General features: G+C 36.5%; 89 protein-coding genes, 4 tRNA genes and 4 pseudogenes. 51 read left to right on the top strand and 46 right to left on the bottom strand.

Annotated elements, in window-relative coordinates; all coding sequences use genetic code 11:
* The first annotated feature begins 46 nt into the window (after window positions 1-46).
* Both WCP78_RS05490 and pncA read left to right on the top strand, forming a co-directional pair.
* The gene (locus WCP78_RS05490) at window positions 47-577 is read left to right on the top strand and encodes a hypothetical protein (protein WP_336279506.1); all 531 of its coding nucleotides are present in this window, start codon (window positions 47-49) and stop codon (window positions 575-577) included.
* 49 nt (window positions 578-626) lie between these two features.
* Window positions 627-1,235, top strand: a complete 609-nt coding sequence (pncA, locus tag WCP78_RS05485; protein ID WP_336279505.1) for a bifunctional nicotinamidase/pyrazinamidase — start codon at window positions 627-629, stop codon at window positions 1,233-1,235.
* A gap of 38 nt (window positions 1,236-1,273) precedes the next feature.
* Here pncA and WCP78_RS05480 read toward each other — a convergent pair whose 3' ends face one another.
* Complete coding sequence (locus tag WCP78_RS05480; protein ID WP_336279504.1) at window positions 1,274-2,326, bottom strand: DUF475 domain-containing protein; 1,053 nt, start codon at window positions 2,324-2,326, stop codon at window positions 1,274-1,276.
* Between the two features lie 347 nt (window positions 2,327-2,673).
* Between WCP78_RS05480 and WCP78_RS05475 the strand changes: the two genes are divergently transcribed.
* Together WCP78_RS05475 and WCP78_RS05470 are read left to right on the top strand one after the other, a co-directional pair.
* Entirely contained in the window at window positions 2,674-3,213 is a 540-nt protein-coding gene (locus tag WCP78_RS05475; protein WP_336279503.1) for a helix-turn-helix domain-containing protein, read from the top strand.
* A 293-nt stretch (window positions 3,214-3,506) separates the two neighbouring features.
* Window positions 3,507-3,686 carry a YegP family protein gene (locus tag WCP78_RS05470; RefSeq protein WP_336279502.1) on the top strand — a complete coding sequence of 60 codons (180 nt, stop codon included), beginning with the start codon at window positions 3,507-3,509 and terminating at the stop codon, window positions 3,684-3,686.
* Window positions 3,687-4,502: 816 nt separating this feature from the next.
* On the opposite strand, the gene WCP78_RS05465 is transcribed toward WCP78_RS05470, so the two are convergent.
* Window positions 4,503-4,576: transfer RNA gene (locus tag WCP78_RS05465), tRNA-Ile, on the bottom strand.
* A 180-nt stretch (window positions 4,577-4,756) separates the two neighbouring features.
* On the opposite strand from WCP78_RS05465, the gene WCP78_RS05460 reads away from it, so the two are divergent.
* The gene (locus tag WCP78_RS05460) at window positions 4,757-5,494 is read left to right on the top strand and encodes an SIMPL domain-containing protein (protein WP_336279501.1); all 738 of its coding nucleotides are present in this window, start codon (window positions 4,757-4,759) and stop codon (window positions 5,492-5,494) included.
* A gap of 42 nt (window positions 5,495-5,536) precedes the next feature.
* Here WCP78_RS05460 and WCP78_RS05455 read toward each other — a convergent pair whose 3' ends face one another.
* The 3 genes and pseudogenes from WCP78_RS05455 to dnaG form a co-directional block, all read right to left on the bottom strand.
* Window positions 5,537-5,998, bottom strand: a complete 462-nt coding sequence (locus WCP78_RS05455; protein WP_336279500.1) for a YcgN family cysteine cluster protein — start codon at window positions 5,996-5,998, stop codon at window positions 5,537-5,539.
* A 598-nt stretch (window positions 5,999-6,596) separates the two neighbouring features.
* Window positions 6,597-8,603: an RNA polymerase sigma factor RpoD gene (gene rpoD / locus WCP78_RS05450; RefSeq protein ID WP_336279499.1), complete on the bottom strand. Its 2,007-nt coding sequence runs from the start codon at window positions 8,601-8,603 to the stop codon at window positions 6,597-6,599.
* 355 nt (window positions 8,604-8,958) lie between these two features.
* Window positions 8,959-10,895 (bottom strand): annotated as a pseudogene (gene dnaG, locus WCP78_RS05445) (DNA primase).
* A 133-nt stretch (window positions 10,896-11,028) separates the two neighbouring features.
* Here dnaG and WCP78_RS05440 point away from each other — a divergent pair.
* The 8 genes from WCP78_RS05440 to WCP78_RS05405 all read left to right on the top strand — a co-directional run bounded on the left by WCP78_RS05440 (window position 11,029) and on the right by WCP78_RS05405 (window position 25,350).
* Window positions 11,029-12,240: a mechanosensitive ion channel family protein gene (locus WCP78_RS05440; RefSeq protein WP_336279498.1), complete on the top strand. Its 1,212-nt coding sequence runs from the start codon at window positions 11,029-11,031 to the stop codon at window positions 12,238-12,240.
* A gap of 66 nt (window positions 12,241-12,306) precedes the next feature.
* Window positions 12,307-13,998 carry a Na/Pi cotransporter family protein gene (locus WCP78_RS05435; protein WP_336279497.1) on the top strand — a complete coding sequence of 564 codons (1,692 nt, stop codon included), beginning with the start codon at window positions 12,307-12,309 and terminating at the stop codon, window positions 13,996-13,998.
* A gap of 565 nt (window positions 13,999-14,563) precedes the next feature.
* The gene (locus WCP78_RS05430; RefSeq protein ID WP_336279496.1) at window positions 14,564-14,821 is read left to right on the top strand and encodes a GlsB/YeaQ/YmgE family stress response membrane protein; all 258 of its coding nucleotides are present in this window, start codon (window positions 14,564-14,566) and stop codon (window positions 14,819-14,821) included.
* A gap of 663 nt (window positions 14,822-15,484) precedes the next feature.
* Window positions 15,485-16,009, top strand: a complete 525-nt coding sequence (gene ubiC, locus WCP78_RS05425; RefSeq protein ID WP_336279495.1) for a chorismate lyase — start codon at window positions 15,485-15,487, stop codon at window positions 16,007-16,009.
* A gap of 814 nt (window positions 16,010-16,823) precedes the next feature.
* Window positions 16,824-18,026 (top strand): glutamine-hydrolyzing carbamoyl-phosphate synthase small subunit, encoded by a 1,203-nt coding sequence (gene carA / locus WCP78_RS05420; RefSeq protein ID WP_336279494.1) that lies wholly within the window; start codon window positions 16,824-16,826, stop codon window positions 18,024-18,026.
* Window positions 18,027-19,865: 1,839 nt separating this feature from the next.
* Window positions 19,866-23,351, top strand: coding sequence for a carbamoyl-phosphate synthase large subunit (carB, locus tag WCP78_RS05415; RefSeq protein WP_336279493.1), 3,486 nt, complete (start codon window positions 19,866-19,868; stop codon window positions 23,349-23,351).
* Between the two features lie 273 nt (window positions 23,352-23,624).
* Complete coding sequence (locus WCP78_RS05410; protein WP_336279492.1) at window positions 23,625-23,834, top strand: cold-shock protein; 210 nt, start codon at window positions 23,625-23,627, stop codon at window positions 23,832-23,834.
* 313 nt (window positions 23,835-24,147) lie between these two features.
* Window positions 24,148-25,350, top strand: a complete 1,203-nt coding sequence (locus WCP78_RS05405) for a pyridoxal phosphate-dependent aminotransferase (RefSeq protein ID WP_336279491.1) — start codon at window positions 24,148-24,150, stop codon at window positions 25,348-25,350.
* 774 nt (window positions 25,351-26,124) lie between these two features.
* Here WCP78_RS05405 and WCP78_RS05400 read toward each other — a convergent pair.
* Together WCP78_RS05400 and trxB are read right to left on the bottom strand one after the other, a co-directional pair.
* Entirely contained in the window at window positions 26,125-27,030 is a 906-nt protein-coding gene (locus tag WCP78_RS05400) for a LysR family transcriptional regulator (protein WP_336279490.1), read from the bottom strand.
* Window positions 27,031-27,079: 49 nt separating this feature from the next.
* Window positions 27,080-28,033 carry a thioredoxin-disulfide reductase gene (gene trxB, locus WCP78_RS05395; protein ID WP_336279570.1) on the bottom strand — a complete coding sequence of 318 codons (954 nt, stop codon included), beginning with the start codon at window positions 28,031-28,033 and terminating at the stop codon, window positions 27,080-27,082.
* A 322-nt stretch (window positions 28,034-28,355) separates the two neighbouring features.
* Between trxB and WCP78_RS05390 the strand changes: the two genes are divergently transcribed.
* The gene (locus tag WCP78_RS05390; protein WP_336279489.1) at window positions 28,356-29,750 is read left to right on the top strand and encodes a TrkH family potassium uptake protein; all 1,395 of its coding nucleotides are present in this window, start codon (window positions 28,356-28,358) and stop codon (window positions 29,748-29,750) included.
* Window positions 29,751-30,495: 745 nt separating this feature from the next.
* On the opposite strand, the gene WCP78_RS05385 is transcribed toward WCP78_RS05390, so the two are convergent.
* Window positions 30,496-31,554, bottom strand: a complete 1,059-nt coding sequence (locus WCP78_RS05385; protein WP_336279488.1) for a glycosyltransferase family 4 protein — start codon at window positions 31,552-31,554, stop codon at window positions 30,496-30,498.
* 57 nt (window positions 31,555-31,611) lie between these two features.
* The gene (gene greA, locus WCP78_RS05380; protein WP_336279487.1) at window positions 31,612-32,085 is read right to left on the bottom strand and encodes a transcription elongation factor GreA; all 474 of its coding nucleotides are present in this window, start codon (window positions 32,083-32,085) and stop codon (window positions 31,612-31,614) included.
* A 349-nt stretch (window positions 32,086-32,434) separates the two neighbouring features.
* Here greA and WCP78_RS05375 point away from each other — a divergent pair, with 349 nt between their 5' ends.
* From WCP78_RS05375 to WCP78_RS05365, 3 genes are all read left to right on the top strand, one after another.
* Window positions 32,435-32,743 (top strand): SH3 domain-containing protein, encoded by a 309-nt coding sequence (locus WCP78_RS05375; RefSeq protein ID WP_336279486.1) that lies wholly within the window; start codon window positions 32,435-32,437, stop codon window positions 32,741-32,743.
* A gap of 228 nt (window positions 32,744-32,971) precedes the next feature.
* Complete coding sequence (gene uvrB, locus WCP78_RS05370) at window positions 32,972-35,119, top strand: excinuclease ABC subunit UvrB (protein WP_336279485.1); 2,148 nt, start codon at window positions 32,972-32,974, stop codon at window positions 35,117-35,119.
* 483 nt (window positions 35,120-35,602) lie between these two features.
* Entirely contained in the window at window positions 35,603-36,196 is a 594-nt protein-coding gene (locus WCP78_RS05365) for a BA14K family protein (RefSeq protein WP_336279484.1), read from the top strand.
* 84 nt (window positions 36,197-36,280) lie between these two features.
* On the opposite strand, the gene WCP78_RS05360 is transcribed toward WCP78_RS05365, so the two are convergent.
* Entirely contained in the window at window positions 36,281-36,925 is a 645-nt protein-coding gene (locus WCP78_RS05360) for an MBL fold metallo-hydrolase (protein WP_336279483.1), read from the bottom strand.
* A 147-nt stretch (window positions 36,926-37,072) separates the two neighbouring features.
* Between WCP78_RS05360 and WCP78_RS05355 the strand changes: the two genes are divergently transcribed.
* A complete protein-coding gene (locus WCP78_RS05355) occupies window positions 37,073-37,777 on the top strand; it encodes a response regulator (protein ID WP_336279482.1) in 705 nt (234 codons plus the stop codon).
* Between the two features lie 8 nt (window positions 37,778-37,785).
* Window positions 37,786-39,126 (top strand): ATP-binding protein, encoded by a 1,341-nt coding sequence (locus tag WCP78_RS05350; RefSeq protein WP_336279481.1) that lies wholly within the window; start codon window positions 37,786-37,788, stop codon window positions 39,124-39,126.
* A gap of 59 nt (window positions 39,127-39,185) precedes the next feature.
* Here WCP78_RS05350 and WCP78_RS05345 read toward each other — a convergent pair whose 3' ends face one another.
* The 3 genes from WCP78_RS05345 to WCP78_RS05335 form a co-directional block, all read right to left on the bottom strand.
* Window positions 39,186-39,686: a type III secretion system chaperone family protein gene (locus WCP78_RS05345; RefSeq protein ID WP_336279569.1), complete on the bottom strand. Its 501-nt coding sequence runs from the start codon at window positions 39,684-39,686 to the stop codon at window positions 39,186-39,188.
* Between the two features lie 9 nt (window positions 39,687-39,695).
* Window positions 39,696-39,860: a hypothetical protein gene (locus tag WCP78_RS05340; RefSeq protein WP_336279480.1), complete on the bottom strand. Its 165-nt coding sequence runs from the start codon at window positions 39,858-39,860 to the stop codon at window positions 39,696-39,698.
* Window positions 39,861-40,045: 185 nt separating this feature from the next.
* On the bottom strand, window positions 40,046-40,306 hold the full coding sequence (locus WCP78_RS05335; protein ID WP_336279479.1) for an accessory factor UbiK family protein: 261 nt from the start codon (window positions 40,304-40,306) through the stop codon (window positions 40,046-40,048).
* 246 nt (window positions 40,307-40,552) lie between these two features.
* On the opposite strand from WCP78_RS05335, the pseudogene lgt reads away from it, so the two are divergent.
* The 4 genes and pseudogenes from lgt (at window position 40,553) to WCP78_RS05315 (ending at window position 44,732) form a co-directional block, all read left to right on the top strand.
* Window positions 40,553-41,432: pseudogene (gene lgt, locus WCP78_RS05330) on the top strand (prolipoprotein diacylglyceryl transferase).
* The gene (locus WCP78_RS05325) at window positions 41,407-42,486 is read left to right on the top strand and encodes a class I SAM-dependent methyltransferase (RefSeq protein ID WP_336279477.1); all 1,080 of its coding nucleotides are present in this window, start codon (window positions 41,407-41,409) and stop codon (window positions 42,484-42,486) included. The pseudogene lgt and the gene WCP78_RS05325 overlap by 26 nt, the downstream one beginning before the upstream one ends.
* 80 nt (window positions 42,487-42,566) lie before the next feature.
* Complete coding sequence (gene pgeF, locus WCP78_RS05320; RefSeq protein ID WP_336279476.1) at window positions 42,567-43,358, top strand: peptidoglycan editing factor PgeF; 792 nt, start codon at window positions 42,567-42,569, stop codon at window positions 43,356-43,358.
* 441 nt (window positions 43,359-43,799) lie between these two features.
* Entirely contained in the window at window positions 43,800-44,732 is a 933-nt protein-coding gene (locus tag WCP78_RS05315) for a ribose-phosphate pyrophosphokinase (protein WP_336279475.1), read from the top strand.
* Here the strand turns inward: WCP78_RS05315 and WCP78_RS05310 are convergent.
* Complete coding sequence (locus tag WCP78_RS05310) at window positions 44,729-46,228, bottom strand: helicase HerA domain-containing protein (protein WP_336279568.1); 1,500 nt, start codon at window positions 46,226-46,228, stop codon at window positions 44,729-44,731. The two genes, WCP78_RS05315 and WCP78_RS05310, sit on opposite strands and share 4 nt — an antisense overlap.
* 281 nt (window positions 46,229-46,509) lie before the next feature.
* Here WCP78_RS05310 and WCP78_RS05305 point away from each other — a divergent pair, with 281 nt between their 5' ends.
* Window positions 46,510-47,124, top strand: coding sequence for a 50S ribosomal protein L25/general stress protein Ctc (locus WCP78_RS05305; RefSeq protein ID WP_336279474.1), 615 nt, complete (start codon window positions 46,510-46,512; stop codon window positions 47,122-47,124).
* Window positions 47,125-47,217: 93 nt separating this feature from the next.
* Window positions 47,218-47,802, top strand: coding sequence for an aminoacyl-tRNA hydrolase (gene pth, locus WCP78_RS05300; RefSeq protein ID WP_336279473.1), 585 nt, complete (start codon window positions 47,218-47,220; stop codon window positions 47,800-47,802).
* Window positions 47,803-47,936: 134 nt separating this feature from the next.
* On the opposite strand, the gene WCP78_RS05295 is transcribed toward pth, so the two are convergent.
* Window positions 47,937-48,689 (bottom strand): L,D-transpeptidase, encoded by a 753-nt coding sequence (locus WCP78_RS05295; RefSeq protein WP_336279472.1) that lies wholly within the window; start codon window positions 48,687-48,689, stop codon window positions 47,937-47,939.
* Between the two features lie 254 nt (window positions 48,690-48,943).
* On the opposite strand from WCP78_RS05295, the gene ychF reads away from it, so the two are divergent.
* On the top strand, window positions 48,944-50,047 hold the full coding sequence (ychF, locus tag WCP78_RS05290; RefSeq protein WP_336279471.1) for a redox-regulated ATPase YchF: 1,104 nt from the start codon (window positions 48,944-48,946) through the stop codon (window positions 50,045-50,047).
* A gap of 157 nt (window positions 50,048-50,204) precedes the next feature.
* Here the strand turns inward: ychF and WCP78_RS05285 are convergent, their stop codons facing one another.
* Window positions 50,205-50,645 carry a PRC-barrel domain-containing protein gene (locus WCP78_RS05285; protein WP_336279470.1) on the bottom strand — a complete coding sequence of 147 codons (441 nt, stop codon included), beginning with the start codon at window positions 50,643-50,645 and terminating at the stop codon, window positions 50,205-50,207.
* Between the two features lie 554 nt (window positions 50,646-51,199).
* Here WCP78_RS05285 and WCP78_RS05280 point away from each other — a divergent pair.
* Complete coding sequence (locus WCP78_RS05280) at window positions 51,200-51,664, top strand: tRNA (cytidine(34)-2'-O)-methyltransferase (protein WP_336279469.1); 465 nt, start codon at window positions 51,200-51,202, stop codon at window positions 51,662-51,664.
* A gap of 207 nt (window positions 51,665-51,871) precedes the next feature.
* Here the strand turns inward: WCP78_RS05280 and WCP78_RS05275 are convergent, their stop codons facing one another.
* Complete coding sequence (locus WCP78_RS05275) at window positions 51,872-53,125, bottom strand: CCA tRNA nucleotidyltransferase (RefSeq protein WP_336279468.1); 1,254 nt, start codon at window positions 53,123-53,125, stop codon at window positions 51,872-51,874.
* A gap of 245 nt (window positions 53,126-53,370) precedes the next feature.
* Here WCP78_RS05275 and WCP78_RS05270 point away from each other — a divergent pair, with 245 nt between their 5' ends.
* From WCP78_RS05270 to WCP78_RS05250, 5 genes are all read left to right on the top strand, one after another.
* On the top strand, window positions 53,371-54,402 hold the full coding sequence (locus WCP78_RS05270) for an AAA family ATPase (protein WP_336279466.1): 1,032 nt from the start codon (window positions 53,371-53,373) through the stop codon (window positions 54,400-54,402).
* Window positions 54,402-55,313: a DUF58 domain-containing protein gene (locus WCP78_RS05265; protein WP_336279465.1), complete on the top strand. Its 912-nt coding sequence runs from the start codon at window positions 54,402-54,404 to the stop codon at window positions 55,311-55,313. The genes WCP78_RS05270 and WCP78_RS05265 overlap by 1 nt, the downstream gene beginning before the upstream one ends.
* Window positions 55,310-58,114: a DUF4159 domain-containing protein gene (locus tag WCP78_RS05260; RefSeq protein ID WP_336279464.1), complete on the top strand. Its 2,805-nt coding sequence runs from the start codon at window positions 55,310-55,312 to the stop codon at window positions 58,112-58,114. Before WCP78_RS05265 ends, WCP78_RS05260 begins: the two co-directional genes overlap by 4 nt.
* Window positions 58,111-60,207: a glutamine amidotransferase gene (locus tag WCP78_RS05255; RefSeq protein ID WP_336279463.1), complete on the top strand. Its 2,097-nt coding sequence runs from the start codon at window positions 58,111-58,113 to the stop codon at window positions 60,205-60,207. Before WCP78_RS05260 ends, WCP78_RS05255 begins: the two co-directional genes overlap by 4 nt.
* A gap of 249 nt (window positions 60,208-60,456) precedes the next feature.
* Entirely contained in the window at window positions 60,457-61,362 is a 906-nt protein-coding gene (locus WCP78_RS05250) for a metallophosphoesterase family protein (RefSeq protein WP_336279462.1), read from the top strand.
* A 30-nt stretch (window positions 61,363-61,392) separates the two neighbouring features.
* Here the strand turns inward: WCP78_RS05250 and WCP78_RS05245 are convergent, their stop codons facing one another.
* Both WCP78_RS05245 and mnmA read right to left on the bottom strand, forming a co-directional pair.
* Window positions 61,393-62,301, bottom strand: a complete 909-nt coding sequence (locus WCP78_RS05245) for a cation diffusion facilitator family transporter (protein WP_336279461.1) — start codon at window positions 62,299-62,301, stop codon at window positions 61,393-61,395.
* A 1,878-nt stretch (window positions 62,302-64,179) separates the two neighbouring features.
* Entirely contained in the window at window positions 64,180-65,406 is a 1,227-nt protein-coding gene (mnmA, locus tag WCP78_RS05240; protein WP_336279460.1) for a tRNA 2-thiouridine(34) synthase MnmA, read from the bottom strand.
* A 345-nt stretch (window positions 65,407-65,751) separates the two neighbouring features.
* Between mnmA and sciP the strand changes: the two genes are divergently transcribed.
* Complete coding sequence (gene sciP, locus WCP78_RS05235; RefSeq protein WP_336279459.1) at window positions 65,752-66,027, top strand: CtrA inhibitor SciP; 276 nt, start codon at window positions 65,752-65,754, stop codon at window positions 66,025-66,027.
* A 133-nt stretch (window positions 66,028-66,160) separates the two neighbouring features.
* Here the strand turns inward: sciP and WCP78_RS05230 are convergent, their stop codons facing one another.
* The gene (locus WCP78_RS05230) at window positions 66,161-66,547 is read right to left on the bottom strand and encodes a flagellar export protein FliJ (RefSeq protein ID WP_336279458.1); all 387 of its coding nucleotides are present in this window, start codon (window positions 66,545-66,547) and stop codon (window positions 66,161-66,163) included.
* Window positions 66,548-67,163: 616 nt separating this feature from the next.
* Between WCP78_RS05230 and ctrA the strand changes: the two genes are divergently transcribed.
* Window positions 67,164-67,865, top strand: coding sequence for a response regulator transcription factor CtrA (ctrA, locus tag WCP78_RS05225; RefSeq protein ID WP_336279567.1), 702 nt, complete (start codon window positions 67,164-67,166; stop codon window positions 67,863-67,865).
* A gap of 175 nt (window positions 67,866-68,040) precedes the next feature.
* On the opposite strand, the gene chpT is transcribed toward ctrA, so the two are convergent.
* On the bottom strand, window positions 68,041-68,679 hold the full coding sequence (chpT, locus tag WCP78_RS05220) for a histidine phosphotransferase ChpT (RefSeq protein WP_336279457.1): 639 nt from the start codon (window positions 68,677-68,679) through the stop codon (window positions 68,041-68,043).
* 220 nt (window positions 68,680-68,899) lie between these two features.
* Here chpT and WCP78_RS05215 point away from each other — a divergent pair, with 220 nt between their 5' ends.
* A complete protein-coding gene (locus WCP78_RS05215) occupies window positions 68,900-69,496 on the top strand; it encodes a DUF1134 domain-containing protein (protein ID WP_336279456.1) in 597 nt (198 codons plus the stop codon).
* Between the two features lie 26 nt (window positions 69,497-69,522).
* On the top strand, window positions 69,523-70,182 hold the full coding sequence (locus tag WCP78_RS05210; protein WP_336279455.1) for a hypothetical protein: 660 nt from the start codon (window positions 69,523-69,525) through the stop codon (window positions 70,180-70,182).
* A 233-nt stretch (window positions 70,183-70,415) separates the two neighbouring features.
* On the opposite strand, the gene WCP78_RS05205 is transcribed toward WCP78_RS05210, so the two are convergent.
* Both WCP78_RS05205 and WCP78_RS05200 read right to left on the bottom strand, forming a co-directional pair.
* Entirely contained in the window at window positions 70,416-71,537 is a 1,122-nt protein-coding gene (locus WCP78_RS05205; protein ID WP_336279454.1) for a DegT/DnrJ/EryC1/StrS family aminotransferase, read from the bottom strand.
* A 53-nt stretch (window positions 71,538-71,590) separates the two neighbouring features.
* A complete protein-coding gene (locus WCP78_RS05200; protein ID WP_336279453.1) occupies window positions 71,591-72,547 on the bottom strand; it encodes a Gfo/Idh/MocA family protein in 957 nt (318 codons plus the stop codon).
* Between the two features lie 167 nt (window positions 72,548-72,714).
* Here WCP78_RS05200 and WCP78_RS05195 point away from each other — a divergent pair.
* Window positions 72,715-72,788, top strand: a tRNA-Met gene (locus WCP78_RS05195).
* Between the two features lie 126 nt (window positions 72,789-72,914).
* On the opposite strand, the gene WCP78_RS05190 is transcribed toward WCP78_RS05195, so the two are convergent.
* From WCP78_RS05190 to xseA, 9 genes are all read right to left on the bottom strand, one after another.
* The gene (locus tag WCP78_RS05190) at window positions 72,915-73,427 is read right to left on the bottom strand and encodes a DUF721 domain-containing protein (protein ID WP_336279452.1); all 513 of its coding nucleotides are present in this window, start codon (window positions 73,425-73,427) and stop codon (window positions 72,915-72,917) included.
* A gap of 1,491 nt (window positions 73,428-74,918) precedes the next feature.
* Complete coding sequence (locus WCP78_RS05185; protein WP_336279451.1) at window positions 74,919-75,701, bottom strand: ABC transporter ATP-binding protein; 783 nt, start codon at window positions 75,699-75,701, stop codon at window positions 74,919-74,921.
* The gene (locus tag WCP78_RS05180; protein WP_336279450.1) at window positions 75,698-76,573 is read right to left on the bottom strand and encodes an ABC transporter ATP-binding protein; all 876 of its coding nucleotides are present in this window, start codon (window positions 76,571-76,573) and stop codon (window positions 75,698-75,700) included. Before WCP78_RS05180 ends, WCP78_RS05185 begins: the two co-directional genes overlap by 4 nt.
* Complete coding sequence (locus WCP78_RS05175; RefSeq protein ID WP_336279449.1) at window positions 76,566-77,495, bottom strand: ABC transporter permease; 930 nt, start codon at window positions 77,493-77,495, stop codon at window positions 76,566-76,568. Before WCP78_RS05175 ends, WCP78_RS05180 begins: the two co-directional genes overlap by 8 nt.
* 2 nt (window positions 77,496-77,497) lie before the next feature.
* Window positions 77,498-78,571, bottom strand: coding sequence for an ABC transporter permease (locus WCP78_RS05170; RefSeq protein ID WP_336279448.1), 1,074 nt, complete (start codon window positions 78,569-78,571; stop codon window positions 77,498-77,500).
* Window positions 78,572-78,667: 96 nt separating this feature from the next.
* The gene (locus WCP78_RS05165) at window positions 78,668-80,299 is read right to left on the bottom strand and encodes an ABC transporter substrate-binding protein (RefSeq protein WP_336279447.1); all 1,632 of its coding nucleotides are present in this window, start codon (window positions 80,297-80,299) and stop codon (window positions 78,668-78,670) included.
* 316 nt (window positions 80,300-80,615) lie between these two features.
* Complete coding sequence (locus tag WCP78_RS05160) at window positions 80,616-82,241, bottom strand: ABC transporter substrate-binding protein (RefSeq protein WP_336279446.1); 1,626 nt, start codon at window positions 82,239-82,241, stop codon at window positions 80,616-80,618.
* A gap of 782 nt (window positions 82,242-83,023) precedes the next feature.
* Window positions 83,024-83,650 carry a DNA-3-methyladenine glycosylase I gene (locus WCP78_RS05155; RefSeq protein WP_336279445.1) on the bottom strand — a complete coding sequence of 209 codons (627 nt, stop codon included), beginning with the start codon at window positions 83,648-83,650 and terminating at the stop codon, window positions 83,024-83,026.
* Window positions 83,628-85,055, bottom strand: a complete 1,428-nt coding sequence (gene xseA / locus WCP78_RS05150) for an exodeoxyribonuclease VII large subunit (RefSeq protein ID WP_336279566.1) — start codon at window positions 85,053-85,055, stop codon at window positions 83,628-83,630. The genes WCP78_RS05155 and xseA overlap by 23 nt, the downstream gene beginning before the upstream one ends.
* Window positions 85,056-85,599: 544 nt before the next feature.
* Between xseA and WCP78_RS06280 the strand changes: the two genes are divergently transcribed.
* Window positions 85,600-85,773, top strand: a complete 174-nt coding sequence (locus WCP78_RS06280; protein ID WP_442895301.1) for a DUF6460 domain-containing protein — start codon at window positions 85,600-85,602, stop codon at window positions 85,771-85,773.
* A gap of 22 nt (window positions 85,774-85,795) precedes the next feature.
* Here WCP78_RS06280 and WCP78_RS05140 read toward each other — a convergent pair whose 3' ends face one another.
* The 3 genes from WCP78_RS05140 to WCP78_RS05130 all read right to left on the bottom strand — a co-directional run bounded on the left by WCP78_RS05140 (window position 85,796) and on the right by WCP78_RS05130 (window position 88,510).
* Window positions 85,796-86,596, bottom strand: coding sequence for a TIGR02186 family protein (locus WCP78_RS05140; RefSeq protein WP_336279443.1), 801 nt, complete (start codon window positions 86,594-86,596; stop codon window positions 85,796-85,798).
* A gap of 2 nt (window positions 86,597-86,598) precedes the next feature.
* Window positions 86,599-87,519: a sulfite exporter TauE/SafE family protein gene (locus WCP78_RS05135; RefSeq protein WP_336279442.1), complete on the bottom strand. Its 921-nt coding sequence runs from the start codon at window positions 87,517-87,519 to the stop codon at window positions 86,599-86,601.
* A 184-nt stretch (window positions 87,520-87,703) separates the two neighbouring features.
* Entirely contained in the window at window positions 87,704-88,510 is an 807-nt protein-coding gene (locus WCP78_RS05130; protein WP_336279441.1) for a hypothetical protein, read from the bottom strand.
* Window positions 88,511-89,085: 575 nt separating this feature from the next.
* Here WCP78_RS05130 and WCP78_RS05125 point away from each other — a divergent pair.
* Genes WCP78_RS05125 through WCP78_RS05115 form a run of 3 tightly spaced genes read left to right on the top strand, consistent with a single transcriptional unit; the run spans window position 89,086 to window position 92,473 of the window.
* Window positions 89,086-89,832, top strand: coding sequence for an electron transfer flavoprotein subunit beta/FixA family protein (locus WCP78_RS05125; RefSeq protein WP_336279440.1), 747 nt, complete (start codon window positions 89,086-89,088; stop codon window positions 89,830-89,832).
* A gap of 55 nt (window positions 89,833-89,887) precedes the next feature.
* Window positions 89,888-90,808 (top strand): electron transfer flavoprotein subunit alpha/FixB family protein, encoded by a 921-nt coding sequence (locus WCP78_RS05120; protein ID WP_336279439.1) that lies wholly within the window; start codon window positions 89,888-89,890, stop codon window positions 90,806-90,808.
* Window positions 90,809-90,811: 3 nt separating this feature from the next.
* Complete coding sequence (locus tag WCP78_RS05115; RefSeq protein WP_336279438.1) at window positions 90,812-92,473, top strand: electron transfer flavoprotein-ubiquinone oxidoreductase; 1,662 nt, start codon at window positions 90,812-90,814, stop codon at window positions 92,471-92,473.
* Between the two features lie 570 nt (window positions 92,474-93,043).
* On the opposite strand, the gene WCP78_RS05110 is transcribed toward WCP78_RS05115, so the two are convergent.
* The 6 genes from WCP78_RS05110 to WCP78_RS05085 all read right to left on the bottom strand — a co-directional run bounded on the left by WCP78_RS05110 (window position 93,044) and on the right by WCP78_RS05085 (window position 97,394).
* Window positions 93,044-93,829 (bottom strand): pyrroline-5-carboxylate reductase, encoded by a 786-nt coding sequence (locus tag WCP78_RS05110; RefSeq protein ID WP_336279437.1) that lies wholly within the window; start codon window positions 93,827-93,829, stop codon window positions 93,044-93,046.
* 55 nt (window positions 93,830-93,884) lie between these two features.
* Entirely contained in the window at window positions 93,885-94,130 is a 246-nt protein-coding gene (locus WCP78_RS05105) for a hypothetical protein (RefSeq protein ID WP_336279436.1), read from the bottom strand.
* 103 nt (window positions 94,131-94,233) lie between these two features.
* On the bottom strand, window positions 94,234-94,602 hold the full coding sequence (locus WCP78_RS05100; protein WP_336279435.1) for a YraN family protein: 369 nt from the start codon (window positions 94,600-94,602) through the stop codon (window positions 94,234-94,236).
* 4 nt (window positions 94,603-94,606) lie between these two features.
* Window positions 94,607-95,494, bottom strand: coding sequence for a 16S rRNA (cytidine(1402)-2'-O)-methyltransferase (gene rsmI / locus WCP78_RS05095; protein ID WP_336279434.1), 888 nt, complete (start codon window positions 95,492-95,494; stop codon window positions 94,607-94,609).
* A gap of 40 nt (window positions 95,495-95,534) precedes the next feature.
* On the bottom strand, window positions 95,535-96,236 hold the full coding sequence (pyrF, locus tag WCP78_RS05090) for an orotidine-5'-phosphate decarboxylase (protein WP_336279433.1): 702 nt from the start codon (window positions 96,234-96,236) through the stop codon (window positions 95,535-95,537).
* Between the two features lie 63 nt (window positions 96,237-96,299).
* The gene (locus WCP78_RS05085) at window positions 96,300-97,394 is read right to left on the bottom strand and encodes an Mrp/NBP35 family ATP-binding protein (RefSeq protein WP_336279432.1); all 1,095 of its coding nucleotides are present in this window, start codon (window positions 97,392-97,394) and stop codon (window positions 96,300-96,302) included.
* A 518-nt stretch (window positions 97,395-97,912) separates the two neighbouring features.
* On the opposite strand from WCP78_RS05085, the gene rpmH reads away from it, so the two are divergent.
* The 9 genes from rpmH (at window position 97,913) to WCP78_RS05040 (ending at window position 105,918) form a co-directional block, all read left to right on the top strand.
* Window positions 97,913-98,047: a 50S ribosomal protein L34 gene (rpmH, locus tag WCP78_RS05080; RefSeq protein ID WP_336279431.1), complete on the top strand. Its 135-nt coding sequence runs from the start codon at window positions 97,913-97,915 to the stop codon at window positions 98,045-98,047.
* 118 nt (window positions 98,048-98,165) lie between these two features.
* Window positions 98,166-98,534 carry a ribonuclease P protein component gene (gene rnpA, locus WCP78_RS05075; protein ID WP_336279430.1) on the top strand — a complete coding sequence of 123 codons (369 nt, stop codon included), beginning with the start codon at window positions 98,166-98,168 and terminating at the stop codon, window positions 98,532-98,534.
* 20 nt (window positions 98,535-98,554) lie between these two features.
* Complete coding sequence (gene yidC, locus WCP78_RS05070) at window positions 98,555-100,390, top strand: membrane protein insertase YidC (protein ID WP_336279429.1); 1,836 nt, start codon at window positions 98,555-98,557, stop codon at window positions 100,388-100,390.
* Window positions 100,387-101,031, top strand: coding sequence for a ribosome biogenesis GTP-binding protein YihA/YsxC (gene yihA, locus WCP78_RS05065; protein ID WP_336279428.1), 645 nt, complete (start codon window positions 100,387-100,389; stop codon window positions 101,029-101,031). The genes yidC and yihA overlap by 4 nt, the downstream gene beginning before the upstream one ends.
* A gap of 149 nt (window positions 101,032-101,180) precedes the next feature.
* A complete protein-coding gene (locus WCP78_RS05060) occupies window positions 101,181-101,873 on the top strand; it encodes a glutathione S-transferase family protein (RefSeq protein WP_336279427.1) in 693 nt (230 codons plus the stop codon).
* A gap of 947 nt (window positions 101,874-102,820) precedes the next feature.
* Complete coding sequence (dapB, locus tag WCP78_RS05055; protein WP_336279426.1) at window positions 102,821-103,636, top strand: 4-hydroxy-tetrahydrodipicolinate reductase; 816 nt, start codon at window positions 102,821-102,823, stop codon at window positions 103,634-103,636.
* Between the two features lie 30 nt (window positions 103,637-103,666).
* The gene (locus tag WCP78_RS05050) at window positions 103,667-104,287 is read left to right on the top strand and encodes a 2,3-bisphosphoglycerate-dependent phosphoglycerate mutase (protein ID WP_336279425.1); all 621 of its coding nucleotides are present in this window, start codon (window positions 103,667-103,669) and stop codon (window positions 104,285-104,287) included.
* A gap of 111 nt (window positions 104,288-104,398) precedes the next feature.
* Window positions 104,399-104,483: transfer RNA gene (locus WCP78_RS05045), tRNA-Leu, on the top strand.
* A 469-nt stretch (window positions 104,484-104,952) separates the two neighbouring features.
* Window positions 104,953-105,918 (top strand): YopJ/AvrA family T3SS effector serine/threonine acetyltransferase, encoded by a 966-nt coding sequence (locus WCP78_RS05040; protein WP_336279424.1) that lies wholly within the window; start codon window positions 104,953-104,955, stop codon window positions 105,916-105,918.
* 322 nt (window positions 105,919-106,240) lie between these two features.
* Here the strand turns inward: WCP78_RS05040 and WCP78_RS06275 are convergent.
* From WCP78_RS06275 to WCP78_RS05025, 3 genes and pseudogenes are all read right to left on the bottom strand, one after another.
* Window positions 106,241-107,558, bottom strand: a pseudogene (locus tag WCP78_RS06275) (phage late control D family protein).
* Window positions 107,555-107,789 (bottom strand): annotated as a pseudogene (locus tag WCP78_RS06270) (tail protein X). Before WCP78_RS06270 ends, WCP78_RS06275 begins: the two co-directional pseudogenes overlap by 4 nt.
* A gap of 340 nt (window positions 107,790-108,129) precedes the next feature.
* Window positions 108,130-108,220 (bottom strand) — tRNA-Ser (locus tag WCP78_RS05025).
* 304 nt (window positions 108,221-108,524) lie between these two features.
* On the opposite strand from WCP78_RS05025, the gene WCP78_RS05020 reads away from it, so the two are divergent.
* On the top strand, window positions 108,525-109,757 hold the full coding sequence (locus WCP78_RS05020; RefSeq protein WP_336279421.1) for a porin: 1,233 nt from the start codon (window positions 108,525-108,527) through the stop codon (window positions 109,755-109,757).
* 865 nt (window positions 109,758-110,622) lie between these two features.
* Here the strand turns inward: WCP78_RS05020 and WCP78_RS05015 are convergent.
* The gene (locus tag WCP78_RS05015) at window positions 110,623-111,567 is read right to left on the bottom strand and encodes an N-acetylmuramoyl-L-alanine amidase (RefSeq protein WP_336279420.1); all 945 of its coding nucleotides are present in this window, start codon (window positions 111,565-111,567) and stop codon (window positions 110,623-110,625) included.
* A 1,982-nt stretch (window positions 111,568-113,549) separates the two neighbouring features.
* On the bottom strand, window positions 113,550-114,641 hold the full coding sequence (locus WCP78_RS05010; RefSeq protein ID WP_336279419.1) for a TIGR04086 family membrane protein: 1,092 nt from the start codon (window positions 114,639-114,641) through the stop codon (window positions 113,550-113,552).
* Between the last annotated feature and the right edge of the window lie 702 nt (window positions 114,642-115,343).

Genomic DNA, 115,343 nt, shown 5'->3' with positions numbered 1-115,343 from the left:
TATTGATACATTTTTTTTAATCTCACAAGCCCCACCGTAATTTTGAATGCAAAAAAATTCTCATCAAAAAAGCACAACAAAAATCTCCTTAGCCATACCTGAAACATGCTATCAAACATCGTTTCTCTTTTCCATGCCAGATATAACATTATGTTTTTACCGTATTACACCAGCCTATAAATGCAATATAGTTCCTCCCCAAAAAACAATTCTTTATGCTCCTTCTTTTCTTGCTTTTTGGGCTTTACACTACGCCGTGAAAAATCCGCATCTCTTTTCATCGCTTTGGTGTCATGGAAAACAATGGTATTCACCTCCTGCCTTAGCGTGGCTCAAATTGCACTTAAAAAATAATCGCCGTCTTATGGGATCTGATGTACCAAGCCTTCTAATTATGAAGGCCTTACATAAACATGTAGCCGTAAGCGATTACACTGCACTGCCTATTGGCACATGGTTGCAATTAGTAAACAACTATAAAACGAATTATAAACAATTATCCGTTCCACTTCTCTGGCTTGATAATTATAAAAATATTACCAACATCCGCCAAATTATCACACAACCTAAAAACTAATCTTTTAAAACTATGATAACAGTTAATTCCCCTATAGGAAAATATGCTCATGGAAAAAAAAGTCTTAATCGTCATTGATGTTCAAAATGACTTTTTGCCAGGTGGAGCACTTGCTGTGCCACAAGGCGATACCATCTTACCTACTGTTAATAATCTCATCGACAATTTTGATCATGTCATTTTAACTCAAGACTGGCACCCACAGAACCATTGTAGCTTTGCTTCTTCCTACTGCGGAAAAATACCTTATGATACAGTCAATCTTAGCTATGGTTCCCAAATATTATGGCCAGATCATTGTATACAAGGAACACAAGGCGCAGAATTCCATCCATCTCTTAAAATTGATAAAGCACAGCTTATTCTTCGAAAAGGCTATAATAAAAACATAGATAGCTATTCCGCCTTTTTTGAGAATGACCAAAAAACCCCAACGGGTTTACACGCTTATCTCAAAGAACACGGTTTTACAAAGCTCGCTCTATGCGGCCTAGCAACTGATTTTTGCGTTGGGTTTTCTGCACTTCATGCCATAAAGTGCGGCTTTAAAGTTAGTGTCTCATTAAATGCCTGTGCAGGTATTGATCTTAATGACTCTCTTAATACAATACTTAAAACCATGAACGAAACTGGCGTAGAACTCTTGATGACATCTTAAAACATTCCCTTTGTTTATTATTAATAAAAATTGATAATCTATCTAGACACAGCATGTTTATTTAAGGCATGACGCTTAAAGCGAATAGAAGAATAAAATGCTATTCCAATGATACACACCCCTATAAATCCTGTTAATATTTCAGGAACCGGTGTAATAGTTTGCATATACATAATCACCGCAAGTATTAAGATTGCATAAAAAGCACCATGTTCTAGGTAACGATAATGCAACAGCACTCCTGACTCAACCAACATAATAGTCATAGAGCGAACATAAAATGCACCTATACCAAGCCCAATCGCAATGATAAAAAGATTATGTGAAAAGGCAAAAGCACCAACAACACCATCAAAAGAAAAACTCGCATCTAAGACTTCTAAATAAAGAAATGACCCTGCTCCTCCCTTGGCAACAGCAGATAAAGTAGTTTTGGGCGCATCTAGAAGTGAGCCAACGACTCCAACTACTATAAATGTCAAAAGTCCATAAAGTGCAGCTAATAAAAAAGTCATTTTATCTTCTGTTGCAACGTGCCCCCAGAAAAATAGTATCAGAATCAAAACGACTGCAATATCAACCCCAATAAATGACCCAAACCTCCGAGCTGGTTTTTCTATAAAAGCTAGCCAGTGTACTTCTTTGTCAGGATCAAAAAAATATTTTAAACCAACCATCATAAGAAAAGTCCCGCCAAAAGCGGCAATACCCACATGCACATCCGTTAAAATTGCGGCGTATTTATGTGGTGCCCATATCGCTAATTTAACTGCTGCAATTGGATTAATCCAAGCCGCAATAGCAACCACCAACAATGGAAAGACAATCCTCATCCCAAACACTGCTATCAAAATGCCCCATATCAAAAAACGACGGCGCCATAATTGATTCATCCCTTTAAGAATACGTGCGTTGATAATAGAATTATCAAAAGACAAAGAAATTTCCAAAATGCCTAAAACACAACAAATGAAAAAATATTTAAGAAAACCCGTGATGCTTCCTGTTTCAAGCCAACCAACAGTTCCTCCTAAAAAAACTCCAACAATTGTGAAAAAAAAAGCCCACCCGAAATAGCCTAATAGGGCCATAACCATTCCTCAAAATTTATCTCTTTAAATTCGCACACATAGAAGCAGTGCACGTCTACAACAAAAAAACAGGGTGCATAAATAAACTATATGAAATATCCCCAAGAAAAAACAAGGGGGGGAGAATCAAAGAGTGCACCTTGCATATAAAATGAACACTACCATTGCATGATACGCAATATGATAAGTTGAAAATTACCTTCTATCCACTAATTTAATGACTAAAAAGTAATAAAAGTTGTAAATATTGATTACAAATATTGACATTGCATAATGAGTTATTAATACATAGTGTGTGTTTATCAGCCAAGCTTATACCATGACGATTTACTGAGGGAGGATAATTCGTGGCACGTCCTGAAACTGAAGCAAAAACTATATTTGGAAAACGTTTGCGTTATGTTCGTCTCGCTTTGGGGGATCCATCACGTGAAGCATTAGCTAAAAGCTTTAGCATGACAAAAAATTCCATCGCTTTTTATGAACGCGGGGAAAGAGAGCCTAATCTTAGTGTCTTACAAACCTATCGTACATTGTACGGAGTCAATATTAATTGGCTTCTAACGGGACAAGGAAAAATGTTTGACACCGAATATAGTAAAGGTGATTTTGACTGGAACTATTTTATTAAGAAAATTGAAGGGCTTGAGGAAATTCTTGTCAACAGCAATCGTGGTGAAGAAATAGACAAAGAAAAAGTTGAAAGTTCTTATGAAAAACTGCAACAATATTTACTGGCACAGGGTTCATCTAGTGGACTTAGTCCAAAGGCATCAACTTCTCTGATCGATATGAAGGCAAAAATGGCAAATTCTTATACTCTTAGTCTATTTATCGATTTGCTCATTAGAAGCATATCTCAAAAAGAGGTTGTTGCTAATCAGTAAATAGCCGCATTTTTAAAATGATAGGCAAAATCGGAATTGTGCTTGCGTAAAGATGCATATTTATTTTTTGTACTGTAAACGTGTGATGCGTTAGATTATGCTTTTATAGAAACGATAAAGTGAGGGTTATTAAAGGGATATTTGACTACAGAAAGTGATTTTTATAACATTATTTGCAATTAACGAAAATATATTGACTGCTCATTATAGAGACATATTTAATATCCAATATTTATAGGCATGATTTTTATAATCATATCGTAAATTGGAGATTGTTGTATGAGGTAAGAGACATGTATTTTGAAGTGTTTCAAGGAGTTCACAATCAATGGTATTGGCGTTTAGTTTCAGGAGACGAACAAAAAATTGCCTTCTCAAGTAAGGGATATCCAACAAAACAAGATACTCTTATGAATATTGAACAAATTAAAAAAATTACGTATAAAGCTCTTGTCAGAGAAGTGCAATCTTAGTGTTTTTCGCCAGAACTCAAGTCTGCATATTATTTTGCAGTGTGTTTTGGTGATAACAAAAAGGGTTTTTACGATAAATAAGTAAAAATACATATTGGTTACAGCACGCGAAAGGTGGTTGTTAACAAAATTTCTTTCGCGGGTGGTGTACTTTTCAAGCTATCCAAATTATTTGGAGTTGCTCAACCCGAAAAAGAGCTTTTGCTTATGTTACTAAAAAAAGATAATTTACTCTATTTATAGAGGCATGTTAAAGTTTTTCAAGAAGCTCTTAAATATTTATTTTTTCTCAAAACTTAATACCTAAGCATACATTAAATTTTTTCAGAAAATAATAAATCGCTGTAAAAACATTTTTCATATCTACATATTTCAAGGACTAAATTTACCAATCAATTTTGCACAATATAAATTCACGTAAGAAAATACAGCTTTTCAGAATAGCTAAGTTAATTACAATGATCAATAGTAATAACAGAGTATTCCCTTTGCATAGGAATCTCAAATTTATACTAAATGTAATATGCAAATACTAAAGGCACCTCCTCTATTTCAATTTAGTTAGCCTATCCCTAAAAGAAAAATAAACAGATAAGCATTATACCCACACAAGAACTGACCTTATAATAAATAAGTTTAACAGCATTTAAATGCTAGGAATTTCTAAAATCTAATACATTAGACAAATTCACCAAAGGATATAAAAAGAATCCTAATTGGCTATTATACCATAAATCACAATGAAAAATGAGAGATCGAACAACAAAGAAGCTAACCAAAATTCTCTACAATCAATTATAAATTTTTGGGATAACGTGGGCCCGGAGGGACTCGAACCCCCAACCAAGCGGTTATGAGCCGCTGGCTCTAACCAATTGAGCTACAGGCCCCACAAGACAGTTTCTCTCTCTAAACTAAAATGCCCAACGATACAAGAGCTTGCTTCAATTATAATTCATATTTTTTATACTTGGCTCCCTTTGGAACCCTAACTTCTTTACAAGAACTATAGAAAATGTGAAAGTAACCAATAATAAATAAAGTAGAAGGCTAACAAAAAAGGAACAAATATGATAAAAATAATTATCCAATCACTTAACAGCTCTCGACTTAAAACAGCTATGGCAGTAGCGCTAGCACTTTTAGCTACTTCGCTTAATGCACACGCTGAAGAAAATAAAGTAGAGAGCCAAACTATTACTGTTACTGCAATCGGTGAAAGCCATGCAACTCCAGATATAGCAATTATCAATCTTGCCATTGTTACTCAAAATAAAACAGCTCAAAAAGCATTAGCAGCTAATAATAAGTCTATGAATAGCGTTAGAAATAGTTTTAAAAACAGTGGTATTCAAGAAAATGATTTGCAAACATCAGGCTTATCCATTTATCAATCTTATCCAGATCAAGATAACAAAAAAAATCATAATGAGGCTCTTTATCATGTTTCAAACTCTCTAACAGTGCGCATTCGTGATCTTTCTAAAACTGGAAAAATATTTGATCAAGCAATGGCGCTTGGCGTTAATTCAATAAATGGGATTACCTTTATAAACGGTGATACAAAACCGCTTTATCAAGAAGCGCGCAAGAAAGCTGTTTCTGAAGCTATTGAAAAAGCAGAAACTATAGCACAAGCAGCTAATTTAAAATTAGGAAAAATTATTAAAATTAATGAAACAGAAAATAGATATAACCCAACACCACGTCTAATGAGCATAGCAAATAAAAGCTATGCAGATACAAACTTTTCAAGTGGTGAATTGAATTATAACGTCAGTATCACCGTAACATTCGCTGTAGAATAAATTTACTTACAATCATTAGCTCTATTGCTTAAAATAATCATATCATCGGCCTTTACTAAGAATTCCGGTGATATACTGAAGGCAATCTTCTTCAGATGATAATTCATCATCGTAAATTTCTATCTGTCCACGCGCAGAAAATTGCGTTAAATGCACCGTCTGAAAGCTTCCCGACACCAGTGGATGCCACCACTGAAGATCTTTCCCCTCATTAATCAATCGATAAGCACAATTTTCCGGAAGCCAACGAGCTGTTTTAACGGTTGCAACATCCAAGGAGATACAATCTGCAACAATTGATTTACGGTGAACATAATCCCGACACCGGCAAGTTTCCCCATCTAAAAGACGACAAGCAATACTGGTGGAATAGATATCTCCCCTATCATCATCTTCCACTTTGTGCAAACAGCAACGCCCACAGCCATCACAGAGACTCTCCCATTCAGAAGCAGAAAATTCTTCTAGCTTTTTTACTTTCCAAAAAGGAATTTCTTCACTCATAAAAATTGACTGTACCTTTTTTAATAAGATGATCTACCAAAAAGAAAATAATAAAATCTAAGACGCATAATTCCACAATTTTTATCTATTGAAAAAATCATTTAATTCAGAGGACTCCCTCAAAACAATTTTTGTAAAATCTAATTCCAAAGATAACACATATTGCGAGCATATATGCCATATATGAATGAGAAATAACCAACAGAACTTTTTTATAAACAAACACACGCATAAGAAAATATGTATAATCGCAAACATTTAAGTGAGATTATCCATATACTTAGCATAAGCTTCTTTTTTATGAACGCTACCGAAAAAGTGCCTGTACTCATAAAAATTGACTTTAATATATAAATATTTCATATTTCTTTTACAAATCAGCTCTTTCGCACATGCGATAATGTTTTAATACTGCCCTGTTTTCCTAAAAATAATTTTTCTAAATCTATGCATCTCATAACGGATAATATTAATCAAAAACTTTTATACTAAAAACCCTACTCAGATTATTTAATACTCAAGCTTTTCTCTAAACACTATATGACACGCTTTTCACCCTTTAGTCACCAACAAATGATGCATTCTTGAAAATGAGCCTTTAAGAATCAAGAAAACTACGTAACTTACGTGAACGACTTGGATGCTTCAATTTACGAAGCGCCTTTGCTTCAATCTGACGAATTCGCTCCCGTGTGACTGAAAACTGTTGTCCTACTTCTTCTAACGTATGATCGGTATTCATCCCTATACCAAAACGCATGCGCAAAACACGCTCTTCACGCGGTGTTAGTGAAGCAAGAACGCGCGTTGTTGTATCACGCAAATTAGCTTGAATAGCTGCATCAATCGGGAGTAATGCATTCCTATCTTCAATAAAATCACCCAAATGAGAATCATCCTCATCACCAACAGGTGTTTCGAGTGAAATTGGTTCCTTTGCAATTTTAAGTACTTTCCGCACTTTTTCTAATGGCATAGAAAGTTTACTTGACAATTCTTCTGATGTGGGTTCCCGTCCAATTTCATGTAAAATTTGGCGTGATGTCCGAACAATCTTATTAATTGTTTCAATCATATGAACAGGGATACGAATGGTGCGTGCCTGATCAGCAATTGAGCGAGTAATTGCCTGACGAATCCACCACGTTGCATAAGTTGAAAATTTATATCCACGCCGATATTCAAACTTATCCACTGCCTTCATCAAACCAATGTTTCCCTCTTGGATAAGGTCAAGAAACTGCAAACCACGATTAGTATATTTTTTTGCAATCGAAATCACGAGACGCAAATTAGCTTCAACCATTTCTTTTTTAGCAATTGTTGACTCACGTTCACCTTTCTGCACCTGCATTACAATGCGACGAAATTCGCTAATTGAAATGGCAGTTTCTTGTGCAAGATTTTGTATTTCGCTGCGCAAATTCTGAATTTCTTTAACCTCACGCGTCGAAAATTCTTTCCAACCGCGCCCTGATAAAGTTGTAATATAATTAACCCAATCCGCATCCAATTCACGGCCTTGATATTCTTTTAAAAAATCCTCATGACCAACACCATAATTATTAGCAAGCCTCTTCAGTTTACCTTCATGATGAATCAATCTTTTATTGATATCATAAAGCTGCGCAACCAGAGCCTCAATACGATTTTGGTTTAAAGAAAGAGATTTTACTGCCTGAACTAATTCGCCCTTTAATTGAATATATTTTTTCTTCTGAGAAGGTGAAAGAGCTCCCCCTTTATGCTCTGCTAAACTACTCTCGACATGCTGATCTTGTAATTTTCGCAATTTTACGTAAGTTTCAGCAATAAAGTCTAATGTTTCCATAACTTGGGGGTACAGCTCGTTTTCCATTGCAGCAAGCGATAAATTAGCTTCATCGTCTTCATCATCATCATCATCGATGCCTATACCTCCGACAAGACCTTCCATGTCGCGTGTGCTAGAAGATGGCTTTTCTTCTTTTATCTTTTCAATTTCGCTTCGTTCAATAATAGGAGCTTGCTTAGCTTCTGGACCAGCATAAGTCATTTCAAGATCAATAATTTCCCGAAGGAGAATATGCTGCTCTTTTAATTCTTCACGCCAAATAATGAGAGCCTGAAAAGTTAGGGGACTTTCACAAAGTCCAGCAATCATTGTTTCACGTCCTGCCTCAATACGCTTAGCGATAGCAATTTCGCCTTCCCGAGAAAGCAGCTCAACAGCTCCCATTTCCCGCAAATACATGCGCACTGGATCATCAGTAGAATCTGCCACTTCACGCTTAGCTGTTGTCGCCACAGCATAGTTAGTAGCCTCTACTAAATCGCCACCTTCTACAGTTTCCTCTTCATAATGTTCAGACTCTATTTCATCCTCATCGTCCACAACATTAACGCCCATCTCAGAGAACATCGACAAGATATCTTCAATTTGCTCAGACGTAACCTCATTGGAAGGAAGAACTGCATTCAGTTCATCCATTGTTACGTAACCATTTTTTTTGGCGATTTTCACCATTTTTTTGATGGCATCATCAGAAAAATCAAGAAGCGGACGATCCAAACTTACTTGACCCGTTGCTTCTGTGTTGTCTTTCTGTTTAACCTTTGTTGCCATACCGTTAACTCCACTTGATCACTATACAATTACTTAACCCAACTTCCATGTGACCAGCTTTTCTGCATTATCAACTTAGTGTACCAAAAAATTCCCATATGTAACTCCCTCTGCAGAGGAAACCCTTAGTTTTCAATACATCTTGTATACACTCTTTATTCACACAAAAACACGGGGAAAACTCCAAAAGCTTCCCCGACACTTTTCAGCCTTTCTGAAACAATCTCTAAACCATATAATAAGAACCAATTTCCCGCTTTTCCTAAAAGCTCGCTGTTATTTTTATAAAAATACCGTGCTACATAAAATTTTTCATACTAAGCTTTAGGTGACTGATTCGCTCTAAAAAAGCGAATCATTTTATGTTATCTCGCTTATTCCCATTTATTTTTTCATCAAACCAGGTTCAAAATCCTTCATTAAAGCTTCTGTTGCTTGCATCTGTTCTAGTTCGATTTTTGTTTCACGCAGCAGATTAAAAATCTCACTATTAGGATTTTCCATGAGTTGCTCTTCAATATCTTGTAATCTTTTATGTAGGTGGTATTCGTGAAGATGCAAGTAGAGAGCTTGTTTTAATACAGCACGAACACCTTCTATAGATCCTCCCGTAAAAATTATACGCATCCCAACGTTTTGCACAAGACTTTTCATACTCTCCAAAAGAGCCTTTTGCCCTCTTTTTTCTAAGAATGCAATCATTTTTTCTTGATCATGAGGCTGCTGACTTCCAAGAACTTCCAACATTGATTGATGCAGGTTTATTAATTGAGGATTCTGTAACTCCAACTCAACAAGAGCTTCAAAATTTTCAAACCATAACTCAGGATAATAAGCTAAAATTAATAGGATAACGGCTTCACGCAAAGGAATAGAATGCGATGAATTTCGCACGATATCAGAATTTGCTAATGTAGAAAAAGGTGAGCCTTTAAATATTTTATTTTGGAAGTTTTGATCATATCGTCCTACGTCTTTTTTTTTCGAAAAAGATGGACGAAAAAAATCAAAGAGTCTTTTCTTGATATCTTGCAAATAATAGCGACGTATATCTTCATCCTTAATCGTAAAAATTTGCTGTTTCAGTTGTTTTTCCAGCGCTGCTCGTGCTTCTGGAGTTTCAAAATTCTTTTCATAGGTAGCACGCCACCACAAAAGCTCAATTAATGAAATTGATTTTTGCACAAAATCAGTAAAAAGCTGTGTACCACCAGAGCAAATAATTTCATCTGGATCTTTGCCTTTTGGTAACAAAACAAAACGTATAGACACCCCCGCCTTTAAAAAAGGCAGCACACGATCAGCAACACGAAAAGCAGCCTTCAAACCAGCATCATCCCCATCAAAACATAAAACTGGATCAGCCTCCATCTGCCATAAAAGCTTAATTTGCGCTTCCGTCAGTGCTGTACCTAAAGGAGCCACCACCCCTTCAAAACCCGCTTTAGTCAACGTGATCACATCCATATAACCTTCCACAACGAGAATGGAACGGACTTTTTGATCACCAACAGAGCGAATACTTTTACGCGCAGCAGCTGCATTATAAAGTATATTTCCTTTATGAAACAGAACTGTTTCAGGACTATTCAGATATTTTGCCGGAGTATTTTTATCTAATGCACGTCCTCCAAACGCCACCACACGTCCACGTAAATCTTCAATGGGAAACATAATACGATTTTTAAATCGATCATAGGAAGTGGCATTCCCTTCACTCAATTTGAGAAGTCCACAATTTTCCATTTGCTTTATTGAAATACCACGTGCACTCAAAACGTCTTTTAAAGCTGTACGCTTCATTGGAGCAAAACCAATCCGAAAACGCTCGATAAGTTTTGGCGTTACCCCACGCTCATCAAGATAACGACGCGCCTGCTCCCCTCCTTTCTCAAGTAAGCTATTTTGAAAAAAATCCGTCGCTATTTTCATAACATCATAAAGATCAGTCTTTTCCACTTGACGCTTATGACTTTGTGGATCAAAGATAGGTAATTGAATCCCTGCAAAATCAGCCAAACGCTCTACACTTTCTGAAAAGTGCAATCCATCGAGTTCACAAAGAAAAGTGAAAATATCACCGCTTACACCACAGCCAAAACAATAATAACGACCCTTATGATCATCACAATGAAAGCTTGGGGTTTTTTCACCATGAAATGGGCAACAGCACCAAAAATCTCCTCGCGAAGGCTTGCTTTTTTGAGAATCAAATATCACCCTTTTGCCAATAACAGTTGAAATTGGTAGCCTGGTGCGGATTTCATCAAGGAAATCAGACGGAAAACGCATTATCTCTCACAGAGTTGTAAAATTCTCTTTTGCATGTTTAACAACTTTAGAGCATAATTCCAATACTTCATCTTAAATGATGAAAAATTTTTAAAGGTTCAACCACATATAATTCAGAAATGGAGATAGAAAAGTGATAGAATTCCTTGTTCAACATCCGTCGCTAGAAGCTGCTTGTTGGCTTATTATTCTTATTTTTACCGCATTTTTAGGAAATTTGCTAGCAAGAAATCTACTCTTTCACGGAGCGAAACGGATTTCCTCTTTTCTCCCTAAAGCTACATCCGGTGATATTGAACAAACTATTCGATACATGGCAGATGCGTTTACAGCCTTTATCCTGTCAATCGGTGCGAATTTTATTTCCTCATTGCCCAACACCTTTAAAACTATTACCCATAATGTTTCTAATGCTTTCATTATTTTTTTCGTGGTTTTAACAATTTCTTCTCTCCTCAATATTGTTAATACCCTTTATGAACAACAACCAGCAGCACGATTAAAGCCAATCAAAGGCTATATTCAAATCGCTAAAGTTACACTTTTTACTGTCGCTGCAGTTTTAATGATAGCTACATTACTTGATCGCTCACCTCTTATTCTCTTTTCCGGATTTGGTGCGATGGCAGCTGTCTTTATGTTGATTTTCCAAGATACGCTGCTTTCCCTTGTTGCAGGAATTCAAATTTCATCCACCGATATGGTGCGTGTTGGCGATTGGATTGAAATCCCTGACCTTAATGCAGATGGTGATGTAATTGAAATTGCACTTCATACTGTCAAAGTTCAAAATTTTGATAAAACAATCACCACAGTTCCTATCCGCAAACTCGTGACCAACTCTTTTAAGAATTGGCGCGGGATGACAGAGTCTGGAGGGAGACGCATTAAACGATCCCTATTTATTGACCAATTAAGCATCCGTTTTCATACAAAAAAAGAACAAGAACATCTTTCCAAATTTAATTTGTTAGAAAATTATTTCGCGAAAAAAATACCACAGATTAATGAATGGAACGCTCAGTTAGATAAAAACAAAAACATATCAGCTAATACGCGCCGTTTAACCAACATTGGAACCTTCCGTGCTTATGTCTTAGCTTATCTAGAAAAGCACCTATACATTAAACAAAATGCAACCATAATAGTGCGACAATTACCTCCTACATCTAACGGCTTGCCTTTAGAAATCTACTGCTTTACAAACACAACCGTTTGGGCAGATTATGAACAAATTCAATCCGATATTTTTGATCACCTTTATTCCATTCTTCCCAGTTTTGGTCTAAAAGTTTTCCAAAATCCAAGTGGATATGATTTTATTTATGCACTAGAAAAAAAGTAAAACGATAAATCTCAATTTATAAACTTTTAGATAAAACTATGTCCAATAATAACGGAGAAAAGTATCATGAATGGTTCATTGGTACTCCTTCATCTTGCAGGTGCTATTTCTTTACTTCTTTGGGCAACTCGCATGGTGCGCACAGGGGTTGAGCGCGCGTATGGTGATAAGCTTAAGCTTAAAATGCGCTACATTATGTCCAATCCATTTTTTGCTGTGAGTTTTGGACTGTTTACAGCAATGATTTTACAAAGCTCTACAGCAGTAACGCTCCTTGTTGGTTCTTTTGTTGATTCTGGTTTTGTCTCTGGTTTAGCAGGACTTATGGCTGTACGTGGGGGAGAATTAGGCTCAGCATTAGTTATAAAAATCCTCTCCTACGACCTCACCACCGTTGTGCCATTATGCCTTTTAATCGGCACTTTTATTTTCATGACAACTGAAAAAAGTGACTGGCGTCAAATAGGACGTATTGTTATCGGCATTGGGCTTTTAATTTTATCTTTACAAATGACAAGCGCAGCCACAGAACCTTTACGTGATAGCGCAACCTTGCCGAGTATCATTAACTATCTTTCAACTGATCCTATTTCCTCTTTTTTGTTAGCAGCAATTTTAACCTATCTCTTGCATTCATCCATCGCTGGAATTATTTTGCTGGTTAATTTTGCCAACTATAACCTTATCCATGCTCAATTATGTGTTATAATGGTTCTTGGCGTCAACTTTGGCTCTTCTCTCATAGCACCACTTTTAACACGCAATGCTTCTCTTAACGCTCGTATCGTTCCATTAGGCAATTTACTCATGCGTGGAGCAGGCTCAATTCTTGTCCTTGCTTTATTTCTTTTCTTTCAACCATCTATCGCGTGGCTTGGCAATGATACCCCTACTCAAGTGGTTAATGCACATATTGTTTTTAATGTTCTTATCCTCTTTACTGGAATACCACTATCAAAATGGGTTTTAAAACTGACAACTAAAATTATTTATGGCATGGCAAAAAAAGCGCAAACTCATAAAATTATTAATTTATCTGATCAAACTGCTCTCGATGATAGCGTTATTGAACGCCCAACTTTAGCACTTTCTAATGTTATGCGTGAAGTCATCCATATTTGTGATCTCGTGGATATCATGCTAGAAAAAATTATGGGGCTTTATGAAAAACCAGACCCTGATATCATACGCGAGCTTAACCACCTGAACACCACGCTAGATAAAAAGCACACCGCAATCAAACTTTATCTTGCACGACTAGCTGGACAAAAACTATCTGATGAAGAAGCCTTTCAAACACAAGAACTTTTAGGTGCTTGTATAAAATTAGATCAAGCAGGAGACATAATTATTCATAATATGCTTATGCTAGTCAAAAAGAAACAACAAAAAGGTTTACAATTCAGCAGTGATGGATGGAGTGACCTACTTCATTTTCACTCCATTGTTTTAGCCAATGCCCATATCGCATTTAACGTTCTTATCTCGCGTGATACACATACTGCACATTTATTAGTGCAAAAAAAGGATCAGCTTCGGAATTTAGAAAAAGAAATGGGTCTCAAGCATTTTAAACGCCTTCGCGAAGGCGGCATCAAAAATATAGAGTCATCCAGTCTTCATCTAGATACTGTACGCGACCTGAAACAAATAAACTCTCTTTTAACCTCAATGACTTACCCAATTTTAGAAGCACAGGGACTCCTTCAAAGTTCCCGCCTACGAAATCCTCCTGAGAAATTAACTGAAAAACCATAATTTTGAAATGACCAAAGAAGTTAATGATTATTATTTAAAAGTAAGAAATGTGTTATAAAATGCACACTCGTTAGACTGCAGTTAATATATTAATATTTTTCCAATTCACTCTATCCAATATGCTTTGCAAAGAGTTAAACAAAAATTCTAATATCAACTAAATTATGAGTGATCCCTCTTAAATAAGCTTTGTTTTTAATCTTTTTGTGCATCAATTTTATACTTTAGCCATTTCATTTTTGTTTTTGAAAATCTTGTTCACAGAATAACTAAAACTGCATGTAAACGTATTCTTTTCTGCTCTCAAAGTACCTTTACCTTCTTTATAAAACCACTGTCAATTTTAGTGCTTTTTATCATCATAAACGAGATCATATATCCTGTGTTATATATAATTTAGTAAACCTAACACTGAATTCATATCATTTCAAAATAAACAAAATAAAAACTAGAACATCCTAATCACGATATCCTTTCCGCCCTTAGAAACAAAAAACAAAGTCTTGACCTTTAAAAGTCAAACCCTAGCTTTTAGAAATAGTTTAAGAAATAAAGGGGAAATATAATGGAAGATGTACACCTTGGGTGGATTACAGCTATTATTGTCGGCGGCTTAGCAGGTTGGGCAGCGCAATATGTTATGAAAAGCCAAACAAAAATACTTTTAGATGTTGTCTTAGGGGTTATTGGATCCGCATTAGCGAACTTTCTTCTAGGCTTTTTTGGTATTAATTTTTCTGGTTTGGTTGGCTATCTTATTGCAGGTTTTATTGGAGCATGCATCCTCATATGGATAGGACGAAGAATTAATAAATATTTCTAAAAATCCTTTTGGTATTTGCAAAATTTCTTCATTTCTGAGATTTAAAATTTTTACTAAAATTTTAAAAACTCTAAGAACTGAGGCTATTATCAACGAAAAGCAAGGGCTCTGAGAAATACATCCCTTGTTGTTTCAGTAGTCATTCGGTTGAAGATAATACAGTACGTTTACATTGACAGTACTTTGTATGTTGTATCGGTGGTTTATCTTCTATAACTCATGCTTAAACATTACCGTTATTCAGCATATTATAACTGCATACCGTAATAATATCTTCGCCATAGACTGTCATATCTTGCTCATGTAACTGCAAATACCAATACACCCAATAAATATCATTTTATAACCTTATACTGAAATCGAACCCCTAATCACATAAGATTTAATTTAAATGGATAGTCTAAACTTTAGTAAAACTGGCACGAATATCATAAACAACCCCACTTACTGAAATATTTAGCATCCTTTTTTAAAACCGTTGATAAAAACAGGGTTATTCATTGTCTACAGTATTAACATAAATACAGAAGAGGACACTCTACCTCTACCGTTTTGTCGTCTTTCCATTGAAAACATTGCTGCCTTTGAGTTTCTATATTATAACGCGGATATTTATTCATCTCTAACACATATGAAATATGGTTTTAAGTGTAGATCGAAGCAATGTATAATCCTAGAGATTCTATTTTACCACCTCTGAAATGGCTATCCGATCAAGATCCTCCAGTACCAGTTGAAATAAGAGATTGGTTAATGGAGTCGGGATCAATGACACGCAGATTTGAAAAACACTGCATGTATATACGTGTTGAACCACAACGTGAATTTTTTATTACACGTGATAAGCTGAAAGAAGAAGCTGAACACCTCCCCAATAGTTCATGTTACTGGCTACGTGAAGTCGTACTGATGGGAGACAATAAACCTTGGCTTCTCGGGCGCACCGTGATTCCGCAAGAAACTCTATTTGAACACAATCAAGCGCTGATCAACTTGGGAAATATGCCGCTAGGTCACTATTTATTCAGCAATAATGAACTAACCCGAGATTATATTCACATCGGCCGACAAAACACGCTATGGGCACGCCGTTCCCGTTTGCGACTCACAGGAAAACCATTACTGATAACCGAACTATTCTTAGCGGATTCACCGCTATACGCAACAAATCAGCATAAGACAAAATAATAAAGAAACAAATTCTTGAAAAAAGCAGGGACTTTTTTTGATAAACCAGCAAGAAGAATCACTTACTTATCTATTCCACGCATCTTTCTGTGAAAGCTTTTACCGGATGAGTTTTACTTATTACTGTTATGGCAGATTATTTTCAAACTATTGAGAATGACAATACTCCTATCATATATTGCTCCTTAGTTAAATTTATTTTTACTGTATAAGATCATTCCTTTAAACAAGCCGTAATTATATCTTTCAACATTTATTTACATCAAATCTTCTAGAGTATTATTTCCGCTTCATCTAACATGAAAAAATTCATGACTCATTGCTACTTTTCCTCATACTTTCTTCACAGATTCTAACCACTCAGTTTTTCTTGTAAAATATGATAAATGCACAGCAATTCTCACACTGTACTCATTTTAGCTAAACTAGGATCGTATCAAATGATCATCTATTTTAAATCATTCTTCAATACGATGCTTCCTCACCGCAAACATTAATTAATGAAGCACAGCAAAACATATTTTCTCTTGTCCATAATACCAATTTGGCCATTCAACATACTGTAATCCTATTTATGCAAACAAGAAAAAACTTGCTAAAGTCCTTATACACCTTGTTATATTATGATAAAAATAATTAATACCTAAATTTTAGAAAAGCTCAAAACAGGCCTTTACCTCTTCATCAAATATACCTATACTCTTAGCCTTAAGCAGAACATTGCAATAAAAACATACACAGAGTCTGTTACGATGTGCTTTTTGTGTAATGTTAATCATTATATCCCTCAGATAATGAATTGTGGATGCAAACTATGACACAAACTATCCCATCTCACAATCCTTGGAAAATAAGCAAAAAACCTACAGCTCTTCTAATATTAGCAGATGGAACAGTTATTGAGGGAAAAGGGGCAGGCGCTACAGGTATTGTTGAAGCTGAAGTATGTTTCAACACTGCTATGACAGGCTATGAAGAAATTCTCACGGATCCATCATATAAGAAACAAATCATTAATTTTACTTTCCCTCACATCGGCAATGTAGGTACAAATAGTGAAGATATTGAAGATCTTACACCCTACAATTGCCACGGAGCAGTTGGTGCTATTTTTAAAGCAGATATTACCCAACCTTCCAATTATCGAGCAAATAAAGATTTCAATCAATGGCTTAAAACACGTAAAATTATTGCGCTTTGTGGCATTGACACACGTGCGTTAACTGTTCTTATCCGTGAAAAAGGTTTCCTAAATGGAATCATCGCGCATAATCCAAGTGGAAGCTTTGATATCAAGGCTCTGAAAGAACGCGCACAAAAATGGACTGGTCTCATTAATCTTGATCTTGCAAAAGAAGCAGCATCAAGGCAATTGGTGGAATGGAGTGAAAAGCCATGGATATGGAATAAAGGCTATAGCGCAAATGATACGTACAATTTTCACATTGTTGTGATTGACTATGGTATTAAGCGTAATATTCTCCGCCTTATAGCTGCACAAGGTGCACGCATAACTATTGTGCCAGCAAATACAACTGCAAAAGAAATTTTAGCAATAAATCCTGATGGTGTTTTTCTTTCTAATGGACCGGGAGATCCAGCGGCTACAGCAGATTATGCCGTTCCAACCATTAAAACACTCATTGAAAGTAATATACCGCTTTTTGGCATATGCCTCGGACATCAACTTTTGGCTCTTGCTGTTGGAGCTAAAACCATCAAAATGCATCAAGGACATCATGGTGCTAATCATCCTGTTAAAGACTTTACAACCGGAAAAGTCGAAATTGTATCAATGAATCATGGTTTTGCTGTAGATACAACGTCTTTGCCCCAACATGTTGAAGAAACACATGTATCTCTCTTTGACGGCACAAATTGTGGTATCCGAATCATTGGGAAGCCAGTTTTTTCTGTTCAACATCATCCTGAGGCTTCCCCTGGTCCACAAGATAGTCATTATCTCTTTCAACGCTTTTGCAATTTCATTCGGGATCATAAAAAACAGCTGAACTGAATGGCTCTATCTTTTGGATTTTTCCCAAATTATGCTTTTTCTTCATACAAATATATCTAATTTTGTAAGCGTGACTTGTTTCGCTTTTGAAGTTACAGTCCTTATTTTCTAGACTGTTAGCAAAATATTTTTACACACAAACTCTTAAGGCAATACCTGTCTTCATACTGAATAAAGTGAAAGCAACTCTGTATAGACATAGGGTAACATAACCCTTAAAGGCAGTACCTATCTTCATCCCGACAAAGATGCAGAAATTTCTGCAAAACGAACAAAAAAGAAGACACTCTATCTTTATAAGTAAATTACTTGAAAGAAGCAAAAATAGAAAATATTAATCTTAATAAAATAATGTGAGTCATAGCTAGCTTTTACAATTCTTCTTTTTTTCAAACCTTTGTAGTAAAAACAGTCATGACGTATGAATGATTAAACAAGCTATTCAATATCGTGCACAGAAAAACAACCACACAAATTATTCACTCTTACATTACCAATGCGTATCGTACCCCATCAAAGTAAATAGCAAGTTTCAACTCCAACATCAAAATACGTCAACTACTCTATCGCTGTAAAACAAAAGAAAAATGATCAAAATAATCTGATCTATTCCGAAAATATTATCATGAGAGCCAGTATAAATAACGTGCTTCAATCCGTAGTGTTTTCCTAATAAATGCTAAAATACTAAGCTATAGAGACTCTGCCAATCAGCAAAAAACATTCAGAGAGTTTTAAATAATCTCTGAATCAATACAATATCTAAAGAATTTTCATATTTAATATCAAAATAGTTTATTATATATAAGCAGAGTTTCTGAAAGGACAATCATTAAAAAATTTTAAGCCGGAAAATCGCAGAAAATCAGCTTTAAAAGATTTTTAAGCCAACGTCAAAATCAACTTTAACCAATGAAGCAAACGAAAAAGGTTTTCCCTATTAATGATAGTCTCTTTCTATTAGAAATTAAAGAATATAAATCAAAAGCTTCAGTATTTTTTTAATTAAAAGATTTGCACATTCATTTTTGTATTTTAAATGCTTTTGAAGCTGTATCTTGTCCGGTTTATAGACGTGTCTTATGATGTTGATCATTTGAGTATAGGAAAACTCTCTTTTTCTTTCCAATTTTTCTTTTTCTATATAGGAGGAAAGTTTCTATTTCTTTGATTGTTTGCACTGATCTTTTTCAAGCTTCAGTTTGAAATTTTCAATATAGTTTTAGAAGGAGTTAAAGTAAATTCTCCTAACTTTTTCACTATCGTTGATGTTTTGAACAAACTTTTGCAGTTTTACAAAATATCATGTTTACAAAACAAAATGATGCATCATCAAAATAAAGCTTCCCCTTACAAATGGTGTAATAAACTAACAGAACAAATTGTAAACATACGAAACAGAACAAAAATAGAATAAAAAAATTACAGATCCTTAATACTGCATATCAAGTGAGAAAAAATTTGTATTCTACAGTATTTCTACAGTCAATTCACCACATTCATTAGACATTTATAAATTTGCACTTCCAGAACCACTGACAAAATTATAACCTAAAAATTTAAACGACAAATGGAATAATAACAGATCAGCATTATCATGCATATACACCATAGCGAATAAGAAACTGATTACTTCTTTAAAGGATCTTCATTTATCATTAACGGCTGTTTATTCTCTACTTATTACATTAATCTCTTAGTTTATGAAAAAAACATGGAAAAGGTGTTTTTTGTAGCTTACTTTCTCTATTTATTAACCTATAAAACTGTTTTAGCCTCAAATTAAATACTTTGCCTGCCATATTAGCAGCGCTCGAATGCTTGTCATAGGAAAAAAACATGCCAAAACGTACAGATATCAAATCTATTCTTATCATCGGAGCAGGGCCGATTGTTATTGGTCAGGCATGCGAATTTGACTATTCTGGCACACAAGCTTGTAAGGCATTAAAAGAAGAAGGCTACCGAATTATTCTGGTAAATTCTAACCCTGCTACCATTATGACGGATCCAGACCTGGCTGACGCAACATATATTGAACCCATCACACCTGAAATAGTTGCTAAAATTATTGCCCATGAACGTCCCGACGCTCTCTTACCAACCATGGGAGGGCAAACAGCGCTCAATACCGCTTTATCATTGAAACGTATGGGAATCTTAGATCGCTATAATGTTGAAATGATAGGAGCCAATGCCGAAGCCATTGATAAAGCTGAAGATCGTGCCTTATTTCGTACAGCAATGGAAAAGATTGGTTTAGAAACACCACGCTCTATGCTAGCCAATGCCACTGAGCTTAAAGAAGAAAATCGCAAACTGTACGCAAAAAAACACGATGAACTTAAAGCTCAACTTTCTGGTGATGCACTTGACAAAGCACTAGAAGAACTTGAGCAGGATTGGCATCACACAGAAGCCAACCGTAAACAACACTATATAGCACATGCTACTGCAAAAGCCGTTCAAGCTCTTGATCTTATTGGTCTTCCAGCCATTATCCGTCCTTCATTTACTCTTGGTGGCACAGGCGGTGGAATCGCTTACAATCGTTCTGAGTTTTATGAAATTATTGAACGCGGTCTTGAAGCTTCACCCACAACAGAGGTTTTGATTGAAGAAAGTGTTTTGGGGTGGAAAGAATATGAAATGGAAGTTGTCCGCGATAAGAACGACAACTGTATCATCGTTTGTTCTATTGAAAATATTGATCCTATGGGAATCCATACTGGTGATTCTATCACCGTAGCTCCTGCCCTTACTTTAACAGACAAAGAATATCAACGTATGCGGAACGCTTCGATAGCTGTACTGCGTGAAATTGGTGTTGAAACAGGAGGATCCAACGTACAATTTGCTGTTAATCCAGAAAATGGTCGCTTAATTGTTATTGAAATGAACCCACGTGTTTCTCGCTCTTCAGCGCTTGCCTCAAAAGCAACAGGTTTTCCAATTGCTAAGGTAGCAGCTAAACTGGCAATTGGTTATACACTTGATGAACTAAAAAATGATATTACGGGTGGAGCAACACCAGCATCATTTGAACCTGCTATCGATTATATTGTTACCAAAATTCCTCGTTTTGCTTTCGAAAAATTCCCTGGTTCATCCCCCGTTTTAACAACAGCGATGAAATCTGTAGGGGAAGTTATGGCAATCGGTCGAACTTTTCAAGAATCTCTGCAAAAAGCACTACGTGGGCTTGAAACAGGTCTTACAGGTCTTGATGAAATTGTAATTCCCGAACATGCTGAAGGTGATGAGAAAAGTTCTATACGTTCCGCTATTGCGATACCAAGCCCTGATCGTTTACGCTACATAGCACAAGCAATGCGTATGGGTTTATCATTACATGAAATTCATCAAATCAGCAAAATTGATCGATGGTTTTTGGAACAAATAGCTTCCATCATTAAAATGGAACAGTGCATTCGAATCCATGGACTGCCCCAAGACGTAGATAATTTACGCATGTTAAAAGCTATGGGCTTTTCGGATGCACGATTAGCCACTCTCACTGGACAGGAACCCGATGATATTGCTGCTTTACGCAAATCGCTCAATGTTAAACCTGTTTTCAAACGTATTGACACTTGTGCAGCAGAGTTTTTTTCACCTACAGCATATATGTATTCAACTTACGAAGTTCCTTTTGCAGGTATGGAGCACTCAGAAGCACAAGTTTCTGAACGCAAAAAGATTGCTATTTTAGGTGGAGGACCAAACCGTATCGGACAAGGAATTGAATTTGACTATTGTTGCTGCCATGCTGCCTTTGCATTGCATGATGCAGGCTTTGAAGCTATCATGATTAACTGCAACCCTGAAACAGTCTCAACCGATTATGATACATCTGACCGGCTTTATTTTGAATCTTTAACAACAGAAGATGTTTTAGCTATTTTAGATACTGAAAAAGAAAAAGGTGAATTGATTGGCGTCATTGTTCAATTTGGTGGACAAACACCACTCAAATTAGCAAGTGCACTAGAAAAACACAATATCCCCATTTTAGGAACGTCACCTGACGCCATCGATTTAGCAGAAGACAGAGATCGCTTTCAAAAACTGCTCTTCAAACTTAACTTAACACAACCCAAAAATGGTATTGCACATTCAGTTGAACAAGCACATCTCATAGCTCATGAATTAGGTTTTCCATTGGTTGTACGTCCTTCTTATGTGCTAGGAGGACGCGCTATGCAAATTATCCGCGATGAGCGAAACTTGCAAAATTATTTACTCGAAATAGTTCCTGAATTAGTATCAGAAGACATTAAAGCCCGCTATCCCAACGACAAAACGAGCCAGATCAATATACTACTTGGTAAAAATCCCCTTTTATTTGATACCTATCTAACAGAAGCCATTGAAGTTGATGTGGACTGTCTTTGTGATGGAGAAGAAACGCTGATCGTTGGTATTATGGAACATATTGAAGAAGCCGGCATTCATTCTGGTGATTCAGCATGTTCTTTACCAGTACATACACTTGCCCAGTCGTTGGTAATTGAATTAGAGCATCAAACCAAAGCATTAGCACAAGCACTTCATATTCGTGGTTTTATGAATGTACAATATGCCATTAAAGATGAAGTAATTTATGTCTTAGAAATCAATCCCCGCGCTTCGCGTACTGTTCCATTTGTTGCCAAAACAATTGGTCGACCCATTGCTAAAATGGCTGCACGTATTATGGCAGGAGAAACTCTTCATAGTACGCTTCAAGCTTATGGTGGATTACCATCTACACAACACAAACAATGTATAGCTGTGAAAGAAGCTGTCTTTCCTTTTGCTCGTTTTCCAGGTGTTGATACACTTCTTGGTCCAGAAATGCGTTCAACTGGTGAGGTAATGGGGCTTGACTATGAATTTGCACTTGCTTTTGCTAAAGCGCAACTTGGAGCTGGTGTTGAGCTTCCACAAGAAGGAACTGTGTTTGTTTCTGTTAAAGATGACGATAAAAAGCGCATTTTAGCTCCTGTTAAACTTTTAAAGGAGCTCGGCTTCTCTGTTTTAGCAACAGATGGAACACAAAAATTTCTTTCAAAACATAATATCCAGACAACAAAAATCAACAAAGTGCTAGAGGGTCATCCTCATATTGAAGATGCTATTCGTAATCGACAAATTCAATTAATTTTTAATACAACCAATACCGCCAGCGCTATTTCAGACTCTAAATCGTTACGCCACGCAGCACTTATGCAAAAAGTTCCATACTACACAACAGTAGCTGGTGCTGAAGCTGCTAGCAAAGCTATAGAAGCACTGAAAAAAAATAATCTTGAAGTACGATCTCTGCAAAGTTATTTTACCTAAAGATTTTTATTTGCCAAAAACTGCGCCATCTTTTGGATTTTTATTCATATTTTTATTAAAAAATATCTATTAAGACTTGATTTTTATTCAAAAAAAAATTACACGGGGTCAGTCGAACTTTCGGTTATGTGACTTTCTTTCCTGTGTAATTTGCGCTCACTTTTTGTGCAACATGCAGTTCTGACGAGACCTTTCCCACCTAATTTCGATCTAGAGCCGTATTGAATGCGTTTGAATTCAATATAGAACAATTATTTTTTTAAGGAGTTTCCTATGTCTACAGGAACAGTGAAGTGGTTTAATCCCACAAAAGGTTTCGGTTTCATTCAGCCTAATGACGGAAGTGCAGATGTATTCGTGCATATTTCAGCCGTTGAACGTTCTGGTTTAAATGACCTTAAAGAAGGTCAAAAAATTTCTTACGATGTTCTCCAAGATCGTCGTTCAGGAAAATTTGCCGCAAACAATCTCGCAGTTCTCTAATTTTTAAGTTTCTTTATATTTCATCTTAACCCTCACCTTTCTTTACAAGTGAGGGTTCTACTTTTTTAAGCGCAACTTTTTCTTATAAACTGCTGCCTTCTTTACAAAAATCTTCGATATATTCCTATTTTTTCCTTAAATGATTCATAGCCATCATTACAAAACTACTTTTCTCGTATACTTTTTTTATTAAAAGGCCGATATAAAATTTCTTAAAAATTTTTCTGCAATTTTTTATTGCATATAATAGAATATCTTCTAGAATATCTTTGAATTAACAGCATGTGCTAGCATCTCACAAGGAATTTTAATTATGGCTTTTGTCGCCGATAAGCTTTTTTGTATAAAACCTTCTGCAACAATTTCTATTTCTCAAAAGGCGCGTAGTTTAAAAGCATCAGGTCACGATGTCATTGCTTTAAGCGCCGGAGAACCAGACTTTGATACACCAGACAATATTAAGCGTGCTGCTATAGAAGCTATTCAGCGTGGGGAAACAAAGTACACACCTATATCTGGTATCCCAGAACTACGCCAAGCAATTGCTGACAAGTTTAAGAGAGAAAATAATCTTATTTATAAACCAGAGCAAATTATCGTTGGTACGGGTGGTAAACAAATTCTCTTTAATGCCTTCATGGCGACTTTAAATAAAGGAGATGAAGTTATTATTCCATCCCCTTATTGGGTAAGCTATCCAGAAATGGTTGCTCTTAATGGGGGTACACCTTGCTTTATAGAAACTAAGGCCGAATTTTTTTATAAACTTCAACCACAAGATCTAGAAACTGCCATTACCGACAAAACAAAGTGGTTTATTTTTAATTCTCCTTCAAATCCATCAGGTGCCGCTTATACCTATGATGAATTAAAAAAACTCACAGATGTTTTATTAAAATATCCTCACGTGCATATTCTTACCGACGATATATATGAACATCTAACATATGAGGGCTTTACTTTTGTCACACCAGCTCAAGTAGAACCGAAACTTTATGACCGAACACTCACAATGAATGGCGTCTCTAAAGCCTATGCAATGACTGGCTGGCGAATTGGTTATGCAGGAGGATCACAACAGTTAATTAAAGCCATGGATATCATTCAAGGTCAGCAAACATCTGGAACGAGCTCCATTTCACAGTGGGCAGCTGTTGAAGCACTCAATGGCCCACAAGACTTTATAGCTCAAAACAAAAGTATTTTCCAAGCACGCCGTGACCTCGTTGTTTCCATGCTAAACCAAATTCCTGGCATTAACTGCCCAACGCCAGAAGGTGCCTTTTATGTTTATCCTTCCTGTGCAGAATTCATCGGAAAAAAAACCCCCGAAGGTAAAGTTATCACTAATGATGAAGACTTTGTAATCGCGCTGTTAGAAGCAGAATCTGTAGCTGTTGTTCATGGATCTGCTTTTGGACTTGGGTCAGCGTTTCGTATTTCTTATGCAACATCAGAAAAATTGCTTGAAGAAGCCTGTTTACGTATACAGCGTTTTTGCAACACTTTGCTCTAAAATTTTTAAGCATTATCCATTATTGTAGTTTTCTGCGGAGCATTCTTGTAATGTTCCCAACAATTGAGGTTACAGTAAATAACTAAGCTCTGTCTAAAATTTTATGTAACAAATGTAGCAAAATAAGATATTTTTAAGCCATCTGCCTTCCTCAGGCTAATGATGCATAAGTAATTTAAAAACAATACTCATATAGAATAGAATTCTATTTTTCTCTTAGATTAAAACAACACTCCATTTTCTGTTTTAAGTTTGTGATACAGAAATGATTATTCTCAAATTGCTATAATTACATTAAATCATTATCATGAAAAACATTATTATATAACCATTAAAATCTGCAACTTATAAATTAAATTTGCAGCGTTGAAATCTTAATATTTATTTTATGTAGATATACCTCATCAAATTCTTTTACTTTGTAGTGACTATTATAAGTAATAGCACTTTTTAACACTTATCATCAAACCTTGACGATCACAAAGATTGTTGGAATATCATAAATTAAATTTTTGAAATTATTCCCGCATACTCATAATTTTAAAACAACATTTTAAAAACAAAAAAAACCGGACAAAAATGTCCGGCAAATTTTGAAAACTTTCAGAGATAAAATCAATCTGAAGAATTTTCACAAGGGAACACTCAAGAAAATGCAATGGGAGGCAACATAATCAAGAGATGATATCTTATGTCATTTTCCATAAAAAAGCACAATAAAAACTTATGCGTATCTGCTATGCAATAAATACATAGCTAACATATATCCCATCACTAAAAAGGCCACTTACGAGCTTTAAGAAAAATATAATCTCGAAAAGCCTTCAACTTTGCCACATTTTTTAAAGCATCAGGATAACAAAAAAAAGTATCAAAGGAAGGAATATCTGCCATATCAGGAAAAAGACGTATGCATCGCTCATCATTATCCACGATATAATCAGGTAGCACCGCAATCCCAAGGTCATGGACAAGTGCATTCTTAATTGAAATAATATTATTGATTTGCAATACTGGAGTGCGCAAAGATAAATCGTTTCTTCCAGCTTTTGTTAACCAATTTAAGCCAGATAAATAAGCCGGAACAGGTTCACCGAATGAAATGATTCGATGAGAATCCAGATCAGATAATTTTTCAGGTTTACCATAATTTGCAACATAATTCTTTGAAGCATAAACATGCATATGAATTGTAAATAATTTTCTTTGTATAAGATCAGGTTGTTGAGGCTGACATAAGCGAATTGCACAGTCTGCGTGGCGCATGACCAGATTAAGTTCTTCATCGGCAAACAAAAGTTGAATTTGCATATCAGGATAAAGATGAAGGAATTCAGGCATATGCTCCACAAGCCATCCCGCTCCCATACCAAAGGTTGATGTAACACGCAAACAGCCTGCTGGCTTTTCACAGCTTTCACTTAACTGCAAGCGCGCGCTTTCAAGCTTCATCAAAACATCACAAGCCGTGTGATAAAGAACTTCACCCTGCTCTGTTAGGATCAACCCACGCGCATGACGCTGGAATAAAGAAACACCAACCTCCTGCTCTAAAGCCGAAACTTGTCGTGAAACCGCTGATTGAGATAAATGAAGGTTTTGGGCTGCATGCGTAAAAGAACCTGCCGCCGCCGCCGCATGAAAAATCCTTAACTTGTCCCAATCCAACGGTGACATCATAAATCTTCCTCTAATTTTTATCTTTTTTATGGATGTCGAGTTCTGCGATCTATACCTGCAAATCTAAAAACCGTTCTGCCTCCAATGCCGCCATACATCCCCTCCCTGCCGCTGTTACAGCTTGGCGAAATGTATCATCTGCAACATCACCCGCAGCAAAGACCCCTGGAATGCTTGTTACTGTTGAATCTGGAGCTGTCCATAAGTAGCCACCTGGCTTCTGCTTCAATTGTCCTTCAAACAAAGAGACAGCAGGATCATGCCCAATAGCAATAAATATGCCATCTGCATTTATCTGAACCTCTTGATCAGTTTTAACATTTTTAAGACGTGCACCGGTAACGACAGCTCCCATTGAAGTCTGAGCAGACACACCAATGATCTCTTCTACCACATGATTCCACATAACACGTACATTATCACAAGTAAGCAATCTATCTTGCAAAATTTTTTCTGCCCTAAAATGATCACGTCGATGAATGACGCTTACAGTTTTAGCCACATTTGATAAATAAAGAGCTTCTTGAACAGCTGTATTTCCACCCCCAACAACAAGAACGTCTTTATTACGGTAGAAAAAACCATCACATGTAGCACAAGCAGACACACCACCACCCATAAACCGCTGTTCACTTTCCAAGCCAAGCCAGCGAGCCTGTGCCCCAGTTGCAATAATTAGCGCATCACAAATATATTGTGTTCCAGAATCTCCGTATAAGACAAAAGGACGCTTTGATAAATCAGCTTTTACAATAACATCATAGATAATTTTTGTACCCATATGCTCAGCTTGCTTTGCCATCTGTTCCATCAACCATGGTCCTTGAATTGAATCAGAAAAACCTGGATAATTTTCAACATCAGTTGTAATTGTTAATTGCCCTCCCTGCTGTAATCCAGTAACCAAAACTGGTTTGAGCATTGCTCTAGCAGCATAGACCGCAGCTGTATAACCAGCCGGCCCCGAGCCAATAATAAGCAAGCGGATATGCGATTGCACTATAAGATCCCTTTCATGTCTTGTCTTTTAATTATTCTATAAAGTATAATTTAATGGAGCCTTAAAAAAAACATTTTTCAACAGCTTAACTTGAGTCTAAATTATCTTAAATTTATAGTATATATGCGTCTTTCTCATTTTTTGATAAAGGATTGATTATCAGCTTATTAAAAAGTACTGACTAATGTGAAAATTAGGCTTTATCTTGTAAGCATAAAAACATAAATTCGGATTAATACAGAACTGTAACAAAAAGATAGGAATAACCATTTTTCAATTTATTAGCAATGTTTGCGCGCGCTTCGCGTTAATCATGGGGATGGCAATGCTTTTGCCGGTATTGGTGGATTTACACGATGGTAACCATGATTGGAAAATTTTCCTCTACTCTTGCGTTATGACCACTATGTTAGCAACGCTGGTTCTTTTGGCAACCAGAGGTGCTACCTGTCGTTTTTCTGCACGACTTGGCTTCATGCTCACTGCTTGTCTTTGGCTAACGGGGAGCATCATGGGTGCTTTACCCCTCTATCTTTCTTCTCTCCCAATTTCTCTCGCAGGAGCAATTTTCGAATCCGTCTCTGGAATTACAACCACAGGTTCTACAATAATCACGGGTCTTGATAATTTATCACGAAGTATTTTGTTATGGCGTTCTATTATGTGTTGGATTGGAGGCATTGGCTTTGTCGGTTTAGCTTTATTGCTTTTACCTTCGCTGCGTGTTGGAGGCATTCAGCTCTTTCATATGGAATCATCAGACAAATCTGAAAAAATATTACCCCGTATTAACCAAATCGCTAATGGAATTATCATAGCCTATGTTGGATTAACACTTGCTTGTATGCTTTCCTATTTTGCTGCTGGTATGACCTTATTTGATGCAATAAACCATGCAATGAGTACAATAGCAACAGCTGGGTTCTCAACTCATGACACCTCTTTTGGTTACTTTGCCAATAAACCAGCTATTTTGATTGTTGCAACAATTTTTATGTTACTCTCTGCTTTACCCTTCGTACTTTACGTTAAATTAGTTCTTCCTGGCCGCTCCAAACGTTGCATTGATCCTCAAGTCATTGTTTTCCTAAATATTGTTTTCATTTTTAGCTTTTCTTTAGCTGCATGGATGCAATTTCATGAACATCGCAATTTCCACTTGATTTTTCTTGATGTAATTTTTCATCTTTCATCTATCATTAGCACCACTGGCTATAGTGCTAAGGATTATCAGCTATGGGGATCCCTCGCTCTTGGAATTTTTTTCATTATTTCTTTTACGGGCGGATGTGCTGGTTCTACCTCTGGTGGAATGAAAATCAATCGCTTAATTATCCTTTGGCGTATTGCGCAAACAAATATGGCCAAACTTTTGTCTCCTAATATAGTTGTAAAAAACCACTATAATAATTCAAATATCTCTAGTGATGTTGCTAAGTCAGTCTTATTTTTTGTATGCCTTTATATGTTCTGTCTCATTATTGGCACTGCACTTTTGCTCACAACTGGTCTCGATTTTACTTCTGCCTTTACTGGCGTCTTAACTGCTCTTTCTAATATTGGCCCAGGTTTTGGAGACATTATTGGTCCTGTTGGCAATTTCTCTACAATTAATGACAACGCTTTATGGATTTTAAGCTTTATGATGCTGGCTGGGCGTCTTGAAATCATAACCATATTCGTATTTTTCATTCCCGCCTTCTGGCGTGAACAGTTTTAACCTATTATCTTATTTAGTAAAGAATTTAAAAAATAACCCAACAAAGAATAAGAAACGCTTATAGACAAAAAAATAAACAAAATTAACACTCATCCCTGCCGATAGCGATAAATGATTTATATTGTTCTTTGTCACTACCTCATGCAATAAAAATGAGTTGCACATCGTTTAAAGCCGTTTATTCACAAATCAAAACGGAATATTATCATCAAAAGCATTCAGTAATCATTTGCGATTCATATTAACTGTTTGATTATCTCCGTATTATTTATATGGATTAGTGTTATGTATTATGGCTTTGATAAGAATTATTATTCCCTTGATGCGTATTATGAAATAACGCATCCTGTGGATCATTCTCGTTAGAACTCTCAATCAATTTAAAAGTGCCATAATATCTTAAGCTTTATTATTGAAGGCACTCGACTACTTCCAACTCTTATTACAAGACAAATAACTTTAAAAATTTATATTTCATTGCAAGATTACACCTTATACTCTTAAAAATAAGGAACCATTTGAGTAAAATAAATAATCTACACCAGCATGTTCATCGCAGTTCCAAGAACACTCTATAATTTTTTCTTGTTATAAAAGATTTTAAATGAGCTATTCTTTTCTTACCTTAAATACAGCATAAATTTTATAAAAAAGAATATTTGCATTTCTTCTTAGCAACGATTTATAGAAATATTTCTGAAAAAATACCTTATTGGCTCTCTTTTCATAAAAACTCTAAATATATTTAAAGTGTGTGCTCTGTAAATATTGTTTCATAAACTTTACCAATCGCAGAAGCTTCTTTTTCTACAGGAAAGTGGGTACGCACATGAGCTAAAGCTTTTTTGCCTGCAGACAATGTTTTTTCTAAATCAGCAAGATAAGGTTCAATTGCTGAAGTTAAATCCAATCCATTTCCTGCTTTAACAACCGTTCCTGTTCCTTGTACCACTAATTCTTCATAAACCCCTGCATCACTGGTTACCACAGCAGTCTGAGATGCCATTGCCTCCAACGGAGTTAAACCAAAACCCTCTATACGGGAAGGCGCTACATAAAGCGATAAACGACGATACCAAAGAGGTGTATCTAACACCTCACCAATAAAAATAATACGATCACTTAAACCAGATTCAGAAATCTTACGACGCAATGCTTTTTCAAAATGATAATATTGCATCGTAGTGCGACCAGCGATAATTGCTGTCCAATCAGGATAACGCGGCAATAATGTTATCATTGCTTCAACAAATAAATCGGTTCCTTTTGAATGGCGCACACGCCCAAAACAACCCACGGCATATTTTCCAGGAAGCTTAGATGAAGAGAAACAATCATCAATAGTTCTAGGAGGTGTAAAACGTTTAACATCCACTCCATGCATAATAACCTGGTGAGGCACCTCTAGATAAGATCCTGTACGAGCACTGGTGGCAATAACTTTATCCATACGACGAATCAACCATTTAGTAAAAGATTTATGATGACGTTGAGATGCTGATGTAAAAATAAGTCGGAGCTTCATTCGCAAAATATCGCGTAAAAAAATTCCACACAACATCTCAATATTGCGCCGTGCATGCCAAATACGAAATGGTTTTCCTACAGGGCTTTTCCAAAGCCCGAAAAGATCCTTAAAGGAAAGAGACGGTAAATCCTGCGGCAATCCTACTCCCAAAGTAGATATTCGCACATTCTGCTTTCTCTGCAATGGAATAAGCTGAACGATTGTGGATGTTACTCCTGACAAACGCTTTTTAAAATGAGGAGCAATTACCTCAGTTTCTTGCAAAGATACACGCATAATGATTAAGAGCCATAACTTATTTCATTAAACCCCTTCCCCCCACATATTGTCTAATCAAATATACTGTACCTGGATAATTTCATAATTATGTGCACCACCTGGAGCATTGACTTCAATGACATCACCTTCTTGCTTACCGATAAGTGCACGAGCAATAGGTGAAGAGATAGAAATTTTACCAGTTTTCACGTCAGCTTCTTGGTCACCAACGATCTGATAAACCTTTTTTTCTTCAGTATCCTCATCCAAAAGCTTTATAGTAGCTCCGAATTTAATTTTGTCTCCAGAAAGGCGCGAAACATTAATCACTTCCGCCCGCGCAATATAATCTTCGAGCTCATTTATACGTCCTTCATTATGACTTTGCGCCTCTTTAGCAGCTTGATATTCAGCATTTTCCGATAAATCACCGTGCGCACGCGCCTCAGAAATTGCTTCTATAATCCGCGGGCGTTCCTGTTGTTGGCGCCAACGCAATTCTTCTTTAAGGCTTTCAAAACCAGCTGTAGTCATCGGAACTTTTTCCATAATCCGTCCCTTTCTATTACACGGAAGGCTTAATAAAAATACAAAAAACGGCTTCCAAAATTACTTTTGGAATCCGAAAACCACAATCTTCTCTATTATATAGTACAGTATTCTCGTTTTCCATATAAAAATAAAAAATGACAAAGCATTTTCGCATTTCCCAATTGTATTCACATCATTTAAAATGAGCTATAAATCTCTTACTAAATTTCTATAAATAAGAAGCTAAACTTCCTATAAATAAGAAGAAATAATTGTATTTTTTTCTGTTTTATCCTAAGTTAGCGGGAGATGTCCTGCACAAAAATAGGAAGAAGAGAAGTCTTTAGAAGAATCTTCTTGGAAAAAAATGAAAAAATTAGTAGTTTTTGTATTTGGTTCTCTCTTTTTGTTTACGAGAGTGGTGGAATCTGCAGATGCTTTTGTTACAAAAAATCTTAATTTTAGAGCAGGACCAAGCATACAGTCTGCGTTTCGTGGTTTAATTCCTGCAGGAGATTTAGTGTTTGTCCAAATTTGTAGAGGGAATTGGTGCCACGTCAAATATAATACAAAAATTGGCTGGGTATCATCTCGTTACCTCTCATTTAAAGAGGGAAATGATCTTTATCGCGCATATACAATACTCTCATTCAAACACCACAGCCATTATCCGTAGCAGCTGTAGAATTAAATGAATATCAACATCATCATTGTACCGAAAAATTACAAGCAAATTAATATATTGTATCTAAAAAATGCCCCCAAAGGTTAAAAAATATCTTATAAAGTCCTCAAATAAACTAAAACAAAATTGCTAAGCAATACTTTTCTATTATCTTGATTACATTATAGAACTCGGTATTTCCCTCAAAACTAAGAGCATTTTATATCAAAGGATGTCAGAATGAAAAATGGTGTCACGGCAACAGTAGAAGCTCTTTCTGCGCTCATTTCCTCAGGAAATCCCCTTTTTAAGAACGGAGAGTTATGGACACCCCACCGCCCTATTCGTCCTGAAAAATCTGAAGGCGGTATTCCTTTTCAGCTCGAAACATCTTTTGAACCTGCAGGAGACCAGCCTCAAGCAATTAAAACCTTGGTTGAGGGAATTGAAAAAAATGAGCGTACTCAAGTGCTTTTGGGTGTTACCGGCTCAGGAAAAACCTATACAATGGCTAAAATTATTGAAAAAACACAGCGACCAGCTCTCATTTTAGCACCTAATAAAACCTTAGCTGCACAGCTTTATGGAGAATTTAAAAGCTTTTTCCCGCACAATGCAGTTGAATATTTTGTTTCTTATTATGACTATTATCAACCAGAAGCATATGTTGCACGCTCTGATACTTATATTGAAAAAGAATCATCCATTAATGAACAAATCGACCGCATGCGCCATGCTGCAACACGCGCTGTGCTAGAACGTGATGACGTTATTATCGTTGCATCAGTATCCTGTATATATGGTATTGGTTCAGTAGAAACTTATACAACCATGACATTCCAAATACAAAAAGGTGAGAGGCTTGACCAACGGAAATTACTGGCTAATTTAGTCGCTCAACATTATCGTCGGCAAGACATCAATTTTATTCGTGGCTCCTTTCGTGTCCGAGGAGATACCATTGAAATTTTTCCTGCCCACCTTGAAGATCGTGCTTGGCGTATTTCATTATTCGGCGATGAAGTGGAAACAATTACTGAATTTGACCCCCTCACAGGACAAAAAACAGACAGCCTTCAATCCATTAAGATTTACGCCAATTCACACTACGTAACACCACGACCAACATTAAATCAGGCAATGAAGTCAATAAAAATAGAATTAGCTCAACGTCTCGATGAATTAAATGCAGCTGGACGTCTTTTAGAGGCGCAACGTTTAGAACAGCGTACAATTTTTGATTTAGAAATGTTGGAGACTACCGGATCATGTCCTGGGATTGAAAATTATTCACGCTATTTGACAGGACGAAAACCTGGTGAACCGCCACCAACTTTGTTCGAATATATTCCAAACGATGCTCTCGTTTTTATTGATGAAAGCCATGTAACCATTCCCCAAATTGGAGGTATGTACCGAGGCGATTTTCGACGAAAAGCAACCCTAGCTGAATATGGATTTCGCCTACCATCTTGTATGGACAATCGTCCTTTACGCTTTGAAGAATGGGATGCTATGCGCCCACAAACAATTGCTGTCTCTGCAACACCAGGACACTGGGAAATAGAACAATCTCATGGTATTTTTGCTGAACAAATTATCCGCCCAACGGGGCTTGTTGATCCACAAATAGAAGTTCGTCAAGCCTGCACACAGGTTGATGATACTGTGAACGAAATTCATAAAACAATTCAAAAAGGCTATCGCACACTTGTAACCGTACTGACAAAACGTATGGCTGAAGATTTAACTGAATACCTCCATGAACAAGGTATTCGTGTACGTTATATGCATTCTGACATTGATACATTAGAACGTATTGAAATTCTGCGAGATCTACGGCGCGGTACCTTTGATGTCTTAATTGGTATCAACCTACTCAGAGAAGGCTTGGATATCCCAGAATGCGGATTTGTTGCCATTCTAGACGCTGACAAAGAGGGTTTCTTGCGCTCCGAAACCTCTCTCATACAAACAATTGGACGAGCTGCACGTAATGTAGATGGTCGGGTTATTCTTTATGCAGATACAATCACTGGCTCCATAGAACGAGCCTTGCAAGAGACAGAAAGACGTCGAAAAAAACAAATAGCTTACAACGAAAAACACCATATCATACCGACAAGTATCAAAAAAGATATCAGCGATATTCTTAACTCAGGATGCGAAGATGACCACCTTCACACAAATATTCCTACTTATATCACACAAAAGAATATGGCTGGCAACAATTTAGCATCCCATATTCAACATCTTGAAAAATTAATGCGTGAAGCTGCAATTGATCTTAACTTTGAAGAAGCAGCACGACTTCGTGACGAAATTAAACAGCTACAAAAAATAGAGTTAACAATTACCGATACCCCTTTAACGCATCATAGCGAATAACTCATTCACACCTGCCACAGTCAAACTTTTTGACTAAAAAGTAATCACATAAAACGAGCTATGAATGCTAGCATTATAAAAAATTAATCAATAAACATAATGTCTTGTACAATATTATTTATAAATTAAGATAAAGAAAAATTTCCCCTATAGTATGACCTAAAAAAATTTTTGTCATAAAGCCTATCTTCTCTCAAGATTTTCCTAAGATGATCAGCACTATACAAAGTCTATCTTTTAGTATAGAATCTACCACCATAATAATAAAGTAAATGGCTATAAATATAGTTTTATGAATTAGTCTGAGCAGAGTATTCTTTTAAAATTTAGATTTTTTACCCTGACTTTTTCTATGACTTTATAATTTATCTCAACTAAATGGCTCTTCATTCGTTTTGCCTCAATAAAGTCCAAAATCGTTCAGGCTATATTCAGTTTGGTGCGTGTAGGATACAGAACAATTCATTATAAAGGAGCGTCGCTATGAGGAAATTTATTAAGCCAGCAGTCTTATCGGCAGCATCAGCTGCTACCGTTTTAGTGCCACTAAGTACAGCCTTTGCTAATAAAACATCATTTTTAAATGAAAGAATCACACAAACAACAATAACCGATCCTTTTTTCAATAATAGTGGCCAAATACGAACACAAACCTATATTAATCGCCATCAAGTACGCCGTGAAGAACAAACAAGCCATTTCACTCGTATAGAACGTCATAAACATGTACACAATCATTTCGTAGAGCAGAATAATTCAGGTGATACTTTAGCGGCAGGTATTCTTGGCCTTGCAGCAGGTGCACTTCTCGGGAATGCTTTAAAAAAATCAGAGCCACCACAACCACAAATTGTTTATCAAGTTGCACCACAACGTCAAGTTATATATGAAGTTCCACAAACTCAAGTGGTTTATCAAGCACCTCCAATTGTAACATATCAAAACCAACAATTGTCGGCTAGCTGGCTTCAATATTGTCGAACAAAATACCGTTCATTTAATCCAGAAACGGGAACTTTTAGAGGTTATGATGGCAAAGATCATTTCTGTTATGCTCCTGTTGCAGTTAACAATTAACTTCTCCTTTGCTCTATGAGAGAAGTTAAAATCTTGAGTAGAAAGAAAAAACCGCCTAAAGGCGGTTTTTCGTTTGTTAATCTATTAAATTCCTCGCAGAAAAGGATTCCACTGACGTTCGTAACCTATGCGGCTTCCTGAGCCATGACCACAAATAAAATCAACATCATCACCTAAGGGAAGGATCTTGTCCCGAATGGATTTCATCAATTCTTCATGAGAACAAAATGGAAAATCTGTACGCCCAATAGAACCACGAAAGAGTACATCACCTAATAGGGCAAATCGTTCTTTTTCATTAAAGTAAATAACATGGCCAGGGGAATGTCCTGGTGTATGAAAAACATTAAATATATGTCCAGCACAATTAACGCTATCGCCATCCTCCAACCATTGATCAGGAACACAAATGCGCGTTTCAGGCAAGCCATAGTTTTTAGCACTTTCGTTTACAGCATCCATCACAGGCTTATCACCACGGTGTGAACCAATAATTTCAACATTAAGAGCTTCCTTAGCTTGCATTGCTGCTCCTATATGATCAATATGACCATGTGTTATCCAAATAGCTTCAACAATAACGCCTACCTTTTTAATCACTTCTCGAATTTGAGGCCAATCACCACCTGGATCAACCAAAACACCTGTCTTACTTCCCTTGTCAAAAAGCAAAGTGCAATTTTGTTGGAAAGGTGTAACTGGGATAATATGCGTACTAAGGCTTCCCATGATATCCTTCTCAAAGTTAAATATCGCTCATCATATAAACTATACTTTTCAATCCCTTGATAGAAAAAATAGCCTGCTCGACAGTTTCGCGCAACTTATGTAAAATTATATTTTGTGTAAACTGAATTTTTATCAAGGTTTTGAAAAATGACTGATCAAGTTCAAGCTTTGTGTGATGATGCACCTCATCTTCTTGTGATTGATGACGACACTCGTATTCGCAACCTTTTGTTTCAATTTCTCGTTAAAAATGGATTTCGCGTTTCAGTCTCTGCCAGTGCTGATGAAGCAAAACGACAGCTCTCCAGCTTAGATTTTGACCTCCTGATCATTGACGTCATGATGCCTGGTGAAAACGGAATTGATTTTACTCATTCATTGCGTCAAACAAAAGACGTTCCCATTCTCATGCTCACAGCTTTGTCGGAAACAAACAGCCGTATCCACGGACTAGAAGCAGGCGCAGATGACTATTTAACAAAGCCATTTGATCCTCGTGAACTTTTGCTACGCATCAACGCTATTTTAAGACGTGGTTTTTCATCCACCTCCCCAAAAATCGAACAAATTATTTTTGGACCTTATATGTTTTCAATTGCACGGCGCGAACTTAAAAAAGGAGGAGAAGTTATTAAATTAACAGACAAAGAACAAGAAATGATGGTCATTTTTGCTGAAAATGCAGGTGATACAATTCCACGCTATAAATTCGCAACAGATGACAGCAATGTAAGTGAACGTGCTATTGATGTACAGATTAATCGTCTACGCCGAAAGATAGAAAAAAACCCAGCACTTCCAACATGGCTCCAAACCGTACGAGGAATAGGTTATAGGCTCTCAATTGAATAGATATAATAATGATTAAACCTTCAAAAAAAATTGTTCAATGGTTGACGAAAAAGATGCCTAAGCGGCTTTATGCTCGCTCTTTGATCATTATTATTGCTCCTATGGTGCTCTTACAAACGGTAATTGGTTATGTTTTTATGGAGCGCCATTGGCAGATGGTCACTGAGCGTCTTTCAACCACCGTTGTCCATGATATTTCTGCTATTATTGATATAATTGAAACATATCCGCAACAAGCTAATTATGAAGATATCAAACGTATTGCACAACAACGCATGGGATTAAATATTTCTATTCTACCACCTTCGCCCCTTCCTCCACCAGGACCTAAACCATTTTTTGCAATTCTTGATTATTTTTTAAGCGAAGAAATTACCCGCCAAATTAATCGTCCGTTTTGGATTGATACGGTAGGCGATTCTGATCTTGTTGAAATTCGTATTCATCTTGGTCACAATATCTTACGCGTCTTTGCGATGCGCAGCCAAGCCTATGCTTCCAATACTGGTATTTTTTTAAGTTGGATGGTAGGAACGGCACTTGTGCTATTGCTGATAGCAATTTACTTCTTGCGCAACCAAATAAAACCTATACAACAGTTGGCTGAAGCAGCAGAAAGTTTTGGATGTGGTCGTCCTTTACCAGAAGGATTCCAACCACAAGGCGCTGATGAAATCCAACGCGCTGGCATTGCTTTTTTACGCATGCGTGAACGTATTGAACGCCAAATTGAACAACGCACCATGATGCTCTCAGGCGTTAGTCATGATTTAAGAACTATTCTCACACGCCTTAAACTTCAGCTAGCGTTAGTAAATACGGATTTTGATACCAAACTTCTTGAACAAGATGTTAATGACATGCAAAATATGTTAGAAGATTACCTTGCTTTTGCACGCGGTGAAGGCAGTGAAAGCACTAAAACTTTTGATTTAAATGCTCTTATGCAAAAATTTTCCGCAGATGCCCATCTGCGCAAACGTCAATTTTTTTATACCATTGAAGGCTCTACAGAAATACAAGCACGCCCACACGCCTTCACCCGCTTAGTCAGCAATCTTGTCTCAAACGCATTTTGTTATGCCAACACAGTCAAATTGACAGCAATATCTCAACGAGAATCTTTGGTAATGACTATTGATGATGATGGACCTGGCATTCATAAAAATATGCGTACTGAAGTATTTAAACCATTCTTTAGGCTTGATAAAGCACGAAATCAAGATTCTAGTGGAACAGGTCTTGGTCTCTCTATTGCCCAAGATATAGCACGTAGCCATGGAGGCAATATCCAATTAGATGACAGCCCACTGGGGGGATTACGCACTATTATCGATATCCCCTTATGAGAAAGATTGCGTAAATTTGTTATCAGGAAAAATGATTGATAAACAGACTGGCTAAGGATTTAAGCATTTCCTGCAGTCTCAAATAAAGAATATTGTAGAGCCTTGTAGGCGCTTTCACCAGTCCAAGCAACCATCTGAAATGCAGCGTAATAGCTTTCACAAACTTTAAGTGAATATATCAACAATGTTTCAACCTGTGTATGAGACGGATGCACCCCACCAGCCAGAAGAAGACCCTGCCGATAAATTACCGAACTGTCCCCCTGCCAATAATCAAAATGCCCCAGTAATAATTTTTCATTAATTGCCAATAACAAGCGATGCATTTCTGCTGTTCGAGCATTTTCGATAAAAAGGTCAAATGCACAAGCTAAATGAAGAGCTTCCTGCTCTTCCATCCACGAAAAAGCAAGACGATAACTTGTGCATGTCCCTTTCACACGAACATTAATCTCATCTTCTGCATTCCGCTCAAAAGACCAATCGTACTTATGGGCAATCTGTTCGATACAATCGACAGGATGCTCTTCCCTTTCTGTGGCGCAAAATGCAAGCCTCATCATTAACCCTCAATCAATATGCATAACATTATCAATAGAACAACTCAAAATGCCCAAACCATAACAATTACCTGCCATAGCCTTTACATCACACAAATACGCACTAAAAAACTGTACTGGGAAACGAATAATGCTTCCCATATTAACAAGCCTGATAACAATAAAACGAATCATCAATCTTTTTCAGTGTATTGATACAATTTAATAGCACCAGCCCCCTTGGTACGAAAAAAGTGCTTTTTTACAAAAAATAAATAGATAATCTGTGCTAACAGATTCATGATTAAGCATTTTTTAGTTTCACACACCGCACTGAAAAATTGGGGATATTTTTTTGAATCTATAAATTTTTACAAAAACTATTTTATTTCTGCATCTGTGTTTTGTTCCAAATCATCAAGACGTTTTCTCAAGTCAGCATTATCGGCATGGAGTTTGAGCAGCATTTCTTTAAACACTTCAAATTCCTCTCGTGAAACAAGATCAAGCTTATTGGCTATTTTTTCAGCCTGTAAACGAAAAGCTGTTCCAGCTTCACGCCGTATGCCTTGTGCAGCATCTGCTGCATCTGTTGCTAATTTTGATAATTCATCAAGAATACGGTTTGATCCATTATACATTTAATTTTCCTTAAATTTTAATTATTGATGTACACACTATAAAGTATTTTAATAACATTGAGATACCGTATTCGTTCCCTATAATGTACAGATTTCACCTAAACTTCTTACACTTTTATACTCTTTTTACCAGTATAATTTTATCATTATAAACAAAGCAATCTCGCATTCTCTTGGCTTGACCATGATAGATTCATCTGTCATGTCTAGTCATTATGTAATATTATCAATGTAAAGCACTTACTTATGAACGATTTTTTCTGTCCTGCCATTGCTTTTCCTAGCTCTCTTAGTCCTGTAATTATACAGTTAGGTTCTGTGTCTATACATTGGTACGGACTTGGCTACGTTGTAGGTATTCTTTTTGCTTGGTGGTATGCTCAAAAATTATTATCAAGGCAACCTCTATGGTTTGCAAACCAACCTCCTATGGATAAAGAAAAGATAGGAGATTTTGTTGTATGGTCTGTTATCAGTATTATCATTGGTGGTCGCTTAGGACAGATACTTATATGGGATCCCTCTTATTATTTTAACCACCCAAGCGATATTATCGCAGTATGGAATGGAGGTATGTCTTTTCATGGTGGACTTATTGGCATCACTATTGCAATGATTGTGTTTGCCCATAAAAACAAAATTAAAATACAACAGATGTTTGATATAATTGCAGCAGGCGCTCCTATTGGTATTGGCATTGTACGAATATGCAACTTCATTAACCAAGAATTATGGGGGAAAGTCACCACTGTATCCTGGGCTGTTTGCTTTCCTCAAGACCCCCAATATCTACCGCGTCACCCAAGTCAACTTTACGAAGCACTAATGGAAGGATTTCTTCTTTTTATCATCTTATTTATTATTATTTTTGCTTTCAAAGCATTAAAGCGCCCTGGCGCCGTAGCGGGGACATTTATTATGAGCTACGCAATAACGCGGATCATCTCAGAAGTTTATCGTGTTCCTCAAGAAGATCCAGAATGGTTTTCTACTCTTTTCCATTCCACTGGATTAACCTATGGTATGGCTTTATCTCTCCCTATGCTTTTTTTAGGTATCTATCTACTTTTCCAAGCTTTTAAACATTCGTCTATAGAATAATGGCTACCCTCAAAGCAAAAATTAAAGAAATTATTGCTCTCAATGGACCAATCACTGTCAGCCAATATATGACATTGGCACTCACAGATCCACAATTTGGCTATTATCGAACACAAATACCCTTTGGACGTGCTGGTGATTTTATTACTGCCCCTGAGATAAGCCAATTATTTGGAGAAATGATTGGAATTTGGGTTCTTGCAAGTTGGAAAGCCCATGATTGTCCTCACCCTTTCATTTTAGCTGAAATCGGCCCAGGACGTGGAACTCTCATGGATGACATCCTACGTACCATTCAAAAATTATCCACTACAGCATTTAATTCTGCTGAGATTTTTCTGATTGAAGTGAGCCAACGACTTGCAAAAGAACAACAAAACCGTCTTTCATCTTATAATAAACAAATTCATAGCATTGAAAGTTTTAGTCAAATCCCCTCGAAACCTCTCTTCCTAATCGCCAATGAATTTTTCGATGCACTTCCCATCAACCAATATATTAAAATTAATGGAGAATGGAGAGAGCGCCGCATTACAGTTAATAAAAATGGGGATTTCGCATTTATTGCTCACCAGAATAGATTCTCTCCTTCTTATCTATACCCTGACTATTCCGAAATACCAGATGGAACAATTTTCGAACATGCACCTTCACGTCATCAATTGATGCAACAAATCAGCAACCATCTGAGACAAATGACAGGCTCTGCTTTGCTCATTGATTATGGTGCTGCTGAATTTGCATTTGGCGATACGCTACAAGCAGTCTCAAAACATAAATTCCAAGATATATTTGAGGCTCCTGGTGAACATGATTTAACATCACATGTTGGTTTTGCTTTTTTAAAAACAATAGCTCTCAAACAGAGATGCTTTGTTGAAATTCTCGAACAAAGAGATTTTCTTTTAAAAATGGGACTGCTGCAACGAGCAAAACAGCTTGGAGCTAATAAAAGTGCTGCGCTGCAAAACAAAATTCACCAAGATGTAAAACGATTAGCTGGTTCAGATCAAATGGGTAAATTATTTAAAGTTTTACATGTCAGCAATAAAAATATACCACTACCGCCTAAATTTTGACCACTTTACTAAGGTGCATTAAAAAATAGAATCCTCTCATGAACGGTTCTCACTTTTAAATAATCATATAAGGAACTTTTATGAAGCCTTCTCTTGACCCCATCTTATCAAAAAACCTTTCTGATTTACACATGTATGGGATAAAACATAGTTTTTTTACACGCCAATGCGGTGTTTTTAAAAGCTTCGATGAAAACCTTCATATTGAGAACAGCTCAAGTCATACCCCTGAAGAATATACCGCACAAAACCGCAATTTGATTGCCGATTATTTTGGTATTGGAGTGCAAGATTTAATCACGGTCAATCAAATACATTCCTGTGAAGTCGTTGTCGCTCACCAAGCCTTTAGCAATAAGCCTCCTCAAGCTGATGCTCTTGTTACAACGGAAAAAAAATTAGCAATCGGTGTTCTCACAGCAGATTGTGGACCAATTCTGTTTTCTGATCCACAAGCAGGTGTCATTGCCGCTGCACATGCTGGCTGGCGAGGGAGTTTAAATGGTATCGTGGAAAAAACAATTTCCGTTATGGAAGAGCAAGGTGCTAAACGACAATCAATAATAGCAGTTCTTGGTCCTTGTATCTGTTCTTACCATTACGAAGTAACAAATGAATTTTATAATAAATTTATTAACATCCATAACAAATTCCAAATATATTTTTTAAAAACGGATGAAAATCATTTTAACTTTAACCTACGAGCATTTATTATGGATAAACTAAAAGAATCAAGGGTTAATGCTTATTGTCTAAAACTTTGTACCTATCAGGATGAACAGCGTTTTTTTTCCTATCGCCGTGCAGTGCACCGCAATAAGCTTAGTTATGGACGGCAAATTTCTGCTATTATGCTTACAGATAAAAAATAAACGCCTTTTGAATCTAACATAACACTGAAATTCAAAGCACCATTTTTACCTTTATAAAAAAACTCGATTATACTTGGATTTTTATTAAAAATAATCTATTAACTTACACAATGTGATAACTTTATCTGTATTATATTCTAATGTTTGATTGGACAATTGATGATGAGATGCTTTATGAATATGCTCCTCTCTATCAAACATAAGAAAATACTCATGTTGAAACCTTTTTTATAAAGCAACTGCAAAGTCCCTATTAAATATGTTTTTCTTTTTCTCACCACCCAATAGCTTTTCTTTTAAAACAACAAGAAGAAAGATTCTACAGCTCTTTAATAATGACTAATAACATTGTAATGATTTTGTCGTTGTCTTCGTACAATCTGACAATAAAAAGTTTAAAACCACATCACACTTTATCGTAATTACTCAAAGGCTCTTACCATGAAACTTTTCTGCGGCAATTCTAACCCATGCCTTGCTGAAAATGTCACAAAATATTTAAACATTCCCTTGGGAAAAGCAACTGTGAAGCGTTTTGCTGATCAAGAAATTTTTGTAGAATTACATGAAAATGTCCGCGGACAAGATGTGTTTATTCTGCAATCCTCGTCCTATCCGGCAAACGATCATTTGATGGAATTGCTCATCATGATTGACGCTCTTCGCCGTTCTTCAGCGCGTCGCATCACAGCTGTTATACCCTATTTTGGTTATGCTCGCCAAGATCGTAAGCCTGGACCACGCACTCCTATTTCTGCAAAACTTGTTGCTAACCTTATTACTGAAGCAGGAGCCCATCGCATTTTGACATTGGATCTTCATGCAGGCCAAATTCAAGGTTTTTTTGATATTCCAGCAGACAATCTTTATGCTGTTCCAGTTATTTCTCGCGACGTCAAGATGCATTACTCTCTTGACAATGTTATTGTTGTTTCACCCGACGTAGGTGGCGTAGTACGTGCACGCTCCTTAGCCAAACGCTTAAACAGTTTGTTAGCTATCGTTGACAAACGTCGTGAACGTCCTGGTGAATCAGAAGTAATGAATATTATTGGAAATGTAACTGGCAAAGATTGTATTTTGCTCGATGATATTGTTGATTCAGGTGGAACCTTATGCAATGCAGCGAGTGCTCTACTCCAACACGGTGCAAATAGCGTCACAGCCTACATCACCCATGGTGTTCTTTCTGGAAATGCTGTCGAACGCATTACAAACTCAGAAATGAAAGAATTAGTTGTTACCGATTCAATTATGCCAACAGAAGCGGTTAAGAAAGCACATAATATCCGCGTTTTATCAATTTCTGACTTAATTGGGGAAGCTATTGCAAGAACCGCAGCCGAACAATCCGTTTCAAGCTTATTCATTTAAAGTGGAGCTTTTGGATCTCCTGGCGCTGTTTCTAGACCAAGATCAGGAAAAGCTATAACGCGTTGACCACTAAAATGAGTCCGAATAACAACAAGTCCGCGCTCTTCGAAATAGGTTAAAAGCCGACGTGCACGGCTTAAAGAATGCGTTCCGTAAAGACGTGCTAACAGTGCGTCTGACGGACATGGTTTTCCAGTTATAGCTGTTTGTGCCACATTCAAAAAAACACCCTGCACATCATCTTCTAAACTTTCTGATATATGCAAAATGCGTTTCCAGCTTTCACTCACAGCAGTTTCTTCATCAACACAAGCCTGAGCAATGGCCAATTTACGTCGAAATTGCGAAAGATGCAAAGGCACATCTGAAATACCGTGAATACGACAACGAACCAAAAAGTCTTGATAAAGCACCGCTATTGAACGATAAGCAGCCTCAGGATCATCCATAATTTCACGAATAACACATTCTGCTTGTTTATCACGATCAACAGCAGAAAGTTCAGGAAATAAACTTGGCTCTTCTTCAAACAACTCTTGCTTTTTTTGCACAACTTCTTCTAACATTTCATGAACTGACTTTTTTTTAACAGGCTCCTGTGAATGTTTAAATGGAACTAAAACTTCCTCTGGTGAAGCAGTAAAAACAAGTTCTTTGACATCTGCTCTTTCTGTTGGAAGTGGCATTAGTTTTGGACTAGATGAGCGCGCCAATGTTTCAACAGAACCAATCTTGATGGGTAAGGAACGTCGTGATAAAGCAGGTCCTAAAGCGATAAAATGGCCGCGCTCAAGATCTCTAAACATTTCTGCTTGGCGGCGTTCCATTCCTAAAAGATCAGCCGCGCGTACCATATCTATATCTAAGAAAGTCCGCCCTATTAAAAAATTTGAAGCTTCAGCAGCTACATTCTTTGCCAGCTTCGCCAAACGCTGCGTAGCAATAACACCAGCAAGACCACGTTTACGTCCTCTACACATAAGATTACTCATAGCACCAAGTGAAATCTTACGAGCTTCATCAGAAACTTCACCCGCTACAGCCGGAGCAAATAGTTGTGCTTCATCGACAACAACGAGCATAGGGTACCAATAATCACGCTCCACATCAAACAATGCTCCAAGAAAAGCCCCAACAGCACGCATTTGTTGTTCATGATCCAAACCTTCGAGATTAAACACTACAGAAACCCGATGTTGACGAACCCGGTGAGCAATACGCGTCAATTCTTGTTCGCCACGTTCAGCCTCAACAACAACATGACCAAATTTATCTGACAAAGTTACAAAATCACCCTCTGGATCAACCACACAGTGTTGCACCCAGGAAGCACTTTGTTCAAGGAGGCGTCGAAGAAGATGCGATTTTCCTGAACCGGAATTGCCTTGAACAAGAAGACGTGTAGCCAATAATTCTTCAAGATCAATGAGTGCTGGCGTCGATTGACGCAAAGCTCTAGATTCTGACACCTCACCTAAGGTGATCTCAACCTTCATAAAGTCTCCAATATCTAATTTTGAATATATCGAATAAGTATGATTGATTCCCCATTGACCTACTCGTAACATTTCTTCTGCCTTAACGGTAGAAAGCGTGAATTTTTCCCACAACTCTTGCATTGTATAAATATTTAACTTATAGAATGAGCTTCTGCGTAGACACCCTTGGAGGCAATGCAGAATGAAGCGTTTGCTACTTAATAGCGTATACCTTCATATTTAAAAAAAACTGTTATGAGTTTTTGATAAATCTCCAATATATAAAAAGGACTTAAATTATGAGCACAAGCGACACTCTTAAGGCCGAAATACGTAAACGGGTTGGTAAGGGGTCCTCCCGTGAATTACGCCGCAACGGTCTCATTCCAGCTGTCATTTATGGCAACAAACAGCCTCCCTTGGCAATCGCAGTTTCCTATAAAGAAATCTTCTACAAAATTCGTGCTGGTGGTTTCCGTACCACAGTTTCTACAATCGAAGTTGATAAAAAGAAAATTCTGGTTCTAGCGAAAGATTATCAACTCGATCCGGTTCGCGACTTTCCTATACATGTGGATTTTTTACGTGTTTCAGCAAAATCAGTTGTGGATGTAAATATCCCCGTACACTTCATTAATGAAGATACAGCCCCTGGTATCAAACAGGGAGGTGTCTTGAACATTGTTCGCCATGAAATTGAATGTACCGCTCCAGCAAATGCCATTCCTCAAGCAATTGAAATTGACCTTGCTAACTATTCTATTGGTGATTCTATCCATATTTCAGCCGTGCAATTACCAGAAGGCGTCGTGCCAGTAATCCAAGATAGAGACTTTACCATCGCAACTATAGCAGCTCCTGCTAGCGTGGATACCAATGATAATAATGATGAATTAGAACAAGAGGATGACTAGAACAACGCAAAAGCTTAATAAATTTTAGCAGGCAGAAATTTTATTCTGCCTTCATTTAATTTTTTAACTCATAATACTTCACTAGAGGTATACATGTGGCTTATTGCTGGTCTTGGTAATCCTGGTTTACAGTACCAAAATAACCGCCATAATATCGGTTTCATGGCGGTTGATGCTATATACCAGTCTTTCTCTTTTTCTCCGTGGTCAAAGAAGTTTCAAGCTGAAATCTCCAATGGACTTATAAATAATGATAAAGTTTTTCTTATAAAACCTCAAACTTTTATGAATTTATCTGGGCAAGCTATTGGTGAAATTTTACGATTTTATAAATTAGACTTAAAGAATTTAATTGTCATCTATGATGAACTGGACTTACCCCCTGGGAAAGTACGTGTAAAAGTCGGTGGAGGAAGTAACGGACATAATGGCATAAAGTCTGTTATTTCCCATTGCGGAACTGATTATTGCCGTGTGAGATTGGGAATTGGACACCCTGGTTCTAAAGAACTTGTTCATCAACATGTTTTAGGCAATTTCACAGAATCTGACCAAAAATGGTTATTTCCTCTCTTAGATACACTTACAAAAAACATTACTGCTCTCATAAATGGTGATCATAACCTTTTTATGAATGAGGTTTCGCGAACAATGAAAAACAAAGATCTGCAAAAGTAAGTTATTTTTCTCTGTACGAACCGAGTCAGCATCACTTGCCGCAATTGTTATGTATGTATTTTTTAAAAGCCCTCATTTAGTATAAACTATCAAATAATAGTTTTTATAACTCTACATCTATTCCACCCCTAAAACTAAAATGATTTACTTGGATTTACAGTAGACCATAGTGGATCGTCATTAAAGTCTGACTTTTGACTTGGAAAACTAGCTGCATTTTCGCTATTCTGCAACACTACTACACGAGATCCAACAGGAACACGATCATAAAGATCAATCGCATCTTGATTAAGCAAACGGATACAACCACTTGAAATAGCATGACCAATTGACCATGATTCGTGTGAGCCATGAATGCGAAAGAGTGTATCCTGCCCATTTTTATAAAGGTAAAGTGCCCGTGCTCCTAACGGATTATCTGGTCCTGGTGGCAATCCTTTACCCAAATGACCATAACGCTCTGGCTCTCGAGCCATCATTGCTGCAGTAGGAGCCCAATTTGGCCAGCGACGTTTGCGTTGTACAACCCCCTCACCTTCAAACTCCAGTCCCTCTTTACCAACACCAATACCATAGCGTAAAGCTTTCCCATTTTCACCAATAAGGTAAAGAAAACGCTCCTGTGTATCTACAATTAATGTCCCAGGAGGATAAGATGTGTAATAAATTACTTGCTGTCGCCAAAATTTTGGCTCAATTGTAGTAAGATCAATAGCAGGTAATGAATAAGGTTCATTTACTACAGGACCATACAAAGCCTGTATTTCTTCTGGAATGTACCAAGTTTTTTGAGAAGTAGCAAACGACATATCTGACTGACGCGTAGCACATGCAACCAAAGCCAGGGGTGTTGCTATTAAAAAGGCACGACGAGACAAAACTGTCATATTTTCTCCGATTAATTCATCACATAAACTCGTGTATTAAGAAAAACTTAAGACACTCTTAACATTAATTTCTAATTCTATCATGATCAAGATAGGAAGTATCTAAAATATGACGATAAAAAGTTAACCATTCCTTATGCATAGCTTTTTTCTCTTTCATAACAACTGAAGACTATAACTTTTTTTCAAATATGTTATAGAAATGCTCGTAAAGCTTTCTCTTGATCATAAAATAGACAGAAAAGAAGACGCTCATGGGTTTTAAATGCGGTATTGTTGGATTACCTAACGTCGGTAAGTCAACCCTCTTTAATGCATTAACAAAAACAGCTACAGCGCAGGCTGCTAATTATCCTTTTTGTACAATCGAACCCAATACAGGGGAAGTTGCAGTTCCAGATTTACGCCTAGAAAAAATTGCATCTATCGCTCATTCAAAAGAAATCATTCCTACACGCATCAATTTTGTTGATATTGCCGGCCTCGTACGAGGTGCTTCAAAAGGTGAAGGTTTAGGCAATAAATTTTTAGCCAATATTCGTGAAGTTGATGCCATTATTCACGTTTTACGCTGTTTTCAAGATGGAGATATTACGCACGTAGAAGGACGAATTGATCCCGTTTCCGATGCCGCAACAGTCGACACAGAGCTCATGCTTGCAGATCTTGAAAGTCTTGAAAGACGAATCGTTCAAATCCGTAAACGTGCAACTGGTAAAGATAAAGAAGCTCTGGAAATTCTTCCAATGATGGAAGCAGCATTAAATTTGTTACAAAAAGGAAACCCTGTTCGGTTATTACTCAAAGATATCTCCTCTGATGAGCATCGTATTCTCAATAATTTGAATCTTTTAACTTCAAAACCTGTGCTTTATGTTTGCAATGTCAGTGAAAATGATGCCGCTCACGGAAATAGCTTTACCCAAGCAGTTGAAAAAATGGCAATAGAACAAAATGCTCAAAGCATTATCATTTCTGCTGCCATTGAAGCTGAAATCATCCAACTTAGTGATGAGGAAGCCACAGAATATTTAAATGCCTTAGAGCTCTTTGAACCAAGTCTTAATCGTCTCATTCGCGCTGGCTACCATTTGCTTGATCTTATTACTTACTTTACGTGTGGGCCTAAGGAAACAAGAGCATGGACTATTGTGCGGAACACAAAAGCACCCCAAGCAGCTGGCGTCATACACTCAGATATTGAACGCGGATTCATCCGTGCACAAACTATTAGCTACGAGGACTTTATCGCTTCAGGCGGAGAAAATGGAGCAAAAGAAGCGGGTAAAGCCCGCAGTGAGGGTAAAGAGTATATCGTGCAAGATGGCGACATTATGTTGTTTAAACATAATACTTAATTGCACTCCTCTTTAAAGAGGTTTTATATTTTTCAAAAAACTGGAAAAACTTTTGCAATAAATACTGCAAGACCTTTTAAAGACTCTCTTCAAATAAGAGCAACGCCACCTTACCACTATATAGCCGATTTCATTCTTCGAGAAAAAATCGCAAAAATCAACGCGCCCAACGTCCTTCATATTTGAAGTTTGGAGCATGCTTTAAAGAATCCTTTGTTGCATTCGTCATAAGTTTCCACTTACCATAGTCATTTGTCATTTGGATTGTTTCTGGATCAACAACGACATAACTTTCTCCTATTCCGAGAAAACCACCAACAGCAACAACAAACCCCGTAATATTATTTTCACGCAAAATAATATCTTTCACTTCACCAATATTCTCGTCTTCCATATTGTATACATATGCACCAATGAGACTTGAAGCAACAAAATCGGTTGCTAAAGGTGTAACATAACGCGCAGGCATATTTGTTTTCACTTCCACAACACCAACTGAAGAAATTATTTCAGGTTTAGAAGAGATCAAAACAGGCTGAGCATAAGCGCAAGAAGCCATCAAAACTGATATAAAAGTAGTAAGTGCAATTTTTTTCATTTTTAACATCTCCGTTTTTACTTTACAAAACATCAATGCATCATAACTGAATTTGTTCCTTATGTTTTCCCCCAGATCCATGACCCCCGATTACTTCTCCAATCTTTCATCTTATTCTAAATTGATTTTTCTAAAGCACGTAAGATATAATCCCTTTAAATATTAATAAATTTCCTAAAATGAGATAATTTAAAGGCTGGTTTTTGCGAATCTTCCTTATTCAGGTAGCTATTAATATTTAAAAGGAAAGACATGATTTAAAAGGAAAGATACAGCTTAAAACAAACTGGTTTATAAATCTCCCATCATGTTGTTACCTTTCTTTATTATCACCCAATAGACACATTCATATTCCACACTGCTTTTACTTTCCCATATCTCAGAATCTTATCCGGCAGCTCAATAATTTTTATTTTTACGCGTTGGATGATCTTTCTCTAAAACCCCAATAAATACAGCTAAATACAAAAACAATATGCTCTTTCAGTTATATTTCTAAAATAGGTCTTGTAACTTCTTTACAAATCATCAAGTAGAAACATAATATATGGCACATGACACTTCACATTGCTCTTTTTCAACCAGATATCGCTGGTAATACTGGAACGATTTTACGTCTTAGCGCTTGTTTTGGTTTGCATGTACACATTATTGAGCCTGCAGGCTTTAATCTTTCGGATCGCAAGCTTAAACGAGCAGGCATGGATTATCTTGAACATGCCTCCCTAGAAAGACATATCGATTGGCAACATTTTAAAGACAGTATGAAATGCTTAAATCGCCGTCTTTTACTTCTAAGTACAAAGGCAAAAATGCACTACACAGAGATGTGCTATCAAAAAAATGATGTTTTACTTTTTGGTCGTGAATCAGCAGGAGTCCCTGATTATGTCAATAAAGCTGTTGATTATACGTTAAAAATTCCCATGCAATTACATGCGCGCTCTTTAAACCTTGCAATGAGCGTAGCTATAACAACTGGGGAAGCACTTCGCCAAATTGGTTATAATGAAAAATAAAGCTTTATAAAAAATACAAAACGTCCGTCAAAACCTTCAAAACTTTAGAAAAGCATTCATGCATTACCCATGAATCTTAGAAAGAGTAAAGCCACTCTTATAAGATCTTATAGTATTCCTACAATTTACGTCATTCTGCTCCTAATATCTATAAAATGGCGGCGCAAAAAGCTCAATAACAACAGAAGATTATTTTTAAAGCCAACATTATAGATTTATTTTTTTTAATAATTCATCTTGATCTATTAAAAATCCGCTTTCAATCCATATCATTTCTAACTCTTTAAGCTTTTGCCCTATAAGTACTCCTTTAACTAAGCCTTTTTTTATTAACTCCTTACCACTAACAGGAAAAGCTGGGATTTCCCATTTTTGCGCAAGCTGATAAAGCCTGATATAATTTCCCGCTTTTTTCAAAGCTTCATTCTTCTCCGGAACATCAACATATGCTGCAGCTATAGATAAGGACAATTGATCTAAAACCGGCTGTCGCCCATGAAAATAAATCAATTTTTTAATAAAATGATCTGAACAATTTTGGCTAATCACTTCCAGCTCTGCCCACTTCTTCAACCGTGTTGTTTCTTTATTAGATAAACGTAAGCGATGAGCCATTGCATGAAGACGTACGGGATCGGGAGGGAGCATACTTTCTAATCGTAACAACGGATCAGCTTTCCAACCAAGAATCTGTTCTATTTTCACAAGTGAGTGAATTGTATCAATGCCCCATTTTTCTGTTTCAGGAAAAATAATCGTCAAAATTCCACTTTGGCGCATCCATAAAAGAGCACGTACTGGATCCGAGACAGTGAGGAGTTTTTTCATTTCTCCCCAAATACGTTCAGACGAAAGCTTGTGCAAACCGTTCTTTAAACAAGCACATGCCTTTAACCCTTGCGCATCAGGTCTTCCTGCCCCATACCAAGCAAAAAAACGGAAAAATCTCAAAATACGCAAATAATCCTCACGAATACGATTTTCTGCGATACCAATGAACCGTATTGTTCGGCTGGCAATATCGTTCAAACCTCCTACTGCATCATAAAGTTGGCCATCAGCATCACAGTAAAGAGCATTAATAGTAAAATCCCGTCGTTCAGCATCTTTTTGCCAATCACGACCGAAAATTACTTTTGCGTGACGACCATCCGTTTCAATATCAGAGCGGAGCGTTGTAACCTCATAAGAACATGATTCAGTAACCACAGTCACCGTACCAAATGCAACACCTGTAGGAATAGCCTTAAATCCTGCATTTTCCGCACGCGCTATAATTTGTTGTGGCAAACAAGTTGTAGCAATATCGATATCACTGATAGGCTTCTCTAACAGCTGATTGCGCACTGCACCACCGACAACACGTGCCTCCTCACCCTCCAAAGACAAAATATGAAGAATCTTTTGAATACAACTATGCTGCAACCAATCAACATGTTTGAAATTTTGTACTATACTCACCTTTTAACCTTTTAAACAAATTGGTATCCTCCTTCAGGAACAGACTGATACTTTTATAGAGCAATACCTCTTGATACACCATAAAATAACGCTTCCCATCCCAAATAGATTTCTCTCTATGGACACAAATTAAAAAAATAAAGTATTATACTTCTTTTATCGTCATTTTCTGTTACAAATCATAAAATATCATCATCATGCAGAAGAAATTATCAATTTTGAGACAAATACCTTAAGGAAAGAATATGAGTCAAAGCGATACACTATCCAATTCTACTGCAGAGTCCAGTATCAATAATGAAGCTCAAACACTCATCAATGGTATTGATGCAGCACACAAAGAAATGGATACTCTAAAACAAGAAATTGATAAAGTTATTTTTGGTCAAAGCTCTGTAATTGAATACGCTTTAACGACCATTTTAGCTGGTGGACATGCCCTTCTTGTTGGGGTTCCAGGAGTTGCTAAGACGCGCCTTGTTGAAACATTAGGAAAAGTATTGGGGCTTGATGAAAAACGCATCCAATTTACACCAGATTTGATGCCATCAGACATTATCGGTTCTGAAATCATGGATCTAGATAAAAATGGTAAACGTTCTTTTCGTTATATTCAAGGGCCTATCTTTACCCAACTTCTCATGGCTGATGAAATTAATCGCGCCTCTCCACGCACCCAATCAGCTCTTTTACAAGCTATGCAAGAATATCACGTTACCGTTGCTGGAACTCGTTACGATTTGCCACAGCCTTTTCATGTACTTGCAACCCAAAACCCTCTCGAACAAGAAGGAACTTATCCGCTTCCCGAAGCACAGCTAGATCGTTTTTTGATGCAAATTGATATTGATTATCCTGATTTGACAACAGAGAGACGTATTATTTTAGAAACAACGATAGAAAAAAATCGAAGTGCAAAACCAATTTTATCAACTCAAAAACTGCAAAAAATTCAAAAAATCATTCGCAAAATGCCTATTTCGGAAAGCGTTATTGAGGCCATTTTAAAATTAGTTCGTTCAGCTCGTCCTCATAAAGACAATACCCTCGCAAACACTTATATTGCTTGGGGGCCTGGTCCTCGGGCATCGCAAGCACTTTCACTTTGTGTTCGTGCTCGTGCTCTTTATCATGGACGCTTAGCTCCTTCACTTGATGATGTTGAAACATTAGCTCAACCCGTATTACAACACCGCATGGCACTCAATTTTTCTGCGCGTGCGGACAATATAACTGTAAAAGATATTATTAAAAATCTTGTGAAAGACGCCCTCTAATGGCTATCGGCACAAAAACTTCAAAAAAATCTCCACTATCCCTCGCTGCTAAAATGCATGAAGATGCGGGGAAGATGCCGTATTGTATTCTACAAGCACGCCTAATCGCCAACACATTGATAACCGGATGGCATGGCCAACGTAAATGCGGTAACGGAGAAAATTTTTGGCAATTTCGCCCTTATTTTGAAGGGGAATCCATTACGCGTATTGATTGGCGCCGCTCAGCACGTGATGAACATACTTACCTACGTGAGCATGAATGGGAAATAACACAAACAGTTTGGATTTGGCCTGATCAAAGCGCTTCCATGCACTATTGTTCGCGCTTCTCCAAAACCTCCAAGCACGATTATGCTATCATTCTTACTTTTGCATTAGCAACAATTCTTGCCCGGAGCGGCGAACATATTGCAATTCCAAATTTAGTGCCACCTACGATGGCATCCAATGTCATAGAACGTATGGCTTTAGCTTTGATCAATTATCAATCAGAAAATCCATTTCCAGACTTTTCCACTATTACGCGTTTTTCACATGTAATTATAATAAGCGATTTTCTCGATCATCCTGAAAAAATCATCCAACATTTAGATATTTTGTCCGCAAAACAGGTTACTGCTCATTTAATTGAAATTTCTGATCCCGTAGAAGAGCACTTCCCTTATAAAGGTCATACAGAATTTTTTGATCCCGAAACGCAAGAAAAACACGTTTTGAAGAAAGCAGAAGATCTCCGTGAACGCTATTGCAAGCTGTATCAAGAAAGACGACAAAAATTAGCAGATTTTTGCTTACGCCAAGGATGGACTTATAATGTAAGTACAACTGATCGACCTTTAACAGAAATAGTTTTGCAACTTGCAAATAAAATGAGTAGCTCTTCATCTTACGTAAGGAGGTCATTTTGAATTTTGGTGCTCCCCTGATTTTATTAGGGCTTCTAGCTCTACCTGTCATTTGGTGGTTGTTGCGAACAACACCTCCTGCTGCGCGTAAAGAGCTTTTTCCTCCATTACGTCTTTTGCCTACATCAACAAATCAGCAAGAATCTACAAACCATACACCTTGGTGGTTACTATTGTTACGCTTAACTATAGCAGCTCTGATTATTATTGCTCTAGCACGACCTACCTGGAATGAAAATCCAATTATACTCTCTGGAACTCAACCTCTTGCAATTATCATCGATAATGGATGGGCATCTGCAAAAGAGTGGAAAAAACGTATTAGTGTTGCAGAAACTCTTCTTACACAAGCAGAAAAACAAAAAAAAAATATCTATCTTCTTGCGACAGCTGAAAATGATATTGCCGATATTGATCCTTTACCTGCAAAAGAAATAAAACAGCGTTTAATGCATTTGCAACCCCAACCATGGCCTGTAGATCGCGTGCGTGCATTTAAAAAACTCTCTGAAGCAACCAAAGGTAAACTTCTCGATATTGCATACTTAAGCGACGGATTACATACAAGCGAAGATGATCAAGCTTTTTTTCTTATTCAACAATTAAAACCAAAAACATTCTTATGGTATTTAGCCGATATTTCTGATTTAACTGGCATAACAGCAATAGAAAATAAAAACGGAAATACTATCGCACACATTATTCGTGCAACCACACACGGTGAATCTGCAGTTACATTAAACTTTTATGATTTAAATAATCAATCGCTTGGCCGTTTTACAACAAATTTTCATGAAGGAGAAACAACAGCCGTTGTTCCTTTTAACTTACCACTTGAATTACGTAATGATATTGCGTGGATAAAAATCGAAAACAATGCGAATACCGCTTCAACTTTCTTAGTTGGTAGTCATAATCGAATAAACCGTGTTGCTCTCTTATCACCAAGCATCAATGAAATGGCACAGCCTCTGCTTTCTCCATTTTATTATATTATCAAGGCATTACAAGGTCATACACAGCTTATAACAGCAGGAGGTAGAGAGCTTTCAATTGATATTGATCTCTTACTCCAACAAAATCCATCTGTTTTCATTATGGGTGACATTATTAATATGTCAAAAGAGGCAGAAAAAAAGCTATCTAATTTCGTGAATAAAGGAGGAACTCTCATCCGCTTTGCAGGAGAAAATTTAAGCACTATAGAACATCATGATAGTCTACTGCCTGTGCCACTGCGTCCTGGAAAGCGTCTCCTTGGAAGTGTTATGTCTTGGGCTCAACCGCAAAAACTTGCACCTTTTGCAAAAAATAGTGTCTTTTCTGACCTTCCTTTCCCAGAAGATATCACTGTTTCACGCCAAATTCTAGCAGAACCAAGCCCAGATCTTTTTGAAAAAACATGGCTCAGTCTTGCTGATGGAACGCCTCTTATTACAGCTGCGAACCGCGGGAAAGGTACACTCATTCTTATTCATGTCGCGCCCGACCTTACATGGTCAAATCTTCCCCTTTCTGTTTTTTTTACGCAAATGCTGCAAAAATTAATCACATTGAGTAGCTATGAAAATAAAGATCCAACGCATATCAAAACAACAATAGCACAGCGCCCTTGGCGAACATTGACCGCTGATGGTTTCCTACAAACTCCACCACCTTATGTTGTTCCACTCGTTATTGATGCACAAAATCCGCCGCTTCCTTCTTATCGTACCCCACCTGGACTTTATGGCTTTAAGAATAATTTTTATGCACTTAATCTCTTAAATCATTCATCAAAGCTAATAAAGCAATCTTTATTACCTGCTTCTTTAAGTGAGAATCCTTTGTCCTATAATACAAAAGAGAAACATCTCATTGGACCACTTTTAGGATTAGCCGTCTTATTATTTGCATTTGATAATTTTCTAGTTTTATGGATGGGAAGACCTTTTTTTCTCAATAGACGAAGCAATATGCTCCTCTTTTTTTCTTTTATAATGGGTTTTATTACACTATTTTTATATGTCCCAACCATTTATGCACAAAATAAAAAAAATTATGATGAAACCATAGTACAAGCAGCTGGTGCTACTCATCTCGCCTATGTTATAACAAACAATCATGAAATAGATACAGCGAGTAAGAGCGGATTAGAGGCATTGAGCCAATTTATTGCAGAACGTACAATGCTCTCTCCTGGTTCTGTGGTAGCACTTAATCTTGATAAAGATGAACTCGCTTTCTATCCTCTCATTTATTGGCCGATTGACGCTAACAGTCCTTTACCGACACAAAAAAGTATTGAAAAAATAAATCATTTCATGAAACATGGAGGGACAGTTTTATTTGACACACGCGACCAAATAAACACTAACCTTAATCTGGAAGGCGAGGCTACTCCAGCAACCCAAAAATTACGAACCATATTAAAAGGATTAAGTATTCCAGCAATTGAACCAGCATCCACTGATCATGTTATTGCTCGTTCTTTCTATATTATGCCGGATTTCCCTGGTCTCTATCGCGGTTCGCCTTTGTGGGTTGAATCATCATCAATGAATAAAAAAAATAAAAATTCTCTTTCTACGGGTGATAATGTAAGCTCTCTCCTGATCACCGCTAATAATTTTGCTGGTGCTTGGGCATTAGATGAGAAAGGTATGTGGAAATATCCACTTATTTCTAATGATCCGATGCAACGCTTGTGGGCATTTCGTGCAGGATTAAATATTATTATCTATGTGCTTACAGGCAATTACAAGGCAGACCAAGTCCATGTTCCTGCTCTATTAGATCGCTTTAACAGAGAAAGAAGGCAATGACATCATTTTTCACTTTTCAGCCTTTTTTACCGATTTTTTGGATTCTACTATTGGGAGGGATATCCACTCTCTTTGTGATTATCGGCCTCATTGCACAGCGTCAAGGATCCTTATTGCGCCTTATAACATTAGTCTCTCTCATCCTTGCTATTCTTAATCCAATGATCATAAAAGAGCAACGTGAACCGCTCAAAAGCACCGTAGGAATTGTCATTGACCGTAGCGAAAGCCAAAAATTTGGCACACGCACAAATGATAGTGATGAAGCATATGCACAATTAACCGATGCACTGGCGCAATATCCCCAATTTGAGCCACGCTTTATCGATGCTGGAAAACTTTCCAATAATCAATATGCCCCCACAACGAATTTATTTCATGCACTAACACAAACTATATCCGATGTACCATTATCTCGTTATGCAGGCACAATCTTTATCACCGACGGACAAGTGCATGACATTCCAGAATTATCCAACCTTTACCATAAAGCACCTATCAATGCCCTTATAACAGGAAGATCTGATGAATTTGACCGCCAAATTAAGTTTATTTCTCCTCCTCGTTTTGCTCTTATCAATAAACCACACATACTCTCCATTTTAGTAGAAGATAAAGGACAACGTCCAGAATCTTTACCAGCGAAAGCAAATATTACGGTAAGCGTTAACGGTCAAGAAACAGGTCATTATTCCGTAACTCCTGGTATCGTTTTTCAAACTGAAATCACTCTTCCCCATGCTGAAAAAAATATCATTCAAGTTTCAACCGATACACATAAAGATGAATTAAGCTTTGAAAACAATCGTGCCATAACTGTTATAAAAGGAATCAGAGAAAACCTGCGCGTTCTTCTTGTTTCAGGTGCACCTTATAATGGTGAACGGACATGGCGTGATCTTTTAAAAGGTGATTCCAATATTGATCTTGTTCACTTCACTATTTTGCGTCCCCCTAGCAAGGCGGATAATACCCCATTAAGCCAGTTATCGCTTGTGGTATTTCCTACAACAAAACTATTTGTTGAAGATATTAATAATTTTGATCTCATTATCCTTGATGGATATCAGCATTCTTCTGTTTTTCCACTAATTTATTATGATTATATCGCTCAATATGTACAAAATGGCGGTGCACTGTTGATGGTAACAGGACCTGAATTTACCCAGCAGTACTCGCTTGCTAAAACCCCTTTGATCAGCATTTTACCCGCATTACCAAATGGTATTATTATTCAAAAGCCTTTTCATCCCACAATAACTAAAGAAGGTGAGCGTCACCCTGTTACACGAGATCTTGCAACGCCATCTTATCCAGCCTCTCAATGGGGGCAATGGTTACGACAAATTGCAATCAAAAATGCAGACAAAGTCACTGCTCTGATGAAAGGAGCTGATGAGCAACCACTTTTACTCCTTTCTCATGTTGGGAAAGGACGTGTAGGCATGTTGCTTTCTGACGAAAGTTGGCTTTGGGCACGAGGTTTTGAGGGTGGTGGTCCTTATGCAGCTCTTTATCGTCGAATTTTCCATTGGCTTATGAAAGAACCCGAACTTGAAGAAGAAAAATTAACCGCTACGAGCGACCACCACCTTTTAACAATCCGTCGCCAAACACTTAAAGATTATCCAGAATCAGCAGAAATAACCTTTCCCTCTGGGAAAAAGGAAAACATCACACTTACCAAAGAAAAAGAAGGTGTATTTACTGCAACCGTTGACACTAATGAAATAGGGATTTTTACTATCAAAAATGGTGATCTAACAGTGCTTGCTTCTGTCGGTGTAATCAATAACCTTGAATTGTATGATATAATTTCAACAGATGAAAAATTAACCTCCATCAGTAAACATACTGGAGGACATATCACGCGTTTACACAACGAAAAAAAAGAAAGAATCAACATTCCTCCTATAAAGCTTCTTCAATCAAAAGCAGGGCAAACGCCTCCCCCTGCTCGTTCAATTGTTTTAAAAGAAGCAACTGAAACCCGTTTAATCACCGCTTCCTATTTTTCAATCTTTTCTGATTTTTTTGCGCTACTCACCTGTCTTTTCTTACTGAGTAGTGTGTGGTATCGTGAAAGCCGTTAAAAATTTTGAAAAATTGCATCTTATTTTTTAAAAATGTAGCTTAACCCTGTAAAAGTATAACATCCGTAATAGACGAAAATATACCGTAGTTTTCCTACCTTTGATAATTTAAAGGCAAACAAAATATAAAAGTTTCAAAAGACTGTTTTCCGCATTTTAGACAAATATCTACCCATTTCGTACTTCTTTTTTACTTCAAAAAAACAGCTTATCTTATATTATTTTATTGCCTAAATTGTTTTGGACACTATGCTAACACTCATGTTTTATCTTGCCCACATATCAGATATCCACCTTTCACCATTACCGCAACCTACTTTATTTGAGCTGTTTGGAAAACGCCTTACTGGCTATCTAAACTGGCAAAAAAAACGTAAAAGCCAAATGGCAATTAATGTGCTAGAAACATTAATGGATACCTTAAAAAAGAAAAATCCTGATCATCTTGTGATCTCTGGTGATCTTGTTAACCTTGCTCTAGATAAAGAATTTAAGCAAGCATATAATTGGCTACTAAACCAAGATAAATCTAAAAATATTTCTCTAATATTTGGAAATCATGATGCTTATGTTCGTGGAGCATTCCGAAAGGCATGTACTCTTTTTCAACCTTGGATCAAAAGTGATTTTTCTCCAGAAAAAAACACTCTACCCTTTCCTTACATGCGCATTCGCAATAATGTAGCCATTATAGGTGCATCTTCAGCCATTGCTACACCGCCTTTTCAAGCTTCTGGATATTTTGGAAAAATGCAAGCACAAACGTTATCACAACTTTTGGATGAAGCTGCTGCACGAAATCTCTTTCGTGTAATAATGATACACCATCCACCCTTTCACTATGCAACATCTTGGCATAAAAAATTATGGGGAATAGAACGTTTTCTAGAAGTTATTAAACATCATGGCTGCGAACTCATTCTTCACGGACATACTCATTTACCCACATTAAATACCATTGAAGAAAAAACACCTGTTGTTGGAGTCGCCTCCGCATCACAAGCTTTTGGTCACAAAAAGCCACCAGCGAGCTTTAACTTATTTGCCATTGAGCGCTCTCAAAACCAGTGGCATTGTCAGTTAGAACGTTACAGCATAATCAATCAAAAAAATGAAATGGCGTGCACTGAAAAAATTGACTTAAGGCTACGCTAGAAAAAAGTATCTTTTAATAAGAAGAACTCTTTATATAAAAGGAATAGCCGTTGTACCAAGAGGTAATTTAGCTTCATCTTCAGGCTCTATATGAATAGAAATATGCACGTTATCAAACTCTTTTTCAAGGACATCTTCAATTTTATTGCAAATTTGGTGAGCTTCTCCTACTTGCATCACAGCTGGAACAACCAAATGAAACTCTATGAAAATAATTCTTCCAGCAACACGCGTCCGCAAATCATGCACTTCAAGAGCACCATGAGCATTGGCAGAAATAAGATCACGTATCCGTATGGTTTCACTTAATTCAACCCCTACATCCATTAAACCCTGAACGGCATTTCGAATCACTTTTCCTCCCTGAAAAAGAATATTAACAGCAACAATTATTGCTAAAATTGGATCCAAAATAGCCCATCCACCAAAAAAGGCAGCAAGTAAACCAATTAAAATGCCAAGAGAAGTAAAAAAATCTGTTATGAAATGCACTCCATCAGCTTTAAGAGCTGGTGAACGATGGATTTTTCCTTGCTGGATAAGAATCCAACCCCATGCGTAATTTATGATACTCGCTGCAAGATGAATAACGAGCCATATTCCAGGTTTTTGTGATATTACAACAGTTGATAACGCCATCCATGCTTCTCTTAAAATCAGAACTGCTGCAACGATGATCAATACTCCTTCAAGAATAGCAGAAAAATATTCTGCCTTATAATGTCCAAAAGGGTGATTTTGATCCTCTGGCTTCATACTTACTTTAATAGCCCACAACGTAGCCAACGATGCAAGTATATTTATAATTGATTCTAATGCATCAGAATAAAGCGCAACCGAACCCGTAATATAATACACCCAATATTTTAAAGCAAAAACGATACAAGAAACGAAAATAGAGTATAGGATTAAGCGTTTTATATTGATTTTTACAACCATAGCCACCCATCCCTCTTCTTCACTAAATAAATAATAACTTCAGAATCTACCTTGTGATATTTTGCCATGTTGTAAATATTTCAGCAATATAACAGAATTCTTAGAATAGCATAAATGGCTACAATGCATTATTGTCATTTATAAAAATGATCCTAAACAGCTGAGATTAGGGAATTGTGAAAATTATCCCCAAAAAACAAAAAACTCTCAAAAGGAATCTTATCTCATATTATCATTCAAATGCACTATACGAATATATCATCCATTATTTTTCAGTATAATTGCATAAAAATAAAAGACTCCTTCACACTCAGATGCACCCTTATTTCTACCTTGTATCAAGGTATTGTGTACAAAAAAGCTTTCACTCATTGACTGAATAATAAAGGAAACCCTTATCCCTCCCCTCAAAAAAAAAGAATCTGGGCATTGGGGGACCCAGATTCTTTTCCTTTAGCAAGTAAAGGCGCATAGGACTCAGGAAATAGCGGGGACCTAAATCCTACGCCCGATACGCATACAACATCCATTGTACCGCACCCGGTACTTATAAACTATACCTATGGTTGTGCTTTGTCAATGATAATTCTACCTTAGGTTAAATTAATAAAATTTTTTCATCACTCTATTAAAAAATAAACATCTAGAAATTTAGAAAAACAGCATCAATTTTTAGAGTATGGATTATCATAGAAATCTACTAAATTGGTGATTTATGCCTAAAAACTGATAAGATATTTATAAAATATCTCTTTTTGAACGGTAAAATCATTTATGGCTAGAAACAAAATAACATTATCAGTATTATCGTATTCGAAAGGATTTTCTATTCTGCTATTGCTTATTACACATCTCACGCTGAAAAACCTCATCGTTTACAGCAAGAATCTAAGGCATAGTTATTTTTCAATTTGATCTTTATTATTGAATGTACTGCAGCGAATCTCACTCTTCAACTCCCTAAAAAGAAATACCTTGCAAGATTTAAATATGAGCAGTGTGATTTTTACTTCTAATGCTCTGATAAGGTAAAAGCTATCAACGTACTAAAAGTAAAACATATCTTGTTAGCTTATAAAGTGAACGATGCAAGCATTGCTATCAGCAACAAGAACCCATCCAAATGAACCAGAATCTTGTTAACCTGCCGTAGGAAATACCACCTTTTAAGGAGAAGAGAATATTAATTAGAAATATCATTCTAAATTTATACCCATTTTAGAATCACCATAACTAACATACCCATATCCCATTCATTGCATTCCACAATATCATAGATAATACTACAGATTTCCATATTCATTATTGCATGAGTGATACTTATAAATGCACAACACAACCAGTATTAAAAAATTTTACAAACTCTTCCAGCAATCTTTAATTTTTATTCTATATAGTATTTTAGAACTGTCATTATAGATGCTATTTTTCACAACGCCGTCGCTCTTACCAATAATAAAATTATTATTGACAAAACCTCATATAATCTGCCTTTATCGTAAATCGATCAGAATTTCTACTGATGCAACTCTATAAATATCCTATAACCAAAACGCTGATGTGAACAATTTTTTAAAAAATTTTAAATGACACCGGTTTTCACCTTTATGTTTTCTTCTTTCCAACGCTTCTCAAAAAAACAAAATCCATAAAATAGACAACACCTATTTATTTATGAAAACAGAGGATGACAGCTACCCAATCCGTGTTTTGCAAAAATCAGAATCCTTGCATATTACTATGGTGGCCTTATTAGTTTGATAGCTTCACTATCTCCCAGAATCAGGCGCTTATGTTAGCGCCTTTTACCAATTCTAATAAACTTTGCTAAAAGAAATAACACTTTAATAAAAATATCTCCCCCACGAGAAATATATATTATTTACAAGAAACGTTTGTGTGCAGTCCAGGAGAAACAGTAGCTGTTTCTGTGTTACACAAAACTCGCTGCAACATCATTTCAGTACGAGCAGCACGTTTTGAGTACGCAACAAACCCACCCCCAAGAACACGTGCTTCATTACTATTCCCATCATAAAAAACACAAGCTTGCCCTGGTGCCACACCATCTTCATATTCTAACAAGTTAACAAAAAACCCCCCATCTTGATAATGTAACCGAGCAAGATGTGGAGGACGCGTTGAACGAACTTTTACAGCTACTTCAATACCATCTGAAGGAAAATCATCCAACCGCTCATCACCAAGCCAATTTACGTCACGTAAAAACAGCTGATGTGTTTCCAACATTTCACGTGGACCCACAATAACACGCGCATTTTCTACATCGAGATAAACAACGTAAAGTGCTTCACCAGTTGCAACACCAATGCCACGACGCTGACCAACAGTATAATTGACTATTCCCGAATGTTTTCCTAAAATTTTTCCATCAATATGTACAATAACTCCAGGATTAGCAGCCTCAGGTCGTAACTTTGTGATAATATCAGAATATTTCCCCTGCGGAACAAAGCAAATATCCTGACTGTCATGTTTATTAGCAACAACAAAACCCATTTCTTCTGCTATTTCACGAACACGTACTTTCGGAAGATCGCCTAGTGGAAAACGCAAATAGTCAATCTGCTCTTGTGTTGTTGCAAAAAGAAAATAACTCTGGTCACGCTCAAAGTCGAGAGGACGGAAAAGTGACCGGTGCGCACCAAGAAGACGACTGCGAATATAATGACCTGTTGCCAAAGCATCTGCACCCAATTCCCGCGCAGTTACTAATAAATCAGCAAACTTTACAGTTTGATTACATGCCACACAAGGCACAGGCGTCTCTCCGTGTACATAACTTTCTGTAAAAGGATTTATTACAGCTTCACGAAATCGTTCCTCATAATCAAGAACATAATGCGGTATTCCTAATGTCTCTGCCACACGACGCGCATCTTCAATATCTTGCCCCGCGCAGCATGCACCAACACGATGTGTTGCAGCACCATGATCATAAAGCTGCAATGTAATCCCAATTACATCATAACCTTCTTTTTTCAAAAGACCTGCAACAACTGACGAATCAACTCCACCAGACATCGCAACAACTATGCGGGAATTTTCAGGTCGTCCCGGCAAATCAAGACTATTTAAAGACATATATTTATTCTCTACTTAAAATGTGCATCATGTGATTAATATTTTGCACACTCTTTACCGTTTTTTATATTATCTTTTTATCCTTTTCACAACCAATAGCATCATTTTTAAAAGACAGCTTCAAGAACAAAAAGAGTTGATGAAAATTAAGAAAAGATAAAAGTATTTTTTATCCTTTTATAAAAAATCCAATTAAAATATCATAATAGATCATTCCGCTTATCTTTGTAGCATATCGTTTACGTATTCACTTATTTTATTCATTTTTCTTTTAACGAGTTTAGCTCTTTTTTAAAGTTCATGTTTTAAAACAAATCAAGTCCTTGACAAAAATAGAAGGATACAATGACTGATTTGACAAAAAACCAAATAAAATATGTTATTGGACCGGATGGGAGTCCACTCACCATCGCCGACTTGCCGCCTAAAACAACAAGGCGCTGGGTGATTCGTCGTAAAGCTGAAGTTGTTGCAGCTATCCGAGGTGGATTGCTAAGTCTCGAAGAGGCGTGCCAACGCTATAGTCTAACCGTAGAAGAATTTCTTTCATGGCAAGACTTGATCGATCAACACGGTTTAGCTGGATTACGAACGACTAGAATTCAACATTATAGACAATAATCATAATTGTGCCAATAATGATTGAAACTCAGTTTTAAATACTATTCAAAACAGCCAGACTTTATCAAGCTTGGCTGTTTTTTACCTCAATACAAGTGTTTTTCAGATCTTAATCTAAAAATAATGGCTTTCATTACCCAGTCATCGAATTAGGTTGAATCAAAATATGATCATCGTCGATACCAGACATATTTTCTTTTACATCAAGAATCTGTACACGCTGCAACTCTGTACTGATTTCACGTAGAGTTGCCTCAGCATTTTTTTTCTGAATCTGTAAATCATGAATTGAATCGACAAGATTATCACGCCTTTGCCTGGCAGCACGTGCAAAAGCCGAATAAGCAAAATGATGAATATCACTATTTCCAGATTTACGTTCTTCACTACTGATTTGTGCTTCTAGATCTGAAACTATTCGTTCAAATTCTGCGATCATCATATCAAGCTGGGCAATTTCACGACGCTTCCCACGCTCTTGAAACATCTTCAATTTCAACATACTTTCCCGTGACTTCATACTCTCTACTCCTTGATTGTGCTCATCCCACAATCCCTATTCACACCATTTACTCACTTCACTGCTATCTTTTTGAAGAAAAACAGAGATCACTCTTGTTAATAAAATTATGAATTTCAGGACTTTCCTTAAAAGATCTGCGAACATAGCCTGCTTTAAAGAGCAATAATCATTCTTTACGTTTTTTCCCTGTAGTCCCCACCATAATCCACCCTCATTTATAAAATGAAGAAATTTAAAGCTCAGTAAATAAATATCACAATTTTAAAAAATTAATTTGAAATAATCTACTATATTTTTTAAATGAAGAATTAACAGAAAAGGCAATTCATTTTTCCACTAACTTTAAAACATATGATTTTTTTCAAAATAATTTTGTTAACCACTTTTTAAAATAAAAATGTTTTGTTAACCACTATCGTACATAGTGGGAAATTATCGTAAATATTGGGAAATTCAGTGGTGATTGTTACGCGTACTGCTGAAATGTTCATAGACACTTTATAACAATAAGTGTTTGTTTTTATGAATCATTTTATAAACATTGGTTTTACCAACTGTTGTAAAACAAAGCAGCTCCGCTTGATTCCAAAGGAGCGAAATGAGGGATCTAACGATGCGCGTATTGTTAATTGAAGATGATAAAGCAACCACTCAAACCATTGAGTTAATGCTAAAATCAGAAAACTTTAATGTTTATATCACGGATCTAGGTGAAGAAGGCATCGATTTAGGAAAGCTCTATGATTATGATATCATTTTGCTTGATCTAAATTTACCTGATATGTCAGGCTATGATGTTTTACGAACCTTAAGATTAGCAAAAATAAAAACCCCTGTTCTCATTCTTTCTGGCATGGGAGCTATTGAAGATAAGGTGCGTGGTTTTGGCTTTGGTGCTGATGATTACATGACTAAGCCTTTTCACAAAGACGAATTAATTGCACGTATTCATGCAGTTGTGCGTCGTTCTAAAGGTCATGCACAATCGATTATTGTTACCGGTGACCTCACTGTTAATCTTGATGCTAAAACAGTCGAGGTTTCAGGACATCCTGTCCATTTGACTGGAAAAGAATATCAGATGCTGGAGCTTCTATCTCTACGCAAAGGCACCACACTCACTAAAGAAATGTTTCTCAATCATCTTTATGGTGGAATGGATGAACCAGAACTTAAAATTATTGATGTCTTCATCTGTAAACTGCGAAAAAAGCTGGAAGCAGCATCTTCCGGTATAAACTATATTGATACAGTTTGGGGACGCGGTTATGTATTACGTGATCCAATTGAAGAAAGCGTACGTAAAACTGCCTAAAACGATAACAAGACACATTGTAAAATCTCGGGGGAGCGGGCCGAGGTTTTTTCTCTGTTTGAAAGAATTTTCACAAAAAGCCCCCTTTACATAGAAAGTCCTGAATCTTAAAGATCTTTCCGATTCAATTTTTTTCTAAGTCATCTTTTCCCAATGTGACCATCTTAAAATTATTTTAAAATATTTTCTCACTTTCTAAAATAATAAGATCATCAGTTTCATCGATCTTTATTTTCATAGATGTCATCTCAGCAAGTAACATCGTATAATAAAGCTGGATTACATGAGCATCGATACGCTCTTCCTTAAATTCTCCATTACATAATTCAATAAAATGAGGAGAAATCCGTAGAACTTTACCATAAATCTCAAATCGAAAAGAACGTTTATTCTCATCTTGCAAAATTATCACAACTATTTCACCACAACGAGAAATTGTTGCATTTGCAATCAATAGTAAATTAAGCAAAAGTTTAACTTCATCTTTTGGTAAGAGTAAAGCGGGAGCTTGCCATTTTAAAACTGCTTTTTCTTCCTTCATATATTGCTGAGCGACCTGCTCAGCGGAACGCGTGTCTATTTGAGACCCTACAGCTCCTGAAAAACCAAAAGCCAATCGTGCAAATTGCAAACGTGCGGAAGCATTCGCAACAGACCAACGCACTAATTGCAAAGCATCTTCATCAGCTCCACCCTCATCGTAGAGCTCCATCGCATTTTGAATGGCGCCAACAGGTGAAATCAAATCATGGCAAATGCGACTACAAAGCAAAGCAGCAAGATCAGTAGACTTCAAAGAAAAAGTTAGCGTCATAATTATTAATAACTCCCAGATTAAAAAATAAGATTATTTTGCACTAAAGCCCTTAACATCTCATGCAATGTGTATCATGTATATAGAGAACTTGACAATCACACTTAAATTTTTAGGAATAAATTCAGTAATCTAAATAACCTTACACCTTATTTTATTTGAATCAGATGAAAATTCTAATATTATCTTTTTGTTTGGAACTAATAAAAGGGGAAAACTCATGACTCTCTCTTTCCTATTACGCTGGTATAAAAATATCACACCCTTGATATTTCTTTTATTCGTAACCATAAATACTGCACATACTCAACCTCAACCAATGAGGCCAAATGAGCCACATTATTCTTTGCAGGAAATTATCGATTCTGGTCATATTTTTTTTGGAAAAACCGCAGATAGCATAGCAGTCGCAATTGAAAATATCTTTTCACAATATGGATATCCCAACGGCTATATCTTAGGGGAAGAAGCTTCCGGTGCTTTCTTTGCGGGATTAACCTATGGAGAAGGACAGCTTTTTACCAAAAGCCACGGTCAACATAAAGTTTTTTGGCAGGGTCCTTCTGTAGGATGGGATTTTGGGGGGCAAGGCTCCCGTTTAATGGTCTTAGTTTATGATCTCAAAAATATAAATAATTTATGGGGACGCTATGGTGGTATTTCAGGCTCGGCCTATCTAGTTGCAGGTGTAGGGTTTCACGTTCTTAAAAGGCATAATATTTTATTAATTCCAGTACGTACAGGAATTGGTGCACGCCTTGGCATTAATGTAGGGTATTTAAAACTAACACCCACACCAACATGGAATCCATTTTAAATGGACTTTCACTGAAAAGAGGATTTATGCTTATTCAATCATTGCTTTTTTTTATTCTTGGAATTGCCTCTATTTCCTGGTTATTAGTGCTTTTTTCCCCTCTTATTTGGCGCAGAGCTGTATACTTTGCACGGAAATTCGTTTCTACACAAATTCCATTATCAGTCACAGAAATGCAAGCAAACTATGATTTTCTCTGTGCACAACATGCTGTGGAGTTAGTACGCAATGAACAAAAATACAACTCTTTACAAAAAAAATACGCCCAACAGAAAATACAACTTAGCCAAACAACAGAAAAACTTCACAGGTTGTATCTATCTACACAATGTAATTCTTACATCCAACATGAAGAATCTATCGGAATAAAAGATGAAAAAAGTGCTTTTACAATAAATAATTTCATAATGGACATAAAAACTATGCGAGAAAAAATAACACACTATCTGCAATGTTTAGAAAAAATTCAAACAGATGAATTTGACGAAACTGCTAAGCATCAACTTCTCGATAAACTGCGCGAAGACACAAAAGAGCTAGCTGCAACATTAGCTGCCCAAATAGCTCTGCAGGAAGGACAATCTTCACCTATCAATACATTGATACAAAATTCCCAAAGCAAAGATGACCTAGCATCCCATATTAGCAAAAAAATAGCTCATACAAAAAAAACACCCCTTACATAGATTTTCTTTTTTTAAAGCCCTTACGAAGATCTGAATCAACCAATATCGACGGTTAATCCTTAACACAATGAATTCATTATCACATTGAGCAAGTAACATAAGATACAGCTCTATACATCAACGACTTTATTAATAGAATATCTTCACAGCTTTAACGCTATCTTTTAAAAATAACTCTCTAAAAAACAGCCTAATTTAAAGCTTATAAGTAATTTTAAAGATAAAGTATTTTATCAAGAATGATAAAAATCTCTTATTTTCTGAATAACCATATCTTGATCATTTTTTGTTAAATAAGGATGCATAGGTAAACTTAACACATAATTTCCTAAAGACTCAGAAATAGAAAGAGATCCCTTTACAAAAGGAAAGTGTTTATAAGCTGGCTGCTGATGTAATGGAGTTTTGTAATAAATCATTGTAGGAATAGAGTGTTTTTGCAGATACTCCTTTAGTTTATCTCTATTTTCCCCTACAATAATAGTGTATTGCGCATAAGCACAACGACCTCCCTCCTCCACTTTTGGGACTGTGACAATATCTTTCAAACCATCGGAATAATACTGAGCAATTGCCACACGTTTTTCCATCTCATCTTCAAATATAGCGAGCTTTTCTAACAAAATTGCAGCCTGAATTGTATCTAAACGTGAATTCAAACCAATGCGTACATTATCATATTGCGTTTGCCCTTTACCATGAAACAAAATAGAACGTAAAAGCGCCGCCAAATCATCATCATTGGTCATCATAGCACCCCCATCGCCATAACATCCTAATGGTTTTGCAGGATAAAAGCTGGTTGCAGCCACATCACCAAAAGCTCCACACATAGTATTACCACTTTTACCGCCTATCGATTGAGCACTATCTTCAATAATAAACAGGTTTTCCTTTACAGCTATCTCAGCAATCTGGAGATAGTCGGCAGGAAGACCAAATAAATCAACAGCAATAATTGCCTTTGGTTTAAGACGTCCTTCCTTTTTAATCATTTCGATCGCTTCACAAAGCTTATTGACATCAATATTGAATGTATCAGGCATAACATCAACAAAAACAGGTTCAGCTCCCACCAAAGCAATAACTTCAGCAGTTGCGGAAAACGTGAAGCTAGGACAAAAAACAGCATCACCTAAACCAATATTTTTAGCCATAAGGGGCATCTTCAATGCATCAGTTCCATTAGCACATGCAACCACGTGTTTAACACCAAGATAATCTGCCAATTGCTCTTCAAACTCTGTTACTTTTGGTCCTAAAATATATTTTCCACTCTCTAAAACGTGGGCAATTGCAGCATTAATTTTATCTTCAATGAGGGCACGTTGCGCCCCAAGATCTATGAATTGCATATTAACTCCATTGATAATTACAATAATACAAAACAAGTACTACTTATCTTTTTTTATCGATGATAATTGGCACTAGCAGTAGCTAAAATCCGTAAAATAGCAACAGCCTCATCACCATTTGTACGAGGCAATTGACGTGTTTTAATACAATGAAGGAAATGCTTCAGTTCACAAGTAAGCGGCAAATCTTCACAAACCTCAATATAATTCGGTTTATCAGTATGAAAATCCCACTCTTCATTTTTCTTCCACACAGAAAAGCGTTGAAATGCTAATTTACGATTCCATGGCTCCATATCATCAAAAACGAGCATAGCCTTTGTACCAACAACCGTTAAACGCCTTTCACGATAAGGACTAAGGCGCGAAGTAAAAAGATGACTACGCACACCATTTGGAAAAGTCATATGGATATGAGAAAAATCGGCAAGCTGATTGACCACAGCCGCTCCCTTCCCCTGGATTTCAGAGGGTTCACATCCTGTTAAAGCCAAAATCATTGAAAGATCATGAGGAGCAAGATCCCATAAAGCATCACTCTGTGTATGAAACTTTCCAAAGCCTAACCGATGAGAATAAATATAACGTATATCACCCAACTCTCCTTCTAACACTAATTCACGCATTTTTTCAAATGCAGGGTGAAAACGTAAAATATGGCTTACCATTAAAATCCGACCATATTCATTAGCAGCTTGAACTTGCTTCTCAGCATCCGCTACATTTAAAGCAATCGGTTTTTCAACCAAAACATCTTTACCATTTTTAACAGCACGCAGCACATTTTCCGTATGGAATTGTGGAGGTAACGCTATCACCAACGCATCTATATCTCTATGAATAAAAAGATCATTAGGCGGAATAGCTTTAACACCGTACATACTGGAAAAACTTTCAGCACAACCAATATCAATATCGGAAACCGCTACTAAAGCTCCAAAACTCTGGAGTGTTCGTATATGATTTTTACCCCAATCTCCACACCCTAAAACCGCTACACGTGGCAACATTTTTACGCCTTATCCTACTTAGTCATATAAAAAACATATTTCTATACATTCCATATCTAGGATAAAATAGAATGACAAGAAAAAAGCTTAAAATCGATGCTTGACATCTTACTATTCTACCTCTTATATCCGCAATATAAAATGAATTCCGATGGTATTTGTATTTTGGCGGAGTAGCTCAGTAGGTTAGAGCAGAGGAATCATAATCCTTGTGTCGGGGGTTCAAATCCCTCCTCCGCTACCGTTTTTCTATCAGAGTTTTTCATCTGTGTACATAGTCTGCACTAATTTAGCTTTCTATCCTGTTCTGCACCATATTTTTTCCCAAAGGGTTTCAAAAAAGTTTTTAAAAAACTTTGAAAGATTCTTAGTGTTTTTCTTTGTTTGCTCTTTTTTCCGTAAAAATGTGGCAGCCAAATTCGTAAAGTGATTGGCGTAAACCTTCGTTGGTGATATTTTCAAGCATCTTTTTCACATGCTTTTTGTCTTCCTCATTTGGAATTAATTTTACCGACGAACAATCGGTCAAAACAGATATACGCCTTTGTACAATCTTAATGCGATCGATAGCTATATACCCAAAAAAACCATTAATTCTATGAAGTAACTCATCTGTTTCATGAAGAACTTTCAATGCCATAAATCCTTCACAAGCTATAACAAGTGTTGCAGGTTGAAAAACGTCATCTTGATCTAAGCGACGTTTCCAAATAATTTTAAGTGGCATTGTATAATGACCAATATCGCATCCTGCAATTTGTGACCAATGCTCTATAAGCGCTACATTAAGACCGGTTCTCTTACGTAAAACGGGATCAAGCATTTTAAATACAGTCTCAGAAAGAGAATCAAAATGACGTTGTTGAAATTGTTTTCTCATTTTCTTGAGTACCGCTTCACCGTTCTCAGCCAATTTATCATTTTTAAAAGGATTTTCAAGAAACTTAAAAAGATCTTCTAAAGGCTATTTTAGGAAACTTATTCTTCTTTTAAAGCGCCTTACACCCCCCCTCTGCTGTCCCTAAAATAGAAAAACAGCAACAGTTTTATCCTCTTACAGCTTAATCAGCCGACCACATACGATTATTCTTTACTGACTATTTCTAGCATCTCTCCATGTTTTTGTCTTTATACTCCATTATAAAAAATTTGATAGAATAACAAGATGATTACTAGCTTAAATATAAATTGCAATATTATTACTGTATTAATGATAATATATAGTATTATTTTATAATAATAAATTATAATTATTATGTAAAATACACAATAAAATAATAACTCCAATTAACAATATTAAGTATTATACAAATAAATATATAATTTTATAAGAAAAAAATTTATCAAGCAACAATAAACATATTTTTCATGAACCCGAAAGCGCTAAATCCTGTATAAAAAACTTACATTCCTTAGCCATATATTTAATTAAAAGAGAAATACTATTTTAAATTGATATCTGCCCTGCCCTAGAATCTAAACGACATGACGAAATGACCAATGACACTGTCGACACAAATTAAGGATCAGAAACAATTAAAGAATAAAGACACTGCCACTGAAAAAAATCCAGCTTCTCATTAAAAATCAACAATCCTGACATAAGATCTAACACACCGTAAAATTTTAAAAAGCAAAAGATTCATATTTTCAATTAAATTAATAAATAACATAAAGTGAATAGATATTGCGAAGACAACGAAGCTAAATCCTTTATAGCTCTAACCTATTTTTCATACTAACCTAAAATAACTCACAACATATCAAAGTAATGAGATCAATTTCAGCCAGTCCAAGCTTCTGAAATGCCTTTATTTCCGAGCGGTATAAAATCTCAAAAACCTATACCAATACTTTTAAAATGATACTTAATAGAGGAAAGGATAAGACTACACTTCTAATCTTTTGCACCTACTACACTAGAATACTCGACTTGAAAAGGTAAAACAAAATAGCAAAGTACTTTTTAGCCTAAAAACGTAAAATGAATATTGTCAACCAATACAAAATAGATCAAATCAACAACCTTATTGATACAAATCAAAGATCACATTTTGATATTCCATCCCAAATCTCAAAGATAACCCTATTGTTTTAAAGAGCAACAAAAGACTTAATTAAAATTGCCAACAATACCCAAACAGATAGATACCATAGAACTCGATAAGACAATAGACGAAGTAAATTATTCCAACGTAAAATAAAATAATAATGCTAAAATCATACCTAAAAGTCGATAAATATCCGATTTATAATAACGCCATCAGGATACTACCAGGAGCTATATTATAGAATATTCTTAAAGCAAACAACATCTTTCCTTCAAGAATACGTATCATCTTTTTCTTAACTCAAAATTCTCAAAACCCCATCATATTGCTTCTTCTTGATACGAAATAGGATCAATACTCGCTTCAAAAAACATCTTTGTATAATCATTTTTTGCCTGCAGATGACGTAAATCATTATTACTGAGCTCTTCAAGAATAATACCTTTATGCATAATACCAACGCGTTCGCATATGTGAGCAATAACTGGAAGATCATGAGATACCATCAAATACGTTAACTGCCTTTCCTCTCGCAATGATTTCAACAAATTTAAAATTTCAGCCTGTACTGATACATCTAAGGCAGATGTTGGTTCATCAAGTAACAAAACTCCTGGTTCAATGATCAAAGCACGCGCTAAAGCAATACGCTGACGCTGCCCTCCTGATAACTCATGTGGATAACGATAAAGAAATGAAGAATCTAAACCAACTGCATGCAAAATATCATGCACACGTTCTTTTCTATTATCCATACCATGAATGACGAGTGATTCCGAAAGAACAGTATGCACCATTTTTTTAGGATGAAGTGAAGCATAAGGATCTTGAAAAACTATTTGGATACGACGCAAAAAATCTTTTTTTCTTTTCTTTAATACTTTTTCCCCATCAAAAATAAAGTCTCCATTATAATGAGGAATAAGCCCTATCAATGCATTCAAAATCGTTGATTTTCCGCATCCTGATTCACCAATTAAACCATAAGATTCGCCACGCTTAATGTGGAAATTGACATTTTTAACAACTGTTATTGCTTTGCGTCCATGCTCAAAAGTTACAGATAAATTAGAAACATCAATAATATTTTCACAATTGGTCACGGCAACGCTCCTTCAACACCATTAACAATCGTTGGACAATGTAGCCACTCAGGATCTCTCTCAGGGACTTCCAAAACATCAACTGGTTTATCAAGTCTCGGCAAACTAGCCAATAAAGACCGAGTATAGGGATGACGCGCACGCGATAAATCACACGCCGGCAATTCTTCTAAGATACGACCCGCATACATTACAAAAACACGATCACAAAAATCAGCAATCATGTTTAAATCATGGCTAATAAAAATAAGTCCTGTTCCAAATTTTGTTACAAGTTTGTCTAATACTGATAAAATCTGAGATCTCACAGTAACATCAAGTGCAGAAGTTGGCTCATCTGCAATAATCAAATCAGGTTTAGGAATAAGCATCATAGCAATCATAACTCGCTGTCCCATACCACCTGATATTTCATGAGGAAATAGTCGCATAACATGCTCAGGATTGCGAATTTGAACAGATTCCAACATAGAAATTGTTTTCTCCCTCGCATCCACCTTTGAAACACGATAATGGATACGATAAGCCTCCATAATCTGATCACCAATTCGTATTAATGGATTAAGCGAATATTTGGGATCCTGTAAAATCATTGAAATACGCTTTCCACGGATAGTTTGCATATACGATTCACTTGCTGTCAATAAATCAATATCATCAAAACGCATTTTATCAGCTTTAACAATCGCTGACTTAGCACTTAACTGTAATATTGCACGTCCAGTTGTTGATTTTCCAGACCCAGATTCGCCAACAATTCCGATTTTTTCTTTTCCCATGGAAAAGCTCACGCCACGCACAACTTCTGAAATGCCACGTGTTGTAGGAAAAGAAATACGTAAATTTTCTATCTCTAATAATTTTTTATCCATTGCGAGGATCCAATACATCACGAAGCCCATCACCTAAAAGATTGAAGGCAAGACTTGAAAGCAATATTGCACAACCTGGCACTACAGCCAACCACCAACTTGTCATCATAAATTCACGACCTGTAGAAAGCATTGCTCCCCATTCAGGGCTCGGAAGTTGAGCGCCTAATCCTAAAAAACCAAGACCAGCAGCGGTTAAAATAATTCCAGACATATCTAACGTTAACCGTACAATAACTGAAGGAATACACATCGGTGCAATGTGAAACAAAATAATTCGCCAAGTAGATGCACCTTGCAGACGAATTGCTGAGACATAATCAGATGAACGTATGGTTAAAGTCTCAGCACGCGCTAACCGCGCTATTGGCGGCCACGCTGAAATTAAAATTGCAATAGACGCATTTTCAATTCCTGGCCCCAAAGCTGCAGAAAAAGCAAATGCTAAAATCAAACCTGGAAAAGCAAGAAAAATATCAACGATACGCATAAGGATAGTATCAACCCATCCCCCTACATAACCAGACACAGTCCCAACAATTAACCCTATAGGCCCGACAATAACTGTAGTGAGGAAAACAATATAAAGGGTGATCCGTGCACCAAAGATTATCCTACTAAAGATATCACGCCCTAATTCATCTGTCCCAAAATAATGTAGCATAGATGGCGGCTGCAATCGGTGTACAAGATCATTGCTAACAAAATCATGGGTAGCAATCCAAGGGGCAAAAGCAGCACACAGAATAATGATAAGAATAATGACCAAACCAAATACAGCCGAGAAATTATGAAAAAATTTAATCATTGAATGATAAATTTTTTGTACATTCGCTTGAATTATTGACCGCGGCACAGCCTCATTTAACCAATGCTTCAAAGAAAATAATGATTGCGATTTATTATGATTTATTGTTGCCATATTTAACGTGTCCTTGGATCAAAGATGTGATAAAGAAAATCAGAAAATACATTAATGATGACAAAGAGAAATCCTATAATCAAAGTACACCCCACAACTGCATTCATATCCCCTGCCAAAAGGGCATTGGTTAAATAACGCCCAAAACCGGGCCAAGCAAAAACTGTCTCTGTTAAGACAGCACCTTCTAGTAAAGAAGCATAAGAAAGAGCAACAACAGTGATAATCTGAACAGCAGCATTGCGAAAAGCATGATACCAAACTGTTCGCATCTGAGATAATCCCTTAACACGTGCAGTGATAATATACTCTTGATTAAGTTGTTCAATCATAAATCCACGTGTCATACGAGTAATATAGGCCATAGCGCCGAACGCTAAAATTAAAGCAGGCATAATAATATGGCCGAAAACATTGCGAAAAGCTTCCCATTGCCCTTGTCTAGCGGTGTCCCAAAGGAAAAATCCTGTCCTAGGTTCAAAAGAATATTCGTAAATAAAATCAATACGCCCTGGACCACCAATCCAACCAAGCTTAGCGTAAAACACCAATAAAGCCATCAATCCAAGCCAAAAAGTTGGTGTTGAATAACGAAGCAGCGTAAAAATACGAACAAAATAATCAACAAATGAATCGCGATACATCGCTGCAAAAATACCAAGCGGAATTCCTAAACTTGTACCAATAATCATAGCAACTGTTGCAAGTTCTAATGTTGCAGGAAATACACGCACAATATCTTCTAAAACAGGCCTTCCCGAAGTTAAAGCATCCCCAAAGTCAAATAAAAATATTTTGCAAAGATAATTCCAATATTGAACAATTAGTGGCTTATCAAGACCCAACTTGAAAAACATCGTATCATAAGCTTCTTGACTAATATTATCACCAAGAATAGCAAGAACAGGATCTAAAGGAAGAAGGTGACCAATAAAAAAAGTAACAGTTACCAAGCCAAGCAATGTAATAAATACAGAAATTAATAGCTTAAATACCTTTAAAAAAAAGATCCATACATATAAATTTCTCCACCTTTGTGAAACTATTGTATTGGCTTCTGGAAATGATAAAGTCATCTTGATAAGATCCTACATACCTATAAAACATGAGCATGACGTTCTCCTTCGCCATACAGTTGAACAAACTACAATCAAGAGCACCACACACAGTTCTTATTCAACTGACTGCGCATACTTTTCTGCACTATTGTAGTAAATATTAAAACTATTCCAAACCCACTTTTTTACAGCGGGTCCTACAGCAACGGTGTAATACGTCTGAAATAAATAAATCATAGGACCGTGCTTAAACACATAATGCTGTAGATCACGATACTGCTCAAAACGCTTATTCTGATCTTTCTCAAACAACGCATCCATCACCATTTTGTTTACAGTTTCATCATAATAACCAGCACGCCAAGCTAAATTCATCATATGCTTTTTTGTGAACGTCGGGTCAGGATTAAAAACATGATGAAACGAAGTAGGATGTCCATCAGGCTCAGTACTTGCCCATCCCATAATCGCCATGTCGTAATTTCTATTACGAACGCGACTTAATAATTGAACCTTTGCTACTTTTTCAATTGTAATATCAATACCAATTTTGCGCGCATTTTCTTGGAGTAACTGCGCAACTGACGACATGTAGGGAAGACTATCAATTAAAAGGTTGGCTTTAAACCCATTGGAATACCCCGCTTCACTTATCAGTTCTTTCGCCTTTTTTAAGTCTAACTTAAATGGGGATCCTTCTTTTTCGTTTAAAGCACCTGGTACGCCTAATGGCATATAACTTGCACGTGGCATAGCAATACCCTTTAAAACAGTTTTCCCAAGCGCCTCATAATCAACCAGATAACGCAACGCACGTCTTACTTTTTCATTAGCAAAAGCTATATTCCTGTTGTTCAGAGATAAATAAATAGATTGTGGTCGCAAAACACGAAGAATCCTAACTGCTCCTCCTTGTTTTTCAATATCTAGAACATCTTCTGAAGACAGATCTCGGGCTATATCTACATCGCCTTTTTCCAAAAGCAGCCTCTGACTCCCTGAGTCAGCAACATGCCGCACAATAATTTGATCAACTTTTGGTGCATCTCCCCAATAATGTTCTGTTGCTTTTAAGACAGCTTCTTCCCCTGAATTCCAACGCACCAATTTATAAGGACCAACACAAGCCGAACGGGTAGCTAAATATTTATTTCCCATATCACCATCAACACTATTTTCTTCAAGTGTTTGACGATCAAGAATAGTAGAAATATAGGATTGTCCGAATATAGACAATATAAGTTGAGCAGGATAAGATTTATCAAACTTCATTTGTAAAGTTTTATCATCAAGCGCTTTAATATTTGTTTCGATATTGTCTTTAGTAAACCCATAGTTCAAAAAAAGCTGGGCATAACTCATCCCCAATTTAACAGCACGCTGCATAGACCAAGCAAGATCTTGTGCAGTCGCAACTCTTCCATCATCAAATCTTAAATTATCACGAAGATGAAAAACAATTCTTTTTCCACCATCCAAGATATCCCAAGATTTGGCCATAGAAGGATTAAATTTAGTAGGATCTAATTGATTATAATCCACCAATGAACTGCAAATATTTTTTAATAATTCACTCGTTGTCGTTTCCATCGATTGCGCTGGATCAAAACTGCTAATCCCATCAATATTCCATGCCATCACCAATGTATTTTTAGATGATGCGCTTAATGGCAGTGGCATAAAACCACTCAAGAAGCCAATTGTCCCCACTAAAATACAAAATTTCTTTAATGTTGTTTTCTTCATCTTATCTTCTGGACACTTTATACATTAAACACTTGTGGTTTCTTTATTTTTCCCCTCAACAACACGATCATAAATTTTTCAAATTCTCTTTCTTAACTCCTAAAAAACAAACTCTCACCGCAGTTAAAATGAATATTTTCATATAATAGGGATATGAATTATCTTCTATAAACCGGATCTTAACCGCATTCTTATAGTGCCCCCCTTGATATCTAAGTATCTTACATGACTTTAAAACACAATCATACAGGGGAGCATTGCCATTATTTATGCTACTGCTACACTTTATTCATATTTTCTAGCACTTAATACGTATTTACTTCTCAATTGCACTATAAAAGACACGTGGAGCACTATTCCAAACCCATTTTTTAACAACAGGCGATAGAGCTACAACATTATATTTTTGATAAAGCATAGCATAAGGCCCTTTTTGCATCATCTCACGCTGCAAATCAGCATAGAGGTTGAGCCGCTTCTTGAAATTCTTTTCAAATAAAGCATCCATAACCTTCTGATTCATATTCGCATCAAAATACCCCTTCTGCCAACTAGGATAGGCTGTATTTCTAGCTTCAAACCGATTATCAGGATTGTAAACAAGACGTAAAGCCATTGTATGAGGATCTACAGAATCATTATTCCATCCGACAAAAGCAGTATCAAAAGCACGTGCATAAATTTTTGAAAATAACTGTGCGCCTCCTAAACGCTCAATCTTCAAATGCACACCCACCTTTGCAGCATTATCTTGTATAGACTGCATAATTGCCAAAGCAAGAGAGGATGTTCCCACTAAAACACTTGTCTCAAACCCGTTTGGATAGCCCGCCTCTGTAAGAAGCTGCTTAGCTTTTTTCAAATCAATTTTAAATGGTTGACCTTCTTTTTCATCCAACGCACCTACAGTACCAATGGGAAGAAAACTTGCACGTGGAACTGCAACCCCTTCAAGAGTTGTCTTTGCAAGACCATCATAATCAATAAGATAGCGCATTGCCAAGCGCACTTTCTCATTAGCAAAAATAGGATTTGTCATATTGAAGCCCCAATACATTATGGATGGCACCAACACTTTCTCAACCTTAATATCTGTTGTCGCTTGAAGATCTGCTAACTCTTCAGGTGTCAAATTACGCGCAACATCTATATCTTGTTTTTGTAATAATAAACGCTGAGTTCCTGATTCAGCAACATGACGAATCAAAATCTGTTTAAGCTTAGGAGCTTTGCCCCAATAATGAGAACTCGCACGTAATAAAATAGCCTCTCCAGGACGCCAACTTGCCAATTGATAAGGATCAACACAATTAATATGACTAGCCAAATACCGGTTTCCCATATCACCGTCTTGTTCGTTTTTCATAATTGTTTCACGATCAAGTAAAATAGTAGCAGGATTAGTGGCTATATGGTTAAGAATAAGCTCTTTAGGATAAGGCTTATCAAATTTCATGACCACAGTCTTTTCATCTGGTGCTTGAATGGCAGAATCAACAGTCTCAGTTGTAATACCATAATCGCTATATGTCGCGGCATTAGCCATCTTCAATTTAACAACCCGTTTCATACTCCAAACAAGATCATGAGCATTAGCAGAACGACCATCATTAAATTTCAAGCCATCATGCAAATGAAAGGTAATAACCGTACTATGTTCATCCCCTGAAACATCCCAACTTTCTGCTAAAGATGGAATCACTTTAGACGCATCTTTTTGAGAAGAACTAACCAAACTATCACAAACGTTACGAAGAATTTCATCTCCATAAACTTCATTGATTTGCGCAGGATCAAACGTATTAATTGCGTCAATACTCCAGGCCATTACAAGAGTATCAGCAGGTGTTTTCGCTGAGACTTGCTGCAAAGATATACCCATAGCAATAAGAGCAGAAATAAAAGAACTACTGCCTTTTAATATCTTTTTTTTCAAGTTCATAGACTTTTCCTTTTGTAAAGCTATATTTAACATCAGATACTTTCGTATCGATTAACCATCTTAAAATGATACAGCAAATTTATAATAACCAAGACTGAATAAGTATAATTCTACATCTATGAATAAGCGCTTCCTTTTTAATTTATGACATATCAATTAGCCATAAAAATGCACATCATGTGTTCCGTTAAATTTATGCTCGTATCACATACTTCTTCACCATTATAATGAGCTATAATCTTATTATTAATATTAAAATTATAGCCATGAATGAAGCTATTGGAGAAGGTTCATGAGCTCACCATCCCATTCCTTTACAGCCTATTAAAATAATAGCGCCTCTCTCCAGAAACCCAAACCATGATCAAGTTGAAAAATCAGTAAAGCATACCAATACTCCTACCAATACAACAGATCTCAATAAAAAGTTGTAACTTTTGTAAAACCTAAACGTAAAAGAAAATCTTTTCATCAAGAAATAAAAATCTTCTAAGCTCTATCTTTGCAAAAACAGAACACGACCTTATTGGTAAAAATAAAACTCATCATATTCCCCCCTCACAAACAATATTAAAGCTTTACCTCAGTACTACAGCTTATAGAAAACTGTTTAAGCTCATTTTCCAAAAATCCAGGGCTTACACAGTATAATCTCCTCCTTATGGGGGGGAAGCTATCAGATAATAAAGCTTTATACAAGCATTCCAGAGAATTTAATATCAGTTTTGCATATCATTATTTTGAAGTTTATAACCTTACCTATCATGGAGTTCTTTATAAACTTAACGAAAAGCGCATCCTTCAAGATGATCATTCACAATCCCTACTGCCTGCATAAAGGCATAACAAATGGTAGGGCCAACAAAAGTCCAACCGCGTTTTTTTAAATCTGCCGCAAGACGGATAGAAGCAGGTGTCACAGGATTATCTTTCAGTATTTCGAAAGTAACTTTTTCATAACGCTCAAATTGCAAAGGCTGAAAAGACCAAAAGTAGCGAGATAAACTGCCCCATTGTACGATAACTTCCTGAGCTTTTTTTGCATTATTAATAACAGATCGAATCTTTCCCTGATGACGAACTATACCTTTATCAAGCATCAACGTAGTGATCTTTTCTTCATCATAAAGAGCAATCTTTTCTAAGTTAAAATAATCAAAAGCTTGACGAAAATGAGAGATTTTTTTTAAAATAGTCAACCAAGAGAGCCCTGCCTGAAAACCTTCAAGACAAATTTTTTCAAACAAACGATAATCATCAAAAACAGGCTTTCCCCACTCATTATCATGATAGGCACAATAAAGTGGATCGGTTCCTGCCCACGCACAACGAATTTTGCCATCCCCTCCCATAAGAAGCCCTTTATCAAGCACTGAACTTACCATGTCAAAAGAGTGTTCCTTGATCATCTTCTTTTGATTTTATCTGTTTAGATTTTGCAGATTTATTAAGGGAACGACCACGTGTTGAAACATTGATTTCACCATCAAAAAAGCGTAAATTTACTATACCAGTTTCAGGAATCTGAACCAATCTTTTAATAGGCTTATTATCTTTCCCTAAAGCTAAAACAAAACCACGCTCTAAAATATTTTGATATGAAGTGCTTTTTAAAAGCCTGAATGTTACCTCTATCTGAGCACGTTGTTTTTCAATATGACGCAAAAAAGCACGATGAAAGCGTGCAGTATATTCTTTCACATTGTATAGAGCTTTTTCAGTATTCAGTAAACGCGGCGAAAGACGTACACCAAGCGTACAAAAAGAAAAACGTTTTTTTTCGTAGCTCGCACAAAGCGCACGTTGTAATCGACTTGAAACTTCATCAAAACCACGTCGAGGTGAAGCAAAAAGTTGGTCGGCGGTCGGAAGACCTCGCAAAAGTGCGTACAATTTGTGTTGATAAAAGTCAAAATAACGCTCCATTCCCTTATGCAAACGTGCATAAAGTGATGCTACTTGCACTTCGAGATCAAATTTAACGGGAACAGCTCGTTCGGCTGCTCCCGTAGGAGTTGGAGCACGCCAATCAGCAACATAATCAATCAAAGTCCAATCCGTTTCATGCCCAACAGCAGAAATTACCGGAAGAGAGGAAGCATAAACGGCACGAACAACAACTTCATCATTAAACCCCCACAAATCTTCTAAACTCCCCCCCCCTCGTGCAACAATAATCAGATCTGGTTTGGGAATACTACCTCCTAAAGGCAATGTATTAAAACCTTCAATAGCAACAGCAACTTCCCGACCACTTGTTTCCCCCTGAACCCGTACAGGCCAAACTAAAATATGCAACGGGAAACGATCTGATATACGGTGAATAATATCACGGATGACTGCGCCTGTTGGTGATGTTACAACACCTATAATTCTCGGCATATAAGGTAAAGGTTTCTTCTTTTCTTCATCAAATAGACCTTCATCTGCAAATTTCTTTTTGCGATTTTCTAAAAGTGTCATCAAAGCGCCGACACCTGTCGGCTCGAGATCTTCAATGACAATTTGATATTTGGATGATCCTGGAAAAGTCGTAAGCTTACCAACCGCAATCACTTCCATCCCTTCTTCGGGAGGAAATTTAAGCTTTCCCATAACTCCGCGCCAAATAACTGCTTCCAACCGAGCTTTATCATCCTTTAAGGCGAAGTAAGCATGACCTGAAGCATGAGCACCGCGATAGCCTGATATTTCTCCACGCACTCGCACGTAGCCAAATTTTTCTTCAACAACGCGCTTTAAAGCTCCCGCTATTTCAGAAACACTAAATTCTGCTACATTTGTGGCTACTGTTTTTTCACTAAACAAATTTATCATTTTTTAAATTCACGAACGTTCAGACATTCAATCCTAACATCCACACAAACACATATCCATCAAAATGAATAGTATCTCCATAAAACAGAATGATTGAAAACTGTATTCTATACACAATATATTGATTTTCCATGGAAAAGAGAGGAAACATACCCGAAGCTCTTAACCAAAGTGTAAAAATGTTATAAATACTCTTTTGCAAATATCTAAAATAAAAGAATCTCTGGCAAGACCATGAAAAAATAGAAAATATCACTCAACATGTTTACAAAATACAAAGCCTATTCCAAAAATCAATATAGATGCTTTACCCACACCACAAGAGAGGAAATTTAAAGAAGAAAAAGAAACCCCGTGCTCTTCCTTCCTTGGAGGAAACGACACTATTACTAATTGTAAACTGAAGCGTAAAAATATTTTAAAATATGCAAAAATGAAGACAAGAAAAAGTACATCCAAGCCTTTTCACTCATTTCTCGGAGGCACATTAAAGCATGTTATTATCAAATTACTTATCCTTTCGCTCCTAGTTGGCATCGCGATGAATCTTCTTGGATGGACGCCTCGTAATCTTGTATACAAAGCAATTAAATTTTTCAAACTTTTGTGGGAAACAGGATTTACAACTTTCGCAAATTTATTCTATATGACGGCAATGGGGGCAATCATTGTTGTACCCACTTTTCTTCTTTTACGCATTTTTCGCAAAAAATAAATATGCTAAAATTGCTTCATTATTAGTCTTTTCGAAAAATAAAACGACATAAAAATCCAGTACTAACAGCTACAATAACTGCCATAATACCATACCATAAACTGTATTTATGAGCTGCATAAAAAATCGAATATGCAATATGTGCTTTAACTATTTCAAGAGTTGTCGCCGCACTATCGATAAATTGTCCATCACAAAAAAGGTAAGCACGGACTTGATAATGTCCAACAGGGATGTTCGCTGGTAACCGAAAATGCGCTGTAAAAAGTGAACCAGAGCCAAAACGAACGCCGCCCACTTCCTCATTATAAAGTTTTTTAGCTTTTTGCAATTTTATAAGTTCATCTCGAAAAGTTTGTATTTTGTTTTGATCCTGCTCATCGGTCTGCAACAAAAAATAAGGTAGCCCTAACCCTAAACGCCTATAATTTTCAGTACTAGCAATATCATCAATTTCACGTGTTGTGACCATTGAGTAAAAAAGAGGAACATTTTTAAAAGTGAGAGAGTCTGTATTAATCCAAACTCCAGCGTTACGCTTTTTTTCTCGCATAACGATCGGATGAGTTTCCCCCTCTAAACTAACAATAACATCATAGCGTTTTTGTTGAGAATAGAGTGGATCAATATTTTCCAAAACACCAGCAATATAAAGATCACGACCATCGAAATGTGCATCAACTGTAATTGTATTCGTTGTTACAATAATTTGAAGAGTTTCGGAGTTAGCTGACGCAATGCCCTGATCAACATAAGCCCACGCAGAAAAAGAAACTATACAAAACAAATTTGCAATTATGCAAAAAGGAAATAATTTACCCATTTTTATTCCATAAGAATGGTCAAAGAAAAAAGATTATCAGGGCGTATAAATAATTGAAAAGCTAAATGCATACACACAACTAACACTAAAAATGCAAGCGCCATACGCAATTGTTCAGCCTTTAATTTTTGTCCAGCTCGCGTTCCATATTGTACACCAATACTTCCCCCAAGCATCAATAAAAAAGCTAAAACAATATCAACCGATTGATTACTCACACTTTGCAAAACTGTAGTAAAAGAAGAGACAAATGTAATTTGAAAAAGAGAGGTTCCAATTACTACACTTGTTGGAACACGCAAAATGTAAACCAGCGCTGGCACTGTAAAAAATCCTCCACCAATTCCCATAATAGAAGATAGTAACCCAACAATTAAACCAATTCCTAAAACTGGAATAATGCTTACATATATCATCGATGTCCGAAAACGCATCTTTAACGGTAGTTTATGGATCCAATTATGGCGACCTGCAAGGCGAATAGCAGCTTTTTTTTCCTTACGCCGCCGTATCATATCATACCAACTTTCAATAATCATTAAACTTCCAATACTTCCAAGAAGAATCACATAAAGAAGTGAAATGATGAGATCTAATTGACCTAATTTCTTTAAAACAGAGAAGATCTGAATCCCAATAAAAGAACCAACCCCTCCCCCAATTGTTAAAAAAATACCAAGCTTAATATCAAGAGTACGCCTTCTAAAATGTGCAATTGCCCCCGTCACAGATGATGCAATCATCTGATTAGCTGACGTTCCAACAGCAATGGCAGGAGGAATATTATAAAAGATCAGTAAGGGCGTGATCAAAAACCCCCCTCCAATCCCCAAAAGGCCAGAAAAAAAACCAGCAACCGCCCCCATACCAATCAAGATTAGCATATTAAGCGACACTTCAGCAATTGGTAAATAAATACTCACTTACAGAACCTTCAATACAATCTAAGGCTTGTTTTGGATATTTTAAAGCTCTTCTTTGATAATCTTTGTTTGGTTAAAAGAAAATAGCTTCAGATGCAATATACATCTTTGTAAAACCATGAGAGTCTCTCACTCTCACTTTAATTAATCCAACCACAACATTAAAAATAAAAAACGAGCACCCCTAAAAACCACAGAAGCATAACGTTATAGCTATGATAAATGCAATGCTTAAAAAATAAATAAGCCATTTTTTAACAGAATAACGTAAAAAAAATAAAATTTTAGAGAAGTGTGCTTTGAAGAAAGAAGCATGATTGTTTTTAATACAACTATCAGACTCTTGAACACCAGAATAATTCTTTTCTCTTATAGAACGTTCGATAGGTTCATTGTACTCTGTTTCGACAAGCTCCGCCGCCACAGCATCTTTTGGGAAAGAGTTTTTCTCACGTTTTGGCGACGAACTAAGAGAACTTGTAGGAATTGAATTCACATTATTTTGTGTCAAAGAATTTGACATCTTTGGAGGCAAAAAGCCTTCTTGACTTTTTTCATGTGTCATGTGGGCAAGATGATGTACAATTGAATCAAGAGGTTTTGAACAAGGTACAGATCGTTTTATGAGAGATTCTTGCTGATTTTTCTCTTCGCTATGTAAATTTTGAATAAGTATTTTAATCTGCTCTAAAGACTCAAAAAATTTTTTTTCCTTTTGACGACGCGCATAATGATCAGCCAAAATTGCTCGGCTAATATCATCTAAGTAAGACTTAAGATCGTCTTTCACTGAGTTTTGAGATATCGGCTGCAGCATCGAAGGATGAAATTGGTGTTTTCTCTTCATGTGTGCAGAAACATAGCGTAATTTTGTCGCAATGTCCGACATCGTCATTTCAGTAGGTTCACTGGTTGCCTTCCTTTGTTCAACAGAAAAAGAAGAAGATTTTTCGTGCATAATTTGCTTGTTAATATGACTCTTTGTATTCACAAACGTCACCCCTCATTTACTTTTTTCAAAGAATCATGCGAATGCACAAAAAATGTGCTCTATTTTGGTAAATAGAGCTTTAAGAATTATCAAAAAATTGAAAATACTGTTTAACCTGCTCTCCCAATATTTAAATTGAAAAGTTATTTTGCCATTTCACTCTTTTGCCACCACTTTGAATACGTATAGTCTCTATCCATTACAAACTGCATTTATGAAAGTAAAAAAAATATCTCCGTTTTATTATCCATACCCTAAATCACAAACTGTATTCTTCTCACCTCAAATTTCTTTTCATAAAATTATTTCATACACTATCATGGCTATAATAAGCGCATTCGACTTTTTAGATAATTATTCATTAAATATTTTTATCATTCAAAACGCGCAAAACAATTATTGGAATGCAAAAAATATAGACTGAAATGAGACTAACAAAATACAAGAAAATGGAAGAAATCTTATATAATTAACAAACCAATTATAATAATTATAATAAAGATTCAGTTCTAAACGATTTGGTTTCTTATGATTATTATTATAAGCTTGTAATCATACAAATAAAGAGGATCATTATGAAGGCAGTTGTCGCAATCAAACGTGTTGTTGATTATAATATCAAGGTACGCGTCAAACCCGATGGCACAGGTGTTGATCTATCCCATGTGAAAATGTCTATGAACCCTTTTGACGAAATTGCTGTAGAAGAAGCAATCCGTCAAAAAGAATCCGGAAAAATTTCAGAGGTTGTTCTTGTTTCAATTGGATCAGAACCAGCACAAGAAACTTTACGAACAGGGCTTGCAATGGGTGCCGACCGAGCTCTTCTTGTAAAGACTGAAGAAACGCTCGAGCCCTTAGCAGTTGCTAAGATTCTAAAATCAATTGTTGATGAAGAAAAACCAAATATGGTCTTTTTGGGTAAACAAGCCATTGATGACGATAGCAACCAAACCGGACAAATGTTGGCTGGCCTTCTTGGTTGGGGGCAAGCAACTTTTGCCTCACATCTGGATATAAAAAATGGGCATGCTACGGTTATCCGCGAAGTAGATAATGGAACACAAACCATTTCTCTCCCTCTTCCCATAGTTATGACTGCTGATCTGCGATTAAATGAACCGCGTTACACTTCTCTCGTCAATATTATGAAAGCAAAAAAGAAACTTATTGAACAAAAGACTCTTTCTGATCTGTGCATAGATACACGATCACGGTTAAAAGTCCTAAGCGTTGAAGAGCCACAACCGCGTCAATCTGGTGTTAAAGTAGCCAATGTGACGGAACTCGTTAGCGTTTTAAAACAAAAAAATCACATTTAACACTCAATGACAAATAAATCAAAAGAAACACTGCATAAAATAAAAGGGTAAAATTATGGCAATTCTTTTATTAGCCGAGCATAATATAGAAGAAACAGCAAAAGCACTTACCGCTGCTCAAGCCATCAGCACTCCTATCGATATTCTAGTTTGTGGAAAGAATATTCAAAAACTCGCTGAAAACAGTGCTACATTGGCCGGTGTGCGACAAGTACTTACTGCTGAAGCAAGTTACTTAGCACACCAACCCGCCGAACCTGTAGCAGATACAATCATTACATTAGCGAATGATTATGATGTAATCATGGCCGCCTCCACCAGCACTGGTAAAAATATAATGCCGCGTGTGGCTGCTCTTCTTGATGTTATGCAAATTTCAGAGATTATCGCTATTGTTACACCTGACACATTCAAACGAGCAATTTATGCAGGAAATGCTATTGAAACTGTCCAGACAACTGATCGTAAAAAAGTTATAACAGTTCGCACATCCCGTTTTACACCAGCTCCTTTTCAAAAGGTTGCTGCTCCTATTAAAACAATAACACCAGCTCCCAATTCAAACCTTTCTTCTTTTATTAAAGAAGAAACCAACAAAAGCGATCGCCCTAATATTACTTCAGCACGTGTTATTGTATCAGGTGGGCGTGGTCTTGGCTCACAAGAACAATTTATGGAACTCCTTCTCCCTCTTGCAAATAAGCTAAAAGCTGCCTTGGGTGCTAGTCGAGCAGCAGTTGATGCAGGCTATGCCCCTAATGATTGGCAAATTGGACAAACAGGTAAAATTGTTGCCCCTGAACTTTATATCGCCATCGGCATTTCTGGTGCAATTCAGCATGTAGCTGGGATAATGGATGCACAAGTTATTGTTGCTATCAATAAAGATCAAGAAGCTCCTATTATGCAAATTGCTGACTATGCCCTTGTTGGTGATCTCCACAAAATTATTCCTGAGTTGGAGAAAGCTTTATAAGCCATGCCCGTCTCTCAGAATCACCAACGTGAAAGTATAGAATTCGACATAGTCATTGTGGGGGCTGGACCGGCAGGACTTTCCGCTGCAATTCGCCTAAAACAGATTAATCCTGAGCTTTCTGTTACAGTTGTTGAAAAAAGTGCTGAAGTTGGTGCCCACATTCTGTCCGGTGCAGTTGTTGATCCCATCGGCATTGATACACTTTTGCCAGAATGGAAAAATGAATACAATCATCCCTTCACAACACCTGTTACCAATGATCAATTTTTCTTTCTCAATGCAAAATACGCAACGGCACTTCCTAATATTCTTCGTCCTAAAATTTTATCAAATGACGGCTTTTTCATCGTTTCGCTCGGCGATGTATGCCGCTGGCTCAGTAAAAAAGCTGAAGATCTCGGCATTGAAATCTATCCCGGTTTTTCCGTATCAGATACCATTCAAAACAATGATGGAGCTATTATTGGTGTTATCACAAGTGATGTAGGACTTAATAAAGATGGAACACCTGGAAAAAATTATATGCCTGGGATAGCTTTAATGGCTAAATATACCCTGATTGCTGAAGGAGCACGTGGCTCAATTGCAAAACAACTGATACAACAATTTGATCTTAGCCAAAACCGCGAACCACAAAAATTTGGTCTTGGTCTTAAAGAGCTCTGGGAAATTGATCCTCAAAAACACAAACTTGGTTTAGTTCAGCATTTCGCTGGATGGCCACTCAGTAACGATACTGGTGGCGGGGGCTTTCTTTACCACCAAGCAAACAATTTAATTTCTGTCGGCTTTGTTGTGCACTTAGATTATCAAAACCCTTACCTCTCTCCTTTTGAAGAGTTTCAACGTTTTAAAACACATCCTCAAATATATGAAATATTCAAAGGTGCAAAACGCCTTTCTTATGGTGCACGCGCCATAAGCGAAGGCGGATGGCAATCTGTACCAAAACTCACCTTTCCTGGTGGGGCACTTATTGGCTGTGCTGCTGGCTTTGTCAATGTCCCTCGTATTAAAGGATCACACAATGCAATTTTATCTGGCATATTAGCAGCGGATAAAATCGCTACAGCTCTTGCTCAAGGACGCTCTCATGATGAAGTAAAAGAAATCGAAGAACATTGGAGAAAAGGTCCCATTGGAAGAGATCTTTATCAAGCACGCAACGCAAAGCCACTCTGGAAAAAATACGGCACAAAATATGGGATGAAGCTTGCTGGCTTTGATATGTGGTGGCAGCAGCTATTCGGCTTTTCGTTATTTAGAACACTTTCTCACGACAAAGCGGATTATGCATGTCTTGAACCAGCAAAAAAATTTAAGCCTATCACTTATCCAAAACCAGACGGTATTGTAACCTTTGATATCCTTTCCAGTGTCGCGCTTTCTAATACACACCATGAAGAAAATCAACCTTGCCACTTAAAAGTTACCTCCCTAGAAAAGCAAAAAAAATCTGAATATCTAGTTTATGGAGGACCTTCTACACGTTATTGCCCTGCTGCTGTTTATGAATGGCTAAAGCATAATGATCATGAAGTTTATATTATCAACGCTTCAAACTGTATCCATTGTAAAACATGCGACATTAAAGATCCAAACCAAAATATCACGTGGACCTGTCCGCAAGGCAGTGACGGACCTATTTATCCTAACATGTAATCACATTGATTATCCTTATTGATACCCCTATTAATTTTATCATAGCTGGTGTTAGTACCCAACGTGTAATCGTTTATAATTATAATTGATACCCTCTCAACTCTAAAGAACAGCGATTCTACGGATTAGTAAAATACTTGCACTTCTATAGGTTTCTGTTTCTAATGACAGTACTGCACCATTCACTCACGATTCAACTTGAACCTGTTTTATCCTTAACATACGGATCGTTCTCCTACCTTTATCGGCTACGAGAAGTAAACAACGACACACTGCTTAAATTCAAATCCCGCTTGTGTATGTTGCTATTTTGTAAGGAGTTGTGGAGGAGCTTCAATGTAATATATCTTCAATAGCAACAAACACCAATCTGAAAGCTGACTGCGCCTTACAGATTCACAGTGAACAACAAAGTTTTTACGACTGAGGATAAAAGAATAACCAACATATTGTAGCACAAACCTTCTCTCTGCTGAAATTATCCAACAGAAAATTTTGCAAATTGTCTATTCATATGAGCACAGATGGGTGAATTATTACCCCATCCATACAGGTTTGAGAAAATATTGACTAACTATTTTCATTCATTCTTTGCAAAGTTGTCTCAAGAGCCGTTATCAAAGCAGTGTTTCCCCCTTGAAAAGAAAAGCAGTTTGATAAAAGCTCATTTGTTCCTCCCTTTGTTGAAAACTCTTTTTCAAGTAGCGCAAAATCTAGAGATGTAGAACCATCAGTTTCTATAATTTTACGCATTTCATCAGTCAGATTTCCAAACATCATAGCAAGAAAATTTGCCGACTGCTGTTTTTTTAAGCCCTGTGCAATAAACCACTGATGTGCTGTTTCGATAAAGTTAAAATAGACCCCCATTAATGAACCAGCAGTCATAAAAAGATTAAACTGATCTTCCCTTTCCAACACCACTGTACCACCCAAAGTATCAAATAAAGTGCGTAAAAATGGATGATCAGGATAAATTGGTGTCAAATGTTTGCGCTCTGCCACAAAAGGAAGCGGAACAGCGCGATAAACCTTGTGATTGATCCACTTTTCAATTTCTGCTGTTTTTGCCATAGCAAGCACAGAAACGACAAGCTGCTCTGAGCGAAACCGAAGAGAGCGTAAAACCTCTTCTGCGCTCTGGTTTGGAAGACAAAGAAAAACGCAATCACTGGCATCCAACAGCGCTTGGTTATCTTTAGAAATGATTACCTTTTCATAATTTTGCGCAAGACATTCTGCAATTTTTGCATTGCGTGGTGAAACGATAATTGAATGAATGTCAAAAGCACTTGTCATTAAGCCATCCACCATTGAAGCGCTGATTTTACCTGTTCCCAAAAAACCAACTTTCATTTCTATTCCTTACTTTGATGATATTAAATAAAGCCCAACCAACACTTAACTCATTTTAACTAACGTAAATGCTGATTGAAGAAGAAATGCATAATACAGCGAGAATAATCAATCCCAAATAAATTTTTGGCTTATCAAAAAGAACTGCAAAAGCGGAAAACCAACCAACAATAGCTGCCGCTAATGCAAACAAAAAGCCCGGCTTATTCATAAGTACAATATGTACTGCCATAAGACCACCGATAACCAACGCTCCAAAAACAATCAACAATCCAGTTGCAAACTTTTCATAATCATCCATATTTTGCTCCTCATAGCAATAAAACTGTTATTCACTTTTTCTTATTCATATACATATAGAAACGATCCTTTTTGCCTCTACTCTGAAAAACCTATAGGAATTCTCACCTATCAGACGTAAAAAACGCTGGAATATGGTGCGGCCAACGCCATGGTAAAATTGCAATCAAATCAAAACGTACGGATAAAAGAGAATAATCTTTTTGCCGTGCTAACCAAATATCAGCTGCTGCTTCAATGCGTTTCTCATTCATCTTAGAAACTGCAGCCATTGCTTCTGCCAATGTTGAACGTGCTTTTACTTCAACAATTAAAACAAGATTTCCCCGCCGCGCAATTAAATCAATTTCACCACATTTTGTTTTAAAACGAACTTCAGTAATCTGAAATCCTTTGAAACGTAGCCACCATGCTGCCCATTTCTCTGCCCGAATGCCTCGATAAAAAGATTTTTGTCTGCGTTCTTTTTGCATAATCTTACATATCTTTTAAAAAAACTAACCTCTGAAAAAGTTCTTTCTTTTTAAAACCAGTTTTTTTTGCAGCCAAAGCAGCGGCCTTAGCCGTAGAATGCGCATTCGCCAACTCTAATAACATTTCATCCACTTCCTGATCGTTCATCACTTTTGAAGAGGAAAGCGCTTCCCCAACCAGCACAACAATTTCTCCCCGAATATGTTCCTGTTTTCTATAATTTTCTAATAAATCACCTAAATTAGAAACATCCACCGTTTCAAACTTTTTTGTTAGTTCACGACATATTGCTGCAGGTCGATCCGCTGAAAAAACAGAGACCATATCCTGCAAAGTCTCAACAAGGCGATGAGGTGATTCATAGAAAACCAAAGTCGATGGAATAGAGTTTAATTGTTCCAATTTCTTTTGACGCTGAGTCTTTCGTGGACTCAAAAAACCTGCAAAGAAAAAGCTATCGGAAGGAAGCCCTGTTACGACAAGAGCAGCTAAAATGGCTGACGCTCCAGGAATTGGAACAATTTTGTGATGAGCTTCACGTGCGTCTTTTACTAATTTAAAGCCTGGATCAGAAATAAGCGGTGTCCCAGCATCTGAAACCAGCGCCACAGTTTTATTTTCTGCTAAAGCTGTTAATAATTTTGATCCTACTTTTTGCGCATTATGATCATGATAAAGAAATGGTTTTCTCTGAATACCATAGCGTTCTAGCAAAACACGCGTCACTCTCGTATCTTCACACGCTAAGATATCGGCTCCTGCAAGAACCTGCAAAGCACGAATCGTTATATCTGCAAGGTTTCCGATAGGCGTTGATACTAAATAAAGCGCTGGTTCTATAACAGGTGCAGAATAAGCATGAGCACCTATAAAATATGCTTTTTCACTCATACCCTTCTTTCATAACTAAATTTCCTTCTCAGCAAAACCTTTATCCATAATCACCAGCCATTTCTGCCAAAAATTTTTTTGCCGCTACTAAAGGATCAACTGCTCGAATAATCGGTCGCGCCACAACAAGATGGCTTGCCCCAGAAACCAAAGCTTTTCTCGGCGTCATAACTCGTTTTTGATCGTCATTATCGCTTCCAGCAAGACGAATTGCTGGTGTAACCAACGCCATATCATTACCAATGACTTTCCGCAAATCTTCTGCTTCAAGAGCTGAAGCAACAATTCCACCCATTCCCGCATCTCGAGCTTGTTCAGCTCTCTTAAGAACTAAATTTTTCGCATTATCCTTATAACCGGTATTTTTTAAATCAGTTTCATCCATAGACGTCAAAACCGTCACTCCAAGCAAACATAGATTACTCCCTTTGGCAGCAGAAACAGCCGCTTGCATTGTTTTAGGATAAGCGTGAATCGTCAACATTGAAACGCCTAATTTTGCAATATTCTCCACTGCCTTTACAATGGTATGATCAATATCCAGCAATTTCATATCTAAAAACACTTTTTTTCGCGCCGAAATGAGATCCTTAATTAATTCCATCCCACCAGCAAAAACCAATTGATAGCCTATCTTATAAAAATATACATAGTCACCCAATTGCATAATTAGTTTTTCTGCTTGTTTCACATCTGGAACGTCTAACCCCACAATGAGGCGTTCATGTACTGCAGTTCCCATAAAAATAGCCCTATATTTTTTTGAATATTATCTCTTAGCAAATCCTATTAGCAAAACACAAATTTAGAACAATTTGTTTTTCACTTGATCAATAATTTTACGATATAGCTTGGCATATTCCCCATCAGGATTCGCAACAAAAATTGGGATACCATCATCTGAAGAAACCCGCAAAGTTGCATCAAGTGGGACTTCTGCCAAGAAAGGAACATTGCGGCATTTTGCTTCTGCTCGTGTACCACCATGACCAAAAATATCGTAGCGTTTTCGCGTATCAGGAGCAACAAAATAGCTCATATTCTCAATGAGTCCCAAAATAGGAACACCAACTTTCATAAACATCTCTATTGCTTTACGGGCATCAACCAAAGCAAGATCCTGAGGAGTAGAAATAATCAACGCTCCCGTTAATTGTACTTGTTGAGCAAGCGTCAGTTGTGCATCCCCGGTACCTGGTGGCATATCGACCACCAAAACATCAAGAGGCTCCCATAAAACATCTCTTAGTAATTGAGTTACAGCAGCCATTACCATGGGGCCACGCCATACGACCGGCTTTTCTTCTTCAACCAAAAAACCCATCGACATCAGTTTAAGGCCAAATCGTTCAAGCGGTTGCAGCTTTTTTTTACCAATTATCTCTGCTTTTTTATGTACGAGTCCTGTCAAACGTGGCAAAGATGGGCCATAAATATCTGCATCCATCAAACCTGTTTTGAAACCAGTATCTTGTAAAGCTAAAGCAATATTGATTGCCATTGTTGATTTACCAACCCCTCCCTTTCCAGAAGCAACGGCAATCACATGCCGAACACCTTCTATCGGCATTTTGGGAGGCAATAAATTTGCTCTACGTTTTTGCGCAGGAAAAACTGTATCTTTACGTGTTTTAAAAGATTCTGGCGGTTTTTTTTCTGCCGTAAGCGTCACAACGACAGATTCAACCCCTTCCATAGCACACACCACTTCTGCAGCAGTACAACGTAACGATTCCCATTCCTGCACACGCCCATCAGGAACCGTAATGGAAAAAAAAACCTTACCATTAGCAATGAGTATTTCTGAAAGAAGCCCTAGCGATACAATATCACTTTCTAAGTCTACTCCTTTGATTTTCCGTAACTCTTTGCGAATAGCCTCACTTGTAATAGAATTCACATTCTTTCCTCTCTATACAAATGCCCAACAACACAAGCACCGCGGATAAAAAACTAAAAATTAATCACGTCACTTCCTATCCTATAAGAGTTATGAAGTCCCCATCTTTTTCAAAACACTCAATCAACCTCACACAAAAAACGAGACTCTTACATTAAAAAATAGAACAGTATGTGCCCATAATAGCATTTTTTCTCATCATACAATAACAAGTTGCACCATTATCTTTAATTTTTGGTGTTGATTATTGATATGTAGCGCAAAAGAAATAACTGTGAATTGCACCATTATAAGCAATAACTCTTTCCTAAATCTTGGAAAGATCACTAACTAACTAACAAACACGCAGTAATAGATTATTTCGTATTTTTTCAAGAGGCAGAAAAATAATCTAAGATTGACTTTTTTTATGTTTTTCCTTATGGATTAGCAATCTTCTGATGGAAGTAAAACTGTTCATCTAGCACATAATTTGTCCGTGGAACTAAGAAGGGCCGCACACCGCGGTATTAAAATAAATGAAACGTACTTATAACCCCTCTAAACTTGTCCGTAAACGCCGCCATGGGTTTCGTGCACGTATGGCAACAAATGGTGGACGTAAAGTTATCGCAGCTCGACGTGCTCGTGGGCGTAAGAGATTATCTGCATAACCCTTGAATTTTTACAACAGGCTAAGTAGTGCTTATTATATTCCTTGTTGTGAAGTTATTTTTTGAACCTGGAGTGCTTGCTTTTGTGGGCATTTAGTGAAATCGCGAAGCGTCCTTTATGAAGACGAAACATCCCTGCCGCATTCGCAAAAGAGCAGACTTTTTGGCTGTACGCACAGGAGAAAAGCGACGCGGCCCTTTGTTTTTGCTTGAAGTTAAATCCCGTGAGCAAACAGCAGAAATGAAGAACCCTCTTGTTGCACGTGTAGGTTTTACTGTCACGCGTAAGAACGGCAATGCTGTTAAACGCAATCGTATCAAAAGACGCCTGCGTGAAGCGGTTAGAGTTGGTTTAGCACATAATATGGAGGCAGGAACAGACTATGTTATTGTAGCGCATCGGGATGCGCTCCATGCGCCATTTACATCTTTGATCAATGAATTAAACCGGCGTATACGAATAAAACCAAAAACAAAACATCAGTAACGGCAACAGGGATAGTACGAATGGAATATAACCGCAATTTTTTTATCGCCATTGGATTGTCTTTCGTAGTGCTTATCTTATGGCACTTTTTTTATGTTGCTCCCAAACAAGCTGAGTTGCAACAAAAACAAATAACCGCACAGCAATTATCACAACAACAGCAATCTACACTTGCCACCTCCAAGACAGATTCCTCTTCTCCAACACATGGATCAGTCCCTACGGTTAATTCCCCTATGACTCCTGAAGCTCGGAGTATTGAATTAGCTAAAACAAACCGTATTGCAATAAAAACTGGTGAACTTGAAGGTTCTATTAATCTTGTTGGTGCACAGTTTGATGATCTTTTGCTCAAAAAATATCGCCTAACAGTAAATAAAGGATCGCCTGAAATCGCTTTACTGAATCCCAAGGGATTCTCAACGACTTATCTTGCTGAATTTGGTTTCACAAGTTCATCTTTACCAACAAAAGCACTGCCGCAATCTGATACCCAATGGCAAATAGAGGGAAATAATACAACACTGACTCCTTCAACACCTGTCACTTTAATTTACAATAATGGACAAGGACAGATCTTTCGCCGTACACTTTCAGTTGACGATCACTATATGTTTACTATTGAGGATTCTATCCATAATGAAAGTAGCGAACCAGTCTATCTTTCCTCTTATGCTCGAGTCGCACGTGCTGCTCCGCCAGAAGATACAAATGCAACCTATTTGCTCCATGAAGGCATGATAGCAATTGCGGGTGATTCACTCAAAACTGAGAAATATACAAGCTTAGCAAAACTTAACTCAAATCCTAATAACGGCCAAAAAAGTATAGTTTTTTCCAAAGCTGTAGGAGGTTGGGTTGGTATTACCGATAAATATTGGGCTGTAGCAGTTATTCCTCCACAAAATCAAGAATATACAAGCCGCTTTATTTATTTTGATCATCTGAACACCCATTATCAATCTGACTTACTCGGCTCGTCTTTAATTGTTGCCCCAAACGAAACAAAAACCATTACAAATCATCTCTTTGCTGGTGCAAAACAAGTTGAAATTATTAATCAATATCAAGATAAGCTGAGTATTAAAAAATTTGCTCTTTTAATTGATTGGGGTTGGTTTGATTTTATCACTAAGCCAATGTTTTCTCTCATTGACCTGTTGTATAAGCAAACAGGGAATTTTGGTGTCGCTATTCTTCTTGTCACAGTGCTCTTGAAAATACTTTTATTCCCGCTTGCAAATAAATCTTATAAATCTATGGCACGGATGAAGCTCTTGCAGCCGATGCTCTTAGAAATCAGAGAAAAATATTCGGATGATAGAACCAAACAACAGCAAGCAATCATAGAGTTGTATAAAACCCAAAATATCAATCCTCTTGCAGGTTGCTGGCCGATGTTTATACAATTTCCAATATTCTTTGCTCTTTATAAGGTTTTGTATATCACCATCGAAATGCGGCATGCACCTTTCTTTGGTTGGGTTCATGATTTAGCAGCACCTGATCCAACCTCTCTTTTTAATCTGTTTGGTCTTTTGCCTTACACAGCTCCAACATTTCTTACGCTTGGTGCATGGCCTTTGATTATGGGGGTAACAATGTTTTTACAAATGCGCATGAACCCAGCACCTCAAGATCAAACACAAGCTGTAATTTTCACATGGATGCCAGTTGTCTTTACCTTTATGCTTTCTTCCTTCCCTGTTGGTCTTGTGATTTACTGGGCTTGGAATAATATATTATCGATAATTCAACAAAGTGTCATGATGAAACGTCAAGGAGTAAAAATTGAGCTTTTTGATAATCTGAGAGCGATATGGAAAAAATCACCAAAAAAAGAAGTGCATGAATGACGAACTATTTTCCTCTTTCTGGAATTTTTTTTCGTAATTGGATTTTTATTCGTGGAGTGCCTGCAATACATTTTCTTCCACCTGAGGGACCACCAGAGATCGCGTTTGCAGGACGTTCTAATGTTGGGAAATCATCATTGATAAATGCGCTCGTCCAGCAAAAAGGCTTGGCACGTACTTCTAATACGCCAGGGCGTACTCAAGAGCTTAATTATTTTGTACCTGATGGTTTTAGTGGGCAAACAGACGATCTTCCTCCCATAGCACTTGTAGATATGCCAGGCTATGGTTTTGCAGAGGCACCCAAAAATCTAGTTGATGCATGGACACATCTCGTTTTTAGCTATTTACGGGGTCGTACAACACTAAAACGGGTTTATATTTTGATTGATTCACGTCACGGAATAAAAAAAAATGACGCAGATGTTCTGGATCTCCTTGATGCAGCAGCTGTCTCTTATCAAATTGTGTTAACTAAAAGTGATAAAGTTAAATCAAGCACACTTGAAAAATTAATAATGATTACAAAAACAAAACTTCTTAAACACCCGGCAGCTTATCCTGAACTTTTGGTAACATCTTCAGAAAAAGCATTAGGCATAGAAGAATTGCGCACCGCTATTTTGCAAGCAATCGCATAAAATCGCTTAATTAAGTTGCATCTCTGTTATTAATTATTAAATATAATCTGTAAGTAATTGCTAATGATCTTGTACTTCTGGTAAAGCACCTTTATAAAAAGCTCTGTAATTCTCTAAAAATTTATCAACTTTATTTTATAATGTAGACTATGTTGACGCTTTTTCACTCCCCTCTATCTTCTAGCTCCCGCTTTATACGACTTATTCTTAGAGAATATGATATAAATACTCAACTTATTGAAGAACATGAATGGGCAAGAAGACACGAATTTCTTGCACTTAATCCAGCTGGACACGTGCCTGTTCTTCTTGCTGAACGTGAAGTTCCATTATCAGGTGTCGCTGTTATTTCCGAATATTTAGATGAAACACGTGGCAATTTGCGGCAAGAGAATAAGCTTTTTCCAGAAAACCCTTTAGATCGTGCCGAAGTGCGTCGTCTTAACGACTGGTTTTTAAATAAGTTTGATAATGAAGCTATCCGTCATATTGTGCGAGAACGAATCCATAAGCGTGAAATGCCGATAGCCATTGGAGGCGGTGCACCCAATTCACAAATTTTACGCAATGCACGCGCCAATATTGCACCGCATATGAGCTATTTAAATTGGCTTTGTGCATCCCGTGACTGGTTAGTTGGTTCTGAGCTATCTTATGCAGATTTAGCTGCTGGTGCTGCGATTTCTGTACTTGATTTTCTAGGGGAAATTGATTGGGAAAAATCCCCTGCAGCTAAAGACTGGTATATGCGGATTAAATCACGCCCTTCTTTTCGTCCTCTTTTAACAGATCGCGTCCGAGGAGTTGCACCTAGCCCTCATTATGCAGATCTTGATTTTTAAACATTTTTTCCAAACGTAAAGTATAATGCAATATTAAACGAATAACATGTCTTTAATTATAACTTTGCTACTAAAGTCTCAGGTGCTTATACACTATACATGATCTTTGCCTATCCTTTAAGAGATAAACTTTAAAGACTTTTTATTTCGTAAACACGATATTTTGTATTGGAGTGATTTTTTGTGGTGTAGGCTCTGAAAGAGAACCAAAAACACCACTGAAAGAGCATTTATACAAAATAAGGTGAATATTCGGAAATGAACAACGCGGTATTTTTGCAAATTACCGGACATAAATCAGCCATCAGAATCTATCATAATTGCTTATCACACAACTCTTCTTCCTGAGTAGAGTGACATTGACTTCTTATTAGTGAAGGTACAATGAGTTACGATATAGCAAAAGCGGTAGGTTTTAATCTAGAAACTACTCCTCATATATTCAATACATTTGGAATCCACTTCATGAAAAAGTTACGCGCGTTATTGCCGATTTTATCGGTTTGCCTATCAGGCAGTTCTTTCCGAATGCTATTCCAAAATTCGTAGGCGTATTTTAAAAGTAGTAAAACATTCCAATACAGATTTTTCATAGTGCATTCCACAATTAAGTAACCATGTTGAATTGATGAAAAAGCTTGGGCATATATCATACAACCTTATGGTGCAAAAATTAAACTTCCACCTGAAGATAGGGTGGAACCCGCGGCTAATTTCTATGTAAAGCTGCAAAAGTTTGTTCAAAATATCAACGATAGTGAAAAAGTTAGGAGAATTTACTTTAACTCCTTCTAAAACTATATTGAAAATTTCAAACTGAAGCTTGAAAAAGATCAGTGCAAACAATCAAAGAAATAGAAACTTTTCTCCTATATAGAAAAAGAAAAGTTGGAAAGAAAAAAAGAATTTTCCTATACTTAGATGATCAAGGTCATAAGGAGAAAAATATGCGTCTTACAGTTGTTGGTGGAAATGGAAGAATGGGACGCGAACTAATCACAGCTATTCAACACCGAAAAGACGTAGAACTTGCTTCTGTTCTTGTACGCAAAGAATCACCTTTTGTAGGAAAAGATGCCAGTATATTAATTGGTTCAGACTTTCTTGATATTTGCATCACTGATGATCTTGAAAAAGCTTTTTCTAATACAGAAGGTATTTTAGATTTTTCTCAGCCACAAGCCAGTATCCTCTATGCTAACTATGCCGCTCAAAAAAGCCTCATTCACATCATCGGAACGACAGGATTTAATAAAGAAGAAGAAGAGAAAATTGCAAGTTTTGCAAAATATACCACAATTGTTAAATCTGGCAATATGAGCCTTGGAGTTAATCTTTTAGCTAACTTTGTAAAGGAAGCAGCTAAAGTATTAGAATCTGAAGATTTTGATATTGAGATCTATGAGATGCATCACTCAGAGAAAGTTGACGCTCCCTCTGGAACAGCTCTTCTTTTTGGCAAGGCAGCAGCTGAAGGTCGCAATGTCAGGCTCCAAGATGTCAGTGTCAGCGAACGCAACGGCTATACAGGGAAGCGTGAAAAAGGCACTATTGGCTTTTCTTGCTCCCGAGGTGGAACCGTCATTGGTGACCACAGCATTACTTTTGCAGGCGCAAATGAACGCATTGTTCTTTCACATTTAGCGCAAGAACGCTCTATTTTTGCCAATGGTGCACTAAAAGCGGCTTTATGGGCAAAAAACAACAAAAATGGCCTTTATTCGATGCTCGACGTTTTGGGGCTAAACGATAATAAATCATAAACAATCGCTAGTTAACTCAGGGAATTTATAATGGAACGCACGCTTGTATTAATTCGTCATGGGCAAAGTGAATGGAATGTTAAAAACCTTTTTACTGGCTGGAAAGACCCAAACTTAACAGAAAAAGGCCATGAAGAAGCAATAACAGCTGGAAAAAATCTCAAAGAGGCTGGTTTAAAATTTGATATCGCCTATACATCTGCCTTGCAGCGCGCGCAAAAAACAGCTCAACACATTTTAGACCAAATGGGACAGTCAGATTTGCAATTAGTCAAAACTCCAGCATTAAATGAACGCGATTATGGTGATCTATCTGGCTTGAATAAAGATGAAGTGCGTCAACAATGGGGGCAAGAACAAGTACAAATATGGCGCCGTTCCTATGCGATTGCACCACCAAATGGAGAAAGTTTACGCGATACCGGCGCACGCGTTTGGCCCTATTATCTTTATCATATCCAACCTCATATTTTGCGCTTTCAAGCTGTTTTAGTTGCGGCACACGGAAACTCTCTTCGTGCTCTTATTATGGCTCTTGAAGGTTTAAACAGTGAGGAAATTATATCTCAAGAATTAGCCACTGGTATTCCTATTATTTACACATTCAATTCTGACTCAACAATTGCATCAAAGACGATCCTAACACCTTAAATCTTTAAAATCATAACAGGTTCAAGTAGTTTAATATAATAGTTTCCTCTAAAAATGAATTTATATAATTTTGTTGACAGAGTCGCTTCGTAAGCTTAGACGAGTTTTAGAGCCCAGATGGCGGAATTGGTAGACGCGCAGGTTTCAGGTACCTGTGCCGCAAGGCGTGGAGGTTCGAGTCCTCTTTTGGGCACCATACCTTTTTTGTTACGTATAGATTATTAATTTAATTTATTTTTAAACATGAGAGCTACGTAAATAAATGTGAAGGAATAGAATTTTTAATTGTATCCCTATAAGCTACATTTTCTTTAAAATATTAAAATTTTTTGATCTTTATCCATTGTTTACAAACCAATGCTTTAGATGTGCAAAAATATTGTTTATCACTTTTTTAGCGTATATATCCCGCAAACTTATTAAAAACTTTATTTTAGATATAACATAAAAATACAATAAGCACTTCTTTACAACAGTAATAAAAAAATGAACATACCTATAGTCTTACGTATTTTATAATTGCAGAAGACGTTGCAGTCTTGCACTTTCAAAAGGCTAATAGTCCTTTTTTAGAACACTTTTTCTTAAAAAAAAGCAACGTAAAACACCATCCTACCAAAATTCAAGAAAATAATATCCAAGTTGATTAACATGGAGATTAAACTATGAAACCTAATGATTCTCAAAATGTCACCGCCTCTTCTTCACAAGCGCAAGCAGAACATTCTTCGCAAGAGATACTGGAAGGTGCTCATGCTTCGCAAGAGATACTGGGAGGTGCTCATGCAGATTCAGAAACAGACACTTCTTTACAAGAAGAAATAGCATTCAGCTCTGAAAAATTAAAAGATATTATTGCAGGTTTAGAGAAAGATATTACCAGTGGTAGTTGGATACATACTAATTATGCACATGTAGATATAAAAATGATGCCTGCCTTGGTAAAGCAAGCAAACGAAAAATATCCAGACATGAAGCTTCAATTAGTAAATGACCCTTATAATCTTGCTTCTCTCATGGAAAAAGCAATCAATGACCAAGTTCAATCTTCTAGATTTATAATTAGCTCGAAAACTCTAGGAATTCATTTTGCAGTCATTGATTATAGAGCTGTTGGCGTTGAAAACTCTTTCATACTTTTTGAACCGACAAAATTCCATGGCATACCACAAGATATGCTAATGACAAGAATATTAATGGCTGTTAAATCTCGCGGATTACCTAATTGCCATTTTTCCATGGCGGAGATGGATATTCAGAGAAGCTTCTCTGAGTGTGGGATATTTAGTTTAGCTCTTGCTAAAAAACTTCATACCGAATCTGCCCGATTAGAAAAATTGCATGAAGATAATGTTAAGGGTATATTATGTGAACCAGATACACCTATACCTTATGATAAATTAGATCTCTATCTTCCTGCTACTTTTTACAAACATACGCAAGGAATGGGGCGTCTTCAAAAATATATAAAATCAAATCCAAATGCTGCAGATGAAAAAGTTAACAAAAAAGGTGAGACTCTCTTGGAAAGACTCGATAATAATTCAGTTGCAACCAAAGAGTATAAGGCTGTTTCTGTTTCATCGCATAGAAAGAGAGTTCGTGAATATAAAGGTGCTCTCACATTGTGATGCAACTTTTAATACTCTTATACAATATAAATGAACATTTTTATTATTAATTTAAAATTATTATATATATAAATGCGATTTTATTTAAATAAATACTTCATTATTACTATCATATTTACTTTTAATAATATGGAATGTTGATTTTTATACAATTAAATAATTATATATTTTACAAAAAGTTTTTTTAACCTTTATTAATTTTTTGAAATCTACTGCTTTAAATGCCTAAAAATATTGTCTAGCGCATGTGTGAAGCGTATGCTCAAAAACAAATAAAAAGATTAGGAATAAAAATTAATATCAATGTTTTTGCTAATTTTACTCACGTACCTCCCCTATCCATATGAGTAACATTCTCTCCTTCGTCGTGCGATGCACTAGGTGGTGCATTGGGATTGATGATGCCATCATCAGGTGTAGTATTTGCAATGTTTTGTGCAGCACCTTCCTATTATTCATCAAACAGTTCGCAATCTATCCGTATTGTATAGCCTCCACTTATCGAAAAGCTATGTTTTGCTTTGCACTTTTGATACGCCGCTTGAAAGGAATTGTAAGGACGAAGAGACAGTTCTTGAATAAGCTTTTCTTCTACTTGAATCAGAAGATTCTCGCTCATTCTACACGAAAAGGATGATTTTTCACGTAGCGATTTGTTACGATAGAAAGTAGTGGCTGCAACAGCTTTTGATTGGTTGTGATAGGTATATTTTAACTCATGGAAAGGTGAATCTCCAGATTTGACCTCTCTTTTTTCACCATTGCGTAAATCATAATAAGTAGCAATAACACTGCCTTTTTTTCTTCTTCCTCTGTATGGATGTTTATACTGTTTCTTCTGACTTAGACAATGTAGCACCTTTCTCTTATATCCATTTCATCCATATGGATAAAGTTTTCATCTTCCCCAATTTCTTCTGGAGATTGCGCATTGACAACCGCTTTTTGATCATCTTCCACATCAATTTCTAAACCATTGTCTACCCCTGCTCCACCACGGGCGCTATACCTAAAATCCCAAGAAGCACACATTTTCTCATTATAAAAACTATCGGAGGTGGATCTCCTGTTATGGCTTTACCAAAACCACGCTTGGCAACTACAAGTCTACCGTCAATAGGCTTGGCAACAGCATCATACTCTGCAACAAGATCCGTAGCAAAAACCATATCGCTTTCAGATGTTTAATCTAATGTGACAAACAAAACAACCTTTGTAAGAGTGAGATCAACTTTTCTGTATAATCATTCCGTTTTTGCTATTTCTTGGATAATACTTCCTCATATCCTTTGATGATAAGGTTGGCTTTTTGATATTCTGTAAAATGTATTCATTGAAGCAGAACACCCTGTAACATTTAAGCTTTGCAATGGGCTGCTTACCGATATTTCATCAATCAAATACGTACCCATATCACGCACGACTCCCCCCTATAACCTAATGTCACAGTAATAACTGTTTCTATTAAGGGGATATCTAGGAACCCATTTTCACTCTCTCATGCACGATCACGAAATTCTATCGTGATAAGATCACTTTTCTCTTTTACTTCATCAGTAATTTCTAATAGAAAAGATGTAATCCATTAAAGAATTTGTTATATCTTCGTCGTTTGCCCCCACTCTACATAAAGCTTTTATTTTCGTCCCCAAATTCTAATCACAAACATCGCTTTGGGATAAGATAACGAAGGCAAAATAATTGTAATTCCTGCTTTTAAGAGGGCACCATAATTAGTAAGACCATAGTTCACAGTATATAACACATTCAACAGCAAGCGCTTATTGACTTTGGAGTAATATTTTCCAGCAAATGGCATCAACCATATCGCCTTCTTTGGTTACATAAAGATCACCACCAAACTGCTCCATCTTCACCATATTCTCTTAATTTCATGGTAAACCCTTGTTTGTAAGATGTTTCATTTTGATGAAAAAACTTTGGAAATTTATTTAGAAAAGCTTGTAACACAGCTGGCATTAAAAATTAGCAACAACTCGTGCAGAAAATGCAGGAACAACAATCTAAAAAATGAAAACACCTTTTGATTGAACAGAAGACACCATCGCATCGATCTATATAAAAACGGCCAGTAGAAAACAACTCGCAATAGAATCAATCAAAAAGGAACGATACAAATAAAAAATTTAATAATATCAAATAATTCGCAATTCGCAAATCCTTATATAATTCATTGATTTTATTGAAATATGGCGGAGAGGAAGAGATTCGAACTCTCGAGAGCCTTTTGAGCCCTACTCCCTTAGCAGGGGAGCGCCTTCGACCACTCGGCCACCTCTCCAAGAGCGGTGCATAAACGGTATTAACAGAAAGTTCAAGACATTTTCGACTTTTTTAAAAAATATCTGAGACTTTTTTCTTTCATTTGCAAAAGAATATAAAAATTTAACAGACAAAAGTTGTGTTTTTTTTATCACACTGTATTTAATAGTACAAAATACACTTTAAAAAGACAATTTCATAGTTGTATATCCACAAAAGACCAGTATAGCCAGAATTACAAGTATTGCGTACTTATTCTGTCTTCAATGAATTAAGCAAGAATATTTAAAATGCGATTAGACTACCTTTACTGGAGATCCACTATGAATATTAAGTCATTATTTTTCAGCTCTACAACGGCTCTTTTAGTAATTTCTGGAGCACAAGCAGCTCCAATAATTACCAAAGAATCAGAACCTGCAAAGTATGTTCGTGTTTGTGATGCATATGGAAAAGGATATTTTTATATCCCTGGAACAGAAACCTGTATTCGTTTGTCAGGAAGTATCCGAGCTGATTTGATAGGTGGGGATAACATCGATGCAACAACCGATTCGGAACTAAAAAATAATAAAAAGACCTACAAAAGTTCGGCGCGATTGACTCTTGTTTTTCAAACTGCTTCTGAAACAGAATTGGGAACACTTCGCTCATATGCACGGTTTTACTCGCAGTGGAGCCAAGGTAAAGATTCAGCCGGTGCAAAACTTTCATCTGCTTACCTTGAGCTTGGTGGTTTTCGTATAGGTCTTGCTGACACAATTTTTAACACTTGGACTGGCGGTTATGGTAATGTTATAAACGATGACAGCATAGCACCTGCAGGTGTTACACGCACAAATTTTATTTCTTATACCTTTAATGACGAGAGTGGCTTTTCTGCTATTATTGGAGCTGAGTTAGGCAATGCATCAGGTATTAATACCTCAGATCCTAAAAACAATTCCTTTTACATAAAAAATGACAAAATAGCTTCTGTTTCTGAAGATAACCTTCCCGCACTGAGTAAACAGATAAAAAATTATACCTCTAATTTGCTTCTTGGTATGAAGTTCATCCAAAAATGGGGTGGCTTTTCAACAGTTGCTGCGTATGACTCTTATTACAAAAAATGGGCTGGTAAACTGCGTGTAGATTTCAATGTCAATAATAATTTAAATCTCTGGGTAATGGGAGGCTATAAAAACAGTATTGATTACTATACATCAACACCAGATGATCAAGACCAAACGACGCGATTGCTTTCACGACAAAACGCCACGATTTATGCGAACTGGGGAGGAAAGTGGGCTGCATGGGCTGGTGCAACTTACAAAATCACTCCAAAAACAAATTTCAACGCTCAGGTTTCTTATAGTGCTGTAAAAACCTTTGCTACTTCTTTAAATGTTTCCTATACACTGGTTCCAGGACTCGTGATTACACCTGAATTGACTTATGTTTCTTGGAATGATGATCGCACTTTTAGTGCCATAAATAACGATACAGTTTATAAACATACCCTAAACGGTAAAAGCGCTTTGCAAGGTATGATTCGTATTCAGCGCTCATTTTAATTCTTTTTGAATCAAGTCTTTTAAAACTGGCAACTTATGTTGTCAGTTTTTTATTTTTAAAGCTATAATATTATTCGATAATCATAACAATATCCGAGTAATATTCATTACTCATATCCTCTAACAAAAAGATGCTTACTTTGCAAAAATATAAAAAAATTAACTGTATAACGTTGACAATCATGCCTCAAAATTCTGCTCATACAATCAAATAATGCAGATTTTATCCTTAAAATAATTCTTACGAAATAAAATGTGCGTATCAAAAAAAATTACAATAAACTGCACTTATCTTTAAAAGAGTAGATATTACAAAATAACTCTACCACAATGGACAATAAATTCTCTAAGACTTCAATAATTTAAGGAGATGACAAAGATATTTACCAAAAGTAGTAATATATATTTTAAAGTATGTCATCATTGAACTTATATTCTCTGCAGCGTATATATCTTGCTGAATTTTTTCGCTATAATGCTATAATTTGTCTGTATACAACAAATATAAAACTCATCACCAATCTTTTGACATCCAAGATCATCAAGCTGGATGCAAACAGATCATAATGATTTCCTTATGCATGCTCCTAAAGAACCGTATCCTTTATATTACGTACAGCATCTTGGCTTGACGTATTTTTTTAAATAAAAGGCATGTACTCCAGTGAGAAAACAAAACTTTAAGATCTACCTTTATAAGTTTACTTCATTTTTTCTGTTTCTCATTAATATTCTGGATACAATTTTATATCAAATAATCCTCTTTCTATCATATGAACTTCATTGACAAAAAGTTACATAATATTACCCCTCCAAGAAATATAAACTCTGGTAGTTCATACACTTAAATTAAAACGGAGCTGAATTAACTCGAGGGGAAATATTTATCCACCAATGCATAAATAATCGCGGCAGTTTCAACATCCAAAATTCCATCATAATTTTCTTGACGAAAATGAAGTTGAAATGCCCTAATTAAATCCTTATACCCAGTTTCGGTATACGCAATAGAAGTATCATATCCGTAATATCTCAATTTATCCAAGACATCTTCTTTAGCTGGAAAACTTTTAGAAAACTGCTCCTTATAATAATCTTTTAAATCATCATCATACCATGCCCCTATACCCGCCTCATAAAGTTCTTTCCACGGAAATGCTGCACCTGGATCACTCTTTCTTCCAATAGCAATATCACTGTGGCCAACAACATCGACTGGCATGATATCTGGATACCGTTGCAAAATATTCAATGCAAGTTCTTTAACCGCATCAATTTGCGTTGGATTATAAGGAGGAAATATAAACCCATCATTATTATAGGTAATTAAATTAACTGGCTTAAGCTGAAGAGCTGTGCCGCTTATATTATCACCTTCAGCTAACAAATCAATATCAGTCTGCAGTATAGACTCATTCTTATCAACTGGATTGAGAACACGCACATCTTTTAAAGCAGCTTCAACATACGTCTCTTCTACAGAATCAGAATGACCAGTAGCTAAATTAACTATTTCAATCCCAATAGACGTATCATTCAAATTACTGCGCCCTGCCCATGAACTAACACCAGCATGCCAAGCGCGTTCATTTTCGTCAACAAGATTGAAGATACGCATATCTTGAAACCCCGCTTCAATATAAGTCTTCTCAGAAGGATCAGGAACAAGATAGTGAGCACTGACCATGTTTCCTGTAAGAGCTATAATTGACTCTTTAAAATTAATTGACGTATAATGCATAACAAGAAAGCGAACACGACGATTAAAACTCTTGATAGAGCGATAACTATTGTAATCAATCTGGTACATAAAATCTTTCCCTGTTTACCTAATTCAATTGGTACCGCTGCATCCCAGATAGATATGAAATAATGTTGGCGCTTTTTTAAAAATTCTTGCACTCTATTCCAATACAGAAGATACCAAGATTTCTAGCTTTACGTTAAAAATTCATAAACTATCAAAATTACTATCGACAATAAGTACCAATTTTATGACCTCGACACATAATCAAAAAAGCGATTTTGATAATAAATAACACCCTTCACCAAACCACTTCCTTTTCTGAAAAATGCTCGAGAAATTACTCTGAAAAATAACAAAAACCTAACCAAACTATTCACTCACCTTTAATACGAAAAATAACCATTCTCCTCTTATCAATCTGAATAATATGTAACTGCACACCACCATAAATACACGGTGTGATACCTAACTCATTTTTCAATGACATCAGTTATTGAAGACATATTTATGAAAATTTTACGGCTATTTATTGACAAAATTTAATAACAGATATCTTCTATTAAATTTTCCGTAGGTATATTTTTTAAAAAAGCTTAAAAATTTTTCTATAAGCCACAGATAATTAAGTTTTTTCTTATTTATAAAAGTAAACAAGACTTGCTCCATAAAATCTTTCAAGCTCATACAAATTATCTTGAAATCAACACGCTCAAAAAATTTTTCTCTTTAAGGAAAATGAGAAAATGATGTCTATCCTGCTTAGAGATTTTTAACAGCATTTCATAAAGCTCTTCACACTTTCAAAACCATTAATAAAAATCCAAATTCATTATATTTATTTTATTACGATTTTTTCTGTGATCTTTGTCTCTATAAAGAAAACATTTTACTGAAAAGTTATGACTATATCCTCATAATAAATCAGCGATTTATTGAATAAAGAAAATGTTCAGAGCTATCAATTTATAGAACTACGCTAATTTTTCCTATATAATACGCTGTATAAAACAAACTTAAAATATAATCAGCAATGTAGAAGAAAAATATATTAGCACTTGTACATATATGTTAGCTAATTTTAAAAAGTATAAACTAAGCTTATAATATAGATCTTTCTGTTTGTATCGTATAAAGCTTTTTTCTGTCATTTCTACAACCCATTGATTTTAAAAATAACTTTTCTTTTAAATCATAAAAACAGTTCGAACTATAAATACTACTGTACAAGATTTCATACTATAAACATTATGTGCAACTAACTTGTGACAATACTTAAAACTTATTCTGTATTATTAATTTCACCTGAGAGAGGTTAATTTTTCAAAACCAACTCATACTCTTCGTCATTCTAGAATATGAGCTATCTATCGATTATAATCTTCGTTAAACTGTTCACACGCCAGATTCAGATGATACAACTATTAAGCACCACTGGCACTTGCAAATATTTGATTTTCTGAAGTAAAAAGTCATATTGCATCATAAATACAGATTTAGCTATTTTTATATTATAAAATGCATAAAAAAGTAAGCTATCTTATAAACTTTAAAGAAAGATCAATTACGCACCAAACCGTTTTACATCTAGTTTAATACCGATATTGCCAAAACATCAACTAATGCAAAACCTGCATAATAACAGCAAATAATTTAGAAAAACTAGAAATCTAACCGCATAATTAGGAGAAGAGCTTTATACATGAATTGCATGTTTTAACATTTTAGATATGATAATGGGCATATATATTCTCATTGTAGAGGATGCTATTAATACCGTATAATTGGAATACGAAAGCTGTTTTATAGAAATTACTCACAATATATATTTGAATCTCCATTGCTTATATCCTTTGCAATAGGAATAAACCTAAGAAATTGCGATTGATCCAAAAAAAAAACTCAACTCTTATTTTCAATATATATAAAGATTTTTAAACTCATTATACCTTTATCTCACATACAAAGAGATAAGTTTACAAAATAAAAAGCCGCACTAATTAGTGCAGCTTTTATTTGTTATTGTTATAAGTTTATGAGGAGAAGCTTTAGGTACGTAAAGATTCTCTACGACCACTTCTGTAACCATAATGGCCAAAAATACTAGAAATAATGATGCCAATTAAACTGCCCCAAAATCCCCACCATCCAATGTGAGATGCTGTTTTAGCAGCTTGATCCGCAGTATGACGAACATCCTTTGTTAGCGTATCTAGCTTCTCTAACAATGTATTCGTCTGTTCCTCAAGAGCTTCAATTGCATCTTCAGTTTTTTCTTTTGCTGTTTGATAAATATCAATCGCATGATCAGCTGTTTCTTTCGCCTCAGAACGTGTCATTCCATTATCCACAAGAACGTTAATGACGTCATTCTCATCAATTTTTGCTGTAACAGCTTGCGCATGATCAGAAAGACGGTTACTCAGATCTTTCAGGTGTGCGCGATAATGAGAAGGCTCTTTTTTGAAAGCTGTTATTGTAGCGTTTATATCATTGAGGGCTGCTTTATAGACTTGCTTTAAACGATCAATATCAAGAGCAGGAATCTCATTTTTATTAAGAATAGCATGCAAATCGCCACGCAATTTATCAAAATCAACCCGATTACTACTTTTTTCATGCAAAAAATCTTCAAAGTTTTGGTTATTGAATTTTGAAAAAACTGGTAAAGAATCTGTTTTCAAATTACTCATAGTTTGCTGTACCGCAGGAGTACCAGCCTCTAAAACAGCCTTACTACTTAGGTTAGCTACACTTGAAGCCAACACAGCAGCTTGGAAGACCATGAGAAGTGTTAACAAAGCCCAAGTTAAAAATCCATGCAATGCACCTGATGATTCTGCAAAACGTCCAGCGATAAAACTTCCGCTCGCAAGGCTGAAAAGCATCACAATAAGTGATCCAATACCAACCGATAGAAAACTTCCCTTAATAAGAGAGGAAGAAGAAAAATCAATTTGCCCTAAGCCTAAAGCGGCAACCAAAAAAGATAAGCAAACTGAAATAGTCAATGCTGTGATAAGCCCAGCAAAAATTGCTGACCATGAAATGGGTGTATAAAAAAGTGGAGACTCCGTTTCTATTGATGTTTCTTTTAAAAAATGAGCATCAAACGTCTCTTCAGGGGATCTAGTTTCCATTTATTACTCTCCTTAAGTGATGTTTGAATTAGAATGCGTTTGCTCGATTTAAGTTCCGTTTTTGTTTTTATGTTTATCTTCGCTGTTCTATTCTTTTTTAGATATATATTTTATATTTTTCTACTTTAAGCTGTACTTACTTTTGTTTATTTTTTAGAGTATTCTTCGCTTATTTTATAGTTTTTTGATATTTGATCTGCGCTTTTTTTGTTTTTTCTGGTATTTTATTTATTATTTTTTCTTTATTGAGAGTCGATTTAATTTTACTAGAACGCCTATTTGAGCTTAGCATATAATATTTTTGAGATTTCCTAGCTACCAGTTTTGATTTTGTTTATTTTTGGTTTTCTCCCTATTTTTTATCTATCTCCAGCAAATGATATAATTTTCATATTCATCATAGAGGGTTTTTCTGTTTTTTATTGTGTAGTTTTAAGGATTTTTGACGGAAGTTTTTAGATTACATCATTTATTTATCGTTTATTCGATTGTGTATGGAGCATTATTTTTTACTTTTTGGCGTATTTTCTCAAAATTTTAATTTTCTCATAAGAGCTTAAGAGTTTTTCTGTGGACTTTTTTGTTTGAGCAAACAAGTTTGTTTTTGAGCAAGTCGTTAGAATTACAGCATTCTCTATCAGAAGATATATAGAAGTTATTTATGTATGATCACTGTGCATCAATTTTCAGATTTTTTGGAAG

It is taken from the genome of Bartonella occidentalis (genome assembly GCF_037070875.1).
Classification (GTDB): domain Bacteria; phylum Pseudomonadota; class Alphaproteobacteria; order Rhizobiales; family Rhizobiaceae; genus Bartonella.
This window is presented reverse-complemented; position numbering and strand designations above follow the sequence as displayed.

Bases quoted from the DNA above. Each gene is read 5' to 3' on its own strand.
- WCP78_RS05490 (WP_336279506.1), top strand. From the start codon at position 47: ATGCAAAAAAATTCTCATCAAAAAAGCACAACAAAAATCTCCTTAGCC.
- pncA (WP_336279505.1), top strand. From the start codon at position 627: ATGGAAAAAAAAGTCTTAATCGTCATTGATGTTCAAAATGACTTTTTG.
- WCP78_RS05480 (WP_336279504.1), bottom strand. From the start codon at position 2,326: ATGGCCCTATTAGGCTATTTCGGGTGGGCTTTTTTTTTCACAATTGTT.
- WCP78_RS05470 (WP_336279502.1), top strand. From the start codon at position 3,507: ATGTATTTTGAAGTGTTTCAAGGAGTTCACAATCAATGGTATTGGCGT.
- WCP78_RS05460 (WP_336279501.1), top strand. From the start codon at position 4,757: ATGATAAAAATAATTATCCAATCACTTAACAGCTCTCGACTTAAAACA.
- WCP78_RS05455 (WP_336279500.1), bottom strand. From the start codon at position 5,998: ATGAGTGAAGAAATTCCTTTTTGGAAAGTAAAAAAGCTAGAAGAATTT.
- rpoD (WP_336279499.1), bottom strand. From the start codon at position 8,603: ATGGCAACAAAGGTTAAACAGAAAGACAACACAGAAGCAACGGGTCAA.
- WCP78_RS05435 (WP_336279497.1), top strand. From the start codon at position 12,307: ATGAATGGTTCATTGGTACTCCTTCATCTTGCAGGTGCTATTTCTTTA.
- WCP78_RS05430 (WP_336279496.1), top strand. From the start codon at position 14,564: ATGGAAGATGTACACCTTGGGTGGATTACAGCTATTATTGTCGGCGGC.
- ubiC (WP_336279495.1), top strand. From the start codon at position 15,485: ATGTATAATCCTAGAGATTCTATTTTACCACCTCTGAAATGGCTATCC.
- carA (WP_336279494.1), top strand. From the start codon at position 16,824: ATGACACAAACTATCCCATCTCACAATCCTTGGAAAATAAGCAAAAAA.
- carB (WP_336279493.1), top strand. From the start codon at position 19,866: ATGCCAAAACGTACAGATATCAAATCTATTCTTATCATCGGAGCAGGG.
- WCP78_RS05410 (WP_336279492.1), top strand. From the start codon at position 23,625: ATGTCTACAGGAACAGTGAAGTGGTTTAATCCCACAAAAGGTTTCGGT.
- WCP78_RS05405 (WP_336279491.1), top strand. From the start codon at position 24,148: ATGGCTTTTGTCGCCGATAAGCTTTTTTGTATAAAACCTTCTGCAACA.
- WCP78_RS05400 (WP_336279490.1), bottom strand. From the start codon at position 27,030: ATGATGTCACCGTTGGATTGGGACAAGTTAAGGATTTTTCATGCGGCG.
- WCP78_RS05390 (WP_336279489.1), top strand. From the start codon at position 28,356: ATGCTTTTGCCGGTATTGGTGGATTTACACGATGGTAACCATGATTGG.
- WCP78_RS05385 (WP_336279488.1), bottom strand. From the start codon at position 31,554: ATGCGTGTATCTTTGCAAGAAACTGAGGTAATTGCTCCTCATTTTAAA.
- greA (WP_336279487.1), bottom strand. From the start codon at position 32,085: ATGGAAAAAGTTCCGATGACTACAGCTGGTTTTGAAAGCCTTAAAGAA.
- WCP78_RS05375 (WP_336279486.1), top strand. From the start codon at position 32,435: ATGAAAAAATTAGTAGTTTTTGTATTTGGTTCTCTCTTTTTGTTTACG.
- uvrB (WP_336279485.1), top strand. From the start codon at position 32,972: ATGAAAAATGGTGTCACGGCAACAGTAGAAGCTCTTTCTGCGCTCATT.
- WCP78_RS05365 (WP_336279484.1), top strand. From the start codon at position 35,603: ATGAGGAAATTTATTAAGCCAGCAGTCTTATCGGCAGCATCAGCTGCT.
- WCP78_RS05360 (WP_336279483.1), bottom strand. From the start codon at position 36,925: ATGGGAAGCCTTAGTACGCATATTATCCCAGTTACACCTTTCCAACAA.
- WCP78_RS05355 (WP_336279482.1), top strand. From the start codon at position 37,073: ATGACTGATCAAGTTCAAGCTTTGTGTGATGATGCACCTCATCTTCTT.
- WCP78_RS05350 (WP_336279481.1), top strand. From the start codon at position 37,786: ATGATTAAACCTTCAAAAAAAATTGTTCAATGGTTGACGAAAAAGATG.
- WCP78_RS05345 (WP_336279569.1), bottom strand. From the start codon at position 39,686: ATGAGGCTTGCATTTTGCGCCACAGAAAGGGAAGAGCATCCTGTCGAT.
- WCP78_RS05340 (WP_336279480.1), bottom strand. From the start codon at position 39,860: ATGATTCGTTTTATTGTTATCAGGCTTGTTAATATGGGAAGCATTATT.
- WCP78_RS05335 (WP_336279479.1), bottom strand. From the start codon at position 40,306: ATGTATAATGGATCAAACCGTATTCTTGATGAATTATCAAAATTAGCA.
- WCP78_RS05325 (WP_336279477.1), top strand. From the start codon at position 41,407: ATGGCTACCCTCAAAGCAAAAATTAAAGAAATTATTGCTCTCAATGGA.
- pgeF (WP_336279476.1), top strand. From the start codon at position 42,567: ATGAAGCCTTCTCTTGACCCCATCTTATCAAAAAACCTTTCTGATTTA.
- WCP78_RS05315 (WP_336279475.1), top strand. From the start codon at position 43,800: ATGAAACTTTTCTGCGGCAATTCTAACCCATGCCTTGCTGAAAATGTC.
- WCP78_RS05310 (WP_336279568.1), bottom strand. From the start codon at position 46,228: ATGAAGGTTGAGATCACCTTAGGTGAGGTGTCAGAATCTAGAGCTTTG.
- WCP78_RS05305 (WP_336279474.1), top strand. From the start codon at position 46,510: ATGAGCACAAGCGACACTCTTAAGGCCGAAATACGTAAACGGGTTGGT.
- pth (WP_336279473.1), top strand. From the start codon at position 47,218: ATGTGGCTTATTGCTGGTCTTGGTAATCCTGGTTTACAGTACCAAAAT.
- WCP78_RS05295 (WP_336279472.1), bottom strand. From the start codon at position 48,689: ATGACAGTTTTGTCTCGTCGTGCCTTTTTAATAGCAACACCCCTGGCT.
- ychF (WP_336279471.1), top strand. From the start codon at position 48,944: ATGGGTTTTAAATGCGGTATTGTTGGATTACCTAACGTCGGTAAGTCA.
- WCP78_RS05285 (WP_336279470.1), bottom strand. From the start codon at position 50,645: ATGAAAAAAATTGCACTTACTACTTTTATATCAGTTTTGATGGCTTCT.
- WCP78_RS05280 (WP_336279469.1), top strand. From the start codon at position 51,200: ATGACACTTCACATTGCTCTTTTTCAACCAGATATCGCTGGTAATACT.
- WCP78_RS05270 (WP_336279466.1), top strand. From the start codon at position 53,371: ATGAGTCAAAGCGATACACTATCCAATTCTACTGCAGAGTCCAGTATC.
- WCP78_RS05265 (WP_336279465.1), top strand. From the start codon at position 54,402: ATGGCTATCGGCACAAAAACTTCAAAAAAATCTCCACTATCCCTCGCT.
- WCP78_RS05255 (WP_336279463.1), top strand. From the start codon at position 58,111: ATGACATCATTTTTCACTTTTCAGCCTTTTTTACCGATTTTTTGGATT.
- WCP78_RS05250 (WP_336279462.1), top strand. From the start codon at position 60,457: ATGCTAACACTCATGTTTTATCTTGCCCACATATCAGATATCCACCTT.
- WCP78_RS05245 (WP_336279461.1), bottom strand. From the start codon at position 62,301: ATGGTTGTAAAAATCAATATAAAACGCTTAATCCTATACTCTATTTTC.
- mnmA (WP_336279460.1), bottom strand. From the start codon at position 65,406: ATGTCTTTAAATAGTCTTGATTTGCCGGGACGACCTGAAAATTCCCGC.
- sciP (WP_336279459.1), top strand. From the start codon at position 65,752: ATGACTGATTTGACAAAAAACCAAATAAAATATGTTATTGGACCGGAT.
- WCP78_RS05230 (WP_336279458.1), bottom strand. From the start codon at position 66,547: ATGAAGTCACGGGAAAGTATGTTGAAATTGAAGATGTTTCAAGAGCGT.
- ctrA (WP_336279567.1), top strand. From the start codon at position 67,164: ATGCGCGTATTGTTAATTGAAGATGATAAAGCAACCACTCAAACCATT.
- chpT (WP_336279457.1), bottom strand. From the start codon at position 68,679: ATGACGCTAACTTTTTCTTTGAAGTCTACTGATCTTGCTGCTTTGCTT.
- WCP78_RS05215 (WP_336279456.1), top strand. From the start codon at position 68,900: ATGACTCTCTCTTTCCTATTACGCTGGTATAAAAATATCACACCCTTG.
- WCP78_RS05210 (WP_336279455.1), top strand. From the start codon at position 69,523: ATGCTTATTCAATCATTGCTTTTTTTTATTCTTGGAATTGCCTCTATT.
- WCP78_RS05205 (WP_336279454.1), bottom strand. From the start codon at position 71,537: ATGCAATTCATAGATCTTGGGGCGCAACGTGCCCTCATTGAAGATAAA.
- WCP78_RS05200 (WP_336279453.1), bottom strand. From the start codon at position 72,547: ATGTTGCCACGTGTAGCGGTTTTAGGGTGTGGAGATTGGGGTAAAAAT.
- WCP78_RS05190 (WP_336279452.1), bottom strand. From the start codon at position 73,427: ATGAGAAAACAATTTCAACAACGTCATTTTGATTCTCTTTCTGAGACT.
- WCP78_RS05180 (WP_336279450.1), bottom strand. From the start codon at position 76,573: ATGGATAAAAAATTATTAGAGATAGAAAATTTACGTATTTCTTTTCCT.
- WCP78_RS05175 (WP_336279449.1), bottom strand. From the start codon at position 77,495: ATGGCAACAATAAATCATAATAAATCGCAATCATTATTTTCTTTGAAG.
- WCP78_RS05170 (WP_336279448.1), bottom strand. From the start codon at position 78,571: ATGACTTTATCATTTCCAGAAGCCAATACAATAGTTTCACAAAGGTGG.
- WCP78_RS05165 (WP_336279447.1), bottom strand. From the start codon at position 80,299: ATGAAGAAAACAACATTAAAGAAATTTTGTATTTTAGTGGGGACAATT.
- WCP78_RS05160 (WP_336279446.1), bottom strand. From the start codon at position 82,241: ATGAACTTGAAAAAAAAGATATTAAAAGGCAGTAGTTCTTTTATTTCT.
- WCP78_RS05155 (WP_336279445.1), bottom strand. From the start codon at position 83,650: ATGATCAAGGAACACTCTTTTGACATGGTAAGTTCAGTGCTTGATAAA.
- WCP78_RS06280 (WP_442895301.1), top strand. From the start codon at position 85,600: ATGAATCTTCTTGGATGGACGCCTCGTAATCTTGTATACAAAGCAATT.
- WCP78_RS05140 (WP_336279443.1), bottom strand. From the start codon at position 86,596: ATGGGTAAATTATTTCCTTTTTGCATAATTGCAAATTTGTTTTGTATA.
- WCP78_RS05125 (WP_336279440.1), top strand. From the start codon at position 89,086: ATGAAGGCAGTTGTCGCAATCAAACGTGTTGTTGATTATAATATCAAG.
- WCP78_RS05120 (WP_336279439.1), top strand. From the start codon at position 89,888: ATGGCAATTCTTTTATTAGCCGAGCATAATATAGAAGAAACAGCAAAA.
- WCP78_RS05115 (WP_336279438.1), top strand. From the start codon at position 90,812: ATGCCCGTCTCTCAGAATCACCAACGTGAAAGTATAGAATTCGACATA.
- WCP78_RS05110 (WP_336279437.1), bottom strand. From the start codon at position 93,829: ATGAAAGTTGGTTTTTTGGGAACAGGTAAAATCAGCGCTTCAATGGTG.
- WCP78_RS05105 (WP_336279436.1), bottom strand. From the start codon at position 94,130: ATGGATGATTATGAAAAGTTTGCAACTGGATTGTTGATTGTTTTTGGA.
- WCP78_RS05100 (WP_336279435.1), bottom strand. From the start codon at position 94,602: ATGCAAAAAGAACGCAGACAAAAATCTTTTTATCGAGGCATTCGGGCA.
- rsmI (WP_336279434.1), bottom strand. From the start codon at position 95,494: ATGAGTGAAAAAGCATATTTTATAGGTGCTCATGCTTATTCTGCACCT.
- pyrF (WP_336279433.1), bottom strand. From the start codon at position 96,236: ATGGGAACTGCAGTACATGAACGCCTCATTGTGGGGTTAGACGTTCCA.
- rpmH (WP_336279431.1), top strand. From the start codon at position 97,913: ATGAAACGTACTTATAACCCCTCTAAACTTGTCCGTAAACGCCGCCAT.
- rnpA (WP_336279430.1), top strand. From the start codon at position 98,166: ATGAAGACGAAACATCCCTGCCGCATTCGCAAAAGAGCAGACTTTTTG.
- yidC (WP_336279429.1), top strand. From the start codon at position 98,555: ATGGAATATAACCGCAATTTTTTTATCGCCATTGGATTGTCTTTCGTA.
- yihA (WP_336279428.1), top strand. From the start codon at position 100,387: ATGACGAACTATTTTCCTCTTTCTGGAATTTTTTTTCGTAATTGGATT.
- WCP78_RS05060 (WP_336279427.1), top strand. From the start codon at position 101,181: ATGTTGACGCTTTTTCACTCCCCTCTATCTTCTAGCTCCCGCTTTATA.
- dapB (WP_336279426.1), top strand. From the start codon at position 102,821: ATGCGTCTTACAGTTGTTGGTGGAAATGGAAGAATGGGACGCGAACTA.
- WCP78_RS05050 (WP_336279425.1), top strand. From the start codon at position 103,667: ATGGAACGCACGCTTGTATTAATTCGTCATGGGCAAAGTGAATGGAAT.
- WCP78_RS05040 (WP_336279424.1), top strand. From the start codon at position 104,953: ATGAAACCTAATGATTCTCAAAATGTCACCGCCTCTTCTTCACAAGCG.
- WCP78_RS05020 (WP_336279421.1), top strand. From the start codon at position 108,525: ATGAATATTAAGTCATTATTTTTCAGCTCTACAACGGCTCTTTTAGTA.
- WCP78_RS05015 (WP_336279420.1), bottom strand. From the start codon at position 111,567: ATGTACCAGATTGATTACAATAGTTATCGCTCTATCAAGAGTTTTAAT.
- WCP78_RS05010 (WP_336279419.1), bottom strand. From the start codon at position 114,641: ATGGAAACTAGATCCCCTGAAGAGACGTTTGATGCTCATTTTTTAAAA.